Origin of the sequence: Wolbachia endosymbiont (group A) of Anomoia purmunda, from assembly GCF_947251545.1 — a bacterium.
Taxonomy (GTDB): Bacteria; Pseudomonadota; Alphaproteobacteria; order Rickettsiales; family Anaplasmataceae; genus Wolbachia.
In genome coordinates, this window is sequence record NZ_OX366362.1 from 576,259 (window position 1) to 691,601 (window position 115,343).

A 115,343-nucleotide genomic window follows, 5' to 3' on the forward strand; every position below is an offset into this window, starting at 1 on the left:
GCAACTGCATCTGACTTGGAAAACCTTGGCAACAGAGTAAAAGATGCAGTAAAGGATAAATTTAATGTTGAACTTGAGTGGGAAATAAGGGTTTTGGGTAGCTATTAGATAGTTTTTATAGCTTCTGTATATTCGTTCAGGAGAACGGCAAATAAGGTAGACAAGGTGATCTAAAAAAATAATCATAGAGAAAACGTGAGGTAATGTGGTTAATCTGTATCCGTTCAGGGTAGCAGCAAGACTATAGAGTAAAAGTGAGTTTACAATAAATGGTGTCATCCCAGTGCTTGACACTGGGATGACACCATTTATTGTAAGGACTTACCTCACATTTACTTTATGATTATCTTTTTAGATCACCTTGTCTACCTTATTCTGCCACTTCGCTGAACGGATACGAAAATGTTGTATAGTGTGCTTGTTTACAGTCAATTTTTCTGGATCCCAGTGTCTGGGCACTGGGATGACACCATTTATTGTAAGGACTTACCTCACATTTACTCTATGATTATCTTTTTAGAGCACTTTATCTACCTATTTTTCCACTCTGCTGAACGGATACCAATTGTGCAATATGGATAATGGCAACAAATTTACTACCGAAATTCAGTGACTTATGATTGATAATTAAAGTCCTTAATTAGTAACCGTTCACACTTAATTCTTCAATCTCACTAATAGAAAGGCCAGTAAACTTGACAATAGTGTTGACATCAACATTGTTAGCCAGCATTGCTTTTGCGACTTCGATTTTTCCTTCAATTTTGCCTTCCTCTTCACCAATTTTGATGCCTCTTTCTTCACCAATTTGGATGCCTTTTTCAGTAGCAAGGTCAAGTCTGTATTCAAGAATGGCTTCTTCCTTACGTAGATCCATTATTCTTTCTTCGTAAGCTACTAAATCTTTTTCATTCCAGCTAAACCTGTCTAATTCATCGTAGGCTAACTTTATTATTGGTGCTTTTTCTGCTATTTTCCTTAAGTCTTCTTCCGTAGTTTCATCTGCATATTTGAAGAAAAATAACCAACGATCCACTATGCTTTCTAGCTGTTCTTCCTTATTCTTAGGAAATTTAGGTAGTTCAATAAATACAAATTGAAAATCTTTTAAGTCATGCTCATTGGTTTTCTCATCTCTTATAGTGTGGCTGGATATATAATCAAGCTTATCAGGAAATAAATTACAATTAGAGATAGCAATAAAGAAAACCTTCTTTAAATCAATGTACTTACCAGATTTATCAGCTTGCCTTGAGTAAGCCTTAGCAGCATATAGTTGAGCTCGTTTTTCGAAGCCTTTATCGCGAGTAAGCTGCATTTCAATCACATACCTGGCCCCACTAGAATCCCTGCAAAGAACATCAACTATACTTTGCTTATCAGATGCAATTTCAGGATCCATTATAGTACTGAGGAATTCCACTTCTTGTATGGTATTTATCTCGGTAAATCCTAAAATATCATTCAAAAAATGTATGAGAATATTCTTATTTTTTTCAGTGCCAAATATTTTTTTGAAGGTTAAATCCAGCTTAGGGTCGAGAAACTTAGATAAAGCCATAGCCAAAGTGCTTAAAAATATTAATAATTATACACTATTATTAACAATTATTCAACCATATTTTTGAAGATAGCAATTTTCTGTATTTACTTTAAATTGAAGAAAGCTCAAATGAAAGATCGTGCTTTGCTAAAAAAAAATCACAGAATGCAGTCTGGTTACCTTAATTAGAAGTTTAGCTTTAACTTTAAATGGACTACTCAACCGTGACAGACTTAGCTAAATTTCTTGGACAATCTGCATCTAACCCTTTTTTTGCTGCAGTAAAGTAAGCAAGGAATTGCATAGCAACACTGTAGATGATTGGAGAGATAAAATTATCAGTGTCTGGAAGTTGCACAACATCTGCGCAAACTCCCCTTAGGAATGGTGCTCCTTGCTTATCACTGAAGGCAATTACTTTGCCTTTTCTTGCAATAATCTCTTGTATATTAGATAGCGTTTTAAAGAATAAATCATCATAAGGGATAATTGCTATAACAAGCACAGTAGAGTCTATTAAAGCAATAGAACCATGCTTCATTTCTCCCGCTGCAATACCAGTTGTATTGATGTATGAAAGCTCTTTTATCTTCAATGCGCCTTCCATTGCAACTCCGTATGAACTTCCTCTGCCGATTAAAATAACGTTATTGTGTTCTAATATACTGCCCGATATATGTTGTATTTTCATCACATTCAAAACGTGCTCAACATACTCGGGAATAGAATTGATAGCACTGCTTAGCTGTTTTATTCTCTCTCCACTTAGTATACCTTTTATTTTTCCAAGCTCCACAGCAAAGCATGCTAAAGTTGCAAGTTGCGCAGAAAAGGTTTTTGTTGAAGCAACACCAATTTCTTGCCCAGCAAGAGTATGTAACACAATATCTGAGATCTTTTCAATGCTGCTGCTAAATGTATTAGTTATACTTATGATTATTTGCTTCTGTGATTTCGCATAACGTAGCGCTTCTATGGTATCTGCAGTTTCGCCAGATTGAGAGATGAATAACCCAATGCTGCCTTCTTCCAGCTTGACGTTGCTATACCTAAATTCTGATGAGATTTCTAGATATACTCGAACTTGAGCGACACTTTCCAGCCAATACTTTGCTATTAGCCCAGCAAAATAAGATGACCCGCATCCAACTATAGTGATGTAACTCAGCTCAGAAAACAATTTTTTATTAGCAAATATTACCTCTTTATATTGCTTGTAAAATTGATTTATTGTCTTGTTTAATGCACGCGGTTGCTCAAAAATCTCTTTTAACATGAAGCTAGGGTAACCATTTTTGCTAATTAGAAAATCACTCGGACTACTATTTTCTATACTGCGTTTAACTTGTGTACCATTGTTGTATATACTAACTCCACTAGATTTTATTACTGCAATGTCATCATCTTCCAAATGCGATATTTTTTCCACAAATGCGCTTAAAGCATTAGAGTCAGATGCAGCAAACACTGTGTTACAGTTATAGCCTATTGCTAAAGGCAAATTTCTCTTCGCAACAAATAAGGCGTCTGGATATTCTGCAAATAATAAGACCAAGGCAAATGAGCCATGTAAGTTGTTTAAACACTTAAATAGAGAATCAACTGGCGACAATCCTTCATCAAGATATAAGGTCAACATGTTTGGTATGATCTCTGTGTCAGTGTCAGTATGGAATGACATTCCCCTTTCTTCTAGGCCCTTTTTTAGCAGATTGTAATTCTCAATTATGCCGTTATGAGCAACAACAACATTATTTGTACGAATAGGGTGAGCATTTTTAAGGCCTGGGACTCCATGTGTAGCCCAGCGAGTATGTGCTATACCAACTGTACTGTGAGACATCTTGCTGTCATCAACAACTTCACATAACCTTTCGACTTTACCTTCTGATTTTTTGACTTCTATCTCGCCTTCGTTATTTATGATTGCTATACCTGAGGAATCATATCCCCTATATTCCAATTTTTGCAACCCAGTTAGTAAAGTTGGTATTACTGAATCACCGCTACTTACTACACCAAATATTCCGCACACAACCAAATGAACCTTTTTTTAGAGTTATGAGGCATTTTTACCTTTATCGTCTTTTCCCTTTATACTTTCCTCTGGTTGATTTTTATTTTTTCTATCATTTTTTTCGATTTTGCCTTTTTCAATTGGTTTAGCTGCCACTTTTTGAGTTTCTTTGTTTAAAACTTCAGATATAGCGGACTTTAGGACTTTCACCTCAACTTTTGGTGCTATTTCTATTATAAATTGTGCATTTGCCTCATCAACTTTATTAACTTCACCTATTATTCCACCAGAAGTAATGACTGTATCACCACGCTTTATTTGATCTATAATCTTTCTATGTTCTTTTAGTTTTTTTTGTTGTGGGCGCATAATGAGAAAATAAAATACCACAAATATTAAAATCAATGGAATAAAACTAGTAAAAGATGCACCGATACTCGATGTATTGCTAGTTGCATCTGCTGCAAAAACTTCAGAAATGAACATATTTAATCCTAATTGTTAACGATAAAAATAAACCTATTTAAGTATTAATTGCAATACCATACCATGTCAAGTTTGGTGAAAGCATTTCTCAATACCGGTTGCGAATTCTAAGTTATGCTAAAACTAATATGGCGGGAGTGATGAGACTTGAACTCACGACCTCATGCGTGACAGGCATGCGCTCTAACCAACTGAGCTACACCCCCCTAATTTCTTTTTAGCGTTTCTGGGCTTCAACTTTAAAGCTAATAAACATGTTGCCCTTTGTCAATATTTTTTGTTTGCGCTTTGCTGTCTTTTCTATTACTATGTAAATAATTTAATTTCATACATGGCTTGTACAAGTAGTCCCATTAGGGTTATGCCATGGAAGATAAACTATTTGGAGGAATGATATATGACAAATTTGCCTAAAGTCACTGTGCGTGATTTAGCTGAATCTGGTGTACATTTTGGTCACAAAATTAGTCGCTGGAACGCAAAAATGGCTCCATACATATATGGAGTGCATCAAGAAAATCGTATACATATAATTGATTTGCGAAAAACATTACCATTGCTACAGGTGGCCATGAAGGCTTTATATGACGTTGCATTTCAAGGTGGTCGCATTCTATTTGTTGGTACAAAGTTTCAAGCTTTTGATATTATTGCAAGTGAAGCGATTCGTTGTGGTCAATATTATGTGAATCATCGTTGGCTTGGTGGTATGCTTACTAATTGGGGCACTGTTTCTTCTTCGATAAAAACCTTGATGCAATATGAGAAAATATTAAATGACGAGGATAGCATTTTAACAAAGAAAGAATTGGGAAACATTGAAAAGAAAAAGCAAAAGCTTGATAAGGCGCTTGGCGGTATTAGAGAAATGGGAGCAATTCCTGATATCTTATTCATCATTGATACTAATAAAGAGCATATAGCGGTTAAGGAAGCTAAGAAGTTAGGAATTCCAATAGTTGCAATACTTGATACTAATTCTGATCCAGATGGTATTACTTATCTCATACCTGGAAATGATGACTCAAGAAAATCAATAGAGCTCTATTGTAAATTAGCTACCGACTCTATATTAGCTGGAATAGAGTCTAGTCTAGCAAAATCTGGAGTTAAGATTGATGATATAAGGGGTGATGAGTTTATTCAAGAAAAAGAAGACGGTATTGTGCAAACTAAAAGGAGACGTAGTAAAGTTTACAAAGAAGAAGAAAGGGAGGTAGTAACAAATGAAGATGAATCCAGATGATATAAGAGAATTACGTGATAGAACAGGGCTTGGCTTAAGTGACTGTAAAAAAGCATTAGAAGAATGTGATGGTGACATCAAGAAAGCCGTTGATAAGTTGCGTACAATAGGTCTTGCTAAAGCTGACAAAAAATCTGATAGAATAGCTTCAGATGGACTCGTTGCTATGTGTTTGACTGAAAATTATGGTGCATTGGTTGAACTCAATTGCGAAACAGATTTTGTTGCAAGGAATGAGAAATTTATAGAGTTAGTTTCAAATTTAGCATCAATTGCTCATCAAGAACGCTGTACTAGCGTTGATGAGTTAAAAAATGCCAAGTATGAAAGCATTGGCACAGTGCAGGAAGCTATTATGAATGGTACATCAGTTCTTGGTGAGAAGCTAGAGTTAAGCAAGCTTTGTTACTTAGAAGCTAAGGATGGAGTTATTGCTGGCTACGTACATGGTGATGTGTGTGGCTTAGGTAAGATTGGTGCTTTAATTGCATTGCAATCATCTGGTGATAAGGCGAAGCTACAAGAGATTGGGAAACAAATAGCTATGCATGTAGTTGCTATGAAGCCTGAAGCTTTGTCTATAGATGATTTAGATCAAATGAAGTTGAAAAATGAACGTTCTATAATTGAAGAGCAAGTGAGGGGCTTAAATAAACCTGAAGAAGTAGCAAAAAAAATAGTAGATGGACGAATGGCTAAGTACTATGAACAAGTTGTTTTACTAGAACAAAAGTTCATAAAGGATGATAAAATGAAGGTTTCTGATTTTATAAAATCAAGCGAGGTGAGTGCTATTAAATTATCTAATTACAAGTTACTTGTTTTGGGTGGTGCAAACTAAATGGTAAAAAATGTTTCCCTCAACAAATGAAAAAAGCGAAATAAAATATTCCAGAGTGTTATTTAAAATCTCTGGTGAAGCTTTAATGGGGTCACAGTCTTTTGGCTATGATATGGGAATAATAAGCCAATTGTGCAAAGATATAGCTGATATTAACAGGCTTGGAGTTCAGGTATGTATTGTTGTTGGTGGTGGTAATATCTTTCGTGGCACATCTGCGTCTTTAAGTGGCTGTGAAAGAGCAAGTAGTGATTATATTGGAATGCTTGCAACTATAATCAATGCTTTAATTTTACAAAACTTTTTAGAAAAAAATTTAATAGCTTCTAGGGTATTATCTGCAATACCCATGGCCACTGTATGTGAACCTTACATAAGAAGGAAAGCTATTCGTCATTTAGAAAAAGGTAGAGTGGTAATTTTTGCAGCAGGCACAGGCAACCCATTTTTTACTACAGATACAGCTGCAGCCTTACGTGCTGTTGAAATGAATTGTGATGTTATTCTAAAGGGTACGCAAGTAAATGGTGTATACTCCGCTGATCCGAAAAAAAATGAGGATGCTGTAATGTATGATAGGCTTTCTTACACGGATTTATTGATTCGTGATTTAAAAGTTATGGATGCATCAGCAATTTCACTTGCTCGTGAGAATTATATTCCAATTATAGTTTTTTCTTTGAAGGGAGAAAAAATAGTCAATATTATTAAGGGTCAAGGTACTTATACTATAGTTTCAGATTGTAAACAGTAGGTAATTTATGTTAAATGAAATAAAAGCTAAAACAAAAGAAAGAATGCTAAAAACTATTCAGTCCTTTCATGATGATATTAAAGGCGTACGCACTGGTAGAGCTAGCGCATCGTTGCTTGATGGTATAGTTGTAAATATCTATGGTGGACATCAAAAGTTAAATCAGGTTGCAGGTGTTTCGGTTATAGATAACAAAACTCTATCAATTAAAATTTGGGATATTAATGTTGTCGGTGAAGTGAAAAATGCTATATTAAATGCCAACTTGAATTTAAATCCTGTTGTTGAGGGCAATACCATACGTATAGCTCTTCCGGACTTAACACAAGAAACCCGTGAAAAATTAGTGAAATTATTGCATCAGTTTGCTGAAAATGCACGGATTGCCATTAGAAATATACGTAGAGATATTATGGAAGAAACAGAAAAAATGAAGGAAAATAAAGAAATCTCAGAAGATGATTTTCATGGTGCTAAAAAGGAAATACAAAATATTACTGATGATAATATAAAAAAGATTGATGGTGAATTGTCCATCAAAGAAAAGGATATATTGCATCACTAAGGTAATATGAAAGAAACCTTCAGTAGTGAATATGAACGTTGTGATTTGAGAGCAAATTCCACCAAGAAGGGTGTCATCCGAGTAGCTGACACGCAACTGTTACGAACATTTGTCCGCGGAGGCAGTGTGTTAGCCGTTTTTGCCTCAAACACAAAAGTGTCATCCCAGTGCTTGACACTGGGATCCAGCTTTTCATACAATCTCGTCAAAGACGTTTGTTTTAGCATAAGACAGCTATTTTTATGCTTATCAGCTCAGTGTGCTCACTTGCAATCAAATTTCTGGATTCCAGTGTCGGGGCACTGGAATGACACCCTCCTGGTAGCACAATGTTCGTATAGCTGTGTGTCAGTTACTTTTATGACATCGGGTGAACTTTAAATGTTGAATCAAGAATCTTTACCGAAACATTTAGCAATTATTATGGATGGTAATGGTAGATGGGCGAACAATCAAGGAAGGGTAAAAATTGATGGTTATAAAAAGGGCAGTGAAGTTGCATACGATATTGCCAAGTATTGTACGGACTTAACCATACCCTACTTAACTTTGTATGCATTCTCTATGGAAAATTGGCTTAGACCCAAAAACGAAACTGACTGTCTATTTGATTTATTTTACTCTGTCTTAACTAATGAAGATAAAGTCAATTTCATTTGCAACTGTAACATTAAGTTGAATTTTATTGGCAATTTAAGTCTGTTACCCAGTAAAATATTGGATCAAATTAAAAAAGCAGAAGAAATGACACATAAGAACGATGGTTTATTACTCACTGTGGCAGTCAGTTACGGAGCAAAGCAAGAAATTACACAAGCTATAAGCAATATTATAAAAGAAAATATTGCTTATGTATCAGAAGAGGAATTTGAAAAATTTCTGTATACTAAAGATTTGCCAAAATTGGATTTATTAATTCGCACTGGCGGCGAAAAAAGGTTAAGCAACTTTTTATTATGGCAAGCAGCTTATGCTGAATTATATTTTTGTGATACTTTATGGCCTGATTTTTCTTGTCAAGATTTGAGTAAAGCATTAGAAGATTATACAAAAAGAGAGAAAAAATATGGTAGATAATAATTTTATAATTAGAATGTTGTCCTCAATAGTAATATTATTCATATTTTCCTTTGCTACATATTTCAGTGATTTATCGTTTTACCTATTGATTTTTTCAATAGCAGTTTTATCTTCTTTTGAATGGTATAATCTAACCCAAGGAAATAAAATTTTATACGTTTTTGCATTATTATTGATTGCACTACCAAGCGCCTCATTAATATATTTATATAATCTACCACAGGGAAAATACGCATTAGTATGGTTCGTCTTAACCATTTGGGGAATTGACATTACTGCCTACCTATTTGGTAAGAATTTTGGTGGAGCTAAAATTTGCCCAATTCTTAGCCCTGGAAAAACTTGGACAGGACTTCTTGGTGCGATTTTAGCTGGAGTAGTGTGCACAATTTTTGGATCAATATTTTTTGGTCTATTTTCAATTTTTTATTCTCCAATCATTGGCCTTGCAATTGCTATTCTAGCGCAACTTGGCGATTTCACTGAGTCGCTTGTTAAAAGAGCTTACGGTGTTAAAGATAGTGGAAGTATGATACCTGGCCATGGAGGAGTGCTCGACCGTATGGACAGCTTCATTTTTACTGCCCCTCTTATTGCTATTTACATAAGCTAAGTCTGCAGAAGAAATAAAGTGCCATTAGAGGTCATCTCTAGTCAGCTCCCCAACCGCTTCCACAGTACAGTCATGGACAAACGTCTTTTCACAATAAGGGCAGGCTATTTCCTCTTCTTCTCCCATATCTAAATATATTAATGGATGGCCGGAACCCTCATCATTTTCATCACCATGACAACAAACTTTTCTATTATTAACCCTCACTTTTGACATGCTAGTCCTTTAGCTTATAACATTTATATATTGAATATACCCATTCAGAAATAAAAAATAACAAGCACTATTCTCCATTTTTTATCCTATTCAGGTTAATCAATTCGTTTTGAACGCCTTTTGATACAAATTTGCTAACATCTTCTCCTAATCTTGCTATTTCCTTTACAAAACTTGATGAGATAAATTGAGTATCTTCAGAAGCGGGAAGAAATATGGTTTCGATTTCAGGAAGAAGTTTATAATTTACCCAACTCATTTGAAACTCGTAATCAAAATCCGACACTGCTCTTAATCCTCTAATAATAACAGAAGCATTCTGCTCTTTGGCAAACTTCACTAGCAACCCATTAAAAGATATAACATCTGCATCAATTCCTAGTCCTTTGATTTCATTTTCAGCCATGCTTGTGCGTAGCTTTGTGTCAAAGGCAGTATGCTTATTAACGTTTTCTGCAACCCCTATTATTAATTTATCGACTAGTTTACACGCTCTTTTGATTATGTCAAGATGCCCAAAAGTTATAGGGTCAAATGTGCCAGGGTAGATTCCTGTTCTGTTATTAATGTTCATCCTTTGTTTTTATATAAACTACTTTAAAAACTTTTGATAGACATGATAACATTTTTTATCTAAAAATGAAAGTATACAGTTGGCCTGATAGCTCAGTTGGTAGAGCAAAGGACTGAAAATCCTTGTGTCGCTGGTTCGATTCCTGCTCAGGCCACTTTCCTTTCTTACTAAATTTACCTTTTTGTTGTAAAACGTTCTATAATATGTTATGATATTGATATAAGTGTTGAGAGGGTAAACTATATGTATAAATATTATAGCAGAATATTTAATATCCTATTAATTATAGTTCTATTATTAAGCAATATTACTTATGCGGGCGTTAGTGAAAAACCGGCATCTCAACATGTAACCAGAAAAGAAGAACCAGCGTCAACTGTCTTGACGGCAGAAAATACAGTAAATAATGACATAGTTGTTGGTTTGTTGAAAACGGAAGAAGAGACATACCCGCATGAGCTTGGGCTATCTCAAAATGTCTACGAGATGTTTAATAATTTTAGAGTTAAAATTGTACTAATTGATTATAATAAGATAATTAGCCTTAAAAAAATTCAGACAGAGTCACTTAATCTCGCAAAACAAGATGAAACATTGGCAAAGAAGTTAACATTAGACCGAATAAAAGTTGAAGTTGCACAATTCATTAAAGAGCACAAAATAAATAGGATATTTATTCCGGATAATTTACATTCAGCACCCACTCCTTATCGTCAGCTTGTTACTGAAGCAATTGTAAAAATAGTTGATGATAACCCTGCAATTCATTTACTTGGCATATGTGAAGGCATAATGAATGCAAAGGGAATTGAAGTAGTGAGTGTTGTGAGTGATGAAGAGAAGCAAATAAAATCAGCACCTAATCCACAGAAAGAGGATGTACCTCTCCAGCGGATAAAGATCGTTCCAAATAGCCGTTTAGCAGAAGTAGTAGCCAAATTCCTAATACCTAATGAAAATGGCTGGTTTTCAACATGTTTTCCAGATGCTCATTCAGGAGCAGTAAGTAATACACCAGAAAATAGAAGAAAATTGGAGTCACTTGGATATAAAGTTGCAGCATTTTCCAGTGATGGGGTAATAGAGGCTATTGAAGATAAGCATGGTAATGTTCACTTTCAAAGTCATCCAGAAGCCCTTGTTGTGAAGTCAGATAAAAACCTCTATTTATCAAATCACAAGGAACGTCAAGTGTCTACACTAGTTGCTATAGCGATTATAAATGATTTTCTTTATCGTGCTTAATAGATAAAATAGTAGTTTATATAAATCCCATAGCATGCCGAATGAAGCGTTTTTTGAGGAAATCTGAATTTTCAACTGCAATCAAGCCAAGATTTCTTAGTGCTTTAGCGCAGAATATTCTGTTGGAAAACATCCTATTTAATCCATCAGTTGCAAGCGCCATTGTAAAATTATCAAAGCATCTGTTACGTGAAATTTTCTTTAATAAATAACTACTGCCAACATCAATACCAGCCGCTTTTGCAGCAACTACGTGCTTTATAACACTTTCTACATCTCTAATTCCAAGATTAAGCCCTTGACCTGCAACTGGATGAATTGAATGTGCTGCATCGCCGATAAGCAAAACTCTACCCTTATATAACTTTTTTGCGAAAGCAAAACTTAAAGGATAAAGTTTTCTTTCACCCTCTAATTTTATTTCTCCTAAATAAGAACCAAATCTTTTTTTAAGCTCTATAATAAATTCTTCTTCAGACAGATCCATTAGCATTTTTGAAATTTCAGATTTTTCTGTCCAAACTATCGAAGAAGTATAGCCACCCTTCATCGGTAGAATTGCAAATGGACCGCCAGGGAAAAAACGCTCTACAGCTAAGTTTTGGTGATGCAGTTCATGCTTTACATTAAATACTATGCTATTTTGTTTATAGTTAAATTTCACTGTCGGTATAGAAAATAACTCTGGTAATTTAGAGTTTTTGCCTTCAGCGCAGATAAGTAGCGATGATGTTAATTCCTGGTTATTATTAAGAATAACTTCCACATATCCTGAATCACAAGCAATTGTTTTATAGGAATGTGGAGAGTATATATTTAGTTTATTCAGAAAATTATTGTTGATTGCATTCCATATAGTAGCATTGTTAATAACATAACCCATTGGCTCTTCGCTAACCATTTTATGATTATAATGCACAATAATTGGGCTATCTCCATCTAATACGCATATATCAAGTATAGGTTCAGCTTCACTCTCCACAAACTGCCAAATCCCTAACTTTTCCAATATTTTTTTCGAGCCTTGAGAAACAGCAAATGCTCGATTGTCATCTACTACACGTGGTAGACTATTTTTTTCAATCACAGCTACAGACACAGAGTTACAACTGAGGCCAATTGCAGTAATAAGACCAAGCAACCCACCACCTGAAATGACTACATCATCATTCATTTTATTTATCTAAAATTATATTCTATCTATTTTAAAAATAGTTTAAACAAACTTTATAGACAAAGACCTATAGCTAACCCAAGAAAGGTTTCCCTACGTCATACCGCGATTCATTCCATAGCTGTACGAACATTGCAATGTGGCACATAGTAAACGATGTCATGAAAGTAGCTGACACTGGAATTCAGAAAAAAGGATGATGTTATTCCAGTGCCTCTATGATGTCATCCCAGTGCTTGACACTGGGATCCAGCTTTTTCATAATCATCAAAATGTTGTATTTTAACATAAAACGGCTACTTTTATGCTTACCAACTTAATAAAATTCCTGGATCCCAGTGTCAAGCACTGGGATGACACCCTTCTGGTAGACAATGTTCGTACAGTTGTGGATTCATTCGCGGTATAGATTCCGCTAACACGCAGCGGAATGACGAGTTCATAGCTTACCAAATTATCGGTAAATCTGAATTGCTTTAGTTATAGAAATAAATTTCGAGTCAGATGTATATAAATTCTATATAATTTTTATCCTACTACTAATTTAACAAGATGGATCATATAGATATTATAAAATCAAAATTATTATTATCCGACATAGTAGGTAAAAAAGTCAGATTAATAAAAAGAGGAGATAGTTTTGTTGGACTCTGTCCATTTCATAACGAAAAAACCCCATCTTTTTCGGTGAGCAATACTAAGGGGTTATATTACTGTTTTGGTTGCTTAGCTAGTGGTGATGCATTTGAATTTATTTCACAAACTGAAGGATTAAGCTTTAAAGAAGCATTGGAAAGATTAGCATCGGTTACAGGTGTTGAACTGCCCAAAAATCTTAGTATTACAAAAGAGGATAATAAACTATTTTTAGCGCTTGATTTGGCTGCAAATTGGTTTGCACAAAAAAATCAAGGTGTTGTAGATTATTTAAAGCAGCGTAAGATTTCACCTAAAATCATAGATAAATTTAAGATAGGTTATGCACCAAGCTCTGGTTTGAAAGAGTATTTAAACTCTTCAGGTATTGAAGACAAAATTTTAATTGATATTGGATTAGTAAACAAAAATTTTCATGATTATTTTTATGACCGGCTGATATTTCCTATATACAACATTGCAGGGAGAGTTATTGGTTTTGGTGGACGTGCGCTGAGCTTTGAGCAACAGCCGAAATATTTAAATAGCCCAGAGAGTCAGCTCTTCAAGAAGAGGGAGAATTTATACGGATTAAACTTTGCTTTAAGCGAAATACGTAAAAAACAGCACATATTTGTTGTTGAAGGATATATGGACGCTATAGCGCTACATCAAGCGGGAATTAGTAATGCAGTTGCTCCGCTTGGTACCGCAATTTCTGCAGAACAGATAAAAAATCTATGGAGATTTGCTAAAGAAATCTCCATCTGTATGGATGGCGATAGTGCTGGACGTCGTGCTGCTACTCGAGTTGCAGAACTTGCTCTGCAAATATTAGAGCCTGGATACACGTTAAAGTTTGTGACTTTGCCGAGTAATAAAGATCCATACGATATATGTAACGAACTGGAATACAAGAAAGAAGACGTATTGACTGCTCTTGACCATTCAACAAAACTGCATTCTGAATATTTATGGCATCACATAATCGATAGCAATTTGCAAAATTATGAAAAACTTGCTCCGGAAAAATATTCAATTCTTGAGCACAAGTTCATGGAATATGTAAATACTATTAGCAACAGCAGTATTAGAAGGTATTACAGAGATTATTTTTACAATAAGGCTAGTGAACTAAGAAGTAGCTTCAAAAAACAGATTTTTAATAGTAAAACTAGAGCAACAAAAGGTGAGTATCTTCATAATAAATCTCCAGAGCTAATTGAAGCAGAGCAAAATCAGGCCGTAATTTTGCGTATAGCCGTAGAATTTCCTGAAATTTTGAACCGTCCTATATTTTTTGAGCAATTTTCTCATTTTGAATTTACTAATGAGATGAAAAGATTACAACAGCGTATAATTGATGTAATAAGTAACAAAAGCAAACTCGATAAACAGCAAGAATTAAAACAGTTTAACGTTATAAAGTATGTATTTGAAAAAACTAGTGTACTAAATAGCCAATTGAACGAGAGAAAATCTGCAGAAATTGTGTGGAATAATATAGTGTTACTAAAAGAATTAAATGCATTACGAAAAGAAAGAACCGAAGCGAGGCTGAGCAGTAATCTTGACTTAGAAGAAAGGTTGATAGAACAAATAGAGCAAATAGAAAGTAGTATACAAGAAATGCAAATGGAATTTATTCACAAGTAGACTGCTACAGTTAATTATTTTTAGATTGTTTGTCATTCTGCTGCTTTTTAACGGAATTTATGATAAGAGATACCGCGGCGGCATGCTTGGGCTAACCCAGTGTTGACACTTATGCCCTTGTCATGCAAGTAGCTGACACTGGGATGACATCTTATGGTTTACGATTTGTGGACTTACTTGCGTGTTCAACTTTATTTTCTTCCATTTCTCTATAACTTGGTAATGTAGAATTTTTTATATGCAATCCGGTATATATTGCAACCAAAGCAGCTATAATACCACAAACTATAGCACCAGCCACAAATGGAATCATCACAGCCGCAGTAATTAGTAATCCTGTAACAGCAACTCCAACAGCATCTCTCTTTAATGAGTTGTGAAAATTTTCCTTATATTTAGTTTCTTGTTCATTTGGTATAGAAAATTGAGCATCTGTGAAGCCATTAGCTTTATTACCATTATTTGGCGTGGCAGTTTGGTCAATCCCTGTTGCTACAGGTATTTCATTGTTGTGACTATAGTTTGATAAACCATCATTATTAGTACTAACTGGAGGCACTGTTGCTACAGGTTTACTACCAATGTTCCCATTACTGCTGCAAGGTTTTGCTCTATTTTCTTCTACATTAGATGTTTCTGGTGTAATAAAATTTAATAGTATCTGAGTAATTTCTTTAACTTGCGTAGTTTGTTCTTTATCCATGGCCACCTTTAAAGCCTTTTGCATGTTTTCATCATTTACATAACCTAACAATAATTTAACTTCCTGAACATACTCTTGAGTAACAGCACAGAGCAAAGCATTAAATTTTTCTTCTTCATTAAACTTATCACTACCCAAGAGTATTCTTACAACATCAGCTTGCTCAGTCGTTATAGCTTCGTTCAATCCAGCTTTTACATATTTGAATTGACCAGTATTGCCTTTAGTTTTCAAATTTGTGAGTAATTTAATAATTTGTAGAAATATAGCACGATCATTGGTGTTGTCTGTAATATTAGGTCCCTTTGAATTAACAATATGCCCAAGTAAAGTATAATGACGTTTATTTATTTTTTTTATATTTATCCTATTTTCTTTGAGCTTCTCACCAAACTCCTCAGCAGTTATATCAGGATTTTTAGTTACAATTCCCTTTATCTCTTCATAAGTCATGTCAAATTTTACCACTATTACTATCTAATTTATTATAGCAACTTTCCCATAACCAGTCAAGGCATATTGCAGTTTCAAGCAGCATGATATATATTGAATGCTTTATTTATGGTTCTTAAAGCAAATGATGGAAGATTTAGCCTATAAATTAGTTAAAGTGACCGAAGCTGCGGCGCTTGCTGCATATAAACTAGCAGGCTTTGGTGATGAAAAAAAGGCTGATCAGGTTGCAGTTGATGCAATGCGTACAGTATTAAATTCAATGGAAATAAATGGTACTATCGTAATTGGTGAAGGTGAGAGAGATTCAGCACCAATGCTGTATATTGGCGAGAAGGTTGGCACTGGAAATGGTCCTGAAATCGACATTGCTGTTGACCCACTTGAGGGCACTACGATTTGCGCTCACTACAAACAGGGGGCAATGTCCGTTCTTGCTGCAACGAAAAAAGGTAATTTTTTACATGCACCTGATGTTTATATGGAAAAGATAGCAGTAGGAAAAAATCTCCCAGAGGGTGTGGTCTCACTAAAAAATAGCATTGAAAAGAATCTAGACAATTTAGCCAAGGCAAAAAAATGCAAAGTGAATGATCTCGTGGTAACTGTACTTAAACGTGAAAAGCATGATGAATTAATAGAGAAAATCAGGAAATTAGGAGCAAAAGTTAAACTAATAGATGATGGTGATGTTGCGGCCGTAGTTTCACTAGTAAATGGCAATCACGATATGTATATCGGCATAGGAGGAGCACCAGAGGGAGTGCTTGCGGCTGCAGCGCTAAGCTCAATCGGTGGGCAGATGGAGGGAAGATTAATATTTGATACGGATCAATTAAAAGAAAGAGCAAAAAATTTAAATATCCATGACCCAGAAAAAATCTACACCGTAAAAGATATGGCAAGAGGTGAATCAGTGTTTATTGCAACTGGAGTAACAAGCGGAGAACTTGTGGATGGAGTTAAATTGAATCGTAATACCTGTTCAACTAGTTCTTTAATAATTCTACCTAACAAGCTGATAAAGATGCAAGTTATAAGTTAGGTTAATTATTTTTTAATACACCTAAATTTTAGCTTTACAATATACTGATATTAAAATATATTATTTATGTTATTTCTATCTTAAGAAAAAGGGGGTCCTGGAATGTTAGGTTTATTTTCTCAATTCAAAAATAAGTTTCTATTTTACCCACGTGATAAAAATGCTACAGAGGGTATTTCGCAAGAGAAATTAATTGTACAAGAAGTTTCTCAAGATAAGCATAAATTTGATAACGATCCTGAAATGCAAAGCATATTGTCGGATTTTCAAAAATTAGATTTTGCAAAGAATCCATGTGATGATCCTTCGGATGTTATAAATTATAATGAAGGTAAAGAGGCAAATCCATTCGATAAAATAGCAAAATATTATGGAAGAAAGAAAAATGTTTTTCTTTTTATCTCCATGCTGCAGAACAGTGAACAGTTAGAAAAAATAATCAATATAATAGGTGAGAAATGTAATGCTCAAGATAAAGAGAAATTCACAGAAAGATTGAATATATATTTGGGTAGAATTAGAAAGGGGGAGCAGGATGCAAAAGAATTATTAAATGGCGATTTCCCTGGTGCTTTTTTTAATGGACCTCATACTGGAGAAAATCGCAATATTCATCAGAATCTTAATATTAAAATTAAACCTGGGCAAACTTTAGAAGTTAGTAGCTTATTCAACAAAAAAAGTGAATTAGAAAGAGAAAAATATACAACGAAAAAGGTCAAAGAATAGCAACGATTGAGAAGAATGAGAAACAACAGAGGAACTACTGCTTTACAAAATTTGCAATATGTTGCATCGTAATTATTTTGGATACAGAAGATGAATCTGGAAAAGACCTTAACTGTACTGTTGTTCTAGATATAAATTTTGGTAAAATTAGTATTGAAAAATCAACTATTAATAGTAAAAATGTTGAACCAAAGGAAGTTTTAGAGTTAGCTAAGCAAAACAAGGCTGTGCTTATAAAAGGAAAGCTTTACATAAAGTTTTAGCAGAACATTTCATTAAGCAAACACCATGCGAGGAAAAGAAGAGTACGCAATCGCACGAGAATATCGTTGTACCTGGTTCTGGTGCACCTAGCTCGGCTATTGATGAGGAAATAACTGTAGAGCATCCGTCCGGAAAGCAGCAAGGAAGGTAGACAAGATAAACCAAAAATCAAGAAAAAGTGAGTTTACAACAAATGGTGTCATGAAAGTAGCTGATACATAACTGTACGAACATTTGTTTGCGAAGAAATGTTATAGCAGGTTTTGCCTCAAACACAAAGGTGTCATTCCAGTAGCCTCCCTCCCCTGTCATCCCAGTGCCCAGACACTGGGATCCAGGAAACTTAATTGCAAGCAATGCATTGGGTTTGGTGAGTATGGGTTTTGCGTTATAGAATGAAGCACTTTTGGTGAATTTATAAAGAAAACTGGATTCCAGTGTCAAGTACTGGAATGACACTGTCTTGGATGGATCCCAGTGTCTGGGCACTGGGATGACATCCTCCCTAGTGGATTCAAATCACAATATTCGTATAGTAAGCACTGACCACTTTTGCTTCAATATTTGCGATGCCCCTGAACAGATACAATTATTCTATTATCAGGAGGATGCCATTAATCGCTTTATATAATGCTACTTGTAACACTTATGCCCTGAACGGAGACAGTTTAGGCTGTTATGCTTGGCGGCTTGTTGGAATAAGTTTTTCAACATTGCTAACAATAAAATCAGTTATACCGTCAGCTACCTTATCGAATTTATTGTTTATATCTTTTCCTATTTCTTCATTTTTAACATATTCGTGTAGAGCTAAAGCAGTTATAGCTGCACATGCTGCAATTAAGCCAGTTTGTGCTATAATGAGCATTGATAATCCTCCTACGAATATAGATGTTAATCCAATAGCCAGGTTTATAATTTTACTTTGTGTTGTTTGTTGCGTCGCTTGGCTTTTATCTGCCTGTTTATCCTCTAAAGCATTCGATATTGTTTTTAAGGCAACTTTTATCGCTATTGCTGCAACTGAAACCATAATTAGCCCTATAGCTATTTTTGCTAAAAGAAGAATCGACGGTAGCATCATTACAAATAATAGCGCGCCAATTCCTCCAGCTAACCACTTCTCATTTATTTTTTTTGATTGATTTATACTAGTGTTCATTATTACCCTCCACTTTACTTATGATTTACCTATATCTAATACGAAATATGAAGGTAGTCAACTATATATTTTATATGAAAGATTGTATTAAAAGTTTTTCATGTTATTTTTTGCTGCTTCGTGGTTAAATTTGGAATTTTAGAAAGAGTTACGTATTATTTAAAATTCTTGTATACTGTTTTGAATCAGTTAAATAGATAATGAAGTGCAGGACGCAGTTTTAATTTTACAAGATGGCAAGTGCTTTTGGGGAAAATCAGTAGGTAAAAAAGGCAAGTGCATAGGTGAGGTCTGTTTTACCACTGGTATGACCGGTTATCAGCATACTATAACTGATCCTTCTTTTGCCGATCAAATTATAACGTTCACTTTTCCTCATATTGGTAACATTGGAATAAACCATAAAGATAATGAAGGAGAGAAAATTTTTGCAAGTGGTGTGGTTATGCGTGAACTTTCTTCTATGTCCCACTCTTCTTCATATATCAGTTTAAATGATTGGTTAGAAAAAAATAACGTGATTGGGATATCAGGAATTGATACTAGAGCTTTAACGAGACATTTGAGAAAACATGGATCTCAAAATGGAATGATATGCCCGTCAAGCAAGACGCATGTGTTGGATGAATTGAAGGAATACAAACCTGTAAATGGGATAGAAATAACCAATAAAGTTAGCTTAAATAACAGTTTTGAAAATAATAGACTAGCGGAGCACTTTGTCATCCAAGTAGCTGACTACTCGGATCCAGCAAAAAATATATGGATTCCAGTGTCACGCACTGGAATAACATCAGGTAGAGCTATTGACCTTAATGCAAAATATAGGGTTGTAATCGTTGATTTTGGCGTAAAAATCAGTATAGTTTCACGCTTAATAGAACTTGGTTGTACAGTTGAATTAATCAGACCAAGCACAGGTTTTGCTCAAAAAGTGTTGAGTGTGAATCCAGATGGTATAGTGCTTTCAAATGGTCCTGGTGATCCGCAAGAAATAGGAGAAAGTGTAGTTTCAGAAATAGACATTATTATAAAATCTAAAATACCAATTTTTGGCATATGCATGGGCCATCAATTACTTGCGATTACTTTGGGGGCAAAGACCATTAAAATGGATATTGGTCACCGAGGGAGTAACCATCCAGTTTATGATGTAATTAGTGGAAAAGTTGAGATCACTAGCCAAAATCATGGTTTCGTTGTTGATTCAGCTTCTCTTCGAAGTAATGTTGAAATTACTCACATTTCTCTATTTGATAATAGTGTAGAGGGAATAATGATGAAGGATTACCCAGTCTTTTCTGTGCAATACCATCCAGAAGAAGCGCCAGGTACGCATGATTCGCATTATTTGTTTAAACGTTTTATTGACAATATTGTGTTATATAAAATGAAATCTGCGTGATTTTAATCAGGGTAGGTTTTATTGCTTGATTTTTTAATTTTAGGCGTTTAGTATTAAATACAATAAAAGCTTGAGTTAAGGTACTAAAATAGCGTTCTCTTAACAAATTTTTGTGGAGGAGTGACCGAGTGGTTAAAGGTAACAGACTGTAAATCTGTCCGCGTGAGCGTACGTAGGTTCGAATCCTACCTCCTCCATTGTGCGGGTATAGCTCAATGGTAGAGCTCTAGCCTTCCAAGCTAGTGACGTGGGTTCGATTCCCACTATCCGCTCTTTTTTTTGTTGTATTTTTATAAAATCAACATATTATTTATTGATGTATTTGTATTTTAGGTAGAAAAGTTTAAATTATGACAGCAATAGTGGAAGCATTTGGAAAGCCGCATGTAAATGTGGGAACAATAGGACATGTGGATCATGGGAAGACGACGTTAACAGCGGCGATAACGAAGCATTATGGAAATTTTGTAGCGTACGATCAGATAGATAAAGCGCCAGAAGAAAGGAAGAGGGGGATAACGATAGCAACAGCGCATGTTGAGTATCAGACAGAAAAAAGGCATTATGCACACGTTGATTGTCCTGGACATGCTGACTATGTAAAGAACATGATAGTAGGTGCAGCACAGATGGATGCGGCGATATTGGTAGTGTCTGGGGTTGATGGGCCAATGCCACAAACGAGAGAGCATATATTGCTGGCGAAGCAAGTGGGTGTTGGATATATCGTGGTGTATATAAACAAAGCTGATGTTGCTGATGCTGATATGATAGATTTAGTAGAGATGGAAGTGAGGGAATTGCTTAGTAAATACGGATTTCCAGGGGATGAAGTGCCTGTGATAGTTGGTTCAGCACTCAAGGCGCTGGAGGATGACAGCAGCGAATATGGAAAGAAATCAATAGATAAATTGATGGAAAAGTTAGATGAATATGTAGCGGTTCCACCAAGGCCTGTGGATTTACCATTTTTATTGCCAATCGAAGATGTATTTTCGATATCGGGGCGAGGAACAGTGGTAACAGGAAGAATAGAGAAGGGAGAGATAAAGACGGGAGAAGAGATAGAGATAATAGGTTTGAAGGGAACGCAAAAGACGATATGCACAGGTGTAGAAATGTTTAAGAAGTTGCTGGATAAGGGAAGTGCAGGACTCAATGTAGGAATATTGTTAAGAGGAACAAAAAGAGAAGAAGTGGAGAGAGGGCAAGTATTGGCAAAACCGGGGACGATAACGCCGCATAGAAAATTTAAGGCGGAGGTTTATATATTAAAGAAAGAGGAAGGAGGAAGGCATACACCATTTTTTGCGAATTACCAGCCACAGTTTTATTTAAGGACAACGGATGTAACTGGGAGCATAAAATTGCTAGATGGGAAGGAGATGGTAATGCCAGGAGATAATGTGAGTGTAGAAGTAGAATTGCAAGTACCGATAGCAATGGATAAGGGATTGCGTTTTGCAATAAGAGAAGGCGGTAGAACTGTTGGTTCTGGTGTTGTTTCTGAAATTTTGGAGTGAGTGTAGTAACTAAGATGAAGCAAGATATATATATTAACATTAAGGCTTTCGATTGTTCTTTATTGGAGGAGTGTGTTCGAAAATTTGTTGATGAATTAAAGCGGTCCAGTACAAAATTATCTGGTCCGATTGCGTTGCCAAGAAAAGATTCTAAATTTATTGTTAATAGATCTCCTCACGTTGATAAAAAATCTCGTGAACAGTTTGAAATGAGAACTTCTAGGCGTTTGGTTGTTTTACATGATCTTACTCCTACTATGATGCAGATGCTTACAGGTTTATCTTTTTCTGCTGGCGTAGAAGTGGATTTAAAAGTCAAGGAAGTTAAGGTTTAGGAGAAGGAAATGAAGAGAATAAATTCGCTGAGGAGAATTGGTTTACTAATGATGAATATTGGTCATACTGCTATGTATTCTGACAATAGTCGCATGGCTGTAACTTTATTGCATCTCAGCGAAACTTATATTATTGATATAAAAGGACAAGATAAATGTGGCTATAATTCAGTCATTTTAGGCACAGGAGATTTTAAAAATATAGCAAAACCTCAATTGGAATATTTAAAGAAAAAGGGTATAAATAATAAATGTAAGTTATACGAAAGTAGATTAAATGACCTGTCGGGAATAGAATGTGGTAAAAAAGTGGGAATCAATCATTTTGTGGTTGGTCAATATCTTGATATTACAGGTTATTCTATAGGCAAAGGATTTGCTGGTGTGATGAAGCGGCATAATTTCAGTGGGCTTAGGGCATCTCATGGTGTTTCTATTGCTCACAGATCACAAGGTTCCACTGGCCAATGTCAGGATCCTGGTAGAGTATTCAAAGGAAAGAAAATGGCTGGTCATTTAGGTAACAGCAGGATAACTGCACAAAATATGAAGATATTATCCATTGATCATGAAAATAGTATAATTGCTGTGAAGGGTAATAATGTTCCTGGGTTTAAAAATTCCTATGTTTTTGTAAGAGATGCAGTTAAAAAATCTTTACATAAAGATGTTCCTTTTTCGGTAGGTCTGCTGTTAGATGTAAATGATGATGCTAGTAATTTGGTAAGTTAGTTATGGAATGTAATTTAGTTAATCTATCTAATAATAATGTAGGTACTGCTCAGCTCAATCCTTTGATATTTTCTGCTAAGCAAAAATTGAGTATTTTGCATGATATAGTGAGATGGCAATTAGCGAAGAGAAGAGCTGGTACTCATAAAACAAAAGGTATCAGTGATGTCTCTGGTACAACAGCTAAACCTTATGGTCAAAAACGTACCGGTAGGGCAAGACAAGGGAGCTTGCGATCTCCTCAATTTAGAGGTGGTGGGATTATTTTCGGCCCTGTTGTGAGGAGTCATACTTATTCTCTTAATAAGAAGGTACGCAAATTTGGTTTAAAAATTGCTTTATCTCTAAAGTATTTAAATAATCAAGTGATTATTCTGGATAATTTAAATATTGATGTGAAGAAAACGTCTGAAATGTGTAAATGTATTAAAAATTTTAAATTTTCTTCCTTTTTGATAGTTGGTGATTATGGAGATGATTTGTTGCGTGCTGTTAGAAACTTGCATTATGTAGACTTAATCAAACCTATTGGGTTAAATGTCTTTGATATATTGAATCACGAATGCGTGATGTTGACAAAGGATACTTTAAAGCATCTTGAAGGTAGATTGTTATGATCAAATATAATAATATAATAAAATCTCCTATAATTACAGAAAAGGCCTCTTTTTTGAGGGAGAAGTTTAATAAATATTCTTTGTATGTTTTTGTAAATGTAAATAAGCGTCAAATAAAGTTGGCAATAGAGTCTCTATTTGATGTTAAAATTTCTTCTATAAATGTTGTTAGAATTAAGCCTAAATATAGGCGTTTCAGGGGTGTGATTGGTTGTGAAAAACAGAAAAAGAAAGTTTATTTTTCTTTGATGGATGGTCAAAAATTAGATATAATGAGCGTTTAATATGGGTATGAAATTTTTTAATCCTGTTACTCCGTCTTCTCGTGGGACTGTGTTAGTAAGTAAAGTTGGTTTATCAAAAGATGAGCCAGAAAAGTCTCTTACATCCGGTAAAAAGTCCAGTGGTGGAAGAAATAATTATGGTAGAATTACAACTCGTCATAGGGGTGGTGGTCACAAAAAGAAGTATAGAGTTATAGATTTTAAGCGTAATAGAAGTGGTCAGGGTATAGTTGAAAAAATAGAGTATGATCCAAATAGAAGTGGGTTTTTAGCGTTAATATCATATAAGGAAGATGATATTAAGTCCTATATATTAGCTCCTCAAGGTATGAAGCCTGGTGATGTTGTTACAGCTGGAAATGATGCTGATATTTTGCCAGGTAATTGTTTGCTACTCAAGCATATACCTGTTGGTTCTTTCGTTCATAATGTTGAGCTGAAGCCAGGTAATGGTGCTGCGATTGCTAGAGCTGCTGGTTGTTATGCACAAATCGTTGGTCGTGATGGCCAATATGTTTTATTACGACTCAGGTCTGGTCAAATTAGGTTGATTTTATCTTCTTGTAAGGCTACTATTGGTGTAGTATCTAACCCTGACCATAAGAATAGAAAGCTGGGTAAAGCTGGGAGAAGTAGGTGGCTTGGAATTAGACCTACTGTGCGTGGGGTTGCGATGAATCCGGTTGACCATCCTCATGGAGGTGGGGAAGGAAAAACCTCTGGTGGTCGTCATCCTGTTACTCCTTGGGGTGTTGCAACAAAAGGAAAGAAAACTCGGAGGAAAAATAAATCTAGTGATAAGTATATAAAACAATTGAAAGGTTAATTTATGAGTAGATCTGCGTGGAAGCCTCCTTTTTGTCATCCTTCTATATTAAAGTCGGTGAATAATGCTTTAAACAAGGGGTTTGTTAACATGGCTATAAAAGTTCATTCTAGGGCTTCTGTAATTCTTCCTAATTGTTTAGGTTTAAAGTTTGCTGTTTATAATGGTAAGGATTACATTCCTGTTAATGTTAATGATCAGAATATGATAGGTCATAAGTTTGGTGAATTTTCGCCCACTCGTAAATTTACTGGGCATAGTGGTGATAAAAAGGCGACAAGAAGGTAATTAATATGAAAAACAGAGATGTAATAGTTAAAGCTGGTTCTAGGGTTTTAAAATCAACTCCTCGTAAATTGAATTTGGTTGCTGGTTTAGTACGTAATAAAAAAGTTTCTTTTGCCACTGTGCAATTAAGATTTTGTGAAAAGAAAGCTGCGGGTCTTATAAGGAAGGTATTAAATTCTGCGATTGCTAATGCTCAAAATAGTTATGGATTGGATATCGATAATTTATATATAAAAGAAATTTCAATAGGTAAGTCTCTTACTTTGCGTAGGGTATGTCCAAAAGCTATGGGTAGAGCTAATAGAGTTAGTAAACGTTATAGTAATATAACTGTAAAATTGGGGGAAATTATATGATTCATAAAAATAGAAAATTAATAAGGAAAGTGCAAAAGTATGGGAAACGTTAATCCTAAAGGATTTAGGTTAAAAATAATTAATACTTGGTCATCTATTTGGTATGCTGAGAAGGGTTATAAACAAGGGTTGCATCAAGATTTATCTATTCGCAGTTATATAAATGAATCTTTTAAGCATGCTGGTGTTTCTAAAGTAATTATAGAGCGTACGATCGATTTGGTATCTGTAATAATACATTCTTCTAGACCTGGAGTGATAATAGGTAAGAAAGGCTCGGATATTGAGAAGATAAAGCAAAAAATAGCTGAAAAAGTAAAAAATAATGTGGAAGTGAATGTAGTAGGGGTTAAAAGGTCTGAAATAGATGCAGTTTTAATATCAAACAGCATTGCACAGCAGTTAGAAAAAAGGGTTTCATTTAGAAGAGCGATGAAAAAAGCTATTCAAAGTTGTTTGAGGATGGGTGCTAGAGGTATTAAAGTAAGTTGTTCTGGGCGCCTTGGCGGAGCTGAGATAGCTCGTACTGAGTGGTATAAAGAAGGCCGTTTGCCTTTGCATACTTTACGTGCTAATATAGATTATGCTTTTGCTGAAGCAAAAACTATATATGGCATCATAGGAGTTAAGGTCTGGGTTTATATTGGTAACTAATTAGGTATATTGAAATGTTTGTTCCTAAAAAAAGTAAATATAAAAAAGTATTTAAAGGACGAATTAAGGGTAACACGAAAGGTGGTAGCACATTATCTTTTGGAGATTATGGTCTAAAGGCTATGGAAGCAGGTAGGATTCAGTCTAAGCATATTGAAACTGCAAGGCGTGTAATATCTAGAACATTAAAACGCTCTGGTAAAGTGTGGATAAGAATTTTTCCTGATACCCCTGTTAGTAAAAAGCCGGCGGATGTGCGTATGGGTAAAGGGAAAGGTAGTGTTGAGTTTTGGGTATTTAAAGCTAAGCCCGGTAGAATGTTGTTTGAAATTAGCAGTGATGTTCCCATGCATTTAGCAAGATTGGCGCTTGAAAAGGCAACTGCTAAGCTTCCTATGAAGTGTAAATTTGTATCTAATCATAATTAAATGGAGTTGCAATGGATATAGCTGACATTGAATCGAGGTCCTCGCAAGAATTGCATGAAATTCTTGTGAATTTGAGAAAAGAGTTTGTTAATTTGGTTTTTCAAAAGAAGTTGGGGCAGTGCAACAATATTTCACGTTTTAGCTTAATAAGAAAGAGCATAGCTCGTATTCTAACTACATTAAATAAAAGAAGAAGAGAGGAAAAGAATGTCTAAAAAGGTTTTTTGTGGTACTGTAACTAAGGCTAAGTGTGATAAGACTGTAAAGGTTTCGGTATTACAAGTGTATAAGGATGAGCTGTATAAAAAGGTTATAAAAAAATACAAGAAGTATACAGCACATGATGAGAATAATAGTTGTAAAGAAGGGGACAAGGTTTTAATACAAGAACACAAGCCTATTTCTACTACTAAAAAATGGGTTGTTGTTAATAGCTCACATTGAATAGGATATTTACATGATTCAAAAAAATACATTATTGGAAGTAGCTGATAATTCTGGTGCGCGTGCAGTGCTTTGTATTGGTTTATTGGGTGGTAGAAAATCTGCATCTATAGGTGACACAGTTATTGTATCTACTAAATCTATTACTCCAAGAGGGAAACTTGAGAAGGGAAAAGTATATAGAGCAGTTGTGGTGAGGGTGAAAAGCCCTATTAGAAAATCTGATGGTTCTGTAATTCGTTTTTCTAGCAATGCTGTAGTTTTGATTAACGATCAAGGTGAACCACTTGGCACTCGGGTGTTTGGTCCGGTAAAAAAGTTGTCATCTGGTTCTTTTATGAAGATAATGTCATTAGCTGTTGAGGTTTTATAATGAGTGCTAAAATAAAAAGTGGTGACGACGTTATAGTTTTAACTGGTAAAGATAAGGGAAAAATTGGTAAGGTAATCAAAGTTATAGCACGTGATGCTAAAAAGAAAGTAATTGTTTCTGGAGTGAATGTGCATAAGAGACATACTAAACCAAAAGCTGGTAGTAGTGGTGGTATATTAAATAAAGAGTTAGCTATCGATATATCCAACGTTGCAACATTAGATCCTAAGTATAAAACTCCAACTAAAGTGGGGTTTAAGGTTATAGATGGTAGAAAAGTGCGTTTTGCAAAAGTTTCTGGAGAAGTGATAGATTAGGTTGATATGTTTAAAGAATTATATAAAGATAGCGTAGTAAAGTCCTTAAAGGATAAGTTTAATTACGGCAATATAATGCAAGTGCCTAAACTTGTCAAGGTGTGTATCAATATGGGCGTTGGAGATGCTGCTACAGATAGTAAAGCAATAAATGAACCACTTGATAGCCTATATTTGATTGCTGGGCAGAAGCCTTTATCAACTTTTGCAAAAAAATCTATTTCTGGCTTCAAGATCAGAAAAGGTGCTACAGTAGGTTGTAAAGTAACTTTGCGTAGAGATAAAATGTATGAGTTTTTAGAAAGATTGATATATATTGCTTTGCCAAGGGAAAAAGATTTTAGAGGATTTAGTGTGAAGCAATTTGACGGTAATGGTAATTTTTCCTTTGGTATAAAGGAACATATCTCGTTTTTAGAAATAGACTATGATAAAATAAGTAAAATTAGAGGTATGGATATTAATATTATAACAAGTGCAGTTAGTGATAAGGAAGCAAAGGAATTATTACTGGCTCTTAAATTTCCTTTTTTTGATTAATTGAGAGGAGGAATATATGGCAAAAAAATCTATGATAGAAAGAAATCTTCGCAGAATAAAGCTATGCGATCAATATAAAGAAAAAAGAGAAAAATTGAAATCTATAATAAATAATAAGAATTTGTCTATTGTAGAAAGGTTTACAGCTCAAAATAAATTAATTAAAAAATTGCCTAGAAATTCTTCTAAAACCAAAATTAGAAATAGGTGTGCTTTAACTGGGAGACCAAGAGGAGTATATAGAAAATTTGGTTTATGTAGAATTGTTTTGCGTGATTTATGTTCTTTTGGGCAAATTCCAGGAGTTACAAAGTCTAGTTGGTAAATATAATATAAGGAGTATATTGTGGCGTTATCTGATAGTATTGGTGATTTTTTAACAAGGATACGTAATGCTCAATTGGCAATGCATAGGGCGACAAGGGTACTATTTTCTAAGATGAATTCTTCTATATTGGAGATTTTAAAAGAGGAAGGGTATATTCTTGATTATGAAAAGCAAGTGGTAGATAATTTACCTTCTTTCATTGTAAAATTGAAGTATTATGAGAAGTCACCTGTAATTAGTGACATAGTTAGGGTGTCAAAGCCTGGTTGTCGTCGTTATTCTAAGTATAAGGACATTTCTAAAGCATATAATGGTCTTGGTATTTTTATTATATCGACACCCAAAGGAGTGATGACTGATTATAATGCACATAAGTTAAAGGTTGGTGGAGAAGTTTTGTGTCGTGTGTTTTAAATAATAGGAGAAATTCATGTCTCGTATAGGTGCTGCTCCTATCAATATTCCTGCTGGTGTTTCAGTTGAATATAATAATGGTAGTATGTTAATAAAGAGTGCTAAGGCTGAAAAAGAAGTTAGCTTGATCAGGGATGTTGTGTGTCAGATTATTGATAATCAGCTATTGCTTTCTGTTGATCAAGATAAAGATAATTATGATAAAATAAAGCCTATGTGGGGCACTTATAGGAGTAATATTAATAATATCATTAACGGCATGGTTGATGCTTTTTCTGTTAATCTTGAGATTAACGGTGTGGGATATAAGGCAGAGTGTGATGGTAAGTATTTGACTTTGTATCTTGGTTATAGCCATAATGTTAAATATAAAGTGCCTAAAGATGTTGAGATTAAGTGCATAAAGCCAACTCACTTAGTAGTTAGTGGTATGGATAAGCAGAAGGTCTATATGGTGGCGTCTGATATATGCAAAATTAGAAAATATGATCCTTATAAAGGTAAGGGTGTTGTAATAAAAGGCAAATTTATGCTGCGTAAGGTTGTAAGTAAAAAGAAGTAATTAAAATGAAAAGATCGTATAATTTTTTAAGTAATTCTGAAAAAAGGAAGTTACGTAATAGAGCGAAGCTTGACAAGAGCGCTGAACGTTTACGTATATCCATATTTAAATCTAATAGGCATTTTTATGTCCAGTTAATTAATGATGTAAAAGGAGTAACTCTTACTTCAGCTTCTACTTTGGATGCTAAAATTAAGGATGTATGTAAAGGGAAAGTCAACGCTGAAACTATAAAACAGGTTTCTTCTTTAATGGTTGAGCGTCTGTCTGGCATAAAATTAGAGCAGCAGCTTACGTTTGATCGTGGAGCGTATAAATATACAGGATTAGTTTCTCAATTTGCTGAGGCTTTAAGAAGTTCTGGATTTGAATTTTAGAAGGTTTTGAATATGGCTATAAAGAATTTACAAAATAATAATGATTTATCAGAGCTTTTAGTTTCGGTACGAAGAGTGACAACGGTTACCAAAGGTGGTAGAAGATTTTCATTTTCAATTTTGGTTGTTGTTGGCGACGGAAAGGGTAGGGTAGGGTGTGGAATAGGTAAGCACGCAGAAGTTGCTGAAGCAAGAGTCAAAGCTGTCAATGCTGCAAAGAAATCGATGATTAGAGTGTACTTGCGTGAAGGTAGAACTTTGCATCATGATATTAAAGCTAAATTTTGTTCTGGTGAGATAGTTTTAAGAACCGCAAGAGCCGGAACAGGTATTATTGCTGGTGGAGCGATTAGATCAGTTTTTGAGGTGTTAGGTATAAAGGATGTGGTAGCTAAATCCACTAGATCAAATAATCCTCATAACGTTATATGTGCGGTGTTTAAGGCTTTTGATAGTATGTTATCTCCTCGTCAGGTAGCAAGCAAAAGAGGCAAAAAGATTAGCGAGATAGTTGGAAACAGGTAAAGTATGAATAATGCTGTAAAATTAAACTCTATATTTACTAAATTATCTAAGAAAAAGAAGCCTAAGTTGCTGGGTAGAGGTATCGGTTGTGGTAAAGGTAAAACATCCGGTAGAGGGCATAAAGGGCAGAAGGCTAGAAGTGGAGTTTCTATAAATGGTTTTGAGGGTGGACAACAGTCTATATATACTCGTTTGCCTAAAAGAGGTTTTAAGCCTATACGTAGGAACATATACTCTATAATTAATGTTGGCGATATACAGCGCTTAATGGAAGCTAAAAAAATAGTGAAAGACTCTGTTATAGATAAGGAGAGGCTGTATGAATTAGGTTTTATAAAGTCTATTAAGGATAAAATTAAACTTCTTAATAAAGGTAAATTGAGCGAAAAATTTGTGTTTCATGTTGATTTTGCGTCAGAAGCTGCAAAAAAATCTGTAGCTTCAGTTGGTGGTAGTGTGGAAATACTATCGTAAGTCATGGGCAATAAATCAGCATTTAATAGCTTGGATCCTACGTTGTTATATAAAGGCGATTTATTAAAGCGTATATTTTTTACGCTAATAGCTTTAATTTGCTATCGCTTGGGTACTTATGTGCCTATTCCTGGAATTAATCTTGATGTAATTAATGATATATTTCCCAAAGAGGGCTCAGGCGTTTTTGGAGTATTTAATTTATTTTCTGGTGGTGCATTGGCTAGAATGACAATTCTAGCATTGAACGTTATGCCATATATAATGGCTTCTATCATTATTCAGTTACTTTCTTCTGCGATTAAAGGAATGAAGGAGGTTAAGAATGATGGAGAGTCAGGCCGTAGAAAGATGAATTCTTATATACGCTATCTGACCATAGTAATTTGTGTATTTCAATCAATTCCAATTTTGGTTGGATTGGAAGGGATGAATAGGGAAGGGGTATTGGTTGTAATCGAACCTGGTGTTATGTTTCGTACAATAGGTGTTTTCAGCCTTTTAGGTGGAACTATGCTTTTAATATGGCTTGGTGAACGAATCAGCGCTAGTGGTATAGGCAATGGTATCTCATTAATCATTTTCACGGGCATAATATCAGAGTTACACAGCGCTTTGTCATCTTTGTTAACGTTAAATAAAAACGGTAGCGTATCGTTATTTATTATCCTTTTTGTTTTGGTATTGTTTTTTTTGCTGCTACTCTTAGTCATTTTTGTAGAGTCTTCTTATAGAAAGGTTATTGTTCAACATCCTAAAAAGCAATTTAAAAGATTACATAATGACGATTTTACTTATATTCCATTGAAGATTAATTTATCTGGTGTAGTACCAACCATTTTTGCTAATGCAATTTTGTTGACACCTATTTCAATTGCAAATTTCTATAAGGGGCACGCTTTTTCTGATTTTATTTTGAATTACTTTATGGCAAATAAAGTAGTATATATTGTAGCCTATTTGGTGCTGATAGTATTTTTTAATTTTTTCTATACCAATTTTATATTTAATCCAGAGGAAAACGCAGATTTTCTTAAAAAAAATGGTGGTTTTATACCTGGTAGAAGGCCTGGGAAACATACTTCTGATTACCTTCAAGATATAGTTTTTAAGTTGACATTCATTGGCTCTGCGTATTTGGTAGTCATATGTACTGTACCTGAAGTTATGAGATATTATTATGATATACCATTTATTTTTGGTGGGACGAGCTTACTGATTATAGTGAACGTTATTACTGATACTATTATGCAAATACAATCTTATATTTTTTCAAATAGGTACGACAGCTGGATAAAGAAGTATGAATCTAAAACGAGGAAAGTAAGATGATCATTACGATTTTTGGTCCTCCAGGTTCTGGTAAAGGTACTCAGTCAAGCTTGTTAATAGCAAAATATAATTTAAAATTAATTTCAGTAGGGGATTTATTAAGGAATATTATATCTAGCAGTAGTGAGTTAGGTGAAAAAATAAAGGGTACCGTGGAATCTGGTAATTTAATTCAAGATGAAATCATATGTGGATTATTACGTGACCAGCTTGCATTAGTGGATGATAATTGCTTATTAGATGGTTTTCCGAGAAATTTAAACCAGGGTCATTTTTTAACTCAAGTTTTGCAAGAAAAATATAATAGGGATGTTGATATTGTAATTGAGCTGCAGCTTGACGATAATATTGCAATCGATAGATTAAAAAATCGTCTCGCGTGTTTGGACTGTAAAAGCATATATAGTGTATCTTCTTTTAAGAGTACTACTTGTGCTAAATGTAAAAGTACGAGGTTAGAGAAAAGAATTGATGATGCTGATATGTCTGCAATTAATAAGAGAATAAGTGAATATCACCTTCAAATGAAAGGTTTACGCGAGTATTATAAAGGCAAATTATTAACAATTGACGCTAATTTGAGTGTTGATGAGGTAACGCAAGAGATTGAAAGTAAAATTTCTTGTAATTTGGTTTGACTCTGAGTTGTTTTATGGTATAAATTAAGAGTTGTTATTAATAAAGTATCGAGGTACCAGTGGCACGTATTGCAGGCATAAATATTCCAGTGAGGAAATGTGTTCCTTTTGCATTAACTTATATATATGGTATAGGTATTGCTACTGCGAATGTAATTTGTCACGCTTGCGAAGTTGATAAGCGCAAACGTGTTTCAGAATTACGAGATGAAGATATAGAAAAGATCAGCAGTTTCATTAGACAAAATTATGTTATAGAAGGTGAGCTCAGAAAAGAAGTGGCTATGAACATAAAATCTTTAGTGGAAATGGGATGCTATAGAGGAGTGAGACATAGAAAAGGTTTACCTGTGAGAGGGCAAAGGACTCATACTAATGCTAAGACTCGTAAAGGTAGATCTCGGTTGCCTATTGCTGGGAAAAAATAAAATTTATTATTATTGTGAATTTTAATGAAAAAAGTCAAAACGGTTGGTAAGAGTAAGAAGGAGTTTATTACTGGTGTTGTCCATATTCGTGCAACTTTTAATAATACTTTTGTAAATGTAACTGATGTTCATGGTAATACGCTATGTCAAACTTCTGTGGGTGCATGTGGTTTTTCAGGTTCGAGAAAATCCACACCTTATGCTGCAGGTAAGGCTGCGGAGGCTACTGCGAAGAATGCAATAGAGAGATTTGGTATGAAGGTTGTCTCTGTAATAATTCGCGGTCCTGGCTTTGGTACCGAAGCTGCGGTTAAAGCACTTCAGAGCTGTGCGTTGACTGTGACTTCAATTGCAGATAAAACCGCAATTCCTCATAATGGGTGCAGGTTAAGAAAAAAAAGAAGAGTATAGGATATTTGAAAAGGTTGTTTTATGTATTATAATAATGATGTTTCTCTCTGTAGCAATTTAGATAAATTGATTAAACCTAGTTCAGTTAAGGTAATATCAGATGATTCAAGTGAAAAAAGTGATATAGTGCTAGAACCGTTGGAAAGTGGTTTTGCTTTAACATTAGGTAATGCATTAAGACGTGTAATGTTATCTTCTCTTAAAGGTAGTGCTGTTTATGGAATAAAAATTGAAGGTGTAACTCATGAGTTCACTTCAATTCAAGGGGTGAGAGAAGACGTAACTGATATAGTGTTAAATATGGGCATGTTGAGGTGTAAATTAAATGGTGCTTCTAATAAATGCTTAAATTTAAACGCTAAAGGGCCTTGCCAGGTATTAGCTGGGATGATAGAAACTGATGATCAATGCTCTATTGTTAATAAGGATTTATTAATATGTACGCTGGGGCAAAATGTAGAGCTTAACATGACCATATATGTGGCTAGCGGAAAAGGTTATCTTCCTGTAATTAAGTATAAAGAAAATGAACTTTTGAAGCTTATGAGTGAACAGGATTTAATTGGTTTTATTCCAGTTAATGCTTTGTATAGCCCTGTCAACAGGGTTTCGTACAGGGTAGAGAACAGTCGTGTTGGCCAAGTGACTGATAAGGATAAGCTGATATTGTCAATTGAAACTGATGGTACAATTTCTCCGAGTCAAGCTGTTGACTCTGCTGCAAGAATATTGCAGGAGCAACTTCAGCCATTTATTAGTTCTGATGTAAGTTATAAAAAATCGCAGGTTTCTTCGTCTAGTGGTGCTAAAGATTTGGGTTATGACCCTGTCTTATTGCGTAAGGTAGATGAAATGGAATTATCTGTCAGGTCTCATAACTGTCTGAAAAACGAAAACATCACTTATATAGGTGATCTTGTGCAAAAGACAGAAGGTGAAATGTTAAGAACTGCTAATTTTGGCAGAAAGTCTTTGAATGAGATTAAGGCAGTTTTGACTAATTTTGGCTTGTCTTTGGGTATGAATGTGCTAAACTGGCCGCCTAAGGATATAGATGAGTTGGCTAAACAACATACTGATGAAGATTAGGTGATATATGAAACATGGAATAAAAAAACGTAAACTATCTCGTTGCACTGAACATAGGTTATCGACGTTAAAGAATCTATCTATCTCATTAATTAACCATGAGCAGATTGTAACTACTTTACCAAAAGCTAAGGAACTTCGTCCATATGTCGAAAAGTTTATTACAATTGCTAAGAATAAGAATACTTTACATGGTAGAAGACTTTTGCTTTCACGCCTTCATAATAGTAAGCTAGGAGTTGATAAGTTATTAAACGTCTTAGCCAGCCGTTATCAAGATCGTAAAGGTGGGTATTCTAGAATAATAAAATTTAGCACTCGAAAGGGTGATTGCGCTTCAATGGCAGTGATAGAACTGATTGATAGGGATATTGCAGCAAGAGGTAAGGTTTATAGTAAAAATAAAGAAGGAGGCAAAGTAGTTACACAAAGTTAATTGTTATCATAATTGTTCTTCTTGTGGTAAGTAGGTTATGCTACTTTGTAGGTTACTTTGGCGAGTTATTAGTTTTAGTATATTTAAAGCTGAAATGGTATAATGTTATAAAATGCCGTTACCGTTGTAAGTTCGGTGAAATTGACTTAATTGTATCTAAAAAAAAGGAGCTGATTTTTATAGAAGTTAAAACAAGTTTACTTGGAAAAGAAATACCGATATCTCGTCTTCAATGTCAGTCTATTATAAATTCTTCTAAGTATTTCTTAAGTAAAAACCTTAGTTTTTTAGATTATTCAGTCAGATATGATTTATATTTTCTTTCCTTAAAGAGAAGACCTGTTTATATAAAAAATGCTTGGATTGAAGAATGAAAGATTTGTAGCTGAATTAATTTAGATTTACTGGATTTAATATGAAAAAGACCCAATACAATAATTTAGTTTCATCTTATGCTAGAGTGCTGTTTCATGTCTCAGGAAGCAGGTTAGGTATTATAAGGAAAGAAGTAGAATTTTTGTTGGCTTTTTTTAAGGATCAACGTGATGTTTTTGTGTACCTATCTCATCCTATGATTTCTTTTGCACACAAAAAAGAAGTGATGCTTTCTATAAATGAGCACTTGAGTGAGAATTTAGTAAAATTTATTATGGTTATATTTGCAAATAAACGCTCTAGTTTATTGATCCTTATATTAGAAAAATTCTTAAGTCTTGCAAGAGAAAATGAAAATGAATTCGAAATTACTATAAAGTCAGCAGAAACTTTAAAGGAATCTGATATAAAAATAATTACTGAATCTTTGAGCTTTCTTGGTAAAATAATAAAAGTAAGCAATGTGGTTGACCCTTCTATACTAGGTGGCTTCGTAGTTAGGTATGGTTTTAATTTGATCGATGCTTCGCTAAAAAGTTACTTGGATAGGTTAGTTGACTTAAGTAAAATGGAAATATTAAAAGTAAGGAATTTTGTATGAAGAACAGTATGAATGTTTCTGAGATAGCAAGTATAATAAGAGAAAAGGTTGAGACGTTTGATAATCCTATAAAGCGGGAAAATATAGGTGAAGTAATTTCAGTAACAGATGGTATCGCATTGGTTTATGGGCTGGAAAAAGCAAAATTCGGTGAAAAGGTATTTTTTGCAAGTGGTGTAGAAGGAATAGTTCTTGATTTAGATCATGATACGGCTGGAATAGTTGTGCTTGGTAATGACCGTGACGTGAAAGAAGGGGACGTTGTAAAATGTAGTGGTGATGTTGTGCAGGTGCCTGTAGGGCATGAATTGTTAGGGAGAGTTGTAAATGCGTTGGGCCATCCTATGGACGACGGTGGGGAAATTAGAGCCAAAAACAGAATGGATATAGAATCTAAAGCGCCAGGCATTATTGATCGTAAGTCTGTGCATGAGCCACTACAAACAGGAATTAAAATTATAGATTTGCTAATTCCAATAGGTAGAGGGCAGCGTGAATTAATTATTGGTGATAGACAAATTGGTAAAACTACTATTGCGCTTGATACTATTATCAATCAGAAGAAGATTAACGATGAGGTAAACGAAAATCAAAAAGTTTACTGTGTTTATGTTGCTATTGGACAAAAAATTTCAACAGTAGCAAAAGTGGTAAATAAGCTGAAAGAAAGCGGAGCATTAGAGTATACAACTGTAGTTGTGGCTAGTGCATCTGACTGCGCGCCTATGCAATTTTTAGCACCTTATGCTGGTTGCACTATTGGGGAATTTTTCCGTGACAATGGAATGCATTGTTTGATTATATATGATGATTTATCTAAGCATGCTGTGGCATATAGGGAGATGTCTTTATTGCTCAGACGTCCTCCTGGTCGTGAAGCTTACCCTGGAGATATATTCTATGTACATTCTCGCTTGCTTGAAAGAGCTGCTAAAATGTCTGATAAAAAAGGGCAGGGTTCTTTAACTGCTTTGCCAATTGTCGAAACTCAAGCTGGTGATGTATCTGCATATGTGCCAACAAATGTTATTTCAATCACCGATGGGCAGATCTTTCTTGAGTCTGAATTATTTTATAAAGGGTTTCGACCTGCAGTAAATATAGGTTTGTCAGTTTCACGGGTTGGTTCTGCTGCACAACTAAAGTCTGTGAAGAAAGTTGCTGGTTCTATAAAGCTAAGCTTAGCTCAGTATAGAGAATTAGAAGATTTTGCAAAATTTGGTTCTGATCTTGATGCTAGTGTTCAATTATCCTTGAATAAGGGTAAATATCTTGTCGAGTTATTAAAGCAAAAACAACATTTACCTATGTCAATAGAAGAGCAAGTAGTGCTGATGTATATTTTTTCTAACCTATATAATCAGTTAAGTAAAATACAAATAAGTTACATTAATAAATTTGAACATGATCTTATTAATTATTTTCATACTGTACACCCTGGGGTTTTAAAAAAGTTGTCAAATGACATGAGTGATGATATAAAAGGTGATGTTTTTAACATTGTGAGTAATTTCGTTACTCAATTTAATTGCGTTTAGGTGGTGATTATGGCTTCATCCATTATTAATAAATTTCCTATGACGAGGGAAGGTTTTGAGAATATGCAAGCCGAACTTGAAAAATTAAAGGAAGAAAAACCTTCTGTGATACAGGCTATTTCTGATGCTCGTGATCAAGGTGATTTGTCTGAAAACGCAGAGTATCATGCAGCACGGGAAAGGTTAGGTTTTATTGAAGGCCGTATAATCGAGATAGAGAATAAACTCTCACATGCGGAAGTAATAGAAGTAAAAAATTTGTCTGGTGATTCAGTAATGTTTGGTGCAACTGTGACATTAAGCATGTTAAGTGATAATAACGGTGAAGTGGAATATGTTTATAAGGTTGTAGGTGAATATGAAGCTGATGTTTCAAAGCAGTTAATATCTACTAGTTCACCACTTGGGAGTGCTTTAATCGGCAAAAAAGTCGGTGAATATGTGGAAGTGACAGTGCCAAATGGAGAGAAATTGTATAAAATAGTTAAGATTGAATTTAAGTAAATTATTATGGTACAGGCCACTTATGCTTCAATGAGTCTACCCGGTATTTCTTCTGTGGAAGATGTATTAGAGGATGCTCGTTCCGGTAAATTATTCATTTTAGTTGATGATGAAAGTAGAGAGAATGAAGGTGATTTAATTGTCTTAGCTGAGAAAATAAAGCCAGAACATATGGCTTTTATGGTTAGGTACGGTACAGGGGTTGTTTGCTTAGCAATGACTAAATTTCACATGAAAAGGTTGGGCCTTAATTTCATGGAAAAGAAAAATATTGGTGAAAATCATACCGCATTTACTACATCAATTGATGCACGTTATGGCATTACAACCGGTGTTTCAGCAGAGGATAGAACGAAAACTATACATGCTGCTATCAACAAGGATGGTACTCAGGATGACATCATAACTCCAGGTCATGTTTTTCCTGTAATTGCACATAAAGGTGGGGTGGCACAACGTGCTGGTCATACTGAAGCGAGTGTTGAAATGGCGAAGTTAGTAGGGTTTGATCATTCAGCAGTTATTTGTGAATTAGTGAATGATGATGGCTCTATGATGCGCTTACCTCAGTTACTTAAATTTGCTGAACAACATAAAATTAAGTTAACTACCATCGACAAACTTATCAGTTACGTTAAAAATTTAAACTAGCGTTTATAAATTTGTATAATTTAAGTGTTAAAATATAGAATTCCTATAAATTATACAAGCACAGAATTTTCATGTTTAGAATTGCTAAGTTTTTGACCTTATTGTTCTTTTTTGCATATTATAATAATGCTTACTCTATTAACATTATTAGAGATAGTGAAGTGGAAGCAATAGTGAAAGAGCTAGCGCAACCTTTATTTTCTGCTGCAGATATTGATCATGAGCAAATAAAAGTTTTTATAATTAATGACAATTCGATTAATGCTTTTGTAATTAACAATAACAGTATTTTCATTCATTTAGGACTTTTACAATATTCGGCTAAACCTTATGTCCTGCTTGGTATATTAGCACATGAGATTGTTCACATATCTGCTGGTCATATATTGCAAATGAGTAGTGCTATGGGTTATTTTCAATCGATAGCAATGATTAGTTATATGGTAGGATTAGTTTCTAGTATTATCATTAACCCTCAGGTTGCTGGTGCAATTTTGCTTAGTGGTGTAGCGTTTAGTTCAAGGCTATTTTTTAACTATTCTCAAGAGCAAGAAAGTGTAGCAGATAGCTATGCTTTAAGGTATCTTGATGAATCTGGCTATGATAATTCAGGTATGAAAGAGATTTTTGATTATTTTAAAAGTATTGAGCATGAGAACACCGAGGAATATTTCCGTACTCACCCACTTAGTGAGAAACGTATATTTGCTGTACAGAATTATAAGGTCAAAAACAACGTAAAACCAATTTTTGCGGATAAGTTACTAAAGTTTGAGCGTGTGGTTGCAAAGCTAGACTCTTTCTTTGCTCCTATTCATGTGTTATCTAATAAATATGAAAATAATTTTGAGTATGTAAATGCTATAGTTTGCTATAGGCAAGGAAAGATAGAAGAGGCTATTGCTAAAGTTAATTCATTGATTCAAGAGTCACGCAATGACCCATACCTATATGAATTAAAAGCACAAATGCTATACAAGGCCGGAAATTTAAGTGAAGCAATAAAAATGTATGAGGAATCGCTTAGGTATTTATCTGAGAAGAATAGTTATTTAGTAAAACTTGCATTATCTCATACTTTATTATTACACAGTGATGCAAAAAAGGCGATTTTTTACCTGGAGCAGATTTTGAATGTAGAACCAAATAACGCTTTTGTCTGGAAATATTTAAGCATTGCATATAAATGTGAAGCTGATACGGCAATGCATTATTTTGCCTTGACAAAAAAGGCTTGTATTGAAGGTGATTTAAAGCAATTTACAAAATATGCTGAGCTAGCTGTTAAAACTCTACCAAAAGATAGCCCTTATTTGTTGCAAGTTGAAGATATGAAGCAATTTAATGGATAACAAAAAAGGATTTCTGCACTTTTTGGGTTATTTTTGTCCACACTTTTCCAACATAGTTTTTGCTTCATCGCTTACGTTGGGCATAATTTTCGTTATGATAGTTTTAGCGCCAAAAAATACACCACAGAACATGCCTAGAGCAAAGAGGGCTGGCCACGGCATCCTGCCAAATATTGCAAGCAAAGCTGCACCAATTATTACTACCGTCATAAGTGGACCGCCTATCCCCCAAACATAACCAATAATATTGCATATTACTTTAGTTGTGTCATCCATATCAGGGTCAGCTGCATAACCTGAGAAAGAGAAAAGCAATACTACACAAAAAACACCAAAAAATCCTATTATAGAGCTCATTTTTTTGCCTCTAAATAATAAATTAACGCAAACCTAAACCTACACATATTTTTATTTTAAAGTAAAAATTATAATTTGTCCATACATAAGTGTTGCTACATAAATAACCCACCATTAATGTTAAGCACATGCCCTGTTATATATTTTGCTTCATCACTTGCTAAAAATAAGACCCCTGCTGCTATTTCTTCCCCTGTTCCCATTCTTTTCATTGGAATATTATCTAATATTTTTCCCTTTTGTACTTCATTTAAAACTTCAGTCATTTTAGTATCTATAAACCCAGGAGCAATACAATTTACTGTTATATTACGACTTGCAACTTCTTTTGCTATAGATTTACTCATAGCTATTATTCCAGCTTTAGACGCTGCATAATTTGCTTGCCCGGCGTTTCCTGTTAGCCCTATTATTGAGGAAATATTTATAATTCTTCCCCAATTATTCTTAATTAGTTTCCTGCATGCTTCTCTACTCAGCTTAAATGTAGAACTCAAGTTAATATCAATTACTTTTTGCCATGCTTCATCTGTCATTCTCAATAATAAACTGTCTTGCGTAATGCCCGCATTGCATACAAGCCCGTCAAAGCCTTCCATCAACTCACTTGCTCTGTTTACTAGTTGATTTACTTGCTCAGCATTTGATAAATCACAAGGGAGTACGTGCATATTTTTTTCATATTGTTTAGCAACTTCTTCGAGCACTTCTTTTTTTGTGCCAGAAATACATAAAGTTGCTCCGGTTTTGTGCATAATTTTTACAATTGCTTGCCCTATTCCGCCTGATGCGCCAGTGATCAGGAACTTTCTGCTTTCCAATTTAAGCATAATAACTTTATATTATCTTAATTCCTAACAGAATATTGACTGGTTGGCAATAGATTTCTTACATAATATAAGTAACTCAGATATTCACAAGAAAAAGTTATAATAAAGTTAAACGTCAAAAAATTTTAAAAACATAGTTGATGCAGGAATTGTTACTAAATAGTTTATTCTGGTGCTCTACAGTCTAAATGGAATGCTTAAATTATAGATTCTTTGTTTTTGTATGTTATCTTGAGTTAACACAAATTCACAGTAGTATTATGATAAGTAAGTTAAAAAAGCTTAGCGCTGGATTTTCTTTGACAGGCTTGATTGGCCATGGTGATAATATAAATATGCAAGGAGCAAAAAATAAAAAGAAGAAGTACCCAAAATTTTTGGATAAGACGTTTGCGTTGATTGATGCAGTGATAAATTTTATTTTAAAACGCGAAAGTAATAACGTAAATGAAGTCCTGAAAGTAACATGGGGGCCACTATCTTTTGGTCTGATAGTGATACTCATCTTTTTTGGAATAGGCGGTATTTGGTCGGCTATAGCTCCAATTGACGGTGCGGTGCATGCAAGTGGAGAAGTTATTGTATCTTCAAATAGAAAAATAGTTCAACACTTGGGCGGAGGAATAATAAGCAAAATTTTAGTAAAAGAGGGCCAAGTAGTTAAAAAAGATGAGCCCCTAGTTTTGTTGAGTGATGTTAACGAGAAGGCGAATTTAAGTATCATCAAAGAGAAGCTCTTATCATTTTTAGCAACAGAAGCAAGGCTTCTTGCAATCAGAGGAGATTTAGACACGCTCGAGTTTCCTGATGGGGTTAAAAAATTATCTCACGATGAACTTGTAAATAAAGCGATAAAGAATCAAGTAAAGTTGTTCAACTCTCAGAGAAAGAGCATATTGGGAAAAACAGACATACTGCAACAACGTATAAAGCAGTTAAATGATGAATTAGCGGGGTTAAACTTTCAACTAAATGCAGCTCATAAGCAATATGACTTGATAACTGAGGAGTTGGAAACAAAAAGACAATTACTTGATAGTGGCCATATAAGCAAACCACACATTTTAGCTTTAGAAAAGCAGTTTGCTGAAATTGAAGGCAGAGTTGGACATTACCGTTCTGCAATATCTCAAGTGCAGCAAAAAATTGGAGAGAACGAATTAGAAATTATAAACGTGAGAAATGATTCTCAAGAAAGAGCAAACGCTGAACTTAAGGAAGTTAGTACGTCTATTGCAGACTTGAAAGAGAGGCTGATGGTTGCTGAAGATTCACTGGCACGTACAATAATTAAATCCCCTCAAGATGGGATAGTCACAGATATAAGATACCACACTGAAGGTGGTGTTATACAATCTGGAGTTCCGATCATGAGCGTAGTGCCATCTGATGATGACCTAATAATAGATGCTAAAATTCAGACCAGAAACATAGAAGAAATACTGTCAGCACAAAAGAAAGATAGCAACATAGTCTCTATTGATGGGCTAGAAGGGCTAAAGGTTAAAGTCCGGTTAAGTGCTTACAGTGCACGTCGTTTAAGTTTAATTAATGGTATAGCAAGCAATATTTCTCCCGATGCCCTTGATGATCCAAGGCTAGGGCGTTATTATTCAGTACGCGTAGTGATACCAAAACCAGAGCTTGCTCAGTTTAAAAACGTATACCTATACCCTGGTATGCCAGCAGAAGTGTACATAGTTACTCAATCCCGTACTCTTTTATCATTCTTGTTTACGCCTATAATTGCAACAGTCGATAGGTCTTTTATAGAAAGGTAGCTCACTCGTTAAAGTAGTAGTGAAAGTGCCGTAATAAAATTTAGGTACATAATTAGACAATAGGCTTCTTGCACTACCTCCCAGTGTCATTCAATAGAAACGAAAAACCTACTTGACACACTCCGCCAGCCCCCTTATCATGGTACTGAAGCTATTTATTTATCTTCGCAATCTGCAGATTAAAACGACAAAGGGAACTTTGTATTTGGCGTAAATCATGCTTAATTTTTTGCACTATGTGCACCTCATGTCTTTATAAAACTTTTAGGTTTCTACCTATACAAGCAGAAACGCGCTTATAAAGCGTTCAAGACATCAAAAGACGTCAAATAGAACAAGGGAGAATTTGAATACTGGCTACCCTGGGGATTCTTTGCCTTTTTTTTCTGCCTAGTAAATTTCTTAAACATTTATAGCTAAGGTTAGTTGCATTTAAAAGCAGCTAAATTGCAGTGCTTAAGACTTAAAAAACGCCAATACTGAAAATAGACAATGACTAGGGCTTCTTTTGCCTTTTTTTCGTTTGGTAAATTTCTTAATATTTATGGCTAAAAGAGCCCAAGAGAGGTGTCATTCCAGTGCTCCTTTTTTTGTCATCCGAGTAGCTGACACTGGGATCTAGCCTTTATTATGTAGCCACTTGGTTGAAATTAAGTCTTCTGGATCCAAGTAGTCAGGGCACTCGGATGACACCATTCTTTTTCCTGGATCCCAGTGTCTGGGCACTGGGATGACACTATCATAAGGTGAATCTGGATCCCAGTGTCAGCTACTTGGATGACATCATAGGGACACTGCCCTGACAACCATACGCGTCAAGTTAAGGAAAAGTGTAAGTAAAATTGATAGAGTGAAGGAAAAGAATAAGGTATAAGTTCTCTTGGATATGTGAATGAGAGAACTTACAATGGACAGAATAGCTTGCTTATCAAAAGACCTCAATGAATTCTTTAATGAAAAAGCAGACGAAATATCAATTGCAGTAGGTTTTATAAAAAGAAAGAGAAAACTTAATGGCTCATCATTCATAAAAGCTATGGTTTTTGGTAACATAGGAGTTGGTGATTGCAGCATAGAAACAATGTGCCAATTGCTAAATGAAGACTCGATAGAAATTACAAAACAGGGTTTGGATTTTAGATTTACTGAAGAAGCAGTGGAATTTATGAAAAGAATGTATAATGAATCTTTAGTTTTATTTAAAAACAGCTTACAGGTTGATTGCAGAATTTTGAAGCAATTTAGAAGCATTAAGCTATTGGATAGTAGCTATATTAGCCTGCCTAGTAGCATGGAAGATATGTACAAAGGATATGGGAGTAGCTATAGAGATTGTGAGAGTAATACCAAATCAGGAATAAAGCTGCAGTTAGTCTTTGATTACCTGAACCAAGCGCTAGATAAGTTAAATTTAATAGAAGGAATAAGGTCGGATCAAGGTTATAGGGATTATCTGAACGGTTTATCAGCCAATGATTTGCTAATATTTGATTTGTGCTACTTTGTGCCTAGTTCTTTTAAACAGATTGATGAAGCAGGTGCATATTTTGTTAGTCGTTATAAGTCTGATACCAATATATATGATATAGAAACAAATCAAAAAATAGAGTTGTTGGAATGTTTAGAAGGTCAATCCCTTCTAGAGATGGAAGTGCTATTAGGAAAAGAAGTAAAAATTAAAGTGAGAATTATATGTCAAAAATTAACTGAAGAACAGTCTATAATTAGAAGAAGAAGGGCTAATAAGTTAGCAAAATCACATGGATATACATCTTCTCAAAAGAATCAAAAATTGCTGGATTGGTCGATATTCATAACTAACGTTCCAGAGAGTAAAATCAGCGCTGAACAAGTATTAACAGTTTACAGGGTAAGATGGCAGATTGAATTATTATTTAAATTGTATAAGAGTCACATCAGGCTTGACGAACTTAAAGGAAAACCATACAGAGTATTATGTGAACTATACGCTAAATTGTGCGCAATTCTTATATTTCATGGAATAGTTGGTTGTATAAAACTGAAAGAGAATACAGAGCTGAGTTTAACAAAGGCATTCATTGAATTAAAAAGAAGGATTAGGGAGTTGTTTTTAGCGTTAAGCAGTAAAATTAATAATTTGAGAATTTTCCTGAAAAAACTTACCACAGACTGGTCACAATTTTCTGTGAAAGATAGATATAGAAAAACTAGAGTATCCACCTTAAGTTCATTGAATTTTCTTACCCTTGCTTCTTAACTTGACGCGTATGGCCCTGACAACCGTCATCCCGCTACTTGTTAGCTGATGAGATACCGCGAATGAATCGCGGTATGACGGTTCGCGGCGGCATGACGATAAGGTTTATACCTTGTCATCCCAGTGCTTGACACTGGGATCCAGCTTTCTTTATAAATTCACCAAAAGTGCTTCATTCTATAACGCAAAACCCATACTCACCAAATCCAATGCATTACTTGCAATTAAGTTTCCTGGATCCCAGTGTCTGGGCACTGGGATGACAGCTAGCCTGACAATCGTCATCCCGCTACGTGTTAGCGGGATCTATGCTTTGAGATACTGCGAATGAATCGCGGTATGACGGTTAAGTAAGGGATCTATGCTAAGAGATGCCAAAGACCTTCATGAAATTTTGCCCATTTGGCTTCTCTAAAGATTTCGTTTACAGAATCTAGTAACTCAGCTATGCAGAATAAAAAAAGTTTGTATGGTATACAAATAGTGTGTTTTTTTTATAATTATTTTCTATAATACATAAACCTTTGGTCCAAGCTGTAAATGCCACCATAGGCATTAAAAGTTAATTAACAAACTGCAATGTATAATGAAATAAAGACACTTGCAAGATTTTGATCTTGCAAATCATAAACTTATCATAAAGTTTAATAGTGTCTGTTACTGCTTTTAGGTGTGAGGCTAGAGGGTTATTAGCAGTAACAGACACTATTAAACTTATTATAGAATTTACTTAAAGTAAATACTTAATTTAAAATATTATAATATTTTTACTTACAATAGATTTATGTAAATGCTTTTTTCCTCAAATTAGTATTGTACTATTATACTTGTTGAATGCTAAAAAATTATTAACCATCACTAATCTCTATTTGCATAGTAAGTTTATATATACTATTATACAGTATATCACTTAGTTTTATAGCAAACAAACAAAAGATATGGTGAAGTTATTTGCACTATTGATAATATTTTACTCAAATATATCTGTTGCCTCTGCTCCTACTGCCTGGCAATTTGGATTTCCTGCTCCTGCAACTGAAGTAATGGAGGCTGTAGTTAGGTCACATTCGTTTGTGATGGTTGTGATGGTTGCAATAATGCTTTTTGTGTGGGCGCTGCTTGCTTATGTAGTATTTCGCTTTCGTAAAAGCAAAGTGGCAAACGTAAGCCAAACTAATCACAATGTCCTTTTAGAAATTGTTTGGTTTGTTATACCAACGATTATTGTTGGAATATTAGCCTTTGAAAACGCTAAATTACTGAAGCTACAGGAAGAAATACCGAAAGCTGATATAACACTAAAAGTCATTGGCCATCAATGGTATTGGAGCTACCAATATCCAGAATATCAGGGTGTGTCATTTGATAGTTATATTAAGGGAAAAGAAGATTTTATCGAAGGAGATTTAAAGCTATTCTCTGTTGATAACAACATCATTTTACCCGTTAATACTAACGTTCGTTTACAAGTTACAGCAGGAGATGTGATACACAGTTGGGGAGTACCGGCTTTCGGTGTAAAAATTGATGCAATACCAGGTAGGCTGAATGAGGCGTGGTTTAATATCAAAAAGCCTGGTGTTTATTATGGGCAGTGCTACGAATTGTGTGGTCAAGGCCATGGATTTATGCCAATTGTTGTTGAAGCAGTAAGCAAAGAAGATTTTAATAAGTGGATTGAAAATAGAAAATTAGTGAGTTAAATTTGGAGTATAGATATGAGTGACACACCAAAGGGCATAAAGCGTTGGTTGTTTTCCACCAACCATAAAGACATAGGGACACTGTACATTATTTTTTCCATATTAGCTGGAATTATTGGTGGATTATTATCGGTGATTATTCGCACTCAGCTAATGCACATTAATATACTTAACAATAACTATCAATTATATAACGTAATGGTTACAGGGCATGCGTTGATAATGGTGTTTTTCATGATAATGCCAGCCCTCATGGGAGGATTTGGTAACTGGTTTGTACCTCTCATGATTGGCGTACCAGATATGGCATTTCCTCGTATGAATAATTTAAGTTTTTGGTTGTTAGTGTCATCTTTTATTTTGCTCATTTTCTCAGTGTTTATTGGTGAAGGTCCAGGTACAGGTTGGACTTTATATCCACCTTTATCACAGGTAATGTCCCATCCAAGTGCAGGAGTTGACCTTGCTATACTTGCACTCCACGTTGCTGGTATGTCGTCAATTGTTGGGGCGATCAACTTTATAGTTACTATATTTAACATGCGTGCAAAAGGAATGTCATTAACTAAGATGCCACTGTTTGTTTGGTCTGTCTTGTTAACAGCATTTATGTTGATTGTTGCCTTACCAGTGCTTGCCGGTGCTATAACTATGCTTCTTACTGATCGCAATGTTGGTACTTCCTTTTTTGATCCTGCCGGTGGTGGTGACCCTGTGTTATTTCAACATTTATTTTGGTTTTTTGGTCATCCAGAAGTTTACGTAATTATTTTTCCTGCATTTGGCATCATAAGTCAGGTTGTATCAACTTTTTCTCACAGACCTGTATTTGGTTACATAGGGATGGTTTATGCAATGATAGGTATAGCAGTATTTGGCTTTATGGTTTGGGCTCATCATATGTTCACTGTTGGGCTTAGTGCTGACGCTGCTGCATTTTTTAGCACTACCACAATTTTTATCGGTGTTATAACTGGTGTAAAAGTCTTTAGCTGGATTGCAACTATGTGGGGTGGAGCAATTGAGTTTAAAACCCCTATGCTATTTGCACTAGGTTTTATTTTTATGTTTGTTGGCGGTGGCATAACGGGAATAATTCTTTCTCATGGTGGAATAGATAAGCTCCTGCACGACACCTATTATGTTGTTGCTCACTTCCATTATGTCATGTCACTTGCTGCATTATTTGGAGCTTTTGCTGGCTTTTATTATTGGATTGGTAAAATGTCGGGTAAACAATATAATGAGCGCTTAGGTCAAATCCACTTTTGGCTTACTTTTATTAGCACCAATATCACTTTTTTACCTCAACATTTCTTAGGATTAGCTGGTATGCCAAGGCGTATACCTGATTATCCTGATGCGTTTATCCCTTGGAATTATATATCCTCAATTGGTTCGTATATGTCCTTTGTTTCAGTTATGTTTTTTGTGTTTATAGTTATACATCTCTTTAAATGGGGCAAGAAAGCTGGAGATAATCCTTGGGAAGGTGACACCTTGGAATGGACGGTATCTTCACCACCGCCTTTTCATACTTTCGAAAAGCCACCAGTGGTAAAATAGAATGTACACAAGTGTTTTGCTAAATGTTGAACCAACAATACTGGATTTTTGGCGTTTGCTGAAGCCAAGGATAATGTATCTTGTGGTATTTACTGCAGTTGCTGGTATGGTTACTGCACCAGGTAGTATGCACCCTTTTCTAGCACTAATATCTCTTATATGTGTTGCTCTTGGCTCAGGATCTGCAGGTGCTATAAATATGTGGTATGACAAAGACATAGATCTGCTCATGGAAAGGACAAAAAACCGCCCTATACCCTCAGGTAGAGTTTCTGCAGAAAGCGCGCTTGAATTTGGTATAACTCTTGGAATATTGTCAGTATTTATCATGGCAATAGCAGTAAACTATATTTCTGCTGCTTTGCTTGCTGTTAGCATATTATTTTACGTTTTCATATATACAATTTGGCTAAAAAGGCGCACTCCGCAGAATATCGTTATCGGTGGTGCAGCAGGTGCTTTCCCTCCAATGATTGGCTGGGCAGCTGTGACTAATTCTGTAAGTTGGGAAAGTTTCATTTTATTTTTAGTAATTTTTATGTGGACTCCGCCACACTTTTGGGCCCTATCTTTAAATAAGTCTGAAGACTATGCAAAGGCATCGATTCCAATGTTCAATATTGTTTATGGTCCGGAAAAAACAAGAAAATATATATTAATTTATAGTGTCTTGCTGGTGCTAACTAGCTTGCTTCCAGCTCTATTCTTGAAAAAGGCTTTACTTTATCTAAGCATGGCAATTTTTGCAGGTTGCATCTTTATTTGGTACGCTATATCAATTCTCAGATTCAAGAACCACAAGTCACAGAAACAAATGTTTTCTTACTCAATTTCTTATCTATTTTCCCTATTCGCCAGTATTATTTTTTGTTCTATTGATTTATTTTAGTTATGAAAGAACGGCAGAAACATAAAAACTATTTTTTCCTTTTCCTTTTGGTAATGCTCGTTGTCACACTTTTTTTTGTTTCTATAATAAAATTTAAAGGTGCAGCTTAAACTACCTTTAGAAATTGTGCTTTCATAAAAGCAACTATATACTTTGTTAACCGATATAAACAAAGATGAGTAAAAAAGAAGTGACAATATATACAGATGGGGCATGTTCTGGTAATCCTGGAGTGGGAGGATGGGCAGCTATCATATTATTTCAAGATTATAGAAAAGACATTTATGGTAGAGAAGAAAATACCACAAACAATAAAATGGAGTTAACAGCGGTGATCAATGGGCTGAAAGTATTGAAATTTTCTTGTAATATTAATTTATATACGGATAGTCTTTATGTTAAACATAGCATAACAGAGTGGATAAATAAGTGGAAAATGAATGGCTGGAAAACAAGTAATAAAAAATCAGTAAAAAATATGGAATTGTGGAAAGAGCTAGACGACGTTGCTTCACAACATGAAATTGATTGGAAGTGGGTTAAAGCACACAGTGGTGATAAGTATAATGAGGAGGCTGATAGTTTAGCAAGAAAAGCAATAATCGATGCTTAAAAAAATCACTATATCACTTTCCATAGTTCTATTGTTTGTATTCTGCTTATTTGTCTTTTTTAAGGGTGAGAGTCCTTTAGAAATCAATATTAATTATATTAATTTTTATGTTAAACATAAAATATCAAAAATATTTGTTGGCTCAAGCGTTAATATGGATAATACCTCAGTTGTTTGGCAGAAAGGTGCGTATTTAGTCATTACAGATTTAGCAATAGCAAATCCTAATTTTACTATAAAAGTTCCTGAGCTTTTTGTACATTTTAAGTTAAGTTCCTTATTTAAAGCTAGCACAAATCTCTCTCAGGTTTCAGCTGATAATGTGCATGTATGTATCAAGAGAGAAGAAACTAATGTTAATCCGCAAAACTCATTAGACCTTTTGGATAATCATTATTTAAGTAATAACCGCCTTCCTTTGGTGTCATTCCAGCGCGTGACGCTGGAATCTAGAAAAAAAGAAACCTGGATCCCAGTGTCAAGCACTGGGATGACAGGAAAAAAAGATATTGGGATGACAGGAAAAAAAGATACTGGGATGACAGGAAAAAAAGATACTGGGATGACAGGGAAGAATTTCAAGATGACAGAAAGCAGTGCAAAAAATCTATTAAAAACAATAAGGGAATTTTTTTTTGACTTAAATGCGGATTCAAAAATTGAATTTACTAACATCGCTATTGATAAAAGCACAGAAGATGAATTTTTTATTGATAAATTATATATAGGGAAGGGGGAAGATTTTAATGTTTTAGATATTCATGTGAATACAAAAGATGAAAAGGGATTTTTGGATGATTTATCAATTACGATAAAAAATCGCAACAATTTGCTAAATGTGTACGGGACATTTTATGATCTAAAATTGGGACTATTAAGCGAGTTTTCTACATTAGTTAAAAGCTACAATTTGGACAAAAATATAGGATTCAAAGGAAGCTTCTCAGTGAAAATTAATAAAAAGGATGAAATTGTAGGTGGAAATATATACGTATTGAATACAGAAAATTATTTGAACAAAAATTTGGCCTTAACTAATGTAAATATAAATTTAACATATAGTGATGGAATTATTAGTGTAAAAAACTTCCATTTTAAGTTAAATGACACGTATCTCTCTTTGATAGGCAAAATGAACTTTAGTACAAGTCATGCTTTGTTTAGAATTAATATTAGTAAGTTTGCTGCAAAGGATTTATGTACTTATGTACCAGATGGTGTAGTGAATAGTAAATTTAAAAGCTGGTATTGTGATAATATTGATGGGAATGTTTTAAACACAATTGTAAGTTTCAATGGCAAAATTAAAAATTTATTTAATGACGATCTGTCAGATATCGTAGTAGTTGCTGATATAGAAAACGGTAGCGTAAAATTTGATGAAGATTTTGAGCAAGTAAAGGAATTAAAGGGTGATTTGATCATCAAGAATAACGATCTTGAGATTACTGTAAATAGCGCTAAGTTTCAGAATTTCACTATTAATGGTGGTGATATTGAAATGAAATCTCTCGATAAGGAAAATTCAGTTCTAACCATTAATGGCCAAGCTGTAAGTGATGCGTATGGTTTATATGAGCCTATAAGATTTAAGCTGGATGATGTGGTGAAGGTTGAAAGGGATAAAGTAAGTGGAATGGCAAAATCCGTATTTAATTTTCGCATTTTTAATCTAAACGTTGATGACAAAAAAGTAGATTTTTCGGCCAATTTTCATTCTGAAATTGACAATTTGGCCATCTATAATGCAAGTCTTGGTAAATATGACATTAAGCTTAGTTTTGGAAGTGACTTTATAGATTTAAATGGTAGTGGTATGGTGAATAACACACAGCTATTATTTGACCTGAAAAGTAGCAATAGGAATGAAAGTTTTGCCTGGAATTTGACCGGAGATTTACCCGCTCAAATGCTTAATTTTGATGAAAATATAGGTGGCTATGTCAATACAAATATAGAATCGGTGATAAATCAAGATAAGACGGGGCATGTTAATGGTAATATGGATTTATCAGAGCTTGAATCACGTTCAAGTTATTTAGGATGGAAAAATCGTTTTGAAGATCACAATAAAATTTTGTTTTCTACAAGGTTAAAAGGAGTAGGTGAATTGTTAATAGACAAATTAGATGTTGTAGGAAATGACCTAGATATAAAATTCAGCGGAAGAGTAGAAGATGGAAATTTATATTTAAATTCTAGTAGCTTTAAATTGCCTGATAATGATTTTAGTATAGAAATTGAATCAGGTAAGGAAAAAAATGTTATAACTGTTCATGGTGAGGAAATTAACTTAAGTGATATTTTAGGCTTGCTTGGCAAAAACAGTAATGGATTAAACAAAGATATAGAGATTAGTATGAATGTTGACAATGTAATTATGAAAGAAGGCATCGTTATCAAAAATGCTAAGCTGAATGTAACCTGTACTAAAGGTAATTGCAATGGAAGTCAATTTACAGGACAGTTTCTAGAAGATAGCAGCAACATACTAGCGGAATACAGTGGAATAGGGCTCGAAATATACGCGGATAATGCAGGTATACTTTCGCGTTCCTTAGGCATTAGTAAATCAATTAAAAACGGCAAATTGTCTTTTTATCTCTCTCCTCAGAGAGAAAGTGGAGAACATTATGGTACGTTATCCATTAGCAATTTCTACATCAAAGATGCTCCACTACTTACTACTTTATTGTCGATGTCTTCATTGCCTGGCATTGTAAATGCCATAAAAAATGAAGGTGTATACTTTTATAAATGTAATGCACCTTTCTCATACAAAGACGGCTCTGTCGAAATTGAAGAATCTTGGCTTGAAGGAGCGGAATTAGGCATTAGCACTAGCGGTAAGCTCGACATTAGAAATTATAAATTCCAAGTTGAAGGACAAGTAATACCAGCATATTCAATTAATAAATCTTTGTTAAAAATTCCTATAATTGGGAAACTTCTTACTGGCGGGAAAAGTAGGGGAATCGTTTCAATAGACTATAAAGCAAGTGGTGATGACAAAAACAATAACGTATCTGTTGATCTTATCTCTTCGCTAACTCCAAACCTATTAAAGAGGTTATTGGGAGTATTTGATCGCATTATGACAAAAACTAACGAAGCTGTCATCGGTGGCTTAAAAGGTGGTGTGAAAAAGAAATTTGGTTCGACATGACCAAAAGGGAAGTTGTTTAACAAAATTGTGGACAAAAATGCAAGAGTTTCAGAATGATCCGCCTGGTTTTTTATCTAATTATTTAAGTAATACCACTCTCTTTTTGTATCTGTTCAGAGGAGTGGCTAATGTGCAAATATTGAAGCAAAGTGCGTGACACACAGCTGTACGAACATTGCAATATGGCACATAGTAAACAATGTCATCCCAGTCTGGAATCCAGGAATTTTATTAAGTTAGTAAGTATAAAAGTATAGCTAACCCGAGCTCTACGTCATACCGCGATTCATTCGCGGTATCTCAGATCCCGCTAACAAGCAGCGGGATGACGATTGTCGGTAAATCTAAGTTACTGTAGCTATAAAATTTTCACAACAGCCTATTTTCCTTGCAACTAAAATAGCTACTGAGTGTAATAATAATGTGATCTATTAATTCTATTCCTATACTTTGGCAAGCTTCTGCTAGTTGTCTAGTGAGAGATATATCGCTATTTGAAGGTTGTGTATCTCCGCTTGGATGATTGTGAGATATTACGATGGATGTTGAACCAATCAAAAGTGCGCGCTTGATGATCTCTCTGACATAAAGAGGAGTTTGATCTACTGTACCAATATTTTGCAGGTCTTCCGCTATTAGACGATACTTTTTATTCATATAGATGACGCGAAAATTTTCCTTATTGAGGCTTCCTATACTTATTCTTAAATAATCAAGCAATTTTTCCCAGTTATCGATTACAGGCAGGTTTTTTATTTCTTCCCTTGCAGAGCGAACGAAGGCTTGTTTTACACAAAAGATGGCAGATATCGCTGCATTGCTGACACCATCAACGTTTTGCAACGCTTCCAGGTCAGCATTAAAAACTTTATTCAAACTGCCAAAATTTTCTATCAAACTCTTTGCCACCGGTTTTACATCAATTCTACTGTATGCTGAATATAAAATGTGCTCTAAAACTTCATAATCAAGTAATGATTGTCCATTATCTAAAATAATTTCTCTCTCAGGCGCTTTCTATGCCCCTTTTTGTAATTTTTCATCATCAATGAATTGCTTATCTCTTGTATAATAAGAAATTAGATTTTTAAGTAAAATATTTAATAAAGCGCATGATGCACAATTGTAAGAACATTCATTTTTAAAGACAGCAAATGGTGTCATGAAAGTAGCTAACGCGAGCTCTACGTCAGCCAGGCTTGAGCGACCGTAAGACGGTAGTATTATAACATACGTAGATATCAAGGTACTCAAGCCTATCCTTCGAGACGTTTGAATAGTTGTTTGGGACATATATATGCACCCGTTTACAATCTTAAATTTTAACTTAAACTCTCGAGGTTCTTTATGGTTACATCTTATCAAAATTTTATTGGCATTGATATCGGAAAACTTGAATTTGTTACTGCAGTTAATGAACAAAAAGGTGTCATCAAATTTGACAATAGTTGTGTTGGTTGGAAACAATTCTACCAAAAATTTTCAAATATCTTGCCCAACTCCATGGTAATTTTAGAAGCTACAGGAGGTTATGAGCTTGGCTTATTGTATTTTCTTATTGATAGAAACATTGCTGTGCATCGTGCTAATACTCGTCAAGTTAAAAACTTCATTCTATCTCATGGAACTTTGGCAAAGACCGACAGTCTTGATGCAAAAGCGCTTGCCCAATATGGTTCTGAGCGTTGTGGACATCTGCAGCTATTTACACCTATCTCAAAAGAACAAACCACCTTGTTTGCACTTTGTCAGCGTCGTGACGATATTACGAAAATGCTTGTTCAAGAGAAGAATAGGCTAAAAACTCCTGGAAATGATTACATTAAGGAAAGTTGTCAACAAGCTATTGAATTCCTCAACAACCAGGTAGAAAAGCTTGATCAAGCTATACAAAAAATAGTCAATGAAAATCCTGAATTGCAACGATGCCAAAAAATTCTTGAAACAGTCCCTGGAATAGGTAGAAAAACCTCTCAATGTTTATTGTGTCTCATACCGGAACTTGGTTCTTTAAATAAAAGGCAAATTGCAAGCCTTGCAGGTGTTGCGCCTCATCCTAAGGAAAGTGGTAAAGCTATTGGCTACCGAAGGATTATAGGTGGAAGAAGTAACGTTCGTTCAAAGCTTTTTACAGCTGCCATGGCTGCTGCAAGGTCCAAATCTGCACTTGGTGCCTTTTATTCTAAGCTTATTGAAAGTGGTAAGAAAAAGATGGTGGCTATAACAGCTCTAATGCGTAAAATAATAGTGATTGCTAATGCAAGGCTTAAAGAAGCAGTTAATTTGCATATTTAAAAATTTACATAGCAATAACTGAAATTGGTTAATGAATATGCGCGTCCACACACATTAAAAGCGCATATTCATTAACTTAAGCAGAAATTGCTGTGGTGGCTGTTTGATACAAAATTCTGTTTCTATAACAAATGGGTTTTTATTGCCCATATGAAGTTGCAAAACTACAAATAAAAAATTTTTAAAAAAACATAGTTGATACCACTATCGGCTGCAGAGTTAGCACAAATAGCTGCAAGTGGTGGCCAACTTGGTGTTGAAAAGGAAGAGCTACTCGGATTTACAACAACAGTGGCTAAAATGTCTACAGCATTTGATATGTCTGCAGAAGAAGCAGGTGATTCTATAGCTAAGCTTGCTAATGTTTATGGGATTAAAGTAGCAGGTATGGAAAGAGTAGGTAATATTATAAACCACCTTTCAGATAATAGTGCTGCTAAAGCAGGAGATATGGTTAAAGCATTAGCTATAGTTGGTGGTAGTGCAAAACAGTTTGGTCTTGATATTAAGGAAACAAGTAGTTTAGTAAATGCCTTTATTAGTTTAGGCAAACAACCGGCAAAAGCTGCTACTGCAATAAATGCTCTACTTAGCAAACTTCAGACCGCTGAGGGACAGAGCAAAGAGTTCAAAGCAGCATTGGAAGACATGGGAATAACTGCTGAAGAGATGACACAAAGGATTAGCGAAAATGGCCAAGACGGACTACTTTATTTTTTTGAAACTCTGGAGAAGGTAGATAAACAGGAACGTTCGCAAATCCTTCTCAATCTCTTTGGTCAAGAATATCAGGATGATATTGCATTACTAGTTGGAAGCTTAAAGAATTATAAAGATGCCATAAATCAGTTAGCTGACGAGAAAAAATTTGAAAAGTCCATGCAAAAAGAATTTGATAATCGTGCAGCAACTACAGCAAATAATTTACGACTACTGAGAAATGCGATAGCGGAAGTAGGAATGAATTTGGGCTCAGTAATGCTACCTCCTTTAAAGTGGGTAAGTAGTCTTTTAAGAGAGATAACTAACCCCATAGCTCGGTTTGCAGAAAAGTTTCCAGTTATTACTACAGGAATAATGAGTGTCATAGCAGCACTAATAGGTCTTAAAGTTCTAGCAGTAAGTGGTGGTTATGCATGGAATCTGATTAGAGGTGGAATGTTAACTTTTTCGGTTATTTTGCATGGGGTAGTTAAGCCAGCACTGATATCATTATCGTCATATGCTATTCCAGCGGTAATTACTGGGCTGAGTGTTTTAAAAGCTACAACTTTGAGCTTAGCAACGAAAGCTTTTCCTCTACTATCATTAGCTCTTTCTGCAGTAGTAGGAGGATTTAGGATCTTAACAGCAGCAATGATAAGTAATCCTATAGGAGCAGTTATTGCTGCAATTGCAACTGGTGCAACACTTATTATAACTAACTGGCAAAAGGTAAAGAACTTTTTCTCTAGCATCTGGGAATACATAAAATCGATAATAAAACCCATTGGAGAGATGTTTTCATGGCTGGGAAATACTGTTAGTAGTATATTTGGAAAAGTATTTGAAAACAGTCCGCTGAAAGAATTTGAAAAAAGAAAAAGTATTGTTACTGAAATAAAAGCAGTCCATACTCCCCTTAAGAGCAGCATTCTCAGCAATGGAAATCCTTTGTTGAATAACAGTATAATTAAAGAAATATCTGAGAGAAGAAAGAATAATATAAAAGTCAAAAGCCTTATTGAGGAGAAAAAGTCTACAGAGAGCGATAATGATAAGATATTTGCAGACTTTGCAAGGAGTAAGTTTGAAAATAAAGAACAAAAAACTATGAATAAAACTCAGAACATCACTAATAATTACACTATCAGCATTAAAGCAGAGCCAAATCAAGATGTTCGTAGTCTTGCAGATGAAGTAATAAAAAGGATAAGAGAAAAGTCACGAGATGTTATGTTTGATACGGTAGATCCCATTTACTGATGCTATCCCTTGGTCCATATAAAATTTCCCCAACGAGTTTAAAGTATAGCAAAGAGAAGCGTTGGAGTGTGGTTGAGTGTATTGGTAAGCAATTACTACAGAATATTGGCCAAGGGGCAGAAAATATAGACCTAGAAGGGGTTATTTATCTTAGTAATTTAAGTGAATTAAAGAATATGAAAGAAGCAGAAGCAAATCAAATACCCCGCACTTTAGTTGATGGCATGGGAAATGTTTTAGGACAATTTGTAATTACTCGTTTTGAAGAAAAGCGAACGTCATCTTTCCCTTGCGGGTTACCAAAGAAAGTTGAATTTAATTTAAGTTTGAAGCTTTATTCATGACTATATATTATTCGACAAAAGCAAATGATATATAGGACTATATTTGCTGGAAGCACTATGGATTTACTTCAGGGGCAGTAGAAATAGTATTAGAAGAAAACCCCGGACTTGCAGAATACGGAATTTTTACCAGCGGGGCTAAAAATCAAGCTGCCTGTAATTGAGAAACCTCTACAGAAATCAACTTTAAAAATTTGGGGGTAAAATGCAACCAGAGTTTGTCATTGAAGGGTATGAATTAACAAAAGACCGCTTAGTGTCAATGCATATTACTGATGAATCAGGGACTATAGAAGATGTAGTTGAAATATGCGTTGATTACAGGGATGATAACATAAAGGTTCCAAAGGAGCTGAAAATTGCTTTGGGATATAGAGAAACAGGAGTACTGCCCATAGGTGTATATACAGTCAATGAAATTATGGTACAGAGTCCACCACAAATCTTAACAATTAAAGCTCATGCAACAAACTTAATGATATCACTAAAGGAAAAAGTATCTAGAGCATGGGACCAGATTACACTGGGTGATTTAGTCAAAGAAATAGCAAATAAACATGGATATGGGTACAAAGTTGCTGAAGAATTTAAAGATATATTGATACCACACATTGATCAGACTGAAGAAAGTGATATAAATTTGTTAACTAGAATAGCTATAGAGCGGGAAGCCATGGCAAAATTAGCAGGAGGATATATATTGTTTATTCCAAAAGGTGCAGCAAAATCAGCAACAGGAAAAGCTTTAGGAACAACGACTATTAGACCTCGAGATACAATCAATTGGAAAGTGCATTTTACTGTACGTGATAAATATAATTCAGTGATAGCAAAATGGCATAGCTATGAAAAGGGAGAGCAGATATCAGAAACAGTAGGTAGCGGTGAACCAAGTTACACTATACAAACAGTTTACCCAAATGCAGAATCAGCAATTAGTGCAGCAAGTGCCAAATTTAAGCAACTACAGCGTAACAATGAGACTTTAGAAATGACAATACCAGGTAATCCAGAATTATTTGCAGAGGCAAAACTTAATCTTGTAGGGTTTAATCAAGATATAGATGGTGAATGGGTAATTGATAGAGCAGAACATACCTTGAATAGTTCAGGATATTGTACTGCATTAACGGCGTCTTTGAGTAATTATGTTTAAGAGAAAGTAAGTAAATTGCTGATTTAATGTGAAAAAATGTTGAACATGAATAAGTTAGATCTAGATGCAAAAAATAAGTTACATTTTTTGTGGTTTATAGTGTTAGTAATATGTGTTGTTATTACCTATTGCTATATGAAGGCAAAAGCTACAGGTAATTATAAAACAATATTACACATTGCTTCTCAAAATTGTAATTTAGAAGTTGTGAAGTTCTCAGTAAAAAATTTATTAGACATTGATACACGAATTCCTGAATTAACAGCTTTGCATTATGCTTCAGGAGGAGGATGTTTGAAAATTGTCAAATTTTTGATAAATGAAGGAATTAACGTCAACATTATCAATACGTATGGAAGTACAGCACTTCATAGTGCTTCATATCAAGGAGATCTGGAGATTATTAAGTTTTTACTGCAGAAAGGTGCAAACCCTACAATCAGAAATGAAGATGGGAAAAACCCAAGAGATGTAGCTGTACTAAGATCACGGCACAATAAAGATAAACCATACGATAAAATTATACACTTGCTCTATGATGCTGAAAAGCAGCACGAATCTAAGTAGTAATATTTCATAACTGGAAGCAAGAAATAGTTGAAAGTTTTTTATTGTACAATCAGGAGAAACATGCAAAACCAAAAGATTCCAATAGCAGTAATTGTAACGATGTTAATACAGACGGTAGCGGCGATCATACGCGTCAAGTTAAGGAAAAGTGTAAGTAAAATTGATAGAGTGAAGGAAAAGAATAAGGTATAAGTTCTCTTGGATATGTGAATGAGAGAACTTACAATGGACAGAATAGCTTGCTTATCAAAAGACCTCAATGAATTCTTTAATGAAAAAGCAGACGAAATATCAATTGCAGTAGGTTTTATAAAAAGAAAGAGAAAACTTAATGGCTCATCATTCATAAAAGCTATGGTTTTTGGTAACATAGGAGTTGGTGATTGCAGCATAGAAACAATGTGCCAATTGCTAAATGAAGACTCGATAGAAATTACAAAACAGGGTTTGGATTATATTAGCCTGCCCAGTAGCATGGAAGATATGTACAAAGGATATGGGAGTAGCTATAGAGATTGTGAGAGTAATACCAAATCAGGAATAAAGCTGCAGTTAGTCTTTGATTACCTGAACCAAGCGCTAGATAAGTTAAATTTAATAGAAGGAATAAGGTCGGATCAAGGTTATAGGGATTATCTGAACGGTTTATCAGCCAATGATTTGCTAATATTTGATTTGTGCTACTTTGTGCCTAGTTCTTTTAAACAGATTGATGAAGCAGGTGCATATTTTGTTAGTCGTTATAAGTCTGATACCAATATATATGATATAGAAACAAATCAAAAAATAGAGTTGTTGGAATGTTTAGAAGGTCAATCCCTTCTAGAGATGGAAGTGCTATTAGGAAAAGAAGTAAAAATTAAAGTGAGAATTATATGTCAAAAATTAACTGAAGAACAGTCTATAATTAGAAGAAGGGCTAATAAGTTAGCAAAATCACATGGATATACATCTTCTCAAAAGAATCAAAAATTGCTGGATTGGTCGATATTCATAACTAACGTTCCAGAGAGTAAAATCAGCGCTGAACAAGTATTAACAGTTTACAGGGTAAGATGGCAGATTGAATTATTATTTAAATTGTATAAGAGTCACATCAGGCTTGACGAACTTAAAGGAAAACCATACAGAGTATTATGTGAACTATACGCTAAATTGTGCGCAATTCTTATATTTCATGGAATAGTTGGTTGTATAAAACTGAAAGAGAATACAGAGCTGAGTTTAACAAAGGCATTCATTGAATTAAAAAGAAGGATTAGGGAGTTGTTTTTAGCGTTAAGCAGTAAAATTAATAATTTGAGAATTTTCCTGAAAAAACTTACCACAGACTGGTCACAATTTTCTGTGAAAGATAGATATAGAAAAACTAGAGTATCCACCTTAAGTTCATTGAATTTTCTTACCCTTTTCCTTAACTTGACGCGTATGGTCATAAGGGAACCAGTGTCAGCTACTTGAATGACACCATATGGGTGCAATCTTTCTACACTCCCTCTTTTGTCATCCCAGTGCCTTGACTACTTGGATTCAGAACATACTAAATTATAAAAATTTATCATTTAGTATGAAGAATACTATATAGGAGTAAATGTGTTTCTTTTTGAATTTGTAATTTTTCAGAAAGCCCTATATTCTTTAGTTTTACATAGCGAACATGAAGTCAAAGCATTATCCTGATACAGTAAGTAGTCCTGATTTTTCATCGTTAGAAAAGGAAATCATAAAATTTTGGCAGGAAAACAAAGTTTTTGAGCGGTCAGTTGAAGAACGTTCCAAGGATAATTGTTTTGTCTTTTACGATGGGCCTCCGTTTGCAAATGGACTTCCGCATTATGGACATTTACTCACTGGTTTCATCAAAGACGCATTTGCAAGATATCAAACTATGCTTCAAAAAAGTGTTGAACGTAGATTTGGCTGGGATTGCCATGGATTGCCGGCTGAGATGGGTGCAGAAAAGGAACTTGGAATATCTGGTAGAACTGAGATAGAGAAGTTTGGTATAGATAAATTTAACGATCATTGCCGTACTTCTGTGATGAAATTTTCATCAGAGTGGGAGAAGTATGTAAATAGGCAAGCAAGGTGGGTAGACTTTCACAATGACTATAAGACTATGGATAAATCATTCATGGAGTCGGTCATGTGGGCATTCAAGCAGCTTTATGATAAGGGTCTGGTGTATGAATCAGTGCGCGTTGTACCATATAGCTGGGCATGCGAAACTCCATTATCTAATTTCGAAACAAGGCTTGATAACGCGTATAGAGAAAAAGTTAGCAAAGCTGTAACTGCTGCATTTGAGCTTTTAGAAAACCCACAGCAGTTTAAAAGTGTTAAACAAAAATGTAAATTACTTGCTTGGACTACAACTCCTTGGACTCTTCCTAGCAATCTGGCATTGGCAATAGGAGAGGATATTGAGTATTGTGCAGTGTCAGTCCACCCTTTGATGTCATTCCAGCGCGTGACGCTGGAATCTATTTCTGGATCCCAGTGTCTGTGCACTGGGATGACAGGGAGTAGTGAAGGAAGTTCAATGAATGGTGAAATATACATTTTTGCTGAAAGCTACTTAGAGAAATTTATCAGCCACTCTGAACAAAACAATATTCCATATGAAAACTGCAATATAAAACTTGAAGCAAATGATCTTGCAGGCCTTTCTTACAAACCACTGTTTGACTATTTTAAAGACACAAAAAATGCATTTCGCGTTTTTATTGCTAATTATGTGACGGAAGAAGACGGTACTGGCGTTGTGCATACTGCTCCTGGATTTGGTGAGGAAGATTTTTACCTTTGCCAAAGCCATGATATTCCAGTTATTTGTCCAATTGATAACAGTGGAAAATTTACTGCTGAAGTTTCAGATTTGGCAGGGGTTCATGTTTTTGATACCAATGATACAGTAATAAAAAAATTAAAAGAGCAAGGGAATTGGTTTAAAACTGAGCAATATATTCACAATTATCCACACTGCTGGAGAACTGACACTCCTTTGATCTATCGCACTATGCCTTCTTGGTATGTTGCAGTTACAAAATTCAAAAGCAGAATGGTAGAGCTAAATAAGAGAGTTAATTGGATACCAAACCACATTAGAGATGGTCAATTTGGAAAATGGCTTGAAGGGGCACACGACTGGTCAATTTCACGCAATCGATTCTGGGGTACGCCAATCCCTGTATGGAAATCAGATGATGCGAGATATCCAAGAGTAGATGTATATGGTTCAATAGAAGAACTGGAGAGAGATTTTAATGTTAAAATAGACGACTTGCACAGACCATTTATCGATACTTTAACAAGACCAAATCCTGATGACCCAATAGGAAAATCAGTTATGCGCCGTGTACCTGACGTGTTTGACTGCTGGTTTGAATCTGGCTCGATGCCATTTGCGCAAATCCACTATCCGTTTGAAAATAAAGAGTGGTTTGAATCTGCGGATTTTATCACTGAATACATAGCGCAAACCAGGGGGTGGTTTTATACGCTCTTTGTATTGTCCACTGCTTTGTTTGATAGGGAACCATTTAAGAACTGCATATGCCACGGTGTTGTTTTGGATGTAAAAGGGCAAAAATTGTCCAAACGTTTGAATAACTATGCAGATCCAATGGAGGTTTTTGATAGATACGGTTCTGATGCACTGCGTTTTCTTATGCTTTCTGGATCTATTGTTTGTGGTGGTAATTTGCTACTCGATAAAGAAGGAAACTCAATACGAGATGTTCTGAAAAACGTAATAAAACCTATTTGGAACAGTTATCACTTTTTTACTATGTATGCAAATGCAGATGGAATTAAAGCTGAAGTTTGTAAGGATTATCAAAGTACTATTGATCGCTACATGATTTCCAAATGTTTTGAAGCTGTAGAAAGTATCCGAGCTTCTATGAACAGCTATAACTCCCAAGAGGCTTGCAAAATTTTAATGAACTTTTTTGAAGTGTTAAATAATTGGTATATTCGTCGCAGCCGCGAGCGTTTTTGGAAAAGTGATTTGGATCAGGATAAAACTGATGCTTATAATGTTCTATATACGGTTTTTTATTACATACTAAGAGCTGCAGCTCCTTTGTTGCCACTTATAATAGAGAATATATGGCAAGGGCTTAAGTATGAAGAAACATCTGTTCATTTGGCTGATTTCCCACAATTAGAGAAGTTTGATAGTCAGCTCATTGCCAAAATGGATCTAGTGAGAGAGATATGTAACTCTGCACTCTCTATCAGGAACACTTTTAATATACGTATCAGGCAGCCACTTAGTAGTATGACGATTTATCATCAGTCCTCCTGCGGTTTTCTTGAAGATGAATATCAAGAGATGATAAAAGATGAGGTAAATGTAAAAGAATTAGAAATAGTGGGTGAGTTGAAAGAAGTTGCATCACTAGAACTGAAACTAAATTTTCCTATGCTTGGAAAGAGAGTTCCGGAGAAGATTAAGACACTGGTTCAATATGTTAAACAAGGAAAGTGGAAACAAGTTGAATCCGGTGTCATCCAAGTAGCTGACACTGGGATCCAGACGCAGATTCCAGCGTCACGCGCTGGAATGACAGAAAGAGGTCTCATATTTTTGGGGGACGAGTCAGAAAATTACATCATAGAAAAAGGCGAATATGAACTATTATTAAAAGCAAACAGTGAATTTTCCTCCGTGTTTGATAACAACAAAGGGATTGTGATTCTGAACACCACTTTAAATGATGAATTGATTCTAGAAGGGCTTGCAAGAGATGTTGTGAGGCTCATTCAGGAAACCAGAAAGCAAGCTGATTTTCATATGTCCGATAGAATCAGAGTAATAATCAAAACAGAAGATGAGAAAATTAAGGAAGCAATAAATACGTGGATTGAATATATAAAAGAGCAGACCCTTGCCTTATCTTTGGACATTAATACAGAAATTGGAACTAACTTTTATTCTAAGGAATATCAGGATTTAAGTGTTGGTATTAGGTTAAATTATTAGTAGTTGAAAGTTGTCATTGTTTATGCTATACTTAGGTTACTTGAGGTAAGGTTATAATATGAATAAGGCTGTTGCAGATGATTATGAAAAAGTTGTTGATTTGAATAACAACAGTGATGATTTAGGGAAAGTAGTGTCTATTTCCAATGTTATTTCGGAAGAAGAAGAGGAATTTTTTGATGCTATGGAAGAACAGGGACCTGTTTCTAATGTAGAAGAAGGGAATAATTTAGGTCTTGCTACTTCAGAAGAGGAAGAAGAATTTTTTGATTCTGTGGAAGAACAAGAGCCGTTAGCTAATTTTAACGTTCCACTCAGTATATTTCATTATAAAGATTATAACTCTGATTTTTTTACTTCTTGGTATAACGTATCAAGTAGAATATTTAAAGAGATAAACCAAGCTTGCCCGGAAAAACAAGCGTTGAATTTAGCTCTATCAGTTTTAATGTTTCCTTATATAGTTTTTACTGCACTGGGATTAGTCATATACAATAAAATAAACAGCAAGACACAAGCTGATATAGGGCAAGATAAGACAAAAAAGAGTGAAACAAGTGTACCAGAAAGATTGGCATATGGTGTTCTTGCTGCAATAGTGATTCTTGTTAATATCGCTGTGCTTGCAGCATTACTTATTCCTGCAACACTCGCTTTGGCTACTTTTTATCTTTTAAATAAAAAATTATCTCATTCTTTGATTGCTGCTATTAAAATAAGTAATGGGTTATGTCAAAATGAACACCAAAATATTGAGGTATCTTTTCGTGAAATAGATGCTGGTAAGTCAGACATTATGTGGGATATGGAAGTGAAGTTTCCATCGCAATTTAAACAACTACTTAGAGATTTATACGAAGATCCAAAACACAATGCTGTACTAAAATTGTCAGCTAATATCCACTTAAAAAATGGTCTTAAGCCTTTACGTAATGAGATCAAGAATGTGCTTGCAACTTCTACTCGAGAGTTTGCGAAAACTATGGAAGAGCTGATGAAGCTAGAAAAGAAAGAGATTACATATGATAAACTGAAGGAATTGTTGAACGAGTTTAGAGTGAAAGTGGTGAGTAGTATAGGTCCTAAATTGACAACCCACTTAATATACAACGCCTATCAAGTTGCCTTTATACAAGCAATTAAATTTGCACAAAAAAGAGAAGAAGATTTTTCATTAGAAGATGCGCTAGAAGATATATTAGTGAAACAAGAGTTGGAGAGCCAAGGTAAGGAATTACCAAGTGAAAGAGAGATTATAATAGAAGATCTTGAAAAATTAAGAGCAAAAAGTACTAATTTGTCTTCTATGTTTAAGAAAGGCCAGATAAAAACGTTAAAAGATTTGAGTGATAATGAATTTCCCGTGCTTAAAGCAGTATGGGAACAGCTTAAAAAAGAAGGGAAGGTAGCTAAAAGGGAAATAATTGATATTTATAAGAATGTATATCCTAAAGAAACAAAGAAAGCTCTAGATAATGCTAAAGAAGAGATTAAGCATTTAAAAGAAGGAGGACAAAAAAGATATACTGGGATACATGACAAATTGAAAGAAGTACGTGAGGATATAGAAAAGAATAGCTTAACAGATGGTACTTTAAGAAGGAAATTAGAAGATCTTTTTAAATTCGAATATGATGATCAAGAGGTTGAGAGAAGGCTAATAGACTCGAAAATAAAGGCTATTCGAGTTCTACTGAGTAAATCAGATGATAGAGTAAAACAGTCCTTGACAAAAGAGTGCGATAAGCTGGAAGAAGTGAAAACGAAAATTCCAAGCGAAGTAAATGGCTTTACAGAAAAGATGTATTTGGAAACAACTAAACTTAAAATGCAAAGTTTATTTGACACACAAAAAGAAGGTATAAAAAGTTTATGTGATCTATTAAAGCTGTTAAAGCAAGATGAATCAGATCTAGTAAGAATGATTATTTCTTGTCAGGAAGAAATTAGGAAATATTTAACGCAACCTGCGGGATTGAAGGAAATAATAGAAAAGCAGAATAAGAATTTGGATGTTGAGAAAAATAGTAAAGAAAAGGAATCTTTAAGTATAGAGTTGATAGAGTTATGTTTGAAAAATAACCAAGAAATTCTGAAAGCATTAAAACAGTTAGAATTAGGCAAAAAAGAATTATTGATAAATGAAGAAACAAAAAATGATTATAAAGAAGAACTAACGTCTCGTGAAAAAATAAAATTTGCAGTAATAGAAGATGATTTACTGAAGGTATTCAAGCTTGAAACTTTTGATGAAAAAGAAATCAAGAAGTTATTAGAAAGAGCAGAACTGGAGTACTGTTTAGCAGAAAAACGCATCAAATATCCTGTAATTAAAACAAAAGATAATATCAAACATTTTAGTCAAAATTTATTGTCTCCTTTGATAGACAATTTGACAAAAAATATAATAAATAATATACCAGGAAATAGTGAAGGTTATATACAGAAAGTTAAGAACTGGGGTAAAATTGTGCTTGGTACAATAAGGATGGGAGCATCGAATGTTTACAAAGAGGCTACAGAAAGAAAAGCGTTAGAGGTGGCACACAACTCTTATAAGGAAGGAGAGACATTTCTTCAACATTTCGAATCAAGTTATGAGAAAGCTGGGGCTTTTTTAAGTGATTTATTTTCTGATGAAGGAGAAACATTTAAAGATGATGTATGGCCTAAAATAGAAGAGCATTTGCATGGAATGTGGGATAGATTTTTTAAGGATATTGAATTCAAGTTGGTTAAGAGTAGATTAGATGAGGCAAGCGTTAGGAATGCCAATAAACATACTGTAGATGAGAGAGCCATTTAGCTATACCTCAAAGTTCCTCCGGTATTTTCACATACTAAATTAACTATAGTACTTGATTCTTTTTGGATCTCTTTTTCAGTTAAAGTGTGGATTGGAGAGCAAAAAGTAACTGACAACGCTATAGACATCTTATTCGGTTCTATATTATTTCCATGGTATACGTCAAATACTAAAACTTCTGTGATGAACTCTGAGCTTTTTTTTACCACATTGATTATGTTACCTACTTTCACATCCTTATTTACAATAAATGCAAAATCACGTTTTACACTTTGGTATTTATAATCAATAAATTTCTTTCTACTTACAGGTAAATTTTTAATATTTTCTAGTATTACCTCAAAGCCTACAACTTTTTGCTTGATGTCAAAAAGATCTAATATATTAGGGTGCAACTCCCCAAAATAACCTGCTACTTTATTCTTAAAAGAGAGAGTGCCTGACTTTCCTGGGTGGTAATGTTCTTTTTCTGCTCTCTCTATCGTTAAATTATCACAATTGACGTTAAAAAACTTCAAAGCTGCTATGCAATCAGCCTTTGCGTCAAAAACATCTACTTTCCTATCAGTATTATAATAGTTTCTCGGCAAATTATTTCCTGTTCTTATTCCACTTAAAACATGTTTAGACTGAGCTTCACCATCGTAAATCGGCCCAATTTCGAAGATTGTAAGATCAGATATTCCATGGGCAATATTATCAGCAGTAACTTGCAACAAATTTGGCATAATACTTGGTCTCATTATATTAAAGTTATTGTTAAACGGATTATCGATGATAAATAACTTGTTCGAGTAACCAAATTTTTCAGCTGTTGATTCACTCATAAACGACCAGGTTAGCACTTCATGAAACCCTCTGTTTGTCATCAAAATACGCAAATTGTCGTATGTACTATCTACTTCTTCAACATTATTTGGTAGTGGTTCTTCTTTTATTTTGTCATAGCCGTATATCCTTGTTACTTCTTCAATTAGGTCAGCCGGTATTGTCACGTCCGGTCTCCAGCTTGGTACTTGTACATTCCAATTACCTTCGGTTTTTTTATCAATATTAAACCCTAGTTTCGTTAAGATATCAAGCACCTCATCAGGCGATACAGACACACTTCCAAACTTGTTCACATCCTGATAATCAAAGCTCACCTTGGTGTCAGCCCTATCTAAGCTGCCAGCAGACACTACGCTTGAAGCTTCTCCACCACATAAGTCCAGAATCATTTTAGCTGCAAGATTAAGTCCATCAAAAGTAAATCCAGGATCAACTGAACGTGCAAATCTGTAACTAGCGTCTGTGGAGATGCCGAGCTCCCTTGAGGATTTAGCAATAGAGATTGGATCAAACCAAGCAGACTCTAAAAAGATATCAGTAGTTTCAAAAGTACATTCACTGCACTTACTACCTATAATTCCAGCAACTCCATGAATATTTTTATCACCTGCAATAACGCTTATGTCTTTGTTTAATGAGTATTCTTTACCGTTCAAACCAGCAAATTTTTCTCCGTCGTTTGCTTTGCGTACTACAAGCTCTCCTTCTATTTTTTTTGCATCATACGCGTGAATTGGGCGGCTGAAAGATATCATAATATAGTTCGTGATATCAACTATTGCAGAAATGGAGCGCATTCCTATCGATTCCAGCCTATCTTTTAACCATTTTGGGCTTTCTTGATTTTTTACATTGGTAATGTATATTCCACTAATAAAACTTTCCCCGTCAGTAACTTCAACATCGATTGGTGAATTTATGGGGCTGGTAAGTTGTGGAATGCTTAAAGTCTTTAATGTCACAATTCCAGTTGCAGCAAGGTCGCGAGCTATTCCATAAATGCCTAAACAATCTCCACGGTTTGGAGTAACATTTATATCAATTACAGGGTCACAATTGAAAAATTTATCCCCTACTTTATAATCATCGGAAAGCTCGATTATTCCTTCACTTTCCTCTTGAACCAGCGCAAGTTCAGAAGCAGAGCAGAGCATCCCTTCACTTAGCACTCCTCGTATTTTTGTAGGCTTGATTGTGAAATCACTTTCTGGCAATGTGCTACCAAGAGATGCAAGCACAGTTTTCATACCTTCTCTAACATTGTTTGCTCCGCAAACTATTTGTAGAATTTTACTCCCATCATTTACTTTACATAATTTTAATTTATCGGCATTTGGATGAGGTACGACTTCTAATACCTCTGCAACGATAAACCCAGTTAATCTGGAATTATCGATTACATCTTCTACTTCTAACCCTATGTGAGTTAATTTATCGGTAATTTCTTCTAAGCTAGCATCGGTTTCTAAGTGTTCTAATAACCAAGATAATGTGAATTTCATGAACCTTTAAAGAAATAAAAGAGTTATTGTAATATAAAATGTAGTGCTTTTAAAGCTTGTTGTAGTGGAATAAAAGGTAACTTCTGTATCACAAGCACAACTATACGAATATTGTGATACAAGAAACCAAGAAAGATGTCATCCCAGTGCCCTGACTACTTGGATCCAGATTCACCTTATGATGGTGTCATTCCAGTGCCCAGAGACTGGAATCTAGCCTTTTCATAATCATCAAAATGTTGTATTTTAATATAAAACGGCTACTTTTATGCTTACCAACTTAATAAAATTCCTAGATCCCACTGTCACGCACTGGGATGACATGATGAGGCATCATCCAAGTAGCTGACACTAGTTCCTTTATGACGGCAGTACCTTCTCCTGTCATCCCAGTGCGTGACAGTGGGATCCAGGAAAGTTTGCTTGTAAGCAAGCAAACTAGCACAGAAAGTGGTTACAACATTTTCGATGAGATTATATGGAAAGCTGGATCCCAGTGTCAGCTACTTGGATGACAAAAAAGGAGCACTGGAATGACATCACAGGGGCACTGGAATGACACCTCTCTTGGGCTCTTTTAGTATAAATATTTAAGAAATTTACCAAATGAAAAAAAGGCAAAGAAAACCCGTGCTAGTTATTCACTCTCTATTTTAAAATTTGACGTTGGGTGATGTCTTGAACAGCGCGTTTCAGCTTATGTAGGTAAAAACCTAGAAATATTGTGAAGACATAAGGTGCACATAGTGCAAAAAATTAAAAATAAGACGCCAACTACGTTGTTTTCTTGCTGTTTAATCTGCACAGATGAAGATAACTGAATACCTTCAATACCATGATAAGGGGGCTGGCGAACCATACGCGTCAAGTTAAGGAAAAGTGTAAGTAAAATTGATAGAGTGAAGGAAAAGAATAAGGTATAAGTTCTCTTGGATATGTGAATGAGAGAACTTACAATGGACAGAATAGCTTGCTTATCAAAAGACCTCAATGAATTCTTTAATGAAAAAGCAGACGAAATATCAATTGCAGTAGGTTTTATAAAAAGAAAGAGAAAACTTAATGGCTCATCATTCATAAAAGCTATGGTTTTTGGTAACATAGGAGTTGGTGATTGCAGCATAGAAACAATGTGCCAATTGCTAAATGAAGACTCGATAGAAATTACAAAACAGGGTTTGGATTTTAGATTTACTGAAGAAGCAGTGGAATTTATGAAAAGAATGTATAATGAATCTTTAGTTTTATTTAAAAACAGCTTACAGGTTGATTGCAGAATTTTGAAGCAATTTAGAAGCATTAAGCTATTGGATAGTAGCTATATTAGCCTGCCTAGTAGCATGGAAGATATGTACAAAGGATATGGGAGTAGCTATAGAGATTGTGAGAGTAATACCAAATCAGGAATAAAGCTGCAGTTAGTCTTTGATTACCTGAACCAAGCGCTAGATAAGTTAAATTTAATAGAAGGAATAAGGTCGGATCAAGGTTATAGGGATTATCTGAACGGTTTATCAGCCAATGATTTGCTAATATTTGATTTGTGCTACTTTGTGCCTAGTTCTTTTAAACAGATTGATGAAGCAGGTGCATATTTTGTTAGTCGTTATAAGTCTGATACCAATATATATGATATAGAAACAAATCAAAAAATAGAGTTGTTGGAATGTTTAGAAGGTCAATCCCTTCTAGAGATGGAAGTGCTATTAGGAAAAGAAGTAAAAATTAAAGTGAGAATTATATGTCAAAAATTAACTGAAGAACAGTCTATAATTAGAAGAAGAAGGGCTAATAAGTTAGCAAAATCACATGGATATACATCTTCTCAAAAGAATCAAAAATTGCTGGATTGGTCGATATTCATAACTAACGTTCCAGAGAGTAAAATCAGCGCTGAACAAGTATTAACAGTTTACAGGGTAAGATGGCAGATTGAATTATTATTTAAATTGTATAAGAGTCACATCAGGCTTGACGAACTTAAAGGAAAACCATACAGAGTATTATGTGAACTATACGCTAAATTGTGCGCAATTCTTATATTTCATGGAATAGTTGGTTGTATAAAACTGAAAGAGAATACAGAGCTGAGTTTAACAAAGGCATTCATTGAATTAAAAAGAAGGATTAGGGAGTTGTTTTTAGCGTTAAGCAGTAAAATTAATAATTTGAGAATTTTCCTGAAAAAACTTACCACAGACTGGTCACAATTTTCTGTGAAAGACAGATATAGAAAAACTAGAGTATCCACCTTAAGTTCATTGAATTTTCTTACCCTTTTCCTTAACTTGACGCGTATGGCTGGCGAACGGTGTCAAGTAAGTTTTTTCGTTTCATCCGATGCGCTGCCAAAAACTATGCAAGAAGTCTATTGAAATCGCGTATATCAATCGTTGTAAAATCACACAATTGCTCTGTAGAGCTATGCCCTGTAATAATTACTATACCATTTTGCTCAGAGCGTATTGAGATTAGGTTCAGCACTAATTCACACGTTGCACTATCAAGATTACAAAATGGTTCATCTATCAGCCAAACGTTTGCATTAGAAATCAAGAGGCGAGCAAGCGCAACTCTCCTTTTCCAGCCTGCAGAAAGTTCGCCATATCTAATATTAAGTACAGGTTGCAACTGCAAGCAACAAACAGCTGCCACAATCAGTTCTCTAGTATTTCGTATTCCTGCCCAGAATTCTACGTTTTGAGCAACAGTTAAGCTATCTTTACAGGCATTCTTATGGCCTATATAGACCATGGAAGGTATATAGGATTTTGGATCATCATATATGTCTTTTCCGCAGTGCCTTATATTGCCTGATACCGGCGGTAAAAGTCCAGATAAACTTCTAATTAAGCTGGTTTTACCACTACCATTTGGACCAGTGATTAGAATTTTTGATTTTAGCTCAGCTTTAAAGCTAAGATGTTTAAATAATACTTTGTGATTACGAGCGCAGGATAAATTTTCACATTCAAGCATGGATTATCTGCCCTTTCCCTTATGTTTACCTTGAGTTGAAGCCTGAGCTTTTACAAACAGCTCCCAAAATCCTTTCTGGCCGCCTTCTCTATGTATCAATTGTGCAAAACGCTGCATTAAACCATTACCCATCATAACCATCTTTGTCCATTTACCTACCGGTTTTGCTATGTCAACTATTTCTGGATCTTCTTTATAAACTTGTACATCTTTTTGCTTCTCGCGTAGCGTTTCTTGTTGTTTCAGCAACTCTTTTTGCTTATTTTTTTGATATAATTCATTGAATTTTCTGTCTTCTTGCCACTCTTCTTTAAAAACTTTTCTAGGAAATATGATTTTTCTAATGCGATTTTTGTATATTTTTCTCAAAAAGAGAAATACTGCAGCTACAGCAAGTAATGTTACGCTATATATTATGATCTGTGCAAGTGGCATTTCCTGTATCTAATTCATTAAAAATACCCTTACTATTATACCATAATTATAGAAATTGTGCAATTTTTTTGCGGGTAACGACAGTATAAAAGCAACACTGCTCTATTTCGTAAATTGGACAAATATCTGACGAATGGGCTTGTATGTAATAAGCTTTATTTCTATACTTTTTAAAGAATTTAGAAGTGAAACAAATATGAACTGCTACAAGACTCACACGTGTGAAGAATTAAGGAAGAATGATGTAGAAAAGGAAGTTACCCTCTCTGGATGGTTATACCGTAAGCGCGACCATGGTAACCTAATTTTTGTTGATTTAAGAGACTTCTATGGAATCACTCAACTAGTATTTAATAATGATAAAGACTTTTTTGATGAGATATCAAATTTAAAATTGGAGAGTGTAATTACTGTTACAGGAATAGTTGAAGCTAGAACTGAAGATACGGTAAACACCTCTATCGCAACTGGGGAAATTGAGGTTGTAGTTAGCAATTTGCGCGTTGAGTCGGAAGTTGAGTTCCACCTTGATGAAGAAATAGCAAAAGAAGAACGAAGTATATTAGCGAGCATTGCTGGCGAACAAGAATATCCGGAAAATATGAGATTTAAATATCGTTTTCTTGATTTAAGGCGTGAAAAAGCCCGTAACAATATTATTCTGCGCTCACAAATTATTGCAGAACTCCGCAAGCTCATGATAGAGCAAGGGTTTTTGGAAATTCAGACTCCAATACTTACTGCTTCGTCCCCTGAAGGTGCACGTGATTATTTGGTGCCAAGCAGACTAAATCCTGGTAAATTCTATGCATTGCCGCAAGCTCCACAGATTTTTAAGCAATTGCTTATGGTTTCAGGGTTTGATAAATATTTTCAAATTGCACCGTGTTTTCGTGATGAAGACGCAAGGGCTGATCGTTCTCCGGGAGAGTTTTATCAGCTAGATCTTGAAATGTCTTTTGTGACTCAAGAAGACATCTTTCAGATTATTGAGTCTACCTTATATAAAGTGTTTGCTAAATTTTCTCGTAAGTCTGTTGATAAAGATTTTCCACGTATTACATATAAAGAGGCAATGCTCAAATATGGTTCTGATAAGCCAGATCTGCGTAATCCACTATTAATCAACGATGTTACAGAAATTTTCCGTGATTCAGGGTTCAATATTTTCAAAAGCAATATCGAGCGGGGTATGGTAGTGAGAGCGATTCCTGCACCTAAAACAGCAGAGGAACCACGCAGCTTTTTTGATAAAAAGATAGAACATGCGCAAAGAGAATTCGGTGCTAAGGGTCTTGGATATATAACGTTTGATAAAGATGGTACTGCGAAAGGCCCGATTGCTAAATTTCTCGATGACAATAGGCTAAACCACATAAGAGAAGTAACGAATGTAGGGCCTGGAGATAGTGTGTTTTTTGCTTCTGACAAAGAAAATGAGGCAGCAACAATTGCAGGGAAAGTGCGCACTCTTTTAGGGTCAGAACTCAGTCTTATAGATGACAATATCTTCAAGTTTTGTTGGATCATTGATTTTCCCTATTTTGTATATGACGATAAAAGTAAAAAAATCGATTTCTTTCATAACCCATTCTCCATGCCACATGGTGGTCTGAAAGATTTAGAGGAAAAGAATCCACTGAATATCCTTGCTTACCAGTATGATCTCGTTTGCAATGGAATAGAACTGTCAAGCGGGGCGATTCGTAATAACAAGCTGGATATCATGTATAAGGCCTTTGCCATTGCAGGTTATAGTCGGGGAGAAGTTGATACAAAATTAGGCGCACTTGTACGTGCATTCAGATTTGGTGTTCCTCCTCACGGCGGAATAGCACCAGGGATTGATAGAATGGTTATGCTACTTGCCGATGAACCAAACATTCGTGAAGTAATCTGTTTTCCTATGAACCAGCAAGGTGAAGATGTTCTAATGGGTGCTCCTTCTAAAGTAGAGGATAAGCATTTACGTGAATTATCCTTGAAGGTTATTCAATAAAAATTTTTATAGTGGGGTGTGGTAAACCGAAAGTCATGAACAATATTCAAAAAGCAATACTATCCAGTATAATCTGTAACATGATTGTGTGGTATGAATTGACTCTTTTTGGGGTATTAACACACACAATAAGTAACATTTTTTTTCCATCAGAAAGTGATTACTTAAGTACAATCAAATTTCTTGGTACTTTTGCAGTTGGCTTTGGATTTAGACCACTTGGTGCATTTATTTTTGGCTACATTGGAGATAAATACGGCAGAAGGAAAGTTTTGCTCACTTCCGTAATGTTAGTTTCGATATCATCTACTATCATTGGAATTATACCTGGCTATAAAGAAATTGGAATATTTTCTCCTATACTGCTTCTGCTTTGTAGAATAACACAAGGAATGGCAGCAGGTGGAGAAACGAGTATCAACTCGGCTTTTTTAATAGAGCATTCAAGCGATAAAAAAAATCTAGGCTTTCTAGGGAGTATGAAGCCTTTTAGCGGCGCGCTTGGTTCTCTTACATGCTTTGTAATGATAGCTATTTGTAAAAAACTCACAGGTGAAAATTATGAAATTTGGAGCTGGAGGCTGCCCTTCTATTTCTGCTTCATTATGGGCATAATAGGCTTTTTAACAAGATATATAATGGAAGAGAGCTTAGCATATAAAACACACGATAAAAATAAAAGCTTATCTCATTCTCCATTTTTAGAATTAATCAGGGACTATAAAAAAGTATTTGTGATAGCAATTGGGCTTGGTATAGGCCAAAATGCAATCGTTTATTCGGTAATAATGTTTTACAACATATCTGTAAAAGAACTTATCCTCTCAGGCATCAATATTAAAAATGTAGTAAGGATTATAGTTGAAATTACATTTGGAGCGTCTGCAGTGCTGTTTGCAATACTGTCTGATAAAGTTGGAAGAAAAAATGTAATGATTCCTACATTAGTAGCTCTAGCTTGCGCCGGTTTGCCGGCGCTTTCGCTATTATCATATGATAACCACTATATTGTAACGCTCACTTTTCTATTGATAAGCGTACCGATAGGTGCATCTTTTGGAATATACAATTCTCTTGTCTGCGAGTTATTTCCAACGAAAGTTAGGTGCACGGGCTTTAGCCTCGCACATAACATATCTGCAGGAATATTTGGTGGCCTTTCTCCATCCATATGCATGTGGCTTATAGAAAAAACCGAAACAAAACTTGCAGCAGGCATTTATCTTACTGCCTGCGCATTAATTAGCCTAATATCTGTGCTTCAAATTAAAGCCAAAGACAGAAAAGTTGATTGGTGAAATCGTTTCAGTCGAAAAATAGCGCTTCAATAGACTTTTCAATGTGCTTAGGGATAGGAGCGGTAATAGTAATTTCTTTATTATTTGGTAATTTTAAAGATAAAGAATGCGAATGAAGGTGAATTTTATTTGCTACCCCATCAATAAAAGCTTTTTTACCACCATATTTACCGTCACCAAGAATAGGGCAATTTATATGAGCTAAATGTGCACGTAACTGATGGGTTCTGCCGGTAATTGGTTGTAATTTTAGATAAGCGACATTGTGTTTGAATTTTGCTATAATTGAAAAATGCGTAGTGGCATTCTGAGGTGAATTTTCATCAACGACCACTTTTTCTTGACCTGAAACATATTTTTTCACCAATGGATAGTCTATTGTTCCACTATCCTTGCTCGGTACGCCAGAAGTTAATGCTAAATAAGTTTTTTTTACTCTTCGTCCTTTAAATTCTTCCATAAGGTATCTGGCAACATTAGCGTTGCGTGCGAATATTATCACTCCACTCGTATCCCTATCTAGCCTATGGACAATTTTAAATGTTTCTCCCTCTCTTATTTGGTCAAGCAAATCACTAATACTAATCTTTACTTTTACGCCACCTTGAACGATGACCCCTGCGGGTTTGTTTATAGCTAGTATATATTCGTCTTCATATAATATATTCTCTCTTAGTAGATTCACTGACTTTTCATTATATTTGCGATCAGAATTAGCGTTCTCAATATAATTCAAGTGCTTCAGCGTTATAGTTTGCCCAGAATTTACTCTATCACTGGACTTTGCTTTGCAATCATCAACTTTGATTAGCCCTTTCCTTAAAGATTTTTCAATTACAGATTGCTTTAAATCAGGAAAGATTCTTCTGATGTACCTATCCAGCCTAACGTTATCGTCTTCTACTGATATGGTTTTTATACTTTGTAGCATTCCATTATTTATAATGAATATCTAGTGAAATGTCAATTATTGGTGTCATTCCAGCGCTTGACACTGGAATCCTATTGTCAAGCAATAGGCTGCATGTGCTATTTATTTAGTAGATTAAATATGAAGTTTAAAACTCTGCTATTAACTTCCTGTAGAACTAGTGAAAACCAAACTTGCTTAAAACCACTTAATTAGTTATAGTTATAAGTTTAGGCACAGTAAAATGACAGCTTTTGTCCCCTTGATTATTTTTTTAATCTTGTATCTTGGAAGTGGTGCTTATTTTTCTTTTATCGGAACTGATAATCCACTTCATCAGGTTTCACCAGTAATCTGCTTATTACCAGCACTATTTTTTGCTGTCTCACGTGGTACAAATAAAATTCAGCATAACATCGATACTGTTATCGAGGGCATGGGTGACAAAAATACCCTTACTATGTGTTTAATTTTTTTATTTTCTGGAGCATTTTCTGCAGTTACTCAATCAATTGGTAGCGCAGACACTGTCGCTAATTTAATTCTTAATTTCCTTCCAGCACGATTACTACTGCCTGGAGTATTTTTGGCTTCTGCTTTTATTTCAACTGCAATTGGCACATCTATGGGAGTTGTTGCGCTGATGGTACCTATAGCTGTTAATCTGGCAAAAAGTGGAGCTTTTGGTCTTGAAATAGGAACTGCAACTGTAGTAGGTGGTGCTGTATTTGGCGATAACCTTTCGATGATATCTGATACCACCATTGCATCTGTTTCTTCACAGGGAGCTTCAGCAAAAGATAAACTTAAAATAAACTCTAAGGTTGCATTTACTGCAGGTATTATAACACTCACCTATCTGGCAGTGATTTCAAGTAGTACAAAAATTATTTCTATATCAAATTTAGATTATTATTCTATAATAAAAATTATTCCTTACATTTCTTTAATAATCATGGGGCTGCTTGAAGTCACCACTTTAGTAACAATAACTGTAAACATAATTATTGCTGGTGTGCTAGGAATAACTTTTTTTGACTATGCTATCATTCAATTTCCTCATGACGTGTATGACGGTTTCAAAAAAGTAAACGAAATAGTGATATTTGCTCTATTTATCGGTGGGTTGAGCCATATAATGTATAAACAAGGTCAAAAAGCGTTGCATAAACTCATCGATGAAAGCAATATCACAAAAACTAAAGCTGAATTTGTGATAGCAGGAATAGCGTCTATGTTTACTATCTTGGTTGCCAATAATACCATTGCTATTTTACTAAGTGGTGGCATTGCAAAAAGGCTTGCACAAAAACACAGTATTGCGCCACATCGCAGTGCATACTTATTAGATGTTTTTGCTTGTGCTACAAAAGGTATCTTACCTTATGGTTCCCAACTATTGCTAGCAGGGAGCATAGCTTTTGTATCACCTATTTCTTTATTAACACAGGTATATTACTGCTTTATTCTAGCGGCAGTTACAATAGGCGAAATAATCATCAACAGCAGAAAAGAGAAACATTGTGCGGCTGCAACTTAGAGTTTCTCTTTTTTTACCCATAAGGAACGGAATTACTTGACACCCTTCGCCAACCCCCTTATCATGAAATTGAAGCTATTTATTTATCTTCGCAATCTGCAGATTAAAACGACAAAGGGAACTTTGTATTTGGCGTAAATCATGCTTAATTTTTTGCACTATGTGCACCTCATGTCTTTATAAAACTTCTGGGTTTCTACCTATAAAAGCCGAAACGCGCTTATAAAGCGTTTAAGACATCAAAAGACGTCAAATAGAACAAGGGAGAATTTGAATACTAGCTACCCTAGGTTTTCTTTGCCTTTTTTTTCTGCCTAGTAAATTTCTTAAACATTTATAGCTAAGGTTAGTTGCATTTAAAAACAGCTAAATTGCAGTGTTTAAGACTTAAAAAACGCCAATACTGAAAATAGACAATGACCAGGCCTTCTTTTGCCTTTTTTTTATTTGGTAAATTTCTTAAATATTTATAGCTAAACGACAATCGTCATCCCGCTGCTTGTTAGCGGGATCTAGAGATACCGCGAATGAATCGCGGTATGACGTAGGACTGCTGTCATTCCAGTGCTCCTTTTTTTGTCATCCGAGTAGCTGACACTGGGATCCAGCCTTTATTATGCAGCCACTTGGTTGAAATTAAGTCTTCTGGATCCAAGTAGTCAGGGCACTGGGATGACACCATCATAGAGGAACCAGTGTCAGCTACTTGGATGACAGCTAGCCTGACAATCGTCATCCCGCTACGTGTTAGCGGCTAAGAGATACCGCGGTGGTATGACGTAGAGCTTGCGTTAGCTATACTTTTATACTCACCAAATCAGTTTGCTTGTAAGCAAGCAAACTTTTCTGGATCCGAGTGTCTGGGCACTGGGATGACACCCTTTTGGATGGAGACCATTGTTGGCTCCTTACTTCCCATTTATTTACCAAGCCTTGTTCTTCTTCCACTTCATCCATTTCAGTACTAGGCTTTGACATCATATATGTGATACCACCAACTGCTAGTGCTGCTATTGCGACTGTGGCTACCGCTATCACTATAGGTATTAACCCAATTGCAATTGTTCCGGTTGCAAAAAGTGCTACTGCTGCAGTGCCTAATAATCCGGTTGCACTACCGGCGTAAATACCTTTTTGGGTTGCTGATGTAGATTCTTTCAGAAGCTTTTTTATTCTATCATCTATAGCTAAGTCTTTTGGAGTCTTGCAATCTTTATTCTTTAATAAAAAATTTGCACCCTTATCTAATAGAGCCTTTACTAAATTTACATTGCCATCCTTAACAGCTATATGCAAAGGAGTATCTCCCAATTTATTCACTGCATTAACCTTTGCACCCTTGTCTAATAGAGCATTTATTACATCTATCTCGCCAATAGCCACATGCAAAGGAGTATTTTTATGATTTTGGCTCACTGCATTAACATCTGCACCTTGTTTTATTAGAGCTTTGATTATCTTGATACGTCCTGTGTGAGCAGCTAAATGTAATAACGTGTGTTTATCTTCTTCGTTACCTTGACAAAGAATAGATTGAAATAAGAAGTCCACATGAAAATTGGCTGCTTGCCACTCCTCATAGTCACTTTGGCGTGATTTAAACTGCCCTTTTATTCTTTCAATTATGTTATTTCCATTTAAATCTGTCTGTTCCGCAACTTCAGTGAATACAGTTGAATACTCCCTAAAACTGATTGTCATAACTTTACCCTACTTTGAATAATATTTTGATCATTACATATTGTAACAAAAAAAATCAACTCATTTCTTCCAAAGGCTCTATATTGAAGATAGAAAGTCCAGAAGCGATCTAAGGCTTGCACGAGTTGCAGCGGTAAGGTTTAAGTTGTCTTCTTATATTTTTAATTGTGTAATCTCCTGTGTTTGTAAATGTTTTTTCTATGCCCCACTGCAGTAATAAGTACTTTGCGCTCTGAATGATTTATGCTGTAAATTATACGGTAGTTGCTAACCCTTATCCTATATTGCCCTCTAAAGCTATGACATAAAGGCTTTCCTAGATTAAAAGGATCAACTGTAAGGGGTTTCTTTATGGCCTCCTGAACCATTAATTTAATCTTTGCCGGAAGAGCTGGAATTTCTTTTTCAATAACATTTTTTAAGAATTTTATAGTGTAAGTTTTATTTCCAGATGTTTTCATCATCCTCTACTTCTTCTTCACCTTCAGAGAGGCGATCGTCAGCTATTTTGGATAGCTCTACATCTTCTTCGAACTCTTCTTCCACTAAATCTACTAAAACTTCAGGAATAGTTTTATTTTGAGTCTCTGCCATTTCTGTAAGATACTGAGCCAATTTATTGTCAAAACTTACATTAACATTGAGCTTTTTTTGACTGTGAGCCATATATTAACCAGAAAATACTACTATAAACTATAACATTTTTACTTAATTTTGTCAACTTCTCTATTCGTTGAAAAAACAATCTTGCATAAAAAAATCAACTCATCTCTTCTAAAGGCTCTATATTGAAGATAGAAAGTCCAGAAGCGATGACGTGCGCTAAGGCTTGTACGAGAAACATTCTTGCAGCGGTGAGGTTTAAGTTATCTTCCAGTATGAAACGCATGTTTAAATCACTCTTGCCATACCCCCATAAAACGTGAAACGCTTCTGCAACTTCAAGTAAGTAGAAAGTAATTCTGTGTGGCTCACAAAGCCTTGCTGCAATTTCTACCACATCTGGCCACTTTGCTAAGGTTTTTATGAGGAAGAGCTCTCCACCTGTCTTTAAAAGTGAAGGATCTGCTGTTGGGAGCTCTTTTGGAGCATTACGCATTAACGAATGAGCACGAGCATGCGCATATTGCACGTAAAAAATAGGGTTGTCTTTTGACTGTTCTTTAACTTTAGCAAAATCAAAGTCCAAGACCATATCATTCTTGCGTGTTAGCATTATAAAACGAGTGATGTCCCTGCCAACTTCTTCCACTACATCTCTTGCTGTGAGAAAATTTCCTGATCTTTTGGACATCTTAACAGGTTTGCCGTTCTCGAAAAAATTCACAATATTATGCAGTTTTACCTCTATTTTTGCTTGATCATCACTGAGCGCAGAGACGACTGCTTTTAGCCTTTTGACATAACCGCCGTGGTCACTACCAAGCTCTACGATCATATTGTTAAAACCACGTGATATCTTGTCAAAATGATAAGCAATATCCGAGGCAAAATAAGTCCAACTGCCGTCCTCTTTCTTCAATGCACGGTCAACGTCATCACCAAATTTTGTAGAGCGAAATAGCATCTCTTTTCTGGAAGTCCAATTTTCGCTTTCTTTGCCTTTTGGTTTCTCCAGGTACCCTTCATACACTAGACCCTTGTCAGACAATATCTTTATACTCTCTTCGATTTTGCCACTTTTTTGTAGCTCATACTCTGAAGTAAAAACATCATGACTTACCCCAAGTAAGTTCATGTCTTCCTTTATGAGTTCTAAGATAGAACTTAAAGTATAGTCTCTAATTATCTGATTATCTTGCTTTTTTAGAAGCTCCTTGCCGTATTTTTTGGCCAGCTCCTCCCCTATTGGTTTTAAATATTCACCTGGGTATAAACCTTTTTCGATGCTGATTTTTTCTCCCAGAGCTTCCTTATACCGCAAATATACCGACTTTATTAGTGTATCTATCTGTGCTCCAGCATCATTAATATAGTACTCCTTAGTAACTTTATAACCAACTTTTTTCAATAAATTTGCCAGAACGTCACCAAATACTGCCCCTCTTGCATGACCAATATGCAGTGGACCGGTTGGATTTGCGGATACAAACTCAACATTGATCGCCTGATTGTTTCCAATATCTAGGGTGCCAAACTCTGTTTTTAGCTCATTTATTTGTTTTAAGATCCCATGCCATACTTCTATTTTTAAGTGCATGTTGATGAAACCAGGGCCTGCTATTTCCACTTTTGCAACTTCATCAAAAGGTTTAAATTCTCTTGCTAAGATCCCTGCAATCTCAACTAGATTCCTTTTTTCATGCTTTGCAAGCACCATGGCAACGTTTGTGTAAATATCTCCATGCGCTCTATTGCTTGGAGGCTCTACGATAAAGTTTGTTGCATTCGTGCTTATAACACCCCTTTGCTTTAACTCATTTAATTTGTTGGAAATTAGAGAGGAAACCTGCTTGAAAATGTTCATTAACTAAAAAGCTATAAAATCTGTAGCAGTATAGTGGATAAATGGGGGAAGTTGAAGGGTTATCTTAACTATTTTACCTTCCTAGATCAGGAAAGTTATAGTTTATATCAAGTCGTTGCCGTAACCATGGTAAGAGAAAGCCATACTTTCACTGTGATCATCATTACCATCATCAGAATCTTGGATAGCATCAGGCTCTTTAGCATCATCAGGTTCTTTAACATCATCGGGCTCTTTAACATCATCAGGATCTTTAACATCATCAGGATCTTGGATAGGATCAGGATCTTTAACATCATCAGGATCTTGGATAGCATCAGGCTCTTTAACATCATCAGGCTCTTTAACATCATCCAGCTCTTTAACATCATCAGGTTCTTTAACATCATCGGGCTCTTTCTTTTTCTTCAGTTCATTCTTAATATTTTCTTTCAGTTCATTCATAGTCTTATCATCAATCTCACACTTAAGACCTTTCTTTAGTTCATTCTTAATATTTTCTTTCAGTTCATTCTGAGTCTTATCATCAATTTCACACTTAAGACCTTTCTTCAATTCATTCTTAATATTTTCTTTCAGTTCATTTTTAGTCTTATCATCAATTTCACACTTAAGACCTTTCTTCAATTCATTCTTAATATTTTCTTTCAGTTCATTTTTAGTCTTATCATCAATCTCACATTTAAGACCTTTCTTCAGTTCATTCTTAATATTTTTTTTCAGTTCATTCATAGTCTTATCATCAATCTTACACTTAAGATCTTTACTACATTTATTATGAATTAACTTACTCTTGTTAACTTTACAATCATCCAGCTTTGTGAACAAATTAACTCTCACCATGTCACTGACAGAACATGTATCAGGTGGCAATGGACATGCACGATTTGTATTTTTTTGATTTGGACAAGAATAGGTGCTTTTTAACATAAAATAACTCCATCAGTAAATAAATTTATTAGAAAATTAACCACAAAGTGGAAGTGTGTACTAACAATGTACACATTTCATTACTTTTATATAACATAAACAGTACCTTCTAGCGTTGACATACCATGAGCAGAAAAAAAAGGTTCAGCATATTGACTATCTAATATAGAAGAGTTTATTGCTTCTACACATCTATCACATTCAGAATTGTTGTAACAATTACCCACGAGTTTACCACCTTTAATCTCAAGGTTATTTTCAGCGCCATTAATAATTTGTGCACACACTTTAGACTTCCATACGCGTCAAGTTAAGAAGCAAGGGTAAGAAAATTCAATGAACTTAAGGTGGATACTCTAGTTTTTCTATATCTATCTTTCACAGAAAATTGTGACCAGTCTGTGGTAAGTTTTTTCAGGAAAATTCTCAAATTATTAATTTTACTGCTTAACGCTAAAAACAACTCCCTAATCCTTCTTTTTAATTCAATGAATGCCTTTGTTAAACTCAGCTCTGTATTCTCTTTCAGTTTTATACAACCAACTATTCCATGAAATATAAGAATTGCGCACAATTTAGCGTATAGTTCACATAATACTCTGTATGGTTTTCCTTTAAGTTCGTCAAGCCTGATGTGACTCTTATACAATTTAAATAATAATTCAATCTGCCATCTTACCCTGTAAACTGTTAATACTTGTTCAGCGCTGATTTTACTCTCTGGAACGTTAGTTATGAATATCGACCAATCCAGCAATTTTTGATTCTTTTGAGAAGATGTATATCCATGTGATTTTGCTAACTTATTAGCCCTTCTTCTTCTAATTATAGACTGTTCTTCAGTTAATTTTTGACATATAATTCTCACTTTAATTTTTACTTCTTTTCCTAATAGCACTTCCATCTCTAGAAGGGATTGACCTTCTAAACATTCCAACAACTCTATTTTTTGATTTGTTTCTATATCATATATATTGGTATCAGACTTATAACGACTAACAAAATATGCACCTGCTTCATCAATCTGTTTAAAAGAACTAGGCACAAAGTAGCACAAATCAAATATTAGCAAATCATTGGCTGATAAACCGTTCAGATAATCCCTATAACCTTGATCCGACCTTATTCCTTCTATTAAATTTAACTTATCTAGCGCTTGGTTCAGGTAATCAAAGACTAACTGCAGCTTTATTCCTGATTTGGTATTACTCTCACAATCTCTATAGCTACTCCCATATCCTTTGTACATATCTTCCATGCTACTGGGCAGGCTAATATAATCCAAACCCTGTTTTGTAATTTCTATCGAGTCTTCATTTAGCAATTGGCACATTGTTTCTATGCTGCAATCACCAACTCCTATGTTACCAAAAACCATAGCTTTTATGAATGATGAGCCATTAAGTTTTCTCTTTCTTTTTATAAAACCTACTGCAATTGATATTTCGTCTGCTTTTTCATTAAAGAATTCATTGAGGTCTTTTGATAAGCAAGTTATTCTGTCCATTGTAAGTTCTCTCATTCACATATCCAAGAGAACTTATACCTTATTCTTTTCCTTCACTCTATCAATTTTACTTACACTTTTCCTTAACTTGATGCGTATGGTTATACAAGCTGTGCGCGTAGGAATACATGAACCAACACGTGGAAATGAGGAAAAATTGTAAGTCATAAAAATCCTTTAAAAAGCAACTATTGAATTATTATAGGATAAAAAAGTTAATGATTTAATAATTCTAAGATTAAAATTAGCATATACAAAATTCTTAATTTACAGTACACTTCAAAATACGACTTTAACGTAGCAGATATTGGAGTTGAAAGGTTTTGTCATAGCGGAATAATGATAAGATTCTCATAAGGATTGTAACACATACCATAATAATTATGATACATATCAAAATGGTTATGACATGGATTAGAGGATAGTTCTCCAATAGAATTATCTTAAACTACTGCCACAGTAGGCTTAAAATAAGTCTAGAGATGCTTCTCCAGTTTTTACAACTTCGTGCGTACCAAATTCTGTCTCAACTGCAGCTGTAGCTCCAATTCCAGTTCTAATTCCAGTTCCCAAATGATATGGTGGTATATTTACCACTACTGTGTTACCAGAATCGTGAGCATGATACCACGCTGCTTCGTGACTACTGTGACATGGCTGATGACAATGCTTAAAATGTGAATGATGATTATCTTGGCATGGAATATGATTATGCTTGAAGGGCATGCATAAATTAGGAATATGATGATCACCTATAAGGCAGAACTTGTACACGGCTGTGCAGTTCTTGTCAAGGCAAGACTTATCTTCAGATTTATCATATATGCATGCTGATTTGGAATCTGAGGAACAAGGTACATCGGTATTATGAGAGTGAACGTTGTACGGTTGTGAAATTGAATAGCGAGTCATAAAAAATCCTAAAAAAAATAACTATTATGTTATTGTATAATAAAATAATTAATAATTTAATAATTTTAAGACTAAAATTGGCATATTCAAAGTCCTCTTTTCAGCCGTTATACAAGTAATATAGCTAACCCAAGAAAGGTTTCCCTACGTCATACCGCCGCGGCGCTAACTAGTAGCGGAATGACGGTTTTTCAAATTGTAGGTAAACCTAAGCCACTTTAGCTATAGATATTAGAGTTTAGAAATTTTACTATGAGCAGAATAATGATAAGATTCCAAGAAGGAGCTGTCAGTAGTCAAATTAGTTGTGTTGCTGAAATAAATTTTGGTAGAACTGCTATAGCCACTGCGAATAACAACTTGCTTATCCTCTCAAGCAAAATGTGAAACACATGGGTTGAATAACACCCATGTGCTCTTGGAAGCGCGTATAGCTAGACACGCGTTTATGAGTTGTTTAAAAACAATCTTCTAGCAAAAAAACCCAAATCCATCATAAGGATTGTGGCATGTATCATGGTAATTATGACACATATCAAAATGGTTATGACATGGATTAATAACATAAGGTCCCTGTGCAGGCGTATAAGGCGTACACACTGGTAAAGTTGGTACTGGCAAGTTAGAAGCTGTACATGGATTAATAACATAAGGTCCCTGTGCAGGCGTATAAGGCGTATACACTGGTAAAGCTGATGCTGGCAAGTTAGAAGCTGTATATGGTAGTTTTGGTAAATTACTGTAATTAGAAAACATAATAATCCTTAAAAAAATACTATGAAATTATTATAAATTAAAATGATTAAAAATTTAATAACTTTGATTATAAATCTAGCATATCAACTAACGATATGATTTAAATTTTCTTTCAATTCCACTGTATCTTCGCCAATTTTGCATATAGCCCGTCTTTACTCATTAGAGAGTCATGAGTTCCTACTTCTTCTACTTTTCCATGATTAATTACTATAATCTTGTCAGTTTTAAGTGCGGTTGATAGTCTGTGCGTAATTACGATTGTTGTTCTGTTTTGCATTAACTTGCTCAATGCTTTTTGCACGAGGTTCTCACTTTTATAATCAAGGGCAGAGGTTGCTTCATCCAGTATTAAAACCTGAGGGTTTTTGAGTATGGCTCTTGCTATTATAATACGTTGTTTTTGTCCTTCAGAAAGTTTTAATCCTCTTTTTCCTACAAATGTATCAAATTTATCAGGCAGCTTATCAATAAATTCCATCGCATAAGCGCTGATAGCTGCTTGCTTCACTTCCTCATATTCAGCACCCGGTTTGCCATATAGTATATTTTCCATTATTGAGCAAGAAAATATCATGTGATCTTGTGGCACTAAGCCAAACAACGATCTGAGGTCATTTAGCGCAATTGACTTAATATTGTGCCCATCGATAGTAATGCTACCTTTGTTTGGATCATGAAAACGGAGCAGAAGCTTTAAAATGGTGCTTTTACCACTGCCAGATGGTCCAACAATTGATACTGCTTGACCTGCCTCTATAGAAAATGATACGTTATTTAACGCTGGCTTATCAGACTGAGATTCATAAAAAAATGTTACGCCATTAAACGAAATTCCTTTTTGAACACTACAAATTTTTATAGGATCATCGGGATCTGCTATAGAGCTTTTCATATTTTTAAATTCAAATAAACGCTCTACTATTCCAAGACCTCGTTGTAAATCACTGATATTATCGCTCAAATTATTTATAGCTCCTGCTGCGAGCGCTGAATAAAACACAAATGAGGAGAGTTTTCCAATAGTTATATTATTGCTTAAGACTTCTTTAATACCAAAAAAGAGCAAAACAACTAGTGAACCTATGACACACGTGATAACTAGAGTTACTAGAATAGCACGCAAGAGTACTAATTTTACGTATGATTTTGATACTGAGTTTAAATACTCCTTAAAACGGATTTTTTCATTTTCTTCGAGTACGAACGATTTGATAGTCACTATAGATCTAAAATTTTCCTCACTAAATGACGCAAGCTCACTTAATTTATCCTGGGCAAAGCGTGCATAGCTACGCACTTTTTTTCCAAGTGAGGTCATGATAATCAGTAGTATAGGTATTATTGCGGCTGCATACGCAGTTAGTTGTATATTTGTATACAATAACATAGCAACACTACCAATCAGAATCACAAAATTTCGTAATATGGTTAGTAAGCTGCTGTTTATTATTGATTGCAGCACAGAGGTATCAGTAATCAATGCTGAAATAACATCTTGTACGCCTGTGTTCTCAAAGAAACTTGGTTGCAAGTTAGTGATACTGCTATATAAGTCATATCTGATTCTTGCGATAACTTTCTCGCTGCCAATGCCAATGAAATATAACCGAGTAAATGCAGTGAGAGAAATGGCTAAAACTATAAGTATTGCAACTAATAGTTTGGTAGTAAAATCGTGCTCTGTGCCAGAATCAATTATATTGCTTAAGCCTCTGCCAAAGAGAAGAATCGTTAAAGCTGAAAATAAAACTGCAATAAAAGCTATGATGAAATAAGATAGATTAGGCTTTATATAGTAAAATAACTGCCTAATATTAGATCGCATCGTATTTTAAAGTTTCTAAAGTTAAGTATATAGATTTTAGTTTCAGGGGAAAGGGGAAAGGTGTAGCACAATAGCTAACGTCATACCGCGAATGAATCGCGGTATGACGGTTCGCGGCGGCATGACGATAAGCTCGTCATCCCGCTACTTGTTAGCGGCTAAGAGATACCGCGGCGGCATAGCTATCTTCAAAAATATGGTTGAATAATTGTTAATAATAGTGTATAATTATTAATATTTTTAAGCACTTTGGCTATGGCTTTATCTAAGTTTCTCGACCCTAAGCTGGATTTGACCTTCAAAAAAATCTTTGGCACTGAAAAAAATAAGAATATTCTTATCCATTTTTTGAATGATATTTTAGGATGTACTGAAGTCAATACTATACAAGAAGTAGAATTCTTAAGCACCATTATGGACCCTGAAATTGCTTCTTATAAACAAAGGATTGTTGATGTTCTTTGCAGGGATTCTAGTGGGAACAGGTATATAATTGAGATGCAGCTCACTCGTGATAAAGGCTTTGAAAAACGTGCACAACTTTATGCTGCTAAGGCTTACTCAAGACAAGCTGATAAATCTGGTAAATACGTTGATTTAAAGAAGATTTTCTTTATCGCGATTTCAAATTGTACCTTATTCCCTGATAAGCTTGACTATATATCTAGCCATACCATAAGAGATGAGAAAACCAATGAGCATGACTTAAAAGATTTTCAATTTATCTTCATAGAGCTGCCAAAATTTCCTAAGAGTAGAGAAGAACAACTAGAAAGTGTAGTAGACCGTTGGCTATTTTTTTTCAAATATGCAGATGAAACAACGGACGAAGATCTCAGAAAAATTGCGAAAAAATCACCAATAATAAAGTTAGCATATGATGAATTAGATAAGTTTCACTGGAATGAAAAAGATCTAGTAGATTATGAAGAAAGAATAATGGATCTGCGCACAGAAGAAGCCATTCTTGAATACAGGCTTGATCTTGCTAAAGAGGAAGGTAGAGAGGAAGGTAGAAAAGAAAGGGAAATTGAAGTTGCAAAAAAAATGCTAGTCAATAGTATTGATGTTAACACTATTGTCAAGTGTACTGGCCTTTCCATGAGTAAGATTGAAGAATTGCAGAATTAAGTGTGAATGGTTACGAAAAATATAAGTTTTTGCGATAAACGACATAATGCCCGATTGCAGAACTTACTATTTTGTAAAACCGGGAGTGTTAAATAAACCATACGCGTCAAGTTAAGAAGCAAGGGTAAGAAAATTCAATGAACTTAAGGTGGATACTCTAGTTTTTCTATATCTATCTTTCACAGAAAATTGTGACCAGTCTGTGGTAAGTTTTTTCAGGAAAATTCTCAAATTATTAATTTTACTGCTTAACGCTAAAAACAACTCCCTAATCCTTCTTTTTAATTCAATGAATGCCTTTGTTAAACTCAGCTCTGTATTCTCTTTCAGTTTTATACAACCAACTATTCCATGAAATATAAGAATTGCGCACAATTTAGCGTATAGTTCACATAATACTCTGTATGGTTTTCCTTTAAGTTCGTCAAGCCTGATGTGACTCTTATACAATTTAAATAATAATTCAATCTGCCATCTTACCCTGTAAACTGTTAATACTTGTTCAGCGCTGATTTTACTCTCTGGAACGTTAGTTATGAATATCGACCAATCCAGCAATTTTTGATTCTTTTGAGAAGATGTATATCCATGTGATTTTGCTAACTTATTAGCCCTTCTTCTTCTAATTATAGACTGTTCTTCAGTTAATTTTTGACATATAATTCTCACTTTAATTTTTACTTCTTTTCCTAATAGCACTTCCATCTCTAGAAGGGATTGACCTTCTAAACATTCCAACAACTCTATTTTTTGATTTGTTTCTATATCATATATATTGGTATCAGACTTATAACGACTAACAAAATATGCACCTGCTTCATCAATCTGTTTAAAAGAACTAGGCACAAAGTAGCCCAAATCAAATATTAGCAAATCATTGGCTGATAAACCGTTCAGATAATCCCTATAACCTTGATCCGACCTTATTCCTTCTATTAAATTTAACTTATCTAGCGCTTGGTTCAGGTAATCAAAGACTAACTGCAGCTTTATTCCTGATTTGGTATTACTCTCACAATCTCTATAGCTACTCCCATATCCTTTGTACATATCTTCCATGCTACTGGGCAGGCTAATATAGCTACTATCCAATAGCTTAATGCTTCTAAATTGCTTCAAAATTCTGCAATCAACCTGTAAGCTGTTTTTAAATAAAACTAAAGATTCATTATACATTCTTTTCATAAATTCCACTGCTTCTTCAGTAAATCTAAAATCCAAACCCTGTTTTGTAATTTCTATCGAGTCTTCATTTAGCAATTGGCACATTGTTTCTATGCTGCAATCACCAACTCCTATGTTACCAAAAACCATAGCTTTTATGAATGATGAGCCATTAAGTTTTCTCTTTCTTTTTATAAAACCTACTGCAATTGATATTTCGTCTGCTTTTTCATTAAAGAATTCATTGAGGTCTTTTGATAAGCAAGCTATTCTGTCCATTGTAAGTTCTCTCATTCACATATCCAAGAGAACTTATACCTTATTCTTTTCCTTCACTCTATCAATTTTACTTACACTTTTCCTTAACTTGACGCGTATGGTTAAATAAACTGTGTCAAACCAAGAAATAAAAATATAATTGATATAAAAAATGGAGGTTTGACATGAGTCAAAAAATAGCAAATAGAACTGCCGGTTTGGTAGATTACAAAGAACTGGAAGCAAATATACTGTCATCAATAAGGGAAGGCAGACCATTAACAGGAAGAGATGGTGCATTAACGCCATTTATAAAAAGACTGTTGGAGGCGAGTCTGGAAGGTGAAATAGAAAACCACTTGTTGGCTGAAAGCGAAGAAAATAATCGCAGAAACGGAAGGAATGGAAAGACTTTACGTACAAGTGCAGGTTCATTTGAGCTTTTGACGCCAAGAGATAGGGAAGGAAGTTTCGAACCACAAATAGTCAAAAAAAGGCAAACAAACTTACATCCAGAGCTTGAAACGAAGATTTTGAGCAGTGGTATGGGCTATAGAGATATAGCGTCACATGTTGAGGAAATTTATGATCACAAAATATCGGCGGCGGAGATATCAAGTATTACTGACAAATTGCTACCAGTAATCAATGAATGGCGCAGTCGTCCGCTGCAATCTGTATATCCGATAGTGTTCATGGTTTTTTAAAGTCAAAGAGGACGGGCATTGCGTAAGTAAATGCATGTATAACATATTAGGCATAGATCAAAATGGTAAAAAAGAAGTATTAGGTTTTTATTTGGCTGAAAGTGAAGGAGCTAACTTCTGGTTGGGAGTGCTAAATGATCTCAAAGAAAGAGGAGTAGAAGATATCCTGATTGCCTGTGTAGATGGGCTAAAAAGCTTTCCTGCTGCGATAAATAGTGTATTTCCTAATGCAGAGGTACAGCTATGTGTGGTGCATCAGATACGCAATTCTCTAAAATATGTATCTAGCAAAGATGTAAAGATTTTTATGAGTGATTTAAAAAAAGTATATCAGGCTTCAAGTAGAGAAATAGCTGAAAATTATCTGCTTGAGTTGGAAGAAAAAGGGGGAGATGGTATGAATAAGTATTGCTTGGTTGGAAGCAAGAGAAGATAATAACTTCTCAGAGTGGATAGGTGGCAGGTTGGATGTTTTTCTGAAGCACTTTCTGCCCAGGGAGTAGAAAAAAGACTTCGTGGGGGAGATTAACTGCTCCTGCCACCGAAAATCATCGTGAGGCTCACAAAATGTGATGACCTCGTATAGGAGTTTGGAACAACCGGCAATATTCTACTCTGATATATTGAAATATGCAATTGGAGGAAAAAATATGCGTCACATTGGAGTTGATTTACATACCAATAGTTTTACTGCTTGTTACTTACAAGAAGGGAAACCTGAGCATATTCAAACGTTTCGCTTAAAAGACTTGGATAATTTCACCAAAGATCTTCAAGAAACATATGAAGTAGCCATAGAAGCAACAGGTAACAGCTGTTTCTTTTATGATGCAGTTTCACCTTACGTTAAACGCATAGTAATAATTGCTCCTGGACAGTTTGAAGTTGTTCGTCGCTCTGTGAACAAAACAGATAAGCATGATGCGCGAGCTATTGCTTTCTTTCTAAGCAAAGATATGTTGCCTGAGGCAAGGTGCAAAAACAAACAATGCCAGCAGTTAGCTTCTCTTCTTCAAACGAGAGATCAGTTAGTAAAGTCACGGGTATCTTTAATCAATAAAGTTCATGGTCTTTTTAATTATCATGGAATAAAAATTAAAAAAGAAGTACTTACAACTAAAGTAGGATTTGAGCGTGCTACTCAAAAGCATAATTGGGAGCCTTTAGAAAAAGTTGAAATTGAAGTGATTAGCTATCATTTAGAAGCTATCCGAGAAAGCCTTAAAAAACTTGAAAAGGAAATTATAGCTTTTGCTAAACAACTTCCTGGGTTCAGCAATCTTATCAGCATAAAGGGAATTGGTCCAATTTCTGCAGCTGTCTTTATTGCAACAATTGGAGACATTAATGATTTCCGTAGACCTGAGAAACTTACTGCATATTTTGGAGTTGTACCAAGAGTTTCTCAATCTAATCAGCAATGTACAATTGGAAGAATTACCAAACGAGGGTCAAAAATAGCGCGTACTTCTTTAGTTCAATGTACTTGGATTGCTGTACGTTACAGTCCTTACTTGAAAAGTTTTTATGAACATATAAAAAAGAAGCGTGGTTCTGCTAAAGCTATAACTGCTACTGCTAGGAAATTTCTTATAACTATTTTCTATACTCTTAAAAATGACTGGGTTTTTAAAGATTTCACAAAATTTGAAATTTCTATTGGACAATAATCATAGGAGTAGTAATGATTAGTAAAAAAACATTAGCGGTTACAGCACTTGCTTTGCTGTTGTCACAACAATCTTTTGCAAGTGAAACAGAAGGGTTTTACTTTGGTAGTGGGTATTATGGTCAATTTTTAAATTACACGGGTGAGTTGAAAGCAAAAATTGGAGATACTGCTGCTACAGCTGCCAATCAGGTATCTGTAAATGACAGGAGTGCTCAGAAAACAGAAGGTCAATCACTAAGTAAGTATAAAGGAGATTATAATCCACCTTTTGCTGCAAATGTGGCACTTGGTTATACAGGGGAATTGAATGGCAATAGCTACAGAGCTGAATTGGAAGGAATGTATTCTTCTGTAAAAGTGGATAATATTGGTTTAACAAGTAGCCAGGTGACAATATCCTACACAAAGGATAAAAATGACCCAAAAGAGAGTTATGGAGCAATAGTCAATCATGACCAAATTGAGAACATATCTGTAATGGCAAATGTTTATCATCATTGGAAAAGTGACCGTTTCTCTTTTTCTCCTTATGTTGGGGTTGGAGTCGGTGCAACAAGAATGACAATGTTTGAAAAATCGTCAATAAGACCCGCAGGTCAATTAAAAGCTGGCCTTGATTATCGCATAAACGAAGATGTAAATATGCATATCGGATATAGAGGTTTTGGTGCTATTGGTAGCAGTGAGTACAAACTAGAAACCTTAAAGTGGGATACCGCAACAAGTCAAATGGCTAAACAAACAGGTAATAATCAAGTATCCACTACCATACAGAAAGGCTTTTTTCATACACACGGCATAGAGGCTGGCCTTACTTTCCACTTTGCTAGTAAAGCTTAAACATGTTGCCCTTTAAAAAATGCATAAAACCGTTCCTGTCATCCTATGGCTTGACCATAGGATCTAGTTAAATATAGATCCCAGTGTCACGCACTGGGATGACGAGGTAGAGGGTACTGGGATGACATAGGATAATATGGGATGAAGGAAGAAAACATTAGCTATGTTTTTTGCATAACAATGCATCTCTTCATTCCCGCTAAGTCATATACATATTCCTGAAAAGCTAATTCGTATGAGGGGATTATTTTGTCAATATTGCTTTGATCTTCACCTATCTCCAATATCGCAAACCCATTTTTTTTAAGACACCTCCTTAATATTGGAAAAATGCTCAAGTAACAACTCAAACCATCAATACCACCATCAAGGGCAATTCTTGGCTCCTTTTGCACTTCAGCTTGCAAGTCTTTCAATTTGCTTCTTTTAATATATGGAGGGTTGCTAATTATCAGATCAAATGAGCCTCTGCACTCTGTCCATGAATTTGGAAATATTTTGGCTCTGCTGAGAAGATCATGTTTCTTTGTGTTTTGATAGGCAACTTTGTATGCTCCCAAGCTTTTTTCAAAACCGACGCCAACGGCATATTCATACTCACTAAGTACGGATATCAATAAACAACCTGTGCCTGTACCAAAATCTGCAATTTTTAGTTTCTGTTTTTTGTTTGGGTAATATTTTAACACTGCTAGGATTATTGTTTCACTATCTGGCCTTGGATCTAAAACATGCTGGTTAACTATAAAATTTTTACTCCAGAATTCACGATTACCTATTATTTGCGATATTGGATATCTTTCCGCTCTTTTTTTTGTTAATTTCCAAAATAAAAGTTCTTTCTCCATCGGCACTTGATCAGCATGGTTGATAATTATGAATGATCTTTCCACTCCAAGTACGTGCTGCATGATGATTTCACAATCTAAATGTGGTGATTCAACTTTATGTGACGATAATAACTCCGATCCTTCTTGAATTAAAGTGCTGATTGTTTTCATTATTCTAAAAATATGTTCCTTTCAGCCAAGAATAGCAAGATGAGCGTAAATCTTTGAGTTTAGGATAACTGCACTAAATCCCAGTGTCAAGCACGCAACTGTACGAACATTGCAATTTGTAGATCCAAGTAGCTTGACTACTTGGATCCAGCTAAGTTGGTGAGTATAAAAGTATAGCTTCTACGTCATGCCGCCGCGAACCGTCATATCAACTATGTTTTTTTAAAAATTTTTTATTTGTAGTTTTGCAACTTCATATGGGCAATAAAAACCCATTTGTTATAGAAACAGAATTTTGTATCAAACAGCCACCACAGCAATTTCTGCTTAAGTTAATGAATATGCGCTTTTAATGTGTGTGGACGCGCATATTCATTAACCAATTTCAGTTATTGCTATGTAAATTTTTAAATATGCAAATTAACTGCTTCTTTAAGCCTTGCATTAGCAATCACTATTATTTTACGCATTAGAGCTGTTATAGCCACCATCTTTTTCTTACCACTTTCAATAAGCTTAGAATAAAAGGCACCAAGTGCAGATTTGGACCTTGCAGCAGCCATGGCAGCTGTAAAAAGCTTTGAACGAACGTTACTTCTTCCACCTATAATCCTTCGGTAGCCAATAGCTTTACCACTTTCCTTAGGATGAGGCGCAACACCTGCAAGGCTTGCAATTTGCCTTTTATTTAAAGAACCAAGTTCCGGTATGAGACACAATAAACATTGAGAGGTTTTTCTACCTATTCCAGGGACTGTTTCAAGAATTTTTTGGCATCGTTGCAATTCAGGATTTTCATTGACTATTTTTTGTATAGCTTGATCAAGCTTTTCTACCTGGTTGTTGAGGAATTCAATAGCTTGTTGACAACTTTCCTTAATGTAATCATTTCCAGGAGTTTTTAGCCTATTCTTCTCTTGAACAAGCATTTTCGTAATATCGTCACGACGCTGACAAAGTGCAAACAAGGTGGTTTGTTCTTTTGAGATAGGTGTAAATAGCTGCAGATGTCCACAACGCTCAGAACCATATTGGGCAAGCGCTTTTGCATCAAGACTGTCGGTCTTTGCCAAAGTTCCATGAGATAGAATGAAGTTTTTAACTTGACGAGTATTAGCACGATGCACAGCAATGTTTCTATCAATAAGAAAATACAATAAGCCAAGCTCATAACCTCCTGTAGCTTCTAAAATTACCATGGAGTTGGGCAAGATATTTGAAAATTTTTGGTAGAATTGTTTCCAACCAACACAACTATTGTCAAATTTGATGACACCTTTTTGTTCATTAACTGCAGTAACAAATTCAAGTTTTCCGATATCAATGCCAATAAAATTTTGATAAGATGTAACCATAAAGAACCTCGAGAGTTTAAGTTAAAATTTAAGATTGTAAACGGGTGCATATATATGTCCCAAACAACTATTCAAACGTCTCGAAGGATAGGCTTGAGTACCTTGATATCTACGTATGTTATAATACTACCGTCTTACGGTCGCTCAAGCCTGGCGATAACCACATTTTTATAGAGTTATCTTCCTTCTTGCTTCTTTTTATATCACATTTCCAACTTACAATTTACTTGGATTCCAGGGGGACAAATTACGCAAGGTGTGTGGAAAATTGAGCCTAACAGTGATAAATGTACTATAAGGAATGTTAAGCATAATGAGTATTTGTATGCTGCTGATTATGCTAAATATGACAAAGATAGGAGAAGCGTATTTACTTGGATTCCAGGAGGTCAGGTTTCGCAAGGGATGTGGATGATTGAAGATTGTGGGTCTAATGTAAGAAAAACGAGAAATGCAGATGCTGGTTCTAGTTTAGATATAGTAAGGGTTTCAAGGCAAGCACAATTAGATCATGCATTGTTGAATGTAACAAAAGTTGGCAATATTAGTGAAGTAACAGGCCTTGTTAATCAAGGAGCTAATGTTAATACTGAAGACAGAGATGGTAATACTCCTGCACGCAATGCTGTATTAAAAGGTCACTTTGGTATATTTAAATACCTTGTTGAAAATGGCGTTAGTTTAGAGGGTAAAGATCATCGTTGTGGCCCCTCTATATGTGATGCTTCTTATAGTGGTAATTTGGATATACTAAAGTACCTTATTAGCAAATGTGTTGATATTAATGATACTGATAAAAATGGTTGGACACCGCTACATTTTGCTGCATGGAGAGGCTTCTTAGAAGTTGCTAACTTTTTAATAGAAAAGGGTGCTGATATTAACGCTGAGAACATTTTTGGCAGAAAACCTATACACATTGCCGCTGAAAACAATAACAAAGACATTATAGATTTTTTTCTCAGCAAAGGAATGAGTATTGATGATACTGATAGAGATGGTCGGACGTTACTATACTTGGCCTCTTGGAATGGTCGTTTAGACATAGTAAAGTACCTTGTAGATAAGGGAGCTGACGTTCATACTCAAGACAAAGGTGGTAAAACATTGCTGGATATTGCTACTGATCAAAAACACAATAATATTGTAGAGTATTTAAAACACGTGCAATTAGATAAAGAATTATTGATTGCAGCACAATATGGAAATCTTAGCAAAGTTGAAGATCTTGTAAGTCAAGGAGCTAGCTTAAGTGCTAAGTATAGCGATGGCCGAACTCTTATGCATTGTGCTGCTTATGGGGGCGAGCTAAATGTAGTAAAATATCTTGTGGTAGGTGAAAAAAGTAGTTTAAAAATTAAAGATAATAGTGGTAGAATTCCCCTTCACTATGCTGCTTACAATGGTAAACTAGATATAGTAAAATATTTTATAGACGAAGAAAAAGTTGATGTTAATATTAAAGATCATGGTGGCTGGCTACCTCTATATTATGCTTCTTGTGGTGGTTATTCTAATGTAATAAACTACCTTGGTAAAATACATAATTCAGATTTGATAGGTAACTTACAAGAAAATTCTACGTCTTTAGAAATCCCAAATAGTAATAACATTGAGGTTCAAGACAAACTTGGTAGAACACCCTTACATCTTGCTGCCAAAGCAGGTGATCTGAGCAAAATAAAACTTCTTTGTGATGATTATAATGCTAATATTGAAGCTCAAGACAATTTTGGTTATACACCAATTTTTTTCGCTACTCAATCAGGAAAATTGAATGTAGTGAGTCTCCTTCTTTATTATGGTGCTAATATTAATGCTCAAGATATGTATGGTTCTACGCCTTTACACTGTGCTGCTCAAGAAGGTAACTTAGATATGATTCAGCTTCTTCTTAGTAGATGTGCTAGGATTGAGCTTCTAGATAGGAATGGTTGGACACCTATGCTTCTTGCTGCTCAAAAAAGTAAATGGAATGCAGTAGAACTTCTCGTTAGTAAGGGTGCTAAATTTAATAATGAAATAACGTATCAGGGAACACCTTTACATTTTGCTGTTCGAGAGGGTAATTTGGATACGGTTAAATTTCTTATTGATAAAGGTGCTAATATTGAGTCTCAAGACGACTATAATAACAAACCTTTACATCTTGCTGTTAGGGTGAACAGATTGGATATAGTAAAATTTCTTCTTGATAAGCACGCTAACATTGAGGCTAGAGACATGGATGGTGATATACCTTTAGAATTGGCTATTCAAAGTGGTTACAAAGATATAGAGGAAGTTTTAAGGCAAGCACAATTAGATCTAGATAAAGAATTATTGAATGCTGCAAAAAGCGGAGACCTTGATAAAGTTAAAGAATGTATAAAACGGGGTGCTTATATTGATACTAAGAGTAGTAATGGAAGGACTTCTCTACACTGGGCTGCAGTTGAAGGTTGCTTACCCGGAGTGGAGTATCTTATAAAGAAAGTTGCTGACATTAATGCTAAGGATAACACTAGTAGGACTCCTCTACACTATGCTGCTAGAAATGGTCATTTAGATCTGGTAAAATACCTTATAGAAGAAGGTGCTGATTTTAAGGTTAAAGACAAGGATGATAAAACACCGTTGGATCTTGCTTCTTGGAAAAAACATAATGATGTTGTAAAATATTTAGAGAAAATCAAAGAAGAAAGAGACAAAACTGTTCAACGCAAACGCCGTCATCACCATGGAGATCATGCTCGTCACCATATGTCAAGAAGACCGCTTGCTATAGATTTAAGTAATCAACCTGAAATAGCAACAAGCAGTGCAATAAAACCATCTTCCTGGATAAATGATTTATTTGATTGGGTAAAAGGCTCTGTAGGTGGATTATTAAGTTCTAAACCTATATTATTTAAGGAAACATTAAGCACTTCAAGTCCAATCTCACAAGTTGATGCAAAAATGGATGTAAATGGTACAATAATGTTACTTGATGCGCTCATTAGAAAAGTTACAGGTCAGAAATATATTTCTACAGTAGATCAGCCTATATCTCCACTAGAGGCACAGGGTTATGCATTGAATATTGCAAAGAGATTTGAGAAAGTGGTAGAGCAAGCTGCAAAGGATAGCAAAATATCAATGCATCGATTAAATATTGATTTTGTGGAAATACAGAAAGAAGTTACAGGAAAAATCATGAGTGGTAAATTTAATGAGATTTCAGGGATTTTAAAATTATATATAGAGAAGGCATGTCCTGGCGAAGAAGCTGGTAAATTAAGTCCGAAGAAGTTTGACAAGTTTATGGTTCAATTTAATAGCAGGCTAAATGTTGTACTAAATCAATCAATAGAGCAGATATTACACAACAGAGATGGTAGATTAGAAGTTGATGGTACAAAAAAACAGCAGATGAGTTTAGAGCCTCAAAGTTATTTAAGTAATGCTTCAGTTCACAGCCATTCAGAAGTATCAACTTGTCTTTCTGAGATAGGAGTAACCAAGCTTGGAGGTAATCTCAATAGGTAGGTTATAATATAAGAGGTGGAGCTATAATATGCCAAATAGTGGAAAATTTAAAGTGAAGGTAGCCAAAATAATTAGGGATACCGGTAGCAAGTCTGATAGTCTTAATACCAAAATGGATGAAGTAGACATTAAATGCTAAGTGGTTAATGTGTTTTCCATATTGAACTTACAGCACGTAGCTTTGATACAGAAATTTGGGTAACGTTATGATAGTAATTTATATAATTCTTTGTGCAATCTTTATAGCTGTTTTAGACAGTTCATTAGACTCTTAATTATGGGGTATGTTTAACTTAAGAAAGGTTTTCATAAATGTTGAAGTGAATAAGTTGTAGTATTTATGTTTTTTCCCTGAGTTGTAAAATTTCAGAATGAGAGAGACCGGTAATTTGAGCTATAACATCTATAGGGACACCGGCCTTGAGTGAATTTTTTGCAACTTCAATTTTACCTTCAATTTTACCTTTTTCATCGCCGATTTGGATGCCTTCTTGTCTACCTTCTTGTCTACCTTTGTGAGTAGCATCATCAAGACGTTGTTCCAAAATAGCCTTCTCTTTCTGTACACTCAATATTCTTTCCTCATATGCGATCAAATCTTTTTCATTCCAGCGAAACCTGTCTAATTCATCATATGCTAGCTTTATTATCGGAGCTTCTGCTGCTATCTTTTTCAGATCTTCATCAGTTGTTTCCTCTGCGTATTTAAAAAAGAAACACCATCTCTCTGTAGTATTCTCTAACTGCTCTACTCTATTTTTTGTAAATTTAGGCAACTCAATAAAGATAAATTGTAGATCTTTTAAGTAATGACCATTGGTTTTGATATCACGTATATTATGAGTAGAAATATAGTCAACTTCTTCAGGCAGAAGGTTACAATTGGAAATAGCAATAAAGAAGACTTTCTGAAGATCAATATAATTACCAGATTTATCTAATTGTCTTGAGTAAGCCTTAGCAGCATAAAGTTGAGCGCGTTTTTCAAAGCCCTTATCACGAGCGAGCTGCATTTCGATGACAAATCTATTACCAATAGAGTCTTTGCAAAGAACATCAACAATGCTTTGTTTGTCAGAAGCAATTTCAGGATCCATGATAGTACTAAGGAATTCAATTTCCATTATTTGATCAGAAGTAGAAAAGTCCAAGATATCGTTGAGGAAGTGAATGAGGATATTTTTATTCTTTTCAGAGCCAAATATTTTCTTAAAACTAAGGTCGTTTTTTGGATCAAGAAATTTCGAAAGAGCCATGACGAATTAACCTAAAAAGCATTGATAATTATACACAATTCTGAAGAAATATTCAACGTTTTTGTGCTAAAGTCTATTAAAGTTAGCTAAATTTCAAGAGTTGGCAAAAAACTACCTTCATAAATGACCCTAGAATGCTACCACGCACCTTAATGTTATATTTTATCATCTTTTACAACTCCCTCTATAAACCCCAGCAAATGAATTCATGAGCTATAAAGAGCTTTAAAAACAATTATTTTGGGTATGAAAGACTAACCTCCTAATAAAAATACGAGCCTAAAAGCTCAATTACGATTTACCTAACATCGTGAGGACAGATTCATTAGCCTCCCACACCTTTACATGATAAAGATCTTGAAACTTAATGTCAACATTTCAGTAGCAAATTTATGTTAAATCTATATCCTGTCAATATGGACAAAAAGAAGGTTACAATATATACAGATGGAGCATGTTCCGGAAATCCAGGTCCTGGTGGATGGTCAGCTGTGATAATGTATGAAAATAAAAGTGTCTTTATCAAAAAACGTATCTCTGGAGGTGAAGAAAACACAACGAACAACAAGATGGAGTTAAAGGCCGTGATTAACGGGCTAAAGATGTTGAAAGTTTCTTGCAAAGTTGTTTTACACGCTGATAGTCAGTATATTAAACAAGGTATAACAGAGTGGATCAATAAGTGGAGAACAAATGGTTGGAAGACAGCCAATAAAAAATCAGTAAAAAACGTTGAGTTATGGAAGGAATTGGATGAAATTGTCTTGCAGCATGATATTAACTGGAAGTGGGTTAAGGCTCACAGTGGTAATACCTATAATGAAGAGGCAGATAGACTTGCTAGAAAGGAATCTAAAAAGCTAAAATATAGAGATTGTGAGATCAAGAAATCACAAAAAAATAGAGGGAGCTCTAAGTTTCATAGATTGGAGGGAGTGTTATGGGTGCGCCAAGAAAAGCGTTTAGAAGACAGTTGGTGAAAATCCAACCTAGGCAAAGTCTAACCAGCAGCCTAGAACAGACCATTATGCTGCGTAAGGTAACGAGCGTAGTAAAGCTAATGGAATGGACAACACAGGGTACAACGCAAGTGAAGGTATTGAGTTCCTAAATTTCCGATATCATAGAGGTCGACACTTTCCATAAGGTGGAAGACAGCATGAAGGGTAACGATAAGGTAAGTTACCACTCACTCTATCGGGATCGAAGGCCGTGTCATGTGTTGAGATGGATTCTAAATGAACTTGGGAGATCCTTTGAATTCCTACTAAGGTATGTTGGAACAAGTCAACAAAGGCGAGAACTAACGGAAGAGGCAAAGGAAGTCGGACTGATTGATAGTACTCAGAGCGTGGGAAAGCCACGTACAAGGGAAAGCGATCAGCGGTTTAGTAACTGGTTTAGGGATTGTTACACCAATACAACAGAGGTTGGAATATGACGCAAGGAAAACTAAATCAGATAGCAGTAATCAAAGATGCTGTGAATGCTACACTGAAGAGCCGTATGCGGGAAGTTCGCAAGTACGGTTCTGTTGGGGGGATCATAGCAGTTAAACCTAATAGGGGGATTTAACAGTTATGATCTCTACCAGACCAATAATTCTTTTAGACACAAAAACTATAAATCGTATAGCAGCGGGAGAGGTAATAGAGAGGCCAGCAAGTGTAGTAAAGGAATTAGTAGAAAATGCAATAGATGCTGGAAGTTCAGAGATAGAGATCAAAATAGAAAGTGGTGGGCGCAATCTTATAACTGTGACAGATAATGGAAATGGAATAGAAAAGGACGACTTAGACCTAGCATTTATGAGGCATGCCACTTCAAAATTAAGCGATAGTGAGTTAATAGAAATCAAGCACCTTGGGTTTAGGGAAGAAGCTTTACCTTCAATTGCAGCAGTAAGCAGAATGAAATTATCGTCTAAGGCAAGTGGAGCAAAGGAAGCATGGTCTATAAGGTATGAGGGAGGAGAAAAAATAAGAGAGATTACACCTTGTTCTTTGCTACAGGGTACATATATTGAAGTTCGTGACTTATTTTTTGCCACTCCAAATAGATTAAAATTTCTAAAAACCGAGAGGGCAGAAACACAAAGCATTGTTGATATTGTAAATAACTTAGCAATGATTAACTATAGTATTGGGTTTACTCTCACTTCCGGTAATAAAAAGCTCTTAAAATATGTTAAGCAAACTTCATTATTTAACAGATTATGTGAAGTAGAAGAAGAATTTCAGAGCAATTCGCTGGAAGTAAAAGAGGAAGAGGAAGGCATCAAACTTACGGGACACATCTGTAAACCAACTATCAATCGAGGCAATTCAACTCAGATCTATACGTTTGTTAATAGAAGGCCAATAAAAGACAATCTACTTGTTGGTGCAATTCGATACGCATATCAAGATTTGATTCCAGTTGGGAGGTATCCTTTTGCAGCGCTGCACTTAGAGATACCATACGATCAAGTAGATGTAAATGTGCATCCAAATAAATCAGAGGTAAGGTTTCAGAACAAGAGACTAGTATATGAAATAGTGAGAAGAGGAATAATAAAAACACTATCAACGAGGTTTGCAGCGAGTGGTCAAAGTATTGAGGAGTTTGATAGCCAAGAGCCGGTTAATAGCAAAGAGAAAAAAAATCAAAAAGAGTTTTATGAAAAGAGACCAAGTCTTTTAGAAAATCGTCTAATGAAAGAATTCAATGCACCAGATGAAAGAAGGCGAAGCTTACCAGAAACGTTTAAATATGGAGAATCTCCACCCCAAAAGGGAACGATGGTTTTAGAAAGAAAGCAAATTGATTTAATAGAGGATCATCCTCTGGGATATGCACGCTGTCAGGTCTACAATACTTACATTATTGCTGAGGCTGGAGATAGGCTGATTATAGTAGATCAACATGCAGCCTATGAGAGGTTGATCTACGAGTGCTTAAAGCAAAAATCAAGCATAAAAAGACAAAAACTTCTCCTTCCTGAAATAGTTGAGATTAAAAACCAAGCAGGGATGGAGATGGTTGAAACTTATAAAGATAAGCTTTTTGAAATGGGTTTTGGTATTGAAATAGAATCAGAAGATAAAATAATGGTGAAAGAAATACCTTCAATCTTGGGAACAATAGGTATAAAAGAGATGCTAGTTGATATAGTAGATAAGTTAACGGAAATGGAAGATACGTTGCCAATAGAGGATAAGGTGAATAAAATATCAGCCACAATCGCTTGCCATGGAGCAGGAAGAAAAATGAAATTGGAAGAGATGAATGAGATACTAAGACAAATTGAGAAAACTCCATATTCTGGTCATGAAAGACCAATTTATATAGAAATGAAACTAAGTGATATAGAAAAATTGTTTGAAAGGAGATGAGTTCAGTTTGTCAAAAAGGTTCCCAATTAGGTATACGTGATAGCTCTTCTGGTTATGGAGTATAAAATGTGAAAAAAGAGAATAAATGCTCTAATTTTTTAGATTACAAAGTAATAGGACAGGAAGTAAGAAATTGTAGATTAGCAGAGGGATATACTCAAAAAGATTTAGCAAAAAAAATCGGAACAACATATCAGGTAATACTGCAATATGAAAAAGGAACGCGCAGAATTTCAATTAAGAAGTTATATGAATTAGCAGAAGCATTATCAACAACTGCTAGAGATCTAGCTTGCGGACAAGAAGTACCAAATGAGGAAAGGTATGAGGAAGAAGAGATATTAAATCTAGTAAGAAGACATAAAGAGATTAAGGACCAAGAATTACGAGAAACGTTTTATTTATTAACTAAATTCATCCGTATTAGTGAGGAAGAAAGTGGAAAGGCGGTAAAAATAGAAGTAGCAAAGGGTTTAGTTAAGGAAGGAGTTTCTACTCATGTTATCTCTCGAACAACTAATTTATCTATTGGTGAATATGATAATGATGAAAAAAAAATTTCTATTCCGTATAAAGTAGGTCGAAGAATAAAAGAATGGAGGTTGAGAAGAGGATACACTCAAGAAGATTTAGCAAGTAAGGTGGGCATAATAAATCAAAGAATATATGAATATGAACAAGGACGAGCTGGTGTTTCGCTTGAAATGTTAGATGAAATAGCAAAGGTACTATCAATTAGTGTTATAGATCTACTTCCAGAAACGACAGAAAATGAGAATAGTGAAGCAGAGCTATCAAAGTTAATAGAAGAATACAAAAAGATCAAAAGCCAAGAACTACGTCATGTACTAATAAAATCTCTGTTTGAAAGCATACAAGTTTGCAAAGAGAAAGTGAAGAAAGTAGAAAAGATGAAAATTGCAAAGAATTTAGTTAAGGAAGGAATTTCTATCAATATTATTTTAAAAACAGTAGGCATCTCTTTAGACGAAATTCAACAAATTTAAAATAAAAAATCAGCACTTATTAATATCTTTACTATTTCATAAAAAAATAAATAAAAAGGATTTAAAAATTGATTTGACTTCACTCAAAAGCTATGGCTTTATGCCAATGCTGACAAAAAACAGCAGTAAATATATAAAAACATTTTGTTATTAGTGAAGGGTAATTTTTATGAATAATAAGAAAGATCGTAGAGAAGAAATAGAATTCAGAGCATTAGAAAGCAACGGTAAAGCTCTACTTGATCGTGAAGTAATAGAAATGTTTCTAAGTGCAGTGCATGACAGGGAAGAAGCTCGAATTATTGCTAGAAAGCTAATAGATAGTTTTGGAATAGGAGGAGTTTTAGGCCAGGAAATAGATGACTTGAAAACTATAGAAGGGATAACTGACTCTACAGTAGCAGTAATTTTATGCCTAAGGGAAGCTGCAAAGAGGGTACCAAGAGAAGAGTTAAAGAAAGGACCTGTAATGGATAACTTGGAAACCATCGTAAAATATTTAAGGGTGAGTATTGGTTATTCAGAGGAGGAAAAGATGAAAATAATATATTTTGATCAAAAGTGCCGTTTAAAGGGGGAAGAAGTGTTCACTGGTACAGTGGATAAGGTACCTTTTTACATAAGAGAAGTAACAAGAAAGGCATTAATAAGAAAAGCGACGTCAATAATAATATCGCATAACCACCCAGAAGGAAGGTTAAAGCCATCTGATGAGGATGAAGCTGTAACTAAAGACTTGGCTAAAGCTTGTCAGACTATAGGGATTAGGTTAATGGATCACATTATCATCACAAGTGTTGGATATTTTAGTTTTAAAGAGCAAGGACTGTTATAAAGCAGATGTTTGAAGTAGATGAAGAGTCTTACTTTTCATGAGTTGTTTAACTACTTGAATGAAAAAGTATTTGCAAGTACATTAATTATCTCTTATAATTAATGAGAAAGTATACATCAAGCTAATAATAAAGTAATAAAGTCGGTTGTAGACTTAGTAAAGTATATTTAATAGCGGAGGCTAATATGGGTAATAAAATAATTGTACCTTTTGATGATCAAGAAGGAAGTACTTACGAGTTAAACATTGATCTTGATAGATTATCAAAAGGTGAGATGTTAAATGCGATTATAGGAATTGGTCGTACTAAGGAGCAATCCACCTTTGTAAGCAAAATTAATAAGGCTAAAAAGCCTGAAGAAATAGCACCTTTCCCTGGTAGAGAAGTTCGCGAAAACAAAATCAACTATGGGAAAGGATTTGACTATGTTTATGGCACAAAACCTGTAAGTGATCAAGAAGATAAAAATCCATTTGCTTCAGCTTTGAAAAAAATAAAGCCAAGTGCAGGTGAAAGTGAAACTTTGAGCTGGTTTAAAAGTGAAGTGGTAGAGGCAAATAATGTAAATGAATTGCACAAAGTTATAGACAAAGTACTAGCTTCTGGAGGAAGGCTAAATGCATGTAATGATGGAGAGTGGAGCTTCGCAGAATATGTGATACTGGGCACACATTTTCATAAATTTGATAAGGCTGACCGTAAAAAGCTAATACGTAAATTAATGCTAAACGGTGCAGAGTTTCATGATACTTTATTGGAGAATAAATTGATAGGTGAAATCTATAATGAGCTACAACCAGAAGTTCAGCCACAGATAGATGAGAGACTAGAAGAACTAGAGAAAGCTGGCGAAAGTGCTGTGCAAGAAGGAGAATTAATAGATATCGAGATAGACAATACAACATCATATATAGAATTTTCTGAGAACAGTAAAGTAGAAGTTGCCAAAATACTGAGAGAGTTAGGAAGTAACATTTTAAAAATTGGCAATAGTGAAGTTGAGATCAGAAGGGAGCAAGGAGGTGCAAGAAATTACGTTGATGTATCAGATGGTAGCTCTGTTGTGTTAGAATTTCCTACAAGCATTGGTAAGCTAAATATTATATTGTACCATGATGTAAAAAAATATGATCAAGTACAAGTGAGAGTAGAAAACAAGGAAATGTGGGCTGAGTTACAAAAAAGAGGCGAAGAAATAGGAAAAAACTGCCTTTTTGGGGGAGTGAAACTTCAAGAAGCAGTAGAGAAAGGTAATTTCACTAGATGTGGCATATGGAGTGAAAAGTATGCTATAAAAGAGATTAGCAATGATGAAGTATTGTCTTCATGGGTAAATAGAATACGTGAAGGTAGTAAAGAAACCTTTAGAGAACTTTAATGCGTCTACAGCCAACTTTAAGGTTCCAGAGGTTTTTTCTTACCGTTATACCTGGAACCTTTGAGCTATAGTAGAAAATATTATATGTATGGTTCTTTGTATGGAAAAAAGTCTAGACTATGAAGTAGGGCAAAAAGTGAAAAGTTGGAGGTTAGAGAGAGGGTATACTCAGAAGGATTTAGCGGAGAAGGTTGGTGTAAAGTACTGGGCAATACTGCAATATGAAAAAGGGAGTCGTAAAATTCCAATTAAGAAATTATATGCTATAGCAGAAGCATTATCAGTAAATGTTAAAGGTCTAGTTTGTGGAGAGACGCTACCAAATGAAAAAAGATATTTTGAAGATGAAGAAATATTAAATTTAGTAAAGGGGTATAAGGATAAAGAATTAAGTGAGGTATTTTATTTATTAACCAAATTTATTCGTTTGAGTGAGGAAAGAAGCAGAAAAGCGGTAAAAATGGAAGTAGCAAGGGGTTTGATGAAAGTAGGAGTTTCTGCTCATGTTATCTCTCGAACAACTAACTTATCTATTGGTGAGTATGAGGAGAACAAAATTCCGGTTCCATACAAAGTAGGGCAAAGGATAAAAGAGTGGAGATTGATACGAGGATATACACAAAAAGATTTAGCGAATAAAGTTGGCATAACAAATCAAGGAATATACGAGTATGAACAAGGGAGAGCTGCTGTCTCACTTGAAATGTTAGATGAAATAGCAAAGGTATTATCAATCAGTATCATAGATCTACTTCCCGAATCAGATGAGGATAGTGAAGCGGAAGAAAAGCTATCAAACTTGATAGAAGAATACAAAAAGATTGAGAGTCGGGAATTACGCGATATGCTAATCAAGTCTTTATTTGAAGGTATACATGTTTGTAGAGAAAAGGTCAGAGAGGAAAAGAAGATTGAAGTTGCAAGGAATTTAGTGAAAGAAGGAATTTCTGTTGATATTATCTTGCAAACGACAGGCTTATCAAATTATATGATTGAGAAATTTTTGTGATTTCATAAAAACTTAGCCAATAGTGGATTTTTTTTGTGATAGAATATATGTTTGCTTCTGTAGGAAAAACAGCTTTTAGAGGATTTATCTATGATAATTCAGAGCATATTGGCTCAGCAAGCTACGAGCTAGGGAAAAAAATAGAAGGTTGTAGGATAGTACAAGGGTATACTCAGGCAAAATTAGCAAGAAAAATTGGTTTAACACATAAGGAAATACATAACTTTGAACTAGGGTGCAAGGCTATTACAATCAAAGAATCGTATATAATAGCAGGAGCATTGTCAGTCAATGTTATAGATCTACTTCCAGGACCAACAGTACTAAGAGAAAACGGTTGGTACGAAGATGAGGATAAAGAAATAGTCTATCTAACAAAAATACATAGAGAAATCAAGGATCAGGAATTACGCAAGAAGCTGTATCCATTAGTAAGGTTTGTATATATTAGCGAGAAAATTAGCCAAGAAGAAGCGAAAATAGAAGTAGCAAAGAATCTAGTGAAAGAAGGAGTTTCAGTTGATATTATTTCCCAAGTGACTCGCTTATCTACTTATGAATATGATGATATAGAGAAAGAAATTTGTACTGATTCTATACTCTACAAAGTAGGGAAAAGGATAAAAGAGGAGAGATTAATACGGGAATACACTCAGGAGGACTTGGCAAATAAAATCGGTTCAACACCTAAAGAAATACACAACTATGAACGAGGATATACAGACATTCCAATTGAAATATTATATAAGATAGCAAAGACATTATCAGTTAACATTAAAGCTCTTGGACTAACAGAATATGAAAATGAGCCAGTTTTGCGGTTTGTAGATAAATGCGAAAAAATTGAGGATCAAGAATTACTGGATACGGTAGCTAGATCTTTATCTGAAGGAATGCAAACTGGTAAAGAAAAGGTTAAAAAAGCAGAGAAAATCAAGATTGCAAAAGATCTAGTTAAGGCAGGTGTTGCTATTGATATTATTGTGCGAGCAAGTGGTCTAACTGCTGATGAGTGTGAAAATTGAATTGTGTTAAACAATATATTAATATATAAGTAAAAATAGTTATATATTTAATATTTCTATACAGAATTTTTCTATCACTTTCTGATTGTCCTCTATCATTGCCTTTGCCTCCTGTTGAAGAAATTTGATATTTTTTGATGTAATGTTATCCATGTCAGCCGACGCTAGCTTCAATTGCGATTGTATTCTTACGTATCTATTGCCTATTACTTGATTCATCTGATAATTTACGCAGTCCAATCCAGAGGCAAACATCACATTTAACAAAGGTTTTATCCAGCCTATTTTTCCAAATCTCTTTGAATTGGCATACTCTATGCTTCTGTCTGTTCTTCCAGTACCTATCGATAACAGTAGAATATCATCATTTGGAAATAACCTCTTACCACTTGCATATGCACAAGCCGCTGGATTATTGGCAAATACCCCGCCATCCACTAATACCATTTCCTTTTGGTTGATTTTTAGATGTTTTGGTATGAAATAAGTAGGGGCAGCCGTTGTAGCTCTGAGTGCATCTTTTAATTTGACAAAATCTCTATCTTCTCTCCAGCTCTTAAAAAAGAAAGGATAGTTATTGTTAATATCGTAACTTGTGATTAGCAAATTACTTAATGTGTTTTTTAGAATATCCTCTCCAAAATATTTATCCAGTACAAATTCAATATTTTTATGTGGATATTGTGCACAATTAATCCAAGATAATATTGATCGCCTGAAGAACGAAGACTTGAAAATATATGCTCCGTACTCTTGGTAAAGTTCAACCAAATCATTGGCAGAGTATTGAGGATTTCCTTGTTGATCTTTTTTGCATAACCCTGCTACAACAATTCCACCGGTTGAGGTTCCTGCCATAAGATCAAAGATTTCAGCTATCGGTTTCCTTGTCCTTTGCTCTATTTCTGCGAGAATAATGGCTGGTATGATGCCTCTAATTCCACCTCCATCAACGGATAAAATATATTTAATCATTATTAATTTAGGTAAGGATATTAAGATTTAATTTTTCCGCTTAAAACCTGCAATTTAAACTCATCTAATTCTTCAGAAAGATTTTTTACCCTTTCCTCAAGTACTAACACTTTTTCCATTAAACCATATTCAATAAGTTTATCGTGAAATTGTATCCTTGAGTCTAGCTTGGATAACCACCATATCAATGCTACGGTTTGGATTAATATGGTAATAATTACCGTAATTGGGATTTTTTGCTTTTTCATGTGAAAGTATTAATCTATTATGGATGGTTTTGGGAGTTTATATAGAGATCATAAAAAACTTACAGCTTTAGTGATTTCTTTATGTTATCGGTTCTCTGCTTCTGCAAGTAGCTTTATTATTTGATCGTAGGGCTTGTCTTTGTTTTGCCTTGATTCTATTACAGCTACATCTCGAGGGTTTTTTCCACTTCTATCTCTAACGTTAGGATTTGCACCTCTTTCCAGTAAAAAACTCACTACTTCTAAGTGCCCTTCTAATGCAGCAAAATGTAATGCTGTCCATCTTTCATTTTCACCTAATGCACTAATGTCAGCTCCTTGGTATACTAAAAATTTAGTAACTTTCAAGCATCCTGAATCAGATGCATGATGTAATGCTGTTAATTTAAGAACTCGTGTGTTAACACTTAATAAATTTTCTACTGAAAACTTTACTACATCTAAGTTACAATTTTGAGAAGCAATGCGTAGTATCGTTTTATAATTACCTTCAGCTTTTGCCTTCATGTAGGAATAGGTAGCAATAATACATACTATTACTGTTATAAGCCACCAAAAATGCAGCTTGTTTTTTGTATCTTGACCCAATTTATCCATATTCAACATCTTTTTAATATTAAATAGATCATTTACTCATTTTTTATTAACATTACTTACTCAAAGATGCTGACAACATAGTAAGGTAACCTGAGCTATTTAAAGTATGCTCCGCTCTGTTAACTATCCATTCACCATCTACCGCTTGATTAAAACCTATAAGATTAAGTTTAGCTTCTGCAAATAACTCTGGATTACCAGGCATAGTTATATCTAAAGTTTCATTGTTACGCTTCAATTGTTTCAACTTGGCATTTGCTGCACTCAGCGCTGACTCTGCATTAGAGTAAAGTTCCAGCATAATATAACTTGGCTCGCTACTACCAACTGTTTCTTTAATAGTTTCGCCCTTTTCATAGCTGTGCCATTTTGCTACTACTGAATTATACTTATCACGTATGGTAAAATGCACTTTCCAATTAATTGTGTCTTGAGGTCTAATAGTCGTTGTTCCTAAAGCTTTTCCTGTGGCTGATTTTGCCATATTCTTTGAAATAAACAATATATACCCACCAGCTAATTTTGCCATTGCTTCACGCTCTGTTGCGATCTTTGTTAACAGACTTATATCACTTTCATCTGCCTGATTAATATGGGGTATCAATACATTCTTAAATTCCTCAGCAACTTTATGTCCATATCCATGTTTTTGAGCTATTTCTTTCACTAAGTTTTCTATGGTAATTTGATGCCATTCTTTTGATACCTTTGCTTTTAAAGATATTCTTAAATTTGTTGCATGAGCTTTGATTAGTAGAGTCTTAGGTGTACCATACGCGTCAAGTTAAGAAGCAAGGGTAAGAAAATTCAATGAACTTAAGGTGGATACTCTAGTTTTTCTATATCTATCTTTCACAGAAAATTGTGACCAGTCTGTGGTAAGTTTTTTCAGGAAAATTCTCAAATTATTAATTTTACTGCTTAACGCTAAAAACAACTCCCTAATCCTTCTTTTTAATTCAATGAATGCCTTTGTTAAACTCAGCTCTGTATTCTCTTTCAGTTTTATACAACCAACTATTCCATGAAATATAAGAATTGCGCACAATTTAGCGTATAGTTCACATAATACTCTGTATGGTTTTCCTTTAAGTTCGTCAAGCCTGATGTGACTCTTATACAATTTAAATAATAATTCAATCTGCCATCTTACCCTGTAAACTGTTAATACTTGTTCAGCGCTGATTTTACTCTCTGGAACGTTAGTTATGAATATCGACCAATCCAGCAATTTTTGATTCTTTTGAGAAGATGTATATCCATGTGATTTTGCTAACTTATTAGCCCTTCTTCTTCTAATTATAGACTGTTCTTCAGTTAATTTTTGACATATAATTCTCACTTTAATTTTTACTTCTTTTCCTAATAGCACTTCCATCTCTAGAAGGGATTGACCTTCTAAACATTCCAACAACTCTATTTTTTGATTTGTTTCTATATCATATATATTGGTATCAGACTTATAACGACTAACAAAATATGCACCTGCTTCATCAATCTGTTTAAAAGAACTAGGCACAAAGTAGCACAAATCAAATATTAGCAAATCATTGGCTGATAAACCGTTCAGATAATCCCTATAACCTTGATCCGACCTTATTCCTTCTATTAAATTTAACTTATCTAGCGCTTGGTTCAGGTAATCAAAGACTAACTGCAGCTTTATTCCTGATTTGGTATTACTCTCACAATCTCTATAGCTACTCCCATATCCTTTGTACATATCTTCCATGCTACTAGGCAGGCTAATATAGCTACTATCCAATAGCTTAATGCTTCTAAATTGCTTCAAAATTCTGCAATCAACCTGTAAGCTGTTTTTAAATAAAACTAAAGATTCATTATACATTCTTTTCATAAATTCCACTGCTTCTTCAGTAAATCTAAAATCCAAACCCTGTTTTGTAATTTCTATCGAGTCTTCATTTAGCAATTGGCACATTGTTTCTATGCTGCAATCACCAACTCCTATGTTACCAAAAACCATAGCTTTTATGAATGATGAGCCATTAAGTTTTCTCTTTCTTTTTATAAAACCTACTGCAATTGATATTTCGTCTGCTTTTTCATTAAAGAATTCATTGAGGTCTTTTGATAAGCAAGCTATTCTGTCCATTGTAAGTTCTCTCATTCACATATCCAAGAGAACTTATACCTTATTCTTTTCCTTCACTCTATCAATTTTACTTACACTTTTCCTTAACTTGACGCGTATGGGTAGCTCACAACGAAAGCAGTAATTATTTCACCAGCGGCAAAGTAATACCATGCTGATTCATATATTTTCCTTTCATATCATCATATGATTTCTCGCATTCACTTTCGCCGCTTAAAAATACGAATTGGCATGCGCCTTCATTGGCGTAAATTTTTGCAGGAAGCGGAGTAGTGTTTGAGAATTCGAGTGTGACATGACCTTCCCATCCAGGTTCTAAGGGAGTAACGTTTACTATAATTCCACATCTTGCGTAAGTTGATTTACCAACACAAATGACCAGTACATTCCTTGGTATACGAAAATATTCCACTGTACTTGCAAGCACAAAGCTATTTGGTGGAATTATGCATACGTCTGTTTCTTTATCTATGAAACTATTCTCAGAGAAATTTTTAGGGTCCACGATGGCTGAATTAACGTTAGTAAAAATTTTAAATTTATTATCCACTCTTGCGTCGTAACCATAAGATGATAGTCCAAAAGATATAACACCTTTGCTGCTTTTGTGATTCACAAAAGGCTCTATCATTCCAAAGTTTTCAGCTTTTTCTCTTATCCATTTATCTGGCATAACTGCCATAATTGCCCCTTAAAGTTGTGTAATACTTACAATAATATAAAATAAAATTTAAATGTAAACTGTAGCTTTTGTCATGCAATTAAAGCTTTTCAGTTTGATTTTTGTTATAATAATTAGATTTATGTTCTTAACTAAAAATAATGCTTAGAAACTTTCTCCTGATTTTTGTATTCGTATT

The 115,343-nt window shown here is 34.8% G+C and carries 117 protein-coding genes, 4 tRNA genes and 7 pseudogenes (2 of these 128 only partly in view); 87 read left to right on the plus strand and 41 right to left on the minus strand.

The annotated features are described in order from the left end of the window. Nucleotides 1-108, plus strand: partial view of a UDP-N-acetylmuramate dehydrogenase gene (gene murB, locus OPR57_RS02950; RefSeq protein WP_265037275.1) — the final stretch only. 780 nt of this gene lie to the left of the window's left edge; 108 of the gene's 888 nt are visible here — the last part of the coding sequence; the start codon falls outside the window, past its left edge; the stop codon is at nt 106-108. Between the two features lie 532 nt (nt 109-640). Here the strand turns inward: murB and OPR57_RS02955 are convergent. From OPR57_RS02955 to OPR57_RS02970, 4 genes are all read right to left on the minus strand, one after another. Next, complete coding sequence (locus OPR57_RS02955; RefSeq protein ID WP_265037277.1) at nt 641-1,561, minus strand: Rpn family recombination-promoting nuclease/putative transposase; 921 nt, start codon at nt 1,559-1,561, stop codon at nt 641-643. 196 nt (nt 1,562-1,757) lie between these two features. Next, nucleotides 1,758-3,578: a glutamine--fructose-6-phosphate transaminase (isomerizing) gene (gene glmS / locus OPR57_RS02960; RefSeq protein WP_265037279.1), complete on the minus strand. Its 1,821-nt coding sequence runs from the start codon at nt 3,576-3,578 to the stop codon at nt 1,758-1,760. A gap of 24 nt (nt 3,579-3,602) precedes the next feature. Then, entirely contained in the window at nt 3,603-4,046 is a 444-nt protein-coding gene (yajC, locus tag OPR57_RS02965) for a preprotein translocase subunit YajC (RefSeq protein WP_265037281.1), read from the minus strand. Nucleotides 4,047-4,175: 129 nt separating this feature from the next. Beyond that, nucleotides 4,176-4,252 (minus strand) — tRNA-Asp (locus OPR57_RS02970). A gap of 191 nt (nt 4,253-4,443) precedes the next feature. Between OPR57_RS02970 and rpsB the strand changes: the two genes are divergently transcribed. Genes rpsB through OPR57_RS03005 form a run of 7 tightly spaced genes read left to right on the plus strand, consistent with a single transcriptional unit; the run spans nt 4,444 to nt 9,145 of the window. Next, nucleotides 4,444-5,292, plus strand: a complete 849-nt coding sequence (gene rpsB, locus OPR57_RS02975) for a 30S ribosomal protein S2 (RefSeq protein WP_010962661.1) — start codon at nt 4,444-4,446, stop codon at nt 5,290-5,292. Then, entirely contained in the window at nt 5,273-6,133 is an 861-nt protein-coding gene (gene tsf, locus OPR57_RS02980; protein WP_265037283.1) for a translation elongation factor Ts, read from the plus strand. Before rpsB ends, tsf begins: the two co-directional genes overlap by 20 nt. Nucleotides 6,134-6,143: 10 nt before the next feature. Beyond that, the gene (pyrH, locus tag OPR57_RS02985) at nt 6,144-6,887 is read left to right on the plus strand and encodes a UMP kinase (protein ID WP_265037285.1); all 744 of its coding nucleotides are present in this window, start codon (nt 6,144-6,146) and stop codon (nt 6,885-6,887) included. A gap of 7 nt (nt 6,888-6,894) precedes the next feature. Continuing rightward, nucleotides 6,895-7,452 (plus strand): ribosome recycling factor, encoded by a 558-nt coding sequence (frr, locus tag OPR57_RS02990; RefSeq protein WP_265037287.1) that lies wholly within the window; start codon nt 6,895-6,897, stop codon nt 7,450-7,452. A gap of 6 nt (nt 7,453-7,458) precedes the next feature. After that, complete coding sequence (locus tag OPR57_RS02995) at nt 7,459-7,833, plus strand: hypothetical protein (RefSeq protein ID WP_265037289.1); 375 nt, start codon at nt 7,459-7,461, stop codon at nt 7,831-7,833. Next, nucleotides 7,834-8,529 carry a polyprenyl diphosphate synthase gene (uppS, locus tag OPR57_RS03000; protein WP_006280511.1) on the plus strand — a complete coding sequence of 232 codons (696 nt, stop codon included), beginning with the start codon at nt 7,834-7,836 and terminating at the stop codon, nt 8,527-8,529. Continuing rightward, nucleotides 8,519-9,145, plus strand: coding sequence for a phosphatidate cytidylyltransferase (locus OPR57_RS03005; RefSeq protein WP_065094666.1), 627 nt, complete (start codon nt 8,519-8,521; stop codon nt 9,143-9,145). Before uppS ends, OPR57_RS03005 begins: the two co-directional genes overlap by 11 nt. A 24-nt stretch (nt 9,146-9,169) precedes the next feature. Here the strand turns inward: OPR57_RS03005 and OPR57_RS03010 are convergent, their stop codons facing one another. Both OPR57_RS03010 and coaD read right to left on the minus strand, forming a co-directional pair. Then, a complete protein-coding gene (locus OPR57_RS03010; RefSeq protein WP_151808017.1) occupies nt 9,170-9,361 on the minus strand; it encodes a zinc-finger domain-containing protein in 192 nt (63 codons plus the stop codon). 67 nt (nt 9,362-9,428) lie between these two features. Then, nucleotides 9,429-9,935, minus strand: coding sequence for a pantetheine-phosphate adenylyltransferase (gene coaD, locus OPR57_RS03015; protein WP_065094664.1), 507 nt, complete (start codon nt 9,933-9,935; stop codon nt 9,429-9,431). 81 nt (nt 9,936-10,016) lie between these two features. On the opposite strand from coaD, the gene OPR57_RS03020 reads away from it, so the two are divergent. Further along, nucleotides 10,017-10,089: transfer RNA gene (locus OPR57_RS03020), tRNA-Phe, on the plus strand. Between the two features lie 89 nt (nt 10,090-10,178). Beyond that, entirely contained in the window at nt 10,179-11,180 is a 1,002-nt protein-coding gene (locus OPR57_RS03025; protein ID WP_265037294.1) for a gamma-glutamyl-gamma-aminobutyrate hydrolase family protein, read from the plus strand. 16 nt (nt 11,181-11,196) lie between these two features. Here OPR57_RS03025 and ubiH read toward each other — a convergent pair whose 3' ends face one another. Both ubiH and OPR57_RS03035 read right to left on the minus strand, forming a co-directional pair. Beyond that, nucleotides 11,197-12,354, minus strand: coding sequence for a 2-octaprenyl-6-methoxyphenyl hydroxylase (gene ubiH, locus OPR57_RS03030; RefSeq protein ID WP_265037296.1), 1,158 nt, complete (start codon nt 12,352-12,354; stop codon nt 11,197-11,199). 282 nt (nt 12,355-12,636) lie between these two features. After that, nucleotides 12,637-12,807 carry a hypothetical protein gene (locus tag OPR57_RS03035; RefSeq protein ID WP_265037298.1) on the minus strand — a complete coding sequence of 57 codons (171 nt, stop codon included), beginning with the start codon at nt 12,805-12,807 and terminating at the stop codon, nt 12,637-12,639. Nucleotides 12,808-12,906: 99 nt separating this feature from the next. Here OPR57_RS03035 and dnaG point away from each other — a divergent pair, with 99 nt between their 5' ends. Further along, nucleotides 12,907-14,646 carry a DNA primase gene (dnaG, locus tag OPR57_RS03040; RefSeq protein WP_265037300.1) on the plus strand — a complete coding sequence of 580 codons (1,740 nt, stop codon included), beginning with the start codon at nt 12,907-12,909 and terminating at the stop codon, nt 14,644-14,646. A 151-nt stretch (nt 14,647-14,797) separates the two neighbouring features. Here dnaG and OPR57_RS03045 read toward each other — a convergent pair whose 3' ends face one another. Next, a complete protein-coding gene (locus tag OPR57_RS03045; protein WP_265037302.1) occupies nt 14,798-15,817 on the minus strand; it encodes a hypothetical protein in 1,020 nt (339 codons plus the stop codon). Nucleotides 15,818-15,929: 112 nt separating this feature from the next. Between OPR57_RS03045 and glpX the strand changes: the two genes are divergently transcribed. The 3 genes from glpX to OPR57_RS03060 all read left to right on the plus strand — a co-directional run bounded on the left by glpX (nt 15,930) and on the right by OPR57_RS03060 (nt 17,839). Then, nucleotides 15,930-16,847 carry a class II fructose-bisphosphatase gene (gene glpX / locus OPR57_RS03050; protein WP_265037512.1) on the plus strand — a complete coding sequence of 306 codons (918 nt, stop codon included), beginning with the start codon at nt 15,930-15,932 and terminating at the stop codon, nt 16,845-16,847. A gap of 102 nt (nt 16,848-16,949) precedes the next feature. Next, nucleotides 16,950-17,576 (plus strand): hypothetical protein, encoded by a 627-nt coding sequence (locus OPR57_RS03055; protein WP_265037304.1) that lies wholly within the window; start codon nt 16,950-16,952, stop codon nt 17,574-17,576. Nucleotides 17,577-17,653: 77 nt separating this feature from the next. Continuing rightward, complete coding sequence (locus OPR57_RS03060) at nt 17,654-17,839, plus strand: hypothetical protein (protein WP_265037305.1); 186 nt, start codon at nt 17,654-17,656, stop codon at nt 17,837-17,839. Nucleotides 17,840-18,008: 169 nt separating this feature from the next. On the opposite strand, the gene OPR57_RS08015 is transcribed toward OPR57_RS03060, so the two are convergent. Continuing rightward, entirely contained in the window at nt 18,009-18,329 is a 321-nt protein-coding gene (locus tag OPR57_RS08015) for a hypothetical protein (protein ID WP_265037307.1), read from the minus strand. A gap of 4 nt (nt 18,330-18,333) precedes the next feature. Between OPR57_RS08015 and OPR57_RS03070 the strand changes: the two genes are divergently transcribed. Beyond that, complete coding sequence (locus OPR57_RS03070) at nt 18,334-18,471, plus strand: hypothetical protein (protein WP_265037308.1); 138 nt, start codon at nt 18,334-18,336, stop codon at nt 18,469-18,471. A 45-nt stretch (nt 18,472-18,516) separates the two neighbouring features. Here the strand turns inward: OPR57_RS03070 and OPR57_RS03075 are convergent, their stop codons facing one another. Next, on the minus strand, nt 18,517-19,002 hold the full coding sequence (locus OPR57_RS03075; RefSeq protein WP_265037309.1) for a hypothetical protein: 486 nt from the start codon (nt 19,000-19,002) through the stop codon (nt 18,517-18,519). Between the two features lie 205 nt (nt 19,003-19,207). Here OPR57_RS03075 and carA point away from each other — a divergent pair, with 205 nt between their 5' ends. From carA to OPR57_RS03255, 36 genes are all read left to right on the plus strand, one after another. Further along, nucleotides 19,208-20,407 (plus strand): glutamine-hydrolyzing carbamoyl-phosphate synthase small subunit, encoded by a 1,200-nt coding sequence (carA, locus tag OPR57_RS03080; RefSeq protein ID WP_265037311.1) that lies wholly within the window; start codon nt 19,208-19,210, stop codon nt 20,405-20,407. A 114-nt stretch (nt 20,408-20,521) separates the two neighbouring features. Then, nucleotides 20,522-20,604, plus strand: a tRNA-Tyr gene (locus OPR57_RS03085). A 4-nt stretch (nt 20,605-20,608) separates the two neighbouring features. Beyond that, a tRNA-Gly gene (locus OPR57_RS03090) sits at nt 20,609-20,679 on the plus strand. A 78-nt stretch (nt 20,680-20,757) separates the two neighbouring features. After that, a complete protein-coding gene (gene tuf, locus OPR57_RS03095) occupies nt 20,758-21,930 on the plus strand; it encodes an elongation factor Tu (RefSeq protein ID WP_265037313.1) in 1,173 nt (390 codons plus the stop codon). Nucleotides 21,931-21,944: 14 nt separating this feature from the next. Then, nucleotides 21,945-22,265, plus strand: a complete 321-nt coding sequence (gene rpsJ / locus OPR57_RS03100) for a 30S ribosomal protein S10 (protein WP_265037315.1) — start codon at nt 21,945-21,947, stop codon at nt 22,263-22,265. A gap of 9 nt (nt 22,266-22,274) precedes the next feature. Beyond that, entirely contained in the window at nt 22,275-22,997 is a 723-nt protein-coding gene (gene rplC / locus OPR57_RS03105; protein ID WP_265037317.1) for a 50S ribosomal protein L3, read from the plus strand. Nucleotides 22,998-22,999: 2 nt separating this feature from the next. Further along, entirely contained in the window at nt 23,000-23,614 is a 615-nt protein-coding gene (rplD, locus tag OPR57_RS03110) for a 50S ribosomal protein L4 (protein ID WP_064124641.1), read from the plus strand. Then, a complete protein-coding gene (locus OPR57_RS03115; protein WP_015589144.1) occupies nt 23,611-23,898 on the plus strand; it encodes a 50S ribosomal protein L23 in 288 nt (95 codons plus the stop codon). Before rplD ends, OPR57_RS03115 begins: the two co-directional genes overlap by 4 nt. A gap of 1 nt (nt 23,899) precedes the next feature. Beyond that, the gene (gene rplB / locus OPR57_RS03120) at nt 23,900-24,724 is read left to right on the plus strand and encodes a 50S ribosomal protein L2 (RefSeq protein WP_265037319.1); all 825 of its coding nucleotides are present in this window, start codon (nt 23,900-23,902) and stop codon (nt 24,722-24,724) included. Between the two features lie 3 nt (nt 24,725-24,727). After that, the gene (gene rpsS, locus OPR57_RS03125; RefSeq protein WP_006279181.1) at nt 24,728-25,012 is read left to right on the plus strand and encodes a 30S ribosomal protein S19; all 285 of its coding nucleotides are present in this window, start codon (nt 24,728-24,730) and stop codon (nt 25,010-25,012) included. Nucleotides 25,013-25,017: 5 nt separating this feature from the next. Beyond that, nucleotides 25,018-25,368 carry a 50S ribosomal protein L22 gene (gene rplV / locus OPR57_RS03130; protein WP_265037321.1) on the plus strand — a complete coding sequence of 117 codons (351 nt, stop codon included), beginning with the start codon at nt 25,018-25,020 and terminating at the stop codon, nt 25,366-25,368. Between the two features lie 39 nt (nt 25,369-25,407). Then, nucleotides 25,408-26,022 (plus strand): 30S ribosomal protein S3, encoded by a 615-nt coding sequence (gene rpsC / locus OPR57_RS03135; protein ID WP_010962753.1) that lies wholly within the window; start codon nt 25,408-25,410, stop codon nt 26,020-26,022. 14 nt (nt 26,023-26,036) lie between these two features. Beyond that, on the plus strand, nt 26,037-26,450 hold the full coding sequence (gene rplP, locus OPR57_RS03140) for a 50S ribosomal protein L16 (protein ID WP_182182787.1): 414 nt from the start codon (nt 26,037-26,039) through the stop codon (nt 26,448-26,450). Between the two features lie 11 nt (nt 26,451-26,461). Continuing rightward, entirely contained in the window at nt 26,462-26,665 is a 204-nt protein-coding gene (rpmC, locus tag OPR57_RS03145) for a 50S ribosomal protein L29 (RefSeq protein ID WP_265037324.1), read from the plus strand. After that, nucleotides 26,658-26,894 carry a 30S ribosomal protein S17 gene (gene rpsQ / locus OPR57_RS03150; RefSeq protein WP_265037325.1) on the plus strand — a complete coding sequence of 79 codons (237 nt, stop codon included), beginning with the start codon at nt 26,658-26,660 and terminating at the stop codon, nt 26,892-26,894. The genes rpmC and rpsQ overlap by 8 nt, the downstream gene beginning before the upstream one ends. A gap of 13 nt (nt 26,895-26,907) precedes the next feature. Further along, nucleotides 26,908-27,267 (plus strand): 50S ribosomal protein L14, encoded by a 360-nt coding sequence (gene rplN / locus OPR57_RS03155; protein WP_265037326.1) that lies wholly within the window; start codon nt 26,908-26,910, stop codon nt 27,265-27,267. Continuing rightward, nucleotides 27,267-27,584: a 50S ribosomal protein L24 gene (gene rplX / locus OPR57_RS03160; RefSeq protein WP_406829240.1), complete on the plus strand. Its 318-nt coding sequence runs from the start codon at nt 27,267-27,269 to the stop codon at nt 27,582-27,584. Before rplN ends, rplX begins: the two co-directional genes overlap by 1 nt. Before the next feature lie 6 nt (nt 27,585-27,590). Then, nucleotides 27,591-28,124: a 50S ribosomal protein L5 gene (gene rplE, locus OPR57_RS03165; protein ID WP_064124652.1), complete on the plus strand. Its 534-nt coding sequence runs from the start codon at nt 27,591-27,593 to the stop codon at nt 28,122-28,124. 16 nt (nt 28,125-28,140) lie between these two features. Beyond that, entirely contained in the window at nt 28,141-28,449 is a 309-nt protein-coding gene (gene rpsN / locus OPR57_RS03170; RefSeq protein ID WP_006279345.1) for a 30S ribosomal protein S14, read from the plus strand. Between the two features lie 21 nt (nt 28,450-28,470). Next, the gene (gene rpsH / locus OPR57_RS03175; protein WP_007551150.1) at nt 28,471-28,866 is read left to right on the plus strand and encodes a 30S ribosomal protein S8; all 396 of its coding nucleotides are present in this window, start codon (nt 28,471-28,473) and stop codon (nt 28,864-28,866) included. A gap of 16 nt (nt 28,867-28,882) precedes the next feature. Then, the gene (gene rplF / locus OPR57_RS03180; protein ID WP_265037327.1) at nt 28,883-29,428 is read left to right on the plus strand and encodes a 50S ribosomal protein L6; all 546 of its coding nucleotides are present in this window, start codon (nt 28,883-28,885) and stop codon (nt 29,426-29,428) included. A 5-nt stretch (nt 29,429-29,433) separates the two neighbouring features. Further along, nucleotides 29,434-29,805 carry a 50S ribosomal protein L18 gene (rplR, locus tag OPR57_RS03185; protein WP_265037329.1) on the plus strand — a complete coding sequence of 124 codons (372 nt, stop codon included), beginning with the start codon at nt 29,434-29,436 and terminating at the stop codon, nt 29,803-29,805. 12 nt (nt 29,806-29,817) lie between these two features. Further along, nucleotides 29,818-30,330 (plus strand): 30S ribosomal protein S5, encoded by a 513-nt coding sequence (gene rpsE, locus OPR57_RS03190; protein ID WP_253309082.1) that lies wholly within the window; start codon nt 29,818-29,820, stop codon nt 30,328-30,330. Between the two features lie 3 nt (nt 30,331-30,333). Further along, complete coding sequence (gene rplO, locus OPR57_RS03195) at nt 30,334-30,804, plus strand: 50S ribosomal protein L15 (protein WP_265037331.1); 471 nt, start codon at nt 30,334-30,336, stop codon at nt 30,802-30,804. Between the two features lie 3 nt (nt 30,805-30,807). Continuing rightward, nucleotides 30,808-32,136 (plus strand): preprotein translocase subunit SecY, encoded by a 1,329-nt coding sequence (secY, locus tag OPR57_RS03200; protein ID WP_265037333.1) that lies wholly within the window; start codon nt 30,808-30,810, stop codon nt 32,134-32,136. Next, nucleotides 32,133-32,774: an adenylate kinase family protein gene (locus OPR57_RS03205; protein ID WP_265037335.1), complete on the plus strand. Its 642-nt coding sequence runs from the start codon at nt 32,133-32,135 to the stop codon at nt 32,772-32,774. Before secY ends, OPR57_RS03205 begins: the two co-directional genes overlap by 4 nt. Before the next feature lie 59 nt (nt 32,775-32,833). Next, nucleotides 32,834-33,202, plus strand: a complete 369-nt coding sequence (rpsM, locus tag OPR57_RS03210) for a 30S ribosomal protein S13 (RefSeq protein ID WP_007550179.1) — start codon at nt 32,834-32,836, stop codon at nt 33,200-33,202. Between the two features lie 24 nt (nt 33,203-33,226). Then, nucleotides 33,227-33,613 (plus strand): 30S ribosomal protein S11, encoded by a 387-nt coding sequence (rpsK, locus tag OPR57_RS03215; protein ID WP_265037336.1) that lies wholly within the window; start codon nt 33,227-33,229, stop codon nt 33,611-33,613. A gap of 21 nt (nt 33,614-33,634) precedes the next feature. After that, complete coding sequence (locus tag OPR57_RS03220) at nt 33,635-34,702, plus strand: DNA-directed RNA polymerase subunit alpha (protein WP_077188176.1); 1,068 nt, start codon at nt 33,635-33,637, stop codon at nt 34,700-34,702. A gap of 7 nt (nt 34,703-34,709) precedes the next feature. Then, nucleotides 34,710-35,138 carry a 50S ribosomal protein L17 gene (rplQ, locus tag OPR57_RS03225; RefSeq protein WP_265037337.1) on the plus strand — a complete coding sequence of 143 codons (429 nt, stop codon included), beginning with the start codon at nt 34,710-34,712 and terminating at the stop codon, nt 35,136-35,138. Nucleotides 35,139-35,161: 23 nt separating this feature from the next. Then, on the plus strand, nt 35,162-35,512 hold the full coding sequence (locus OPR57_RS03230) for a YraN family protein (protein ID WP_265037338.1): 351 nt from the start codon (nt 35,162-35,164) through the stop codon (nt 35,510-35,512). A 41-nt stretch (nt 35,513-35,553) separates the two neighbouring features. Beyond that, nucleotides 35,554-36,114, plus strand: coding sequence for an ATP synthase F1 subunit delta (gene atpH, locus OPR57_RS03235; protein ID WP_010962742.1), 561 nt, complete (start codon nt 35,554-35,556; stop codon nt 36,112-36,114). Beyond that, a complete protein-coding gene (atpA, locus tag OPR57_RS03240) occupies nt 36,111-37,652 on the plus strand; it encodes a F0F1 ATP synthase subunit alpha (RefSeq protein WP_265037339.1) in 1,542 nt (513 codons plus the stop codon). Before atpH ends, atpA begins: the two co-directional genes overlap by 4 nt. Before the next feature lie 9 nt (nt 37,653-37,661). Next, nucleotides 37,662-38,156 carry a transcription elongation factor GreA gene (greA, locus tag OPR57_RS03245; protein WP_265037340.1) on the plus strand — a complete coding sequence of 165 codons (495 nt, stop codon included), beginning with the start codon at nt 37,662-37,664 and terminating at the stop codon, nt 38,154-38,156. A 6-nt stretch (nt 38,157-38,162) separates the two neighbouring features. Beyond that, nucleotides 38,163-38,807, plus strand: coding sequence for a 3,4-dihydroxy-2-butanone-4-phosphate synthase (ribB, locus tag OPR57_RS03250; protein ID WP_265037341.1), 645 nt, complete (start codon nt 38,163-38,165; stop codon nt 38,805-38,807). 71 nt (nt 38,808-38,878) lie between these two features. Then, the gene (locus OPR57_RS03255) at nt 38,879-40,159 is read left to right on the plus strand and encodes a M48 family metalloprotease (RefSeq protein ID WP_265037343.1); all 1,281 of its coding nucleotides are present in this window, start codon (nt 38,879-38,881) and stop codon (nt 40,157-40,159) included. Nucleotides 40,160-40,186: 27 nt separating this feature from the next. Here the strand turns inward: OPR57_RS03255 and OPR57_RS03260 are convergent, their stop codons facing one another. Both OPR57_RS03260 and fabG read right to left on the minus strand, forming a co-directional pair. Beyond that, a complete protein-coding gene (locus tag OPR57_RS03260) occupies nt 40,187-40,516 on the minus strand; it encodes a TrbC/VirB2 family protein (protein WP_265037345.1) in 330 nt (109 codons plus the stop codon). Between the two features lie 95 nt (nt 40,517-40,611). Next, nucleotides 40,612-41,346 (minus strand): 3-oxoacyl-[acyl-carrier-protein] reductase, encoded by a 735-nt coding sequence (fabG, locus tag OPR57_RS03265; RefSeq protein WP_265037347.1) that lies wholly within the window; start codon nt 41,344-41,346, stop codon nt 40,612-40,614. A gap of 260 nt (nt 41,347-41,606) precedes the next feature. Between fabG and OPR57_RS03270 the strand changes: the two genes are divergently transcribed. Beyond that, nucleotides 41,607-43,127, plus strand: coding sequence for an HlyD family type I secretion periplasmic adaptor subunit (locus OPR57_RS03270; protein WP_265037349.1), 1,521 nt, complete (start codon nt 41,607-41,609; stop codon nt 43,125-43,127). 650 nt (nt 43,128-43,777) lie between these two features. Here OPR57_RS03270 and OPR57_RS03275 read toward each other — a convergent pair. Beyond that, nucleotides 43,778-43,933, minus strand: coding sequence for a hypothetical protein (locus OPR57_RS03275; RefSeq protein WP_265037351.1), 156 nt, complete (start codon nt 43,931-43,933; stop codon nt 43,778-43,780). A gap of 101 nt (nt 43,934-44,034) precedes the next feature. Between OPR57_RS03275 and OPR57_RS03280 the strand changes: the two genes are divergently transcribed. From OPR57_RS03280 to OPR57_RS03310, 7 genes are all read left to right on the plus strand, one after another. Continuing rightward, the gene (locus OPR57_RS03280) at nt 44,035-45,366 is read left to right on the plus strand and encodes an IS4 family transposase (protein WP_406831642.1); all 1,332 of its coding nucleotides are present in this window, start codon (nt 44,035-44,037) and stop codon (nt 45,364-45,366) included. Nucleotides 45,367-45,478: 112 nt separating this feature from the next. Next, on the plus strand, nt 45,479-45,697 hold the full coding sequence (locus OPR57_RS08020; RefSeq protein ID WP_265037353.1) for a hypothetical protein: 219 nt from the start codon (nt 45,479-45,481) through the stop codon (nt 45,695-45,697). A 607-nt stretch (nt 45,698-46,304) separates the two neighbouring features. Beyond that, nucleotides 46,305-47,069: a cytochrome c oxidase subunit II gene (coxB, locus tag OPR57_RS03290; protein ID WP_265037355.1), complete on the plus strand. Its 765-nt coding sequence runs from the start codon at nt 46,305-46,307 to the stop codon at nt 47,067-47,069. Between the two features lie 15 nt (nt 47,070-47,084). Then, nucleotides 47,085-48,635 (plus strand): cytochrome c oxidase subunit I, encoded by a 1,551-nt coding sequence (gene ctaD / locus OPR57_RS03295; protein ID WP_265037357.1) that lies wholly within the window; start codon nt 47,085-47,087, stop codon nt 48,633-48,635. A 1-nt stretch (nt 48,636) separates the two neighbouring features. Continuing rightward, nucleotides 48,637-49,524, plus strand: coding sequence for a heme o synthase (locus tag OPR57_RS03300; RefSeq protein WP_265037359.1), 888 nt, complete (start codon nt 48,637-48,639; stop codon nt 49,522-49,524). Nucleotides 49,525-49,699: 175 nt separating this feature from the next. Continuing rightward, on the plus strand, nt 49,700-50,137 hold the full coding sequence (rnhA, locus tag OPR57_RS03305; RefSeq protein WP_265037360.1) for a ribonuclease HI: 438 nt from the start codon (nt 49,700-49,702) through the stop codon (nt 50,135-50,137). Then, complete coding sequence (locus OPR57_RS03310) at nt 50,130-53,303, plus strand: DUF3971 domain-containing protein (protein ID WP_265037362.1); 3,174 nt, start codon at nt 50,130-50,132, stop codon at nt 53,301-53,303. Before rnhA (OPR57_RS03305) ends, OPR57_RS03310 begins: the two co-directional genes overlap by 8 nt. A 369-nt stretch (nt 53,304-53,672) precedes the next feature. Here OPR57_RS03310 and radC read toward each other — a convergent pair. Together radC and OPR57_RS03320 are read right to left on the minus strand one after the other, a co-directional pair. Then, nucleotides 53,673-54,346 (minus strand): annotated as a pseudogene (radC, locus tag OPR57_RS03315) (RadC family protein). After that, the gene (locus OPR57_RS03320; protein ID WP_265037364.1) at nt 54,321-54,557 is read right to left on the minus strand and encodes a hypothetical protein; all 237 of its coding nucleotides are present in this window, start codon (nt 54,555-54,557) and stop codon (nt 54,321-54,323) included. Before OPR57_RS03320 ends, radC begins: the two are co-directional and overlap by 26 nt. Before the next feature lie 93 nt (nt 54,558-54,650). On the opposite strand from OPR57_RS03320, the gene OPR57_RS03325 reads away from it, so the two are divergent. The 10 genes and pseudogenes from OPR57_RS03325 to OPR57_RS03370 all read left to right on the plus strand — a co-directional run bounded on the left by OPR57_RS03325 (nt 54,651) and on the right by OPR57_RS03370 (nt 67,429). Beyond that, complete coding sequence (locus OPR57_RS03325; RefSeq protein WP_265035888.1) at nt 54,651-55,598, plus strand: IS110 family transposase; 948 nt, start codon at nt 54,651-54,653, stop codon at nt 55,596-55,598. Between the two features lie 198 nt (nt 55,599-55,796). Continuing rightward, nucleotides 55,797-57,563: pseudogene (locus OPR57_RS03330) on the plus strand (phage tail tape measure protein); the annotation flags it as partial. Then, on the plus strand, nt 57,563-57,907 hold the full coding sequence (locus OPR57_RS03335) for a phage tail protein (RefSeq protein ID WP_265037368.1): 345 nt from the start codon (nt 57,563-57,565) through the stop codon (nt 57,905-57,907). The pseudogene OPR57_RS03330 and the gene OPR57_RS03335, both read left to right, overlap by 1 nt. A 41-nt stretch (nt 57,908-57,948) precedes the next feature. Next, nucleotides 57,949-58,111: pseudogene (locus OPR57_RS03340) on the plus strand (tail protein X). A gap of 1 nt (nt 58,112) precedes the next feature. Beyond that, nucleotides 58,113-59,063, plus strand: coding sequence for a contractile injection system protein, VgrG/Pvc8 family (locus OPR57_RS03345; RefSeq protein WP_265037369.1), 951 nt, complete (start codon nt 58,113-58,115; stop codon nt 59,061-59,063). Between the two features lie 45 nt (nt 59,064-59,108). Further along, nucleotides 59,109-59,630 carry an ankyrin repeat domain-containing protein gene (locus tag OPR57_RS03350; RefSeq protein ID WP_265037514.1) on the plus strand — a complete coding sequence of 174 codons (522 nt, stop codon included), beginning with the start codon at nt 59,109-59,111 and terminating at the stop codon, nt 59,628-59,630. Between the two features lie 63 nt (nt 59,631-59,693). Further along, a complete protein-coding gene (locus tag OPR57_RS03355; RefSeq protein WP_265037370.1) occupies nt 59,694-59,825 on the plus strand; it encodes a hypothetical protein in 132 nt (43 codons plus the stop codon). Between the two features lie 33 nt (nt 59,826-59,858). Beyond that, the gene (locus tag OPR57_RS03360) at nt 59,859-61,094 is read left to right on the plus strand and encodes an IS4 family transposase (protein WP_406831648.1); all 1,236 of its coding nucleotides are present in this window, start codon (nt 59,859-59,861) and stop codon (nt 61,092-61,094) included. 196 nt (nt 61,095-61,290) lie between these two features. Next, nucleotides 61,291-64,623, plus strand: coding sequence for an isoleucine--tRNA ligase (locus tag OPR57_RS03365; protein ID WP_265037372.1), 3,333 nt, complete (start codon nt 61,291-61,293; stop codon nt 64,621-64,623). A gap of 58 nt (nt 64,624-64,681) precedes the next feature. Then, on the plus strand, nt 64,682-67,429 hold the full coding sequence (locus OPR57_RS03370) for a hypothetical protein (protein ID WP_265037373.1): 2,748 nt from the start codon (nt 64,682-64,684) through the stop codon (nt 67,427-67,429). On the opposite strand, the gene pheT is transcribed toward OPR57_RS03370, so the two are convergent. Then, nucleotides 67,426-69,762 carry a phenylalanine--tRNA ligase subunit beta gene (pheT, locus tag OPR57_RS03375; RefSeq protein WP_265037374.1) on the minus strand — a complete coding sequence of 779 codons (2,337 nt, stop codon included), beginning with the start codon at nt 69,760-69,762 and terminating at the stop codon, nt 67,426-67,428. The two genes, OPR57_RS03370 and pheT, sit on opposite strands and share 4 nt — an antisense overlap. Nucleotides 69,763-70,124: 362 nt before the next feature. Between pheT and OPR57_RS03380 the strand changes: the two genes are divergently transcribed. Both OPR57_RS03380 and OPR57_RS03385 read left to right on the plus strand, forming a co-directional pair. Continuing rightward, on the plus strand, nt 70,125-70,277 hold the full coding sequence (locus OPR57_RS03380) for a hypothetical protein (protein ID WP_265037375.1): 153 nt from the start codon (nt 70,125-70,127) through the stop codon (nt 70,275-70,277). Between the two features lie 441 nt (nt 70,278-70,718). Further along, nucleotides 70,719-72,041, plus strand: a pseudogene (locus OPR57_RS03385) (IS4 family transposase); the annotation flags it as partial. A gap of 76 nt (nt 72,042-72,117) precedes the next feature. On the opposite strand, the gene ccmA reads toward OPR57_RS03385, so the two are convergent. Both ccmA and OPR57_RS03395 read right to left on the minus strand, forming a co-directional pair. After that, complete coding sequence (gene ccmA, locus OPR57_RS03390; protein WP_265037376.1) at nt 72,118-72,741, minus strand: heme ABC exporter ATP-binding protein CcmA; 624 nt, start codon at nt 72,739-72,741, stop codon at nt 72,118-72,120. Between the two features lie 3 nt (nt 72,742-72,744). Then, the gene (locus OPR57_RS03395) at nt 72,745-73,176 is read right to left on the minus strand and encodes a hypothetical protein (RefSeq protein WP_265037377.1); all 432 of its coding nucleotides are present in this window, start codon (nt 73,174-73,176) and stop codon (nt 72,745-72,747) included. A 196-nt stretch (nt 73,177-73,372) separates the two neighbouring features. On the opposite strand from OPR57_RS03395, the gene aspS reads away from it, so the two are divergent. Beyond that, nucleotides 73,373-75,175 carry an aspartate--tRNA ligase gene (gene aspS, locus OPR57_RS03400; protein WP_265037378.1) on the plus strand — a complete coding sequence of 601 codons (1,803 nt, stop codon included), beginning with the start codon at nt 73,373-73,375 and terminating at the stop codon, nt 75,173-75,175. Between the two features lie 35 nt (nt 75,176-75,210). Next, nucleotides 75,211-76,473 carry an MFS transporter gene (locus tag OPR57_RS03405; RefSeq protein WP_320157505.1) on the plus strand — a complete coding sequence of 421 codons (1,263 nt, stop codon included), beginning with the start codon at nt 75,211-75,213 and terminating at the stop codon, nt 76,471-76,473. A 7-nt stretch (nt 76,474-76,480) separates the two neighbouring features. Here OPR57_RS03405 and OPR57_RS03410 read toward each other — a convergent pair whose 3' ends face one another. Further along, nucleotides 76,481-77,404 (minus strand): RluA family pseudouridine synthase, encoded by a 924-nt coding sequence (locus OPR57_RS03410; RefSeq protein ID WP_265037379.1) that lies wholly within the window; start codon nt 77,402-77,404, stop codon nt 76,481-76,483. 223 nt (nt 77,405-77,627) lie between these two features. Here OPR57_RS03410 and OPR57_RS03415 point away from each other — a divergent pair, with 223 nt between their 5' ends. Next, on the plus strand, nt 77,628-78,923 hold the full coding sequence (locus OPR57_RS03415; RefSeq protein WP_265037380.1) for a Na+/H+ antiporter NhaC family protein: 1,296 nt from the start codon (nt 77,628-77,630) through the stop codon (nt 78,921-78,923). Nucleotides 78,924-79,479: 556 nt separating this feature from the next. Here OPR57_RS03415 and OPR57_RS03420 read toward each other — a convergent pair. The 10 genes from OPR57_RS03420 to OPR57_RS03465 form a co-directional block, all read right to left on the minus strand. Beyond that, a complete protein-coding gene (locus OPR57_RS03420) occupies nt 79,480-79,659 on the minus strand; it encodes a WPE palindromic element domain-containing protein (protein WP_265037381.1) in 180 nt (59 codons plus the stop codon). A gap of 59 nt (nt 79,660-79,718) precedes the next feature. Next, the gene (locus tag OPR57_RS03425; protein WP_265037382.1) at nt 79,719-80,624 is read right to left on the minus strand and encodes an ankyrin repeat domain-containing protein; all 906 of its coding nucleotides are present in this window, start codon (nt 80,622-80,624) and stop codon (nt 79,719-79,721) included. 161 nt (nt 80,625-80,785) lie between these two features. After that, nucleotides 80,786-81,085 carry a type II toxin-antitoxin system RelE family toxin gene (locus OPR57_RS03430; protein ID WP_265037383.1) on the minus strand — a complete coding sequence of 100 codons (300 nt, stop codon included), beginning with the start codon at nt 81,083-81,085 and terminating at the stop codon, nt 80,786-80,788. Next, the gene (locus tag OPR57_RS03435; protein WP_265037384.1) at nt 81,066-81,290 is read right to left on the minus strand and encodes a hypothetical protein; all 225 of its coding nucleotides are present in this window, start codon (nt 81,288-81,290) and stop codon (nt 81,066-81,068) included. Before OPR57_RS03435 ends, OPR57_RS03430 begins: the two co-directional genes overlap by 20 nt. A 94-nt stretch (nt 81,291-81,384) precedes the next feature. Then, entirely contained in the window at nt 81,385-83,091 is a 1,707-nt protein-coding gene (argS, locus tag OPR57_RS03440; RefSeq protein WP_265037385.1) for an arginine--tRNA ligase, read from the minus strand. Nucleotides 83,092-83,193: 102 nt separating this feature from the next. After that, nucleotides 83,194-84,021 (minus strand): hypothetical protein, encoded by an 828-nt coding sequence (locus OPR57_RS03445; protein WP_265037386.1) that lies wholly within the window; start codon nt 84,019-84,021, stop codon nt 83,194-83,196. Nucleotides 84,022-84,107: 86 nt separating this feature from the next. After that, nucleotides 84,108-84,308: a hypothetical protein gene (locus tag OPR57_RS03450; protein WP_265037387.1), complete on the minus strand. Its 201-nt coding sequence runs from the start codon at nt 84,306-84,308 to the stop codon at nt 84,108-84,110. Between the two features lie 23 nt (nt 84,309-84,331). Continuing rightward, nucleotides 84,332-85,528 carry an IS4 family transposase gene (locus tag OPR57_RS03455; RefSeq protein WP_406831650.1) on the minus strand — a complete coding sequence of 399 codons (1,197 nt, stop codon included), beginning with the start codon at nt 85,526-85,528 and terminating at the stop codon, nt 84,332-84,334. A 465-nt stretch (nt 85,529-85,993) separates the two neighbouring features. Continuing rightward, nucleotides 85,994-86,440, minus strand: coding sequence for a hypothetical protein (locus OPR57_RS03460; RefSeq protein ID WP_265037389.1), 447 nt, complete (start codon nt 86,438-86,440; stop codon nt 85,994-85,996). Nucleotides 86,441-87,308: 868 nt separating this feature from the next. Next, nucleotides 87,309-89,024, minus strand: coding sequence for an ABC transporter ATP-binding protein (locus OPR57_RS03465; RefSeq protein WP_265037390.1), 1,716 nt, complete (start codon nt 89,022-89,024; stop codon nt 87,309-87,311). 255 nt (nt 89,025-89,279) lie between these two features. On the opposite strand from OPR57_RS03465, the gene OPR57_RS03470 reads away from it, so the two are divergent. Beyond that, complete coding sequence (locus OPR57_RS03470) at nt 89,280-90,155, plus strand: Rpn family recombination-promoting nuclease/putative transposase (RefSeq protein ID WP_265037391.1); 876 nt, start codon at nt 89,280-89,282, stop codon at nt 90,153-90,155. A 111-nt stretch (nt 90,156-90,266) separates the two neighbouring features. Here OPR57_RS03470 and OPR57_RS03475 read toward each other — a convergent pair whose 3' ends face one another. Next, a complete protein-coding gene (locus OPR57_RS03475; protein WP_406831652.1) occupies nt 90,267-91,598 on the minus strand; it encodes an IS4 family transposase in 1,332 nt (443 codons plus the stop codon). A gap of 164 nt (nt 91,599-91,762) precedes the next feature. Between OPR57_RS03475 and OPR57_RS03480 the strand changes: the two are divergent. The 3 genes and pseudogenes from OPR57_RS03480 to OPR57_RS03490 form a co-directional block, all read left to right on the plus strand. Beyond that, a pseudogene (locus OPR57_RS03480) lies at nt 91,763-92,702 on the plus strand (IS256 family transposase); the annotation flags it as partial. Nucleotides 92,703-92,934: 232 nt separating this feature from the next. After that, a complete protein-coding gene (locus OPR57_RS03485) occupies nt 92,935-93,954 on the plus strand; it encodes an IS110 family RNA-guided transposase (RefSeq protein WP_265037518.1) in 1,020 nt (339 codons plus the stop codon). Nucleotides 93,955-93,968: 14 nt separating this feature from the next. Then, the gene (locus tag OPR57_RS03490) at nt 93,969-94,796 is read left to right on the plus strand and encodes a P44/Msp2 family outer membrane protein (RefSeq protein WP_265037392.1); all 828 of its coding nucleotides are present in this window, start codon (nt 93,969-93,971) and stop codon (nt 94,794-94,796) included. 63 nt (nt 94,797-94,859) lie between these two features. On the opposite strand, the gene OPR57_RS03495 is transcribed toward OPR57_RS03490, so the two are convergent. From OPR57_RS03495 to OPR57_RS03505, 3 genes are all read right to left on the minus strand, one after another. Further along, nucleotides 94,860-94,982 carry a hypothetical protein gene (locus tag OPR57_RS03495; RefSeq protein ID WP_265037393.1) on the minus strand — a complete coding sequence of 41 codons (123 nt, stop codon included), beginning with the start codon at nt 94,980-94,982 and terminating at the stop codon, nt 94,860-94,862. Then, nucleotides 94,958-95,797, minus strand: coding sequence for a peptide chain release factor N(5)-glutamine methyltransferase (prmC, locus tag OPR57_RS03500; RefSeq protein WP_265037394.1), 840 nt, complete (start codon nt 95,795-95,797; stop codon nt 94,958-94,960). The genes OPR57_RS03495 and prmC overlap by 25 nt, the downstream gene beginning before the upstream one ends. A 407-nt stretch (nt 95,798-96,204) precedes the next feature. After that, nucleotides 96,205-97,152, minus strand: coding sequence for an IS110 family transposase (locus OPR57_RS03505; RefSeq protein ID WP_265035888.1), 948 nt, complete (start codon nt 97,150-97,152; stop codon nt 96,205-96,207). A 258-nt stretch (nt 97,153-97,410) separates the two neighbouring features. Here OPR57_RS03505 and OPR57_RS03510 point away from each other — a divergent pair, with 258 nt between their 5' ends. After that, nucleotides 97,411-100,662 (plus strand): ankyrin repeat domain-containing protein, encoded by a 3,252-nt coding sequence (locus tag OPR57_RS03510; protein ID WP_265037395.1) that lies wholly within the window; start codon nt 97,411-97,413, stop codon nt 100,660-100,662. A 338-nt stretch (nt 100,663-101,000) separates the two neighbouring features. Here the strand turns inward: OPR57_RS03510 and OPR57_RS03515 are convergent, their stop codons facing one another. Further along, nucleotides 101,001-101,918 carry an Rpn family recombination-promoting nuclease/putative transposase gene (locus OPR57_RS03515; protein ID WP_265037396.1) on the minus strand — a complete coding sequence of 306 codons (918 nt, stop codon included), beginning with the start codon at nt 101,916-101,918 and terminating at the stop codon, nt 101,001-101,003. A 416-nt stretch (nt 101,919-102,334) separates the two neighbouring features. Between OPR57_RS03515 and rnhA (OPR57_RS03520) the strand changes: the two are divergent. The 7 genes and pseudogenes from rnhA (OPR57_RS03520) to wmk (OPR57_RS03550) all read left to right on the plus strand — a co-directional run. Beyond that, nucleotides 102,335-102,766 (plus strand): annotated as a pseudogene (gene rnhA / locus OPR57_RS03520) (ribonuclease HI); the annotation flags it as partial. Nucleotides 102,767-103,498: 732 nt separating this feature from the next. Further along, on the plus strand, nt 103,499-105,292 hold the full coding sequence (mutL, locus tag OPR57_RS03525; protein ID WP_265037397.1) for a DNA mismatch repair endonuclease MutL: 1,794 nt from the start codon (nt 103,499-103,501) through the stop codon (nt 105,290-105,292). Between the two features lie 68 nt (nt 105,293-105,360). After that, the gene (gene wmk / locus OPR57_RS03530; RefSeq protein WP_265037398.1) at nt 105,361-106,299 is read left to right on the plus strand and encodes a WO male-killing family protein Wmk; all 939 of its coding nucleotides are present in this window, start codon (nt 105,361-105,363) and stop codon (nt 106,297-106,299) included. A gap of 169 nt (nt 106,300-106,468) precedes the next feature. Then, a complete protein-coding gene (locus tag OPR57_RS03535; RefSeq protein ID WP_265037399.1) occupies nt 106,469-107,134 on the plus strand; it encodes a JAB domain-containing protein in 666 nt (221 codons plus the stop codon). A 185-nt stretch (nt 107,135-107,319) separates the two neighbouring features. Next, nucleotides 107,320-108,513 (plus strand): hypothetical protein, encoded by a 1,194-nt coding sequence (locus tag OPR57_RS03540; RefSeq protein WP_265037401.1) that lies wholly within the window; start codon nt 107,320-107,322, stop codon nt 108,511-108,513. A 100-nt stretch (nt 108,514-108,613) separates the two neighbouring features. Further along, nucleotides 108,614-109,522 (plus strand): WO male-killing family protein Wmk, encoded by a 909-nt coding sequence (gene wmk, locus OPR57_RS03545; RefSeq protein ID WP_265037403.1) that lies wholly within the window; start codon nt 108,614-108,616, stop codon nt 109,520-109,522. 47 nt (nt 109,523-109,569) lie between these two features. Continuing rightward, entirely contained in the window at nt 109,570-110,547 is a 978-nt protein-coding gene (gene wmk, locus OPR57_RS03550) for a WO male-killing family protein Wmk (RefSeq protein ID WP_265037405.1), read from the plus strand. A 39-nt stretch (nt 110,548-110,586) separates the two neighbouring features. Here wmk (OPR57_RS03550) and OPR57_RS03555 read toward each other — a convergent pair whose 3' ends face one another. The 6 genes and pseudogenes from OPR57_RS03555 to dcd all read right to left on the minus strand — a co-directional run bounded on the left by OPR57_RS03555 (nt 110,587) and on the right by dcd (nt 115,165). Further along, nucleotides 110,587-111,522 (minus strand): patatin-like phospholipase family protein, encoded by a 936-nt coding sequence (locus tag OPR57_RS03555; RefSeq protein WP_265037407.1) that lies wholly within the window; start codon nt 111,520-111,522, stop codon nt 110,587-110,589. A 20-nt stretch (nt 111,523-111,542) separates the two neighbouring features. After that, nucleotides 111,543-111,770: a hypothetical protein gene (locus OPR57_RS03560; protein ID WP_265037409.1), complete on the minus strand. Its 228-nt coding sequence runs from the start codon at nt 111,768-111,770 to the stop codon at nt 111,543-111,545. Between the two features lie 84 nt (nt 111,771-111,854). Beyond that, nucleotides 111,855-112,367 (minus strand): ankyrin repeat domain-containing protein, encoded by a 513-nt coding sequence (locus tag OPR57_RS03565; RefSeq protein ID WP_265037411.1) that lies wholly within the window; start codon nt 112,365-112,367, stop codon nt 111,855-111,857. 52 nt (nt 112,368-112,419) lie between these two features. Beyond that, nucleotides 112,420-113,139: pseudogene (locus OPR57_RS03570) on the minus strand (phage tail protein); the annotation flags it as partial. 12 nt (nt 113,140-113,151) lie between these two features. Further along, entirely contained in the window at nt 113,152-114,483 is a 1,332-nt protein-coding gene (locus OPR57_RS03575) for an IS4 family transposase (protein ID WP_406831642.1), read from the minus strand. 124 nt (nt 114,484-114,607) lie between these two features. Next, on the minus strand, nt 114,608-115,165 hold the full coding sequence (gene dcd, locus OPR57_RS03580; RefSeq protein ID WP_006280485.1) for a dCTP deaminase: 558 nt from the start codon (nt 115,163-115,165) through the stop codon (nt 114,608-114,610). A gap of 140 nt (nt 115,166-115,305) precedes the next feature. On the opposite strand from dcd, the gene OPR57_RS03585 reads away from it, so the two are divergent. After that, nucleotides 115,306-115,343, plus strand: partial view of a substrate-binding domain-containing protein gene (locus tag OPR57_RS03585; RefSeq protein ID WP_265037415.1) — the 5' end (the start) only. 979 nt of this gene lie beyond the right edge of the window; 38 of the gene's 1,017 nt are visible here — the first part of the coding sequence; its start codon is at nt 115,306-115,308; its stop codon lies beyond the right edge, outside the window.

Bases quoted from the DNA above. Each gene is read 5' to 3' on its own strand.
- OPR57_RS02955 (WP_265037277.1), bottom strand. From the start codon at position 1,561: ATGGCTTTATCTAAGTTTCTCGACCCTAAGCTGGATTTAACCTTCAAA.
- yajC (WP_265037281.1), bottom strand. From the start codon at position 4,046: ATGTTCATTTCTGAAGTTTTTGCAGCAGATGCAACTAGCAATACATCG.
- rpsB (WP_010962661.1), top strand. From the start codon at position 4,444: ATGACAAATTTGCCTAAAGTCACTGTGCGTGATTTAGCTGAATCTGGT.
- tsf (WP_265037283.1), top strand. From the start codon at position 5,273: ATGAAGATGAATCCAGATGATATAAGAGAATTACGTGATAGAACAGGG.
- pyrH (WP_265037285.1), top strand. From the start codon at position 6,144: ATGTTTCCCTCAACAAATGAAAAAAGCGAAATAAAATATTCCAGAGTG.
- frr (WP_265037287.1), top strand. From the start codon at position 6,895: ATGTTAAATGAAATAAAAGCTAAAACAAAAGAAAGAATGCTAAAAACT.
- OPR57_RS02995 (WP_265037289.1), top strand. From the start codon at position 7,459: ATGAAAGAAACCTTCAGTAGTGAATATGAACGTTGTGATTTGAGAGCA.
- uppS (WP_006280511.1), top strand. From the start codon at position 7,834: ATGTTGAATCAAGAATCTTTACCGAAACATTTAGCAATTATTATGGAT.
- OPR57_RS03005 (WP_065094666.1), top strand. From the start codon at position 8,519: ATGGTAGATAATAATTTTATAATTAGAATGTTGTCCTCAATAGTAATA.
- OPR57_RS03010 (WP_151808017.1), bottom strand. From the start codon at position 9,361: ATGTCAAAAGTGAGGGTTAATAATAGAAAAGTTTGTTGTCATGGTGAT.
- coaD (WP_065094664.1), bottom strand. From the start codon at position 9,935: ATGAACATTAATAACAGAACAGGAATCTACCCTGGCACATTTGACCCT.
- OPR57_RS03025 (WP_265037294.1), top strand. From the start codon at position 10,179: ATGTATAAATATTATAGCAGAATATTTAATATCCTATTAATTATAGTT.
- ubiH (WP_265037296.1), bottom strand. From the start codon at position 12,354: ATGAATGATGATGTAGTCATTTCAGGTGGTGGGTTGCTTGGTCTTATT.
- dnaG (WP_265037300.1), top strand. From the start codon at position 12,907: ATGGATCATATAGATATTATAAAATCAAAATTATTATTATCCGACATA.
- glpX (WP_265037512.1), top strand. From the start codon at position 15,930: ATGGAAGATTTAGCCTATAAATTAGTTAAAGTGACCGAAGCTGCGGCG.
- OPR57_RS03055 (WP_265037304.1), top strand. From the start codon at position 16,950: ATGTTAGGTTTATTTTCTCAATTCAAAAATAAGTTTCTATTTTACCCA.
- OPR57_RS03070 (WP_265037308.1), top strand. From the start codon at position 18,334: ATGACATCCTCCCTAGTGGATTCAAATCACAATATTCGTATAGTAAGC.
- OPR57_RS03075 (WP_265037309.1), bottom strand. From the start codon at position 19,002: ATGAACACTAGTATAAATCAATCAAAAAAAATAAATGAGAAGTGGTTA.
- tuf (WP_265037313.1), top strand. From the start codon at position 20,758: ATGACAGCAATAGTGGAAGCATTTGGAAAGCCGCATGTAAATGTGGGA.
- rpsJ (WP_265037315.1), top strand. From the start codon at position 21,945: ATGAAGCAAGATATATATATTAACATTAAGGCTTTCGATTGTTCTTTA.
- rplC (WP_265037317.1), top strand. From the start codon at position 22,275: ATGAAGAGAATAAATTCGCTGAGGAGAATTGGTTTACTAATGATGAAT.
- rplD (WP_064124641.1), top strand. From the start codon at position 23,000: ATGGAATGTAATTTAGTTAATCTATCTAATAATAATGTAGGTACTGCT.
- OPR57_RS03115 (WP_015589144.1), top strand. From the start codon at position 23,611: ATGATCAAATATAATAATATAATAAAATCTCCTATAATTACAGAAAAG.
- rplB (WP_265037319.1), top strand. From the start codon at position 23,900: ATGGGTATGAAATTTTTTAATCCTGTTACTCCGTCTTCTCGTGGGACT.
- rpsS (WP_006279181.1), top strand. From the start codon at position 24,728: ATGAGTAGATCTGCGTGGAAGCCTCCTTTTTGTCATCCTTCTATATTA.
- rplV (WP_265037321.1), top strand. From the start codon at position 25,018: ATGAAAAACAGAGATGTAATAGTTAAAGCTGGTTCTAGGGTTTTAAAA.
- rpsC (WP_010962753.1), top strand. From the start codon at position 25,408: ATGGGAAACGTTAATCCTAAAGGATTTAGGTTAAAAATAATTAATACT.
- rplP (WP_182182787.1), top strand. From the start codon at position 26,037: ATGTTTGTTCCTAAAAAAAGTAAATATAAAAAAGTATTTAAAGGACGA.
- rpmC (WP_265037324.1), top strand. From the start codon at position 26,462: ATGGATATAGCTGACATTGAATCGAGGTCCTCGCAAGAATTGCATGAA.
- rpsQ (WP_265037325.1), top strand. From the start codon at position 26,658: ATGTCTAAAAAGGTTTTTTGTGGTACTGTAACTAAGGCTAAGTGTGAT.
- rplN (WP_265037326.1), top strand. From the start codon at position 26,908: ATGATTCAAAAAAATACATTATTGGAAGTAGCTGATAATTCTGGTGCG.
- rplX (WP_406829240.1), top strand. From the start codon at position 27,267: ATGAGTGCTAAAATAAAAAGTGGTGACGACGTTATAGTTTTAACTGGT.
- rplE (WP_064124652.1), top strand. From the start codon at position 27,591: ATGTTTAAAGAATTATATAAAGATAGCGTAGTAAAGTCCTTAAAGGAT.
- rpsN (WP_006279345.1), top strand. From the start codon at position 28,141: ATGGCAAAAAAATCTATGATAGAAAGAAATCTTCGCAGAATAAAGCTA.
- rplF (WP_265037327.1), top strand. From the start codon at position 28,883: ATGTCTCGTATAGGTGCTGCTCCTATCAATATTCCTGCTGGTGTTTCA.
- rplR (WP_265037329.1), top strand. From the start codon at position 29,434: ATGAAAAGATCGTATAATTTTTTAAGTAATTCTGAAAAAAGGAAGTTA.
- rpsE (WP_253309082.1), top strand. From the start codon at position 29,818: ATGGCTATAAAGAATTTACAAAATAATAATGATTTATCAGAGCTTTTA.
- rplO (WP_265037331.1), top strand. From the start codon at position 30,334: ATGAATAATGCTGTAAAATTAAACTCTATATTTACTAAATTATCTAAG.
- secY (WP_265037333.1), top strand. From the start codon at position 30,808: ATGGGCAATAAATCAGCATTTAATAGCTTGGATCCTACGTTGTTATAT.
- OPR57_RS03205 (WP_265037335.1), top strand. From the start codon at position 32,133: ATGATCATTACGATTTTTGGTCCTCCAGGTTCTGGTAAAGGTACTCAG.
- rpsK (WP_265037336.1), top strand. From the start codon at position 33,227: ATGAAAAAAGTCAAAACGGTTGGTAAGAGTAAGAAGGAGTTTATTACT.
- OPR57_RS03220 (WP_077188176.1), top strand. From the start codon at position 33,635: ATGTATTATAATAATGATGTTTCTCTCTGTAGCAATTTAGATAAATTG.
- rplQ (WP_265037337.1), top strand. From the start codon at position 34,710: ATGAAACATGGAATAAAAAAACGTAAACTATCTCGTTGCACTGAACAT.
- atpH (WP_010962742.1), top strand. From the start codon at position 35,554: ATGAAAAAGACCCAATACAATAATTTAGTTTCATCTTATGCTAGAGTG.
- atpA (WP_265037339.1), top strand. From the start codon at position 36,111: ATGAAGAACAGTATGAATGTTTCTGAGATAGCAAGTATAATAAGAGAA.
- greA (WP_265037340.1), top strand. From the start codon at position 37,662: ATGGCTTCATCCATTATTAATAAATTTCCTATGACGAGGGAAGGTTTT.
- ribB (WP_265037341.1), top strand. From the start codon at position 38,163: ATGGTACAGGCCACTTATGCTTCAATGAGTCTACCCGGTATTTCTTCT.
- OPR57_RS03255 (WP_265037343.1), top strand. From the start codon at position 38,879: ATGTTTAGAATTGCTAAGTTTTTGACCTTATTGTTCTTTTTTGCATAT.
- OPR57_RS03260 (WP_265037345.1), bottom strand. From the start codon at position 40,516: ATGAGCTCTATAATAGGATTTTTTGGTGTTTTTTGTGTAGTATTGCTT.
- fabG (WP_265037347.1), bottom strand. From the start codon at position 41,346: ATGCTTAAATTGGAAAGCAGAAAGTTCCTGATCACTGGCGCATCAGGC.
- OPR57_RS03270 (WP_265037349.1), top strand. From the start codon at position 41,607: ATGATAAGTAAGTTAAAAAAGCTTAGCGCTGGATTTTCTTTGACAGGC.
- OPR57_RS03280 (WP_406831642.1), top strand. From the start codon at position 44,035: ATGGACAGAATAGCTTGCTTATCAAAAGACCTCAATGAATTCTTTAAT.
- coxB (WP_265037355.1), top strand. From the start codon at position 46,305: ATGGTGAAGTTATTTGCACTATTGATAATATTTTACTCAAATATATCT.
- ctaD (WP_265037357.1), top strand. From the start codon at position 47,085: ATGAGTGACACACCAAAGGGCATAAAGCGTTGGTTGTTTTCCACCAAC.
- OPR57_RS03300 (WP_265037359.1), top strand. From the start codon at position 48,637: ATGTACACAAGTGTTTTGCTAAATGTTGAACCAACAATACTGGATTTT.
- rnhA (WP_265037360.1), top strand. From the start codon at position 49,700: ATGAGTAAAAAAGAAGTGACAATATATACAGATGGGGCATGTTCTGGT.
- OPR57_RS03310 (WP_265037362.1), top strand. From the start codon at position 50,130: ATGCTTAAAAAAATCACTATATCACTTTCCATAGTTCTATTGTTTGTA.
- OPR57_RS03325 (WP_265035888.1), top strand. From the start codon at position 54,651: ATGGTTACATCTTATCAAAATTTTATTGGCATTGATATCGGAAAACTT.
- OPR57_RS03335 (WP_265037368.1), top strand. From the start codon at position 57,563: ATGCTATCCCTTGGTCCATATAAAATTTCCCCAACGAGTTTAAAGTAT.
- OPR57_RS03345 (WP_265037369.1), top strand. From the start codon at position 58,113: ATGCAACCAGAGTTTGTCATTGAAGGGTATGAATTAACAAAAGACCGC.
- OPR57_RS03350 (WP_265037514.1), top strand. From the start codon at position 59,109: ATGAATAAGTTAGATCTAGATGCAAAAAATAAGTTACATTTTTTGTGG.
- OPR57_RS03355 (WP_265037370.1), top strand. From the start codon at position 59,694: ATGCAAAACCAAAAGATTCCAATAGCAGTAATTGTAACGATGTTAATA.
- OPR57_RS03360 (WP_406831648.1), top strand. From the start codon at position 59,859: ATGGACAGAATAGCTTGCTTATCAAAAGACCTCAATGAATTCTTTAAT.
- OPR57_RS03365 (WP_265037372.1), top strand. From the start codon at position 61,291: ATGAAGTCAAAGCATTATCCTGATACAGTAAGTAGTCCTGATTTTTCA.
- OPR57_RS03370 (WP_265037373.1), top strand. From the start codon at position 64,682: ATGAATAAGGCTGTTGCAGATGATTATGAAAAAGTTGTTGATTTGAAT.
- pheT (WP_265037374.1), bottom strand. From the start codon at position 69,762: ATGAAATTCACATTATCTTGGTTATTAGAACACTTAGAAACCGATGCT.
- OPR57_RS03380 (WP_265037375.1), top strand. From the start codon at position 70,125: ATGACGGCAGTACCTTCTCCTGTCATCCCAGTGCGTGACAGTGGGATC.
- ccmA (WP_265037376.1), bottom strand. From the start codon at position 72,741: ATGCTTGAATGTGAAAATTTATCCTGCGCTCGTAATCACAAAGTATTA.
- OPR57_RS03395 (WP_265037377.1), bottom strand. From the start codon at position 73,176: ATGCCACTTGCACAGATCATAATATATAGCGTAACATTACTTGCTGTA.
- aspS (WP_265037378.1), top strand. From the start codon at position 73,373: ATGAACTGCTACAAGACTCACACGTGTGAAGAATTAAGGAAGAATGAT.
- OPR57_RS03405 (WP_320157505.1), top strand. From the start codon at position 75,211: ATGAACAATATTCAAAAAGCAATACTATCCAGTATAATCTGTAACATG.
- OPR57_RS03410 (WP_265037379.1), bottom strand. From the start codon at position 77,404: ATGCTACAAAGTATAAAAACCATATCAGTAGAAGACGATAACGTTAGG.
- OPR57_RS03415 (WP_265037380.1), top strand. From the start codon at position 77,628: ATGACAGCTTTTGTCCCCTTGATTATTTTTTTAATCTTGTATCTTGGA.
- OPR57_RS03420 (WP_265037381.1), bottom strand. From the start codon at position 79,659: ATGACGATTGTCAGGCTAGCTGTCATCCAAGTAGCTGACACTGGTTCC.
- OPR57_RS03425 (WP_265037382.1), bottom strand. From the start codon at position 80,624: ATGACAATCAGTTTTAGGGAGTATTCAACTGTATTCACTGAAGTTGCG.
- OPR57_RS03430 (WP_265037383.1), bottom strand. From the start codon at position 81,085: ATGAAAACATCTGGAAATAAAACTTACACTATAAAATTCTTAAAAAAT.
- OPR57_RS03435 (WP_265037384.1), bottom strand. From the start codon at position 81,290: ATGGCTCACAGTCAAAAAAAGCTCAATGTTAATGTAAGTTTTGACAAT.
- argS (WP_265037385.1), bottom strand. From the start codon at position 83,091: ATGAACATTTTCAAGCAGGTTTCCTCTCTAATTTCCAACAAATTAAAT.
- OPR57_RS03445 (WP_265037386.1), bottom strand. From the start codon at position 84,021: ATGTTAAAAAGCACCTATTCTTGTCCAAATCAAAAAAATACAAATCGT.
- OPR57_RS03455 (WP_406831650.1), bottom strand. From the start codon at position 85,528: ATGGACAGAATAACTTGCTTATCAAAAGACCTCAATGAATTCTTTAAT.
- OPR57_RS03460 (WP_265037389.1), bottom strand. From the start codon at position 86,440: ATGACTCGCTATTCAATTTCACAACCGTACAACGTTCACTCTCATAAT.
- OPR57_RS03465 (WP_265037390.1), bottom strand. From the start codon at position 89,024: ATGCGATCTAATATTAGGCAGTTATTTTACTATATAAAGCCTAATCTA.
- OPR57_RS03470 (WP_265037391.1), top strand. From the start codon at position 89,280: ATGGCTTTATCTAAGTTTCTCGACCCTAAGCTGGATTTGACCTTCAAA.
- OPR57_RS03475 (WP_406831652.1), bottom strand. From the start codon at position 91,598: ATGGACAGAATAGCTTGCTTATCAAAAGACCTCAATGAATTCTTTAAT.
- OPR57_RS03485 (WP_265037518.1), top strand. From the start codon at position 92,935: ATGCGTCACATTGGAGTTGATTTACATACCAATAGTTTTACTGCTTGT.
- OPR57_RS03490 (WP_265037392.1), top strand. From the start codon at position 93,969: ATGATTAGTAAAAAAACATTAGCGGTTACAGCACTTGCTTTGCTGTTG.
- OPR57_RS03495 (WP_265037393.1), bottom strand. From the start codon at position 94,982: ATGCATTGTTATGCAAAAAACATAGCTAATGTTTTCTTCCTTCATCCC.
- prmC (WP_265037394.1), bottom strand. From the start codon at position 95,797: ATGAAAACAATCAGCACTTTAATTCAAGAAGGATCGGAGTTATTATCG.
- OPR57_RS03505 (WP_265035888.1), bottom strand. From the start codon at position 97,152: ATGGTTACATCTTATCAAAATTTTATTGGCATTGATATCGGAAAACTT.
- OPR57_RS03515 (WP_265037396.1), bottom strand. From the start codon at position 101,918: ATGGCTCTTTCGAAATTTCTTGATCCAAAAAACGACCTTAGTTTTAAG.
- mutL (WP_265037397.1), top strand. From the start codon at position 103,499: ATGATCTCTACCAGACCAATAATTCTTTTAGACACAAAAACTATAAAT.
- OPR57_RS03535 (WP_265037399.1), top strand. From the start codon at position 106,469: ATGAATAATAAGAAAGATCGTAGAGAAGAAATAGAATTCAGAGCATTA.
- OPR57_RS03540 (WP_265037401.1), top strand. From the start codon at position 107,320: ATGGGTAATAAAATAATTGTACCTTTTGATGATCAAGAAGGAAGTACT.
- wmk (WP_265037403.1), top strand. From the start codon at position 108,614: ATGGAAAAAAGTCTAGACTATGAAGTAGGGCAAAAAGTGAAAAGTTGG.
- wmk (WP_265037405.1), top strand. From the start codon at position 109,570: ATGTTTGCTTCTGTAGGAAAAACAGCTTTTAGAGGATTTATCTATGAT.
- OPR57_RS03555 (WP_265037407.1), bottom strand. From the start codon at position 111,522: ATGATTAAATATATTTTATCCGTTGATGGAGGTGGAATTAGAGGCATC.
- OPR57_RS03560 (WP_265037409.1), bottom strand. From the start codon at position 111,770: ATGAAAAAGCAAAAAATCCCAATTACGGTAATTATTACCATATTAATC.
- OPR57_RS03565 (WP_265037411.1), bottom strand. From the start codon at position 112,367: ATGGATAAATTGGGTCAAGATACAAAAAACAAGCTGCATTTTTGGTGG.
- OPR57_RS03575 (WP_406831642.1), bottom strand. From the start codon at position 114,483: ATGGACAGAATAGCTTGCTTATCAAAAGACCTCAATGAATTCTTTAAT.
- dcd (WP_006280485.1), bottom strand. From the start codon at position 115,165: ATGGCAGTTATGCCAGATAAATGGATAAGAGAAAAAGCTGAAAACTTT.